Source organism: Aminobacter sp. GW821-FHT11F06, from assembly GCF_058808215.1.
This window is the reverse complement of record NZ_JBXARL010000008.1, coordinates 167,772-283,114: the sequence shown is the minus strand read 5'-3', so window position 1 is coordinate 283,114 and position 115,343 is coordinate 167,772. Positions and strand designations below refer to the sequence as shown.

Annotated in this window: 92 protein-coding genes, 3 pseudogenes and 1 riboswitch (2 of these 96 cut by a window edge); of the genes and pseudogenes, 34 read left to right on the top strand and 61 right to left on the bottom strand. The window is 59.2% G+C overall.

What is annotated here, in order from left to right; translation table 11 throughout:
* The 4 genes from AC1RTB_RS20455 to AC1RTB_RS20440 form a co-directional block, all read right to left on the bottom strand.
* Positions 1–447, bottom strand: partial view of a D-amino acid dehydrogenase gene (locus tag AC1RTB_RS20455; protein WP_492880930.1) — the beginning only. It extends 807 nt beyond the left edge of the window; 447 of the gene's 1,254 nt are visible here — the first part of the coding sequence; the start codon lies at positions 445–447; its stop codon lies off the left edge, out of view.
* A gap of 46 nt (positions 448–493) precedes the next feature.
* Positions 494–599, bottom strand: a riboswitch (glycine riboswitch).
* Between the two features lie 161 nt (positions 600–760).
* The gene (locus AC1RTB_RS20450) at positions 761–2,200 is read right to left on the bottom strand and encodes an amidohydrolase family protein (RefSeq protein WP_492880929.1); all 1,440 of its coding nucleotides are present in this window, start codon (positions 2,198–2,200) and stop codon (positions 761–763) included.
* Positions 2,201–2,328: 128 nt separating this feature from the next.
* Positions 2,329–3,501 (bottom strand): M24 family metallopeptidase, encoded by a 1,173-nt coding sequence (locus AC1RTB_RS20445; RefSeq protein ID WP_492880928.1) that lies wholly within the window; start codon positions 3,499–3,501, stop codon positions 2,329–2,331.
* 35 nt (positions 3,502–3,536) lie between these two features.
* Positions 3,537–4,697, bottom strand: coding sequence for a mandelate racemase/muconate lactonizing enzyme family protein (locus AC1RTB_RS20440; protein ID WP_492880927.1), 1,161 nt, complete (start codon positions 4,695–4,697; stop codon positions 3,537–3,539).
* A 169-nt stretch (positions 4,698–4,866) separates the two neighbouring features.
* On the opposite strand from AC1RTB_RS20440, the gene AC1RTB_RS20435 reads away from it, so the two are divergent.
* A complete protein-coding gene (locus AC1RTB_RS20435) occupies positions 4,867–5,163 on the top strand; it encodes a hypothetical protein (protein ID WP_492880926.1) in 297 nt (98 codons plus the stop codon).
* A 1,518-nt stretch (positions 5,164–6,681) separates the two neighbouring features.
* Here AC1RTB_RS20435 and AC1RTB_RS20430 read toward each other — a convergent pair.
* On the bottom strand, positions 6,682–6,885 hold the full coding sequence (locus AC1RTB_RS20430; RefSeq protein WP_492880925.1) for a hypothetical protein: 204 nt from the start codon (positions 6,883–6,885) through the stop codon (positions 6,682–6,684).
* Between the two features lie 188 nt (positions 6,886–7,073).
* Between AC1RTB_RS20430 and AC1RTB_RS20425 the strand changes: the two genes are divergently transcribed.
* The 9 genes from AC1RTB_RS20425 (at position 7,074) to AC1RTB_RS20385 (ending at position 15,830) form a co-directional block, all read left to right on the top strand.
* Entirely contained in the window at positions 7,074–7,970 is an 897-nt protein-coding gene (locus AC1RTB_RS20425) for a LysR family transcriptional regulator (protein ID WP_492880924.1), read from the top strand.
* 113 nt (positions 7,971–8,083) lie between these two features.
* On the top strand, positions 8,084–9,124 hold the full coding sequence (locus AC1RTB_RS20420; protein WP_492880923.1) for an ABC transporter substrate-binding protein: 1,041 nt from the start codon (positions 8,084–8,086) through the stop codon (positions 9,122–9,124).
* A gap of 12 nt (positions 9,125–9,136) precedes the next feature.
* Complete coding sequence (locus AC1RTB_RS20415) at positions 9,137–10,018, top strand: ABC transporter permease (RefSeq protein WP_492880921.1); 882 nt, start codon at positions 9,137–9,139, stop codon at positions 10,016–10,018.
* Between the two features lie 11 nt (positions 10,019–10,029).
* On the top strand, positions 10,030–10,833 hold the full coding sequence (locus AC1RTB_RS20410; protein WP_492880920.1) for an ABC transporter permease: 804 nt from the start codon (positions 10,030–10,032) through the stop codon (positions 10,831–10,833).
* The gene (locus tag AC1RTB_RS20405; RefSeq protein WP_492880919.1) at positions 10,830–11,906 is read left to right on the top strand and encodes an ABC transporter ATP-binding protein; all 1,077 of its coding nucleotides are present in this window, start codon (positions 10,830–10,832) and stop codon (positions 11,904–11,906) included. Before AC1RTB_RS20410 ends, AC1RTB_RS20405 begins: the two co-directional genes overlap by 4 nt.
* 117 nt (positions 11,907–12,023) lie before the next feature.
* The gene (locus tag AC1RTB_RS20400) at positions 12,024–12,890 is read left to right on the top strand and encodes a TauD/TfdA dioxygenase family protein (protein ID WP_492880918.1); all 867 of its coding nucleotides are present in this window, start codon (positions 12,024–12,026) and stop codon (positions 12,888–12,890) included.
* Positions 12,891–12,923: 33 nt separating this feature from the next.
* Positions 12,924–13,559, top strand: coding sequence for an RraA family protein (locus AC1RTB_RS20395; RefSeq protein WP_492880916.1), 636 nt, complete (start codon positions 12,924–12,926; stop codon positions 13,557–13,559).
* An 8-nt stretch (positions 13,560–13,567) separates the two neighbouring features.
* Complete coding sequence (locus AC1RTB_RS20390; protein ID WP_492880915.1) at positions 13,568–14,419, top strand: carbon-nitrogen hydrolase family protein; 852 nt, start codon at positions 13,568–13,570, stop codon at positions 14,417–14,419.
* Between the two features lie 22 nt (positions 14,420–14,441).
* The gene (locus tag AC1RTB_RS20385; RefSeq protein ID WP_492880914.1) at positions 14,442–15,830 is read left to right on the top strand and encodes an MmgE/PrpD family protein; all 1,389 of its coding nucleotides are present in this window, start codon (positions 14,442–14,444) and stop codon (positions 15,828–15,830) included.
* A gap of 399 nt (positions 15,831–16,229) precedes the next feature.
* On the opposite strand, the gene AC1RTB_RS20380 is transcribed toward AC1RTB_RS20385, so the two are convergent.
* From AC1RTB_RS20380 to AC1RTB_RS20355, 6 genes are all read right to left on the bottom strand, one after another.
* Positions 16,230–16,553, bottom strand: coding sequence for a 2Fe-2S iron-sulfur cluster-binding protein (locus AC1RTB_RS20380; protein WP_492880913.1), 324 nt, complete (start codon positions 16,551–16,553; stop codon positions 16,230–16,232).
* Between the two features lie 440 nt (positions 16,554–16,993).
* Positions 16,994–18,226 carry an NAD(P)/FAD-dependent oxidoreductase gene (locus AC1RTB_RS20375; RefSeq protein WP_492880911.1) on the bottom strand — a complete coding sequence of 411 codons (1,233 nt, stop codon included), beginning with the start codon at positions 18,224–18,226 and terminating at the stop codon, positions 16,994–16,996.
* Positions 18,227–18,308: 82 nt separating this feature from the next.
* Positions 18,309–19,508, bottom strand: a complete 1,200-nt coding sequence (locus AC1RTB_RS20370; protein WP_492880910.1) for an aromatic ring-hydroxylating oxygenase subunit alpha — start codon at positions 19,506–19,508, stop codon at positions 18,309–18,311.
* A 21-nt stretch (positions 19,509–19,529) separates the two neighbouring features.
* Positions 19,530–21,617 carry an ABC transporter permease gene (locus tag AC1RTB_RS20365; RefSeq protein WP_492880908.1) on the bottom strand — a complete coding sequence of 696 codons (2,088 nt, stop codon included), beginning with the start codon at positions 21,615–21,617 and terminating at the stop codon, positions 19,530–19,532.
* Entirely contained in the window at positions 21,598–22,680 is a 1,083-nt protein-coding gene (locus AC1RTB_RS20360) for a quaternary amine ABC transporter ATP-binding protein (protein WP_492880907.1), read from the bottom strand. Before AC1RTB_RS20360 ends, AC1RTB_RS20365 begins: the two co-directional genes overlap by 20 nt.
* A 148-nt stretch (positions 22,681–22,828) precedes the next feature.
* Positions 22,829–23,773, bottom strand: a complete 945-nt coding sequence (locus AC1RTB_RS20355) for an ABC transporter substrate-binding protein (protein WP_492880906.1) — start codon at positions 23,771–23,773, stop codon at positions 22,829–22,831.
* Between the two features lie 86 nt (positions 23,774–23,859).
* Between AC1RTB_RS20355 and betI the strand changes: the two genes are divergently transcribed.
* A complete protein-coding gene (betI, locus tag AC1RTB_RS20350; protein ID WP_492880905.1) occupies positions 23,860–24,597 on the top strand; it encodes a transcriptional regulator BetI in 738 nt (245 codons plus the stop codon).
* A 106-nt stretch (positions 24,598–24,703) separates the two neighbouring features.
* Here the strand turns inward: betI and AC1RTB_RS20345 are convergent, their stop codons facing one another.
* From AC1RTB_RS20345 to AC1RTB_RS20330, 4 genes are read right to left on the bottom strand one after another with little or no spacing between them, the layout of a single operon-like run.
* Positions 24,704–26,173, bottom strand: coding sequence for an aldehyde dehydrogenase family protein (locus AC1RTB_RS20345; RefSeq protein ID WP_492880904.1), 1,470 nt, complete (start codon positions 26,171–26,173; stop codon positions 24,704–24,706).
* Between the two features lie 41 nt (positions 26,174–26,214).
* Positions 26,215–27,201, bottom strand: coding sequence for an MDR family oxidoreductase (locus tag AC1RTB_RS20340; protein ID WP_492880903.1), 987 nt, complete (start codon positions 27,199–27,201; stop codon positions 26,215–26,217).
* A gap of 16 nt (positions 27,202–27,217) precedes the next feature.
* Entirely contained in the window at positions 27,218–28,060 is an 843-nt protein-coding gene (locus AC1RTB_RS20335) for an enoyl-CoA hydratase/isomerase family protein (protein WP_492880901.1), read from the bottom strand.
* Positions 28,050–30,197 (bottom strand): acetate--CoA ligase family protein, encoded by a 2,148-nt coding sequence (locus AC1RTB_RS20330; RefSeq protein ID WP_492880900.1) that lies wholly within the window; start codon positions 30,195–30,197, stop codon positions 28,050–28,052. The genes AC1RTB_RS20335 and AC1RTB_RS20330 overlap by 11 nt, the downstream gene beginning before the upstream one ends.
* A gap of 86 nt (positions 30,198–30,283) precedes the next feature.
* Here AC1RTB_RS20330 and AC1RTB_RS20325 point away from each other — a divergent pair, with 86 nt between their 5' ends.
* Positions 30,284–31,234 (top strand): LysR substrate-binding domain-containing protein, encoded by a 951-nt coding sequence (locus AC1RTB_RS20325; protein WP_492880898.1) that lies wholly within the window; start codon positions 30,284–30,286, stop codon positions 31,232–31,234.
* A 113-nt stretch (positions 31,235–31,347) separates the two neighbouring features.
* On the opposite strand, the gene AC1RTB_RS20320 is transcribed toward AC1RTB_RS20325, so the two are convergent.
* Together AC1RTB_RS20320 and AC1RTB_RS20315 are read right to left on the bottom strand one after the other, a co-directional pair.
* Entirely contained in the window at positions 31,348–32,541 is a 1,194-nt protein-coding gene (locus AC1RTB_RS20320; RefSeq protein ID WP_492880897.1) for an MFS transporter, read from the bottom strand.
* Between the two features lie 313 nt (positions 32,542–32,854).
* Positions 32,855–33,403, bottom strand: coding sequence for an OsmC family protein (locus AC1RTB_RS20315; protein WP_492880955.1), 549 nt, complete (start codon positions 33,401–33,403; stop codon positions 32,855–32,857).
* A 413-nt stretch (positions 33,404–33,816) separates the two neighbouring features.
* Here AC1RTB_RS20315 and AC1RTB_RS20310 point away from each other — a divergent pair, with 413 nt between their 5' ends.
* Positions 33,817–34,401: a TetR/AcrR family transcriptional regulator gene (locus AC1RTB_RS20310; protein ID WP_492880896.1), complete on the top strand. Its 585-nt coding sequence runs from the start codon at positions 33,817–33,819 to the stop codon at positions 34,399–34,401.
* 248 nt (positions 34,402–34,649) lie between these two features.
* Here AC1RTB_RS20310 and AC1RTB_RS20305 read toward each other — a convergent pair whose 3' ends face one another.
* Positions 34,650–35,279, bottom strand: coding sequence for an HNH endonuclease (locus AC1RTB_RS20305; protein ID WP_492880895.1), 630 nt, complete (start codon positions 35,277–35,279; stop codon positions 34,650–34,652).
* A gap of 88 nt (positions 35,280–35,367) precedes the next feature.
* Here AC1RTB_RS20305 and AC1RTB_RS20300 point away from each other — a divergent pair, with 88 nt between their 5' ends.
* From AC1RTB_RS20300 to AC1RTB_RS20290, 3 genes are all read left to right on the top strand, one after another.
* A complete protein-coding gene (locus tag AC1RTB_RS20300) occupies positions 35,368–37,665 on the top strand; it encodes a DGQHR domain-containing protein (RefSeq protein WP_492880894.1) in 2,298 nt (765 codons plus the stop codon).
* 471 nt (positions 37,666–38,136) lie between these two features.
* Positions 38,137–39,354 (top strand): DNA adenine methylase, encoded by a 1,218-nt coding sequence (locus tag AC1RTB_RS20295; protein ID WP_492880893.1) that lies wholly within the window; start codon positions 38,137–38,139, stop codon positions 39,352–39,354.
* An 823-nt stretch (positions 39,355–40,177) separates the two neighbouring features.
* The gene (locus AC1RTB_RS20290; RefSeq protein ID WP_492880892.1) at positions 40,178–40,450 is read left to right on the top strand and encodes an SDR family oxidoreductase; all 273 of its coding nucleotides are present in this window, start codon (positions 40,178–40,180) and stop codon (positions 40,448–40,450) included.
* Positions 40,451–40,590: 140 nt separating this feature from the next.
* Here the strand turns inward: AC1RTB_RS20290 and AC1RTB_RS20285 are convergent, their stop codons facing one another.
* The 9 genes from AC1RTB_RS20285 to AC1RTB_RS20245 form a co-directional block, all read right to left on the bottom strand.
* Positions 40,591–41,574, bottom strand: a complete 984-nt coding sequence (locus tag AC1RTB_RS20285) for a hypothetical protein (RefSeq protein ID WP_492880891.1) — start codon at positions 41,572–41,574, stop codon at positions 40,591–40,593.
* Between the two features lie 42 nt (positions 41,575–41,616).
* Entirely contained in the window at positions 41,617–42,243 is a 627-nt protein-coding gene (locus AC1RTB_RS20280; protein ID WP_492880889.1) for a hypothetical protein, read from the bottom strand.
* A 151-nt stretch (positions 42,244–42,394) separates the two neighbouring features.
* Entirely contained in the window at positions 42,395–44,629 is a 2,235-nt protein-coding gene (locus tag AC1RTB_RS20275) for a hypothetical protein (protein ID WP_492880887.1), read from the bottom strand.
* A gap of 198 nt (positions 44,630–44,827) precedes the next feature.
* On the bottom strand, positions 44,828–46,099 hold the full coding sequence (locus AC1RTB_RS20270; protein ID WP_492880885.1) for a hypothetical protein: 1,272 nt from the start codon (positions 46,097–46,099) through the stop codon (positions 44,828–44,830).
* Between the two features lie 50 nt (positions 46,100–46,149).
* Positions 46,150–48,141: a UvrD-helicase domain-containing protein gene (locus AC1RTB_RS20265; RefSeq protein ID WP_492880884.1), complete on the bottom strand. Its 1,992-nt coding sequence runs from the start codon at positions 48,139–48,141 to the stop codon at positions 46,150–46,152.
* A 4-nt stretch (positions 48,142–48,145) separates the two neighbouring features.
* Positions 48,146–50,104, bottom strand: coding sequence for an ATP-dependent nuclease (locus tag AC1RTB_RS20260; protein ID WP_492880882.1), 1,959 nt, complete (start codon positions 50,102–50,104; stop codon positions 48,146–48,148).
* Between the two features lie 27 nt (positions 50,105–50,131).
* Positions 50,132–51,148, bottom strand: coding sequence for a nucleotidyl transferase AbiEii/AbiGii toxin family protein (locus AC1RTB_RS20255; protein WP_492880881.1), 1,017 nt, complete (start codon positions 51,146–51,148; stop codon positions 50,132–50,134).
* Positions 51,141–51,734, bottom strand: a complete 594-nt coding sequence (locus tag AC1RTB_RS20250) for a DUF6088 family protein (protein WP_492880880.1) — start codon at positions 51,732–51,734, stop codon at positions 51,141–51,143. Before AC1RTB_RS20250 ends, AC1RTB_RS20255 begins: the two co-directional genes overlap by 8 nt.
* A gap of 143 nt (positions 51,735–51,877) precedes the next feature.
* Entirely contained in the window at positions 51,878–52,498 is a 621-nt protein-coding gene (locus AC1RTB_RS20245; RefSeq protein WP_492880879.1) for a type IV toxin-antitoxin system AbiEi family antitoxin domain-containing protein, read from the bottom strand.
* Between the two features lie 82 nt (positions 52,499–52,580).
* Here AC1RTB_RS20245 and AC1RTB_RS20240 point away from each other — a divergent pair.
* Together AC1RTB_RS20240 and AC1RTB_RS20235 are read left to right on the top strand one after the other, a co-directional pair.
* Positions 52,581–53,105: pseudogene (locus AC1RTB_RS20240) on the top strand (DUF6088 family protein); the annotation flags it as partial.
* Entirely contained in the window at positions 53,098–53,274 is a 177-nt protein-coding gene (locus AC1RTB_RS20235) for a hypothetical protein (RefSeq protein ID WP_492880878.1), read from the top strand. The pseudogene AC1RTB_RS20240 and the gene AC1RTB_RS20235, both read left to right, overlap by 8 nt.
* Positions 53,275–53,421: 147 nt before the next feature.
* On the opposite strand, the gene AC1RTB_RS20230 is transcribed toward AC1RTB_RS20235, so the two are convergent.
* The 5 genes from AC1RTB_RS20230 to AC1RTB_RS20210 are packed head-to-tail and all read right to left on the bottom strand — an operon-like array spanning position 53,422 to position 58,937.
* Positions 53,422–54,270 carry an alpha/beta fold hydrolase gene (locus AC1RTB_RS20230; protein WP_492880877.1) on the bottom strand — a complete coding sequence of 283 codons (849 nt, stop codon included), beginning with the start codon at positions 54,268–54,270 and terminating at the stop codon, positions 53,422–53,424.
* 23 nt (positions 54,271–54,293) lie between these two features.
* Positions 54,294–55,457, bottom strand: coding sequence for a M24 family metallopeptidase (locus AC1RTB_RS20225; RefSeq protein ID WP_492880876.1), 1,164 nt, complete (start codon positions 55,455–55,457; stop codon positions 54,294–54,296).
* Between the two features lie 3 nt (positions 55,458–55,460).
* Positions 55,461–56,363 carry an ABC transporter permease gene (locus AC1RTB_RS20220; RefSeq protein WP_492880874.1) on the bottom strand — a complete coding sequence of 301 codons (903 nt, stop codon included), beginning with the start codon at positions 56,361–56,363 and terminating at the stop codon, positions 55,461–55,463.
* Positions 56,363–57,322: an ABC transporter permease gene (locus AC1RTB_RS20215; protein ID WP_492880872.1), complete on the bottom strand. Its 960-nt coding sequence runs from the start codon at positions 57,320–57,322 to the stop codon at positions 56,363–56,365. The genes AC1RTB_RS20220 and AC1RTB_RS20215 overlap by 1 nt, the downstream gene beginning before the upstream one ends.
* Positions 57,323–57,326: 4 nt before the next feature.
* A complete protein-coding gene (locus AC1RTB_RS20210) occupies positions 57,327–58,937 on the bottom strand; it encodes an ABC transporter substrate-binding protein (RefSeq protein WP_492880871.1) in 1,611 nt (536 codons plus the stop codon).
* A gap of 96 nt (positions 58,938–59,033) precedes the next feature.
* On the opposite strand from AC1RTB_RS20210, the gene AC1RTB_RS20205 reads away from it, so the two are divergent.
* A complete protein-coding gene (locus AC1RTB_RS20205) occupies positions 59,034–60,032 on the top strand; it encodes an ABC transporter ATP-binding protein (RefSeq protein WP_492880870.1) in 999 nt (332 codons plus the stop codon).
* Complete coding sequence (locus AC1RTB_RS20200; RefSeq protein ID WP_492880868.1) at positions 60,022–61,008, top strand: ABC transporter ATP-binding protein; 987 nt, start codon at positions 60,022–60,024, stop codon at positions 61,006–61,008. Before AC1RTB_RS20205 ends, AC1RTB_RS20200 begins: the two co-directional genes overlap by 11 nt.
* 58 nt (positions 61,009–61,066) lie before the next feature.
* Here AC1RTB_RS20200 and AC1RTB_RS20195 read toward each other — a convergent pair whose 3' ends face one another.
* The 4 genes from AC1RTB_RS20195 to AC1RTB_RS20180 are packed head-to-tail and all read right to left on the bottom strand — an operon-like array spanning position 61,067 to position 67,066.
* The gene (locus AC1RTB_RS20195) at positions 61,067–62,428 is read right to left on the bottom strand and encodes a M20/M25/M40 family metallo-hydrolase (protein ID WP_492880867.1); all 1,362 of its coding nucleotides are present in this window, start codon (positions 62,426–62,428) and stop codon (positions 61,067–61,069) included.
* Positions 62,425–64,452, bottom strand: coding sequence for a hydantoinase/oxoprolinase family protein (locus AC1RTB_RS20190; protein WP_492943837.1), 2,028 nt, complete (start codon positions 64,450–64,452; stop codon positions 62,425–62,427). The genes AC1RTB_RS20195 and AC1RTB_RS20190 overlap by 4 nt, the downstream gene beginning before the upstream one ends.
* 7 nt (positions 64,453–64,459) lie before the next feature.
* Complete coding sequence (locus AC1RTB_RS20185; RefSeq protein WP_492880865.1) at positions 64,460–66,289, bottom strand: hydantoinase B/oxoprolinase family protein; 1,830 nt, start codon at positions 66,287–66,289, stop codon at positions 64,460–64,462.
* Between the two features lie 57 nt (positions 66,290–66,346).
* Positions 66,347–67,066, bottom strand: coding sequence for a GntR family transcriptional regulator (locus AC1RTB_RS20180; RefSeq protein ID WP_492880864.1), 720 nt, complete (start codon positions 67,064–67,066; stop codon positions 66,347–66,349).
* Between the two features lie 199 nt (positions 67,067–67,265).
* Here AC1RTB_RS20180 and AC1RTB_RS20175 point away from each other — a divergent pair, with 199 nt between their 5' ends.
* Positions 67,266–68,990 (top strand): M28 family peptidase, encoded by a 1,725-nt coding sequence (locus AC1RTB_RS20175; RefSeq protein WP_492880863.1) that lies wholly within the window; start codon positions 67,266–67,268, stop codon positions 68,988–68,990.
* Between the two features lie 194 nt (positions 68,991–69,184).
* Here AC1RTB_RS20175 and AC1RTB_RS20170 read toward each other — a convergent pair whose 3' ends face one another.
* Both AC1RTB_RS20170 and AC1RTB_RS20165 read right to left on the bottom strand, forming a co-directional pair.
* On the bottom strand, positions 69,185–69,547 hold the full coding sequence (locus AC1RTB_RS20170; protein WP_492880861.1) for a site-specific integrase: 363 nt from the start codon (positions 69,545–69,547) through the stop codon (positions 69,185–69,187).
* Between the two features lie 174 nt (positions 69,548–69,721).
* Entirely contained in the window at positions 69,722–70,513 is a 792-nt protein-coding gene (locus tag AC1RTB_RS20165; protein WP_492880860.1) for a phytanoyl-CoA dioxygenase family protein, read from the bottom strand.
* 401 nt (positions 70,514–70,914) lie between these two features.
* Here AC1RTB_RS20165 and AC1RTB_RS20160 point away from each other — a divergent pair, with 401 nt between their 5' ends.
* The 5 genes from AC1RTB_RS20160 to AC1RTB_RS20140 all read left to right on the top strand — a co-directional run bounded on the left by AC1RTB_RS20160 (position 70,915) and on the right by AC1RTB_RS20140 (position 77,261).
* A complete protein-coding gene (locus AC1RTB_RS20160) occupies positions 70,915–71,616 on the top strand; it encodes a hypothetical protein (protein ID WP_492880859.1) in 702 nt (233 codons plus the stop codon).
* Positions 71,617–72,031: 415 nt separating this feature from the next.
* Positions 72,032–74,104: a ParB/RepB/Spo0J family partition protein gene (locus AC1RTB_RS20155; protein ID WP_492880858.1), complete on the top strand. Its 2,073-nt coding sequence runs from the start codon at positions 72,032–72,034 to the stop codon at positions 74,102–74,104.
* Positions 74,105–74,372: 268 nt separating this feature from the next.
* The gene (locus tag AC1RTB_RS20150) at positions 74,373–74,717 is read left to right on the top strand and encodes a hypothetical protein (protein ID WP_492880857.1); all 345 of its coding nucleotides are present in this window, start codon (positions 74,373–74,375) and stop codon (positions 74,715–74,717) included.
* Positions 74,718–75,375: 658 nt separating this feature from the next.
* On the top strand, positions 75,376–75,690 hold the full coding sequence (locus tag AC1RTB_RS20145; RefSeq protein ID WP_492880856.1) for a DUF736 domain-containing protein: 315 nt from the start codon (positions 75,376–75,378) through the stop codon (positions 75,688–75,690).
* A gap of 380 nt (positions 75,691–76,070) precedes the next feature.
* Positions 76,071–77,261 carry a DUF932 domain-containing protein gene (locus AC1RTB_RS20140; protein ID WP_492880855.1) on the top strand — a complete coding sequence of 397 codons (1,191 nt, stop codon included), beginning with the start codon at positions 76,071–76,073 and terminating at the stop codon, positions 77,259–77,261.
* A gap of 344 nt (positions 77,262–77,605) precedes the next feature.
* Here the strand turns inward: AC1RTB_RS20140 and AC1RTB_RS20135 are convergent, their stop codons facing one another.
* From AC1RTB_RS20135 to AC1RTB_RS20120, 4 genes are all read right to left on the bottom strand, one after another.
* Entirely contained in the window at positions 77,606–78,160 is a 555-nt protein-coding gene (locus AC1RTB_RS20135) for a GNAT family N-acetyltransferase (protein WP_492880854.1), read from the bottom strand.
* Between the two features lie 26 nt (positions 78,161–78,186).
* Positions 78,187–78,801: an acyl-homoserine-lactone synthase gene (locus AC1RTB_RS20130; protein ID WP_492880853.1), complete on the bottom strand. Its 615-nt coding sequence runs from the start codon at positions 78,799–78,801 to the stop codon at positions 78,187–78,189.
* Positions 78,802–78,865: 64 nt separating this feature from the next.
* A complete protein-coding gene (locus AC1RTB_RS20125) occupies positions 78,866–79,594 on the bottom strand; it encodes a helix-turn-helix transcriptional regulator (RefSeq protein ID WP_492880852.1) in 729 nt (242 codons plus the stop codon).
* A 173-nt stretch (positions 79,595–79,767) separates the two neighbouring features.
* Positions 79,768–79,998, bottom strand: a complete 231-nt coding sequence (locus AC1RTB_RS20120; RefSeq protein WP_492880851.1) for a helix-turn-helix domain-containing protein — start codon at positions 79,996–79,998, stop codon at positions 79,768–79,770.
* A gap of 179 nt (positions 79,999–80,177) precedes the next feature.
* Here AC1RTB_RS20120 and AC1RTB_RS20115 point away from each other — a divergent pair, with 179 nt between their 5' ends.
* A complete protein-coding gene (locus AC1RTB_RS20115) occupies positions 80,178–81,449 on the top strand; it encodes a threonine synthase (protein WP_492880850.1) in 1,272 nt (423 codons plus the stop codon).
* Positions 81,450–81,476: 27 nt separating this feature from the next.
* On the opposite strand, the gene AC1RTB_RS20110 is transcribed toward AC1RTB_RS20115, so the two are convergent.
* Together AC1RTB_RS20110 and AC1RTB_RS20105 are read right to left on the bottom strand one after the other, a co-directional pair.
* Complete coding sequence (locus AC1RTB_RS20110) at positions 81,477–82,514, bottom strand: PLP-dependent cysteine synthase family protein (RefSeq protein ID WP_492880849.1); 1,038 nt, start codon at positions 82,512–82,514, stop codon at positions 81,477–81,479.
* Positions 82,504–83,448, bottom strand: a complete 945-nt coding sequence (locus AC1RTB_RS20105; RefSeq protein WP_492880848.1) for a GHMP family kinase ATP-binding protein — start codon at positions 83,446–83,448, stop codon at positions 82,504–82,506. The genes AC1RTB_RS20110 and AC1RTB_RS20105 overlap by 11 nt, the downstream gene beginning before the upstream one ends.
* A 293-nt stretch (positions 83,449–83,741) precedes the next feature.
* Here AC1RTB_RS20105 and AC1RTB_RS20100 point away from each other — a divergent pair, with 293 nt between their 5' ends.
* On the top strand, positions 83,742–83,933 hold the full coding sequence (locus AC1RTB_RS20100) for a hypothetical protein (RefSeq protein ID WP_492880847.1): 192 nt from the start codon (positions 83,742–83,744) through the stop codon (positions 83,931–83,933).
* A 76-nt stretch (positions 83,934–84,009) separates the two neighbouring features.
* Here AC1RTB_RS20100 and AC1RTB_RS20095 read toward each other — a convergent pair whose 3' ends face one another.
* Positions 84,010–84,270, bottom strand: a complete 261-nt coding sequence (locus AC1RTB_RS20095) for a hypothetical protein (RefSeq protein ID WP_492880846.1) — start codon at positions 84,268–84,270, stop codon at positions 84,010–84,012.
* 177 nt (positions 84,271–84,447) lie between these two features.
* Between AC1RTB_RS20095 and AC1RTB_RS20090 the strand changes: the two genes are divergently transcribed.
* Positions 84,448–85,641 carry an HlyD family secretion protein gene (locus AC1RTB_RS20090; protein ID WP_492880845.1) on the top strand — a complete coding sequence of 398 codons (1,194 nt, stop codon included), beginning with the start codon at positions 84,448–84,450 and terminating at the stop codon, positions 85,639–85,641.
* A 1-nt stretch (position 85,642) separates the two neighbouring features.
* Positions 85,643–87,622 (top strand): glycosyltransferase family 2 protein, encoded by a 1,980-nt coding sequence (locus AC1RTB_RS20085; RefSeq protein ID WP_492880844.1) that lies wholly within the window; start codon positions 85,643–85,645, stop codon positions 87,620–87,622.
* A 3-nt stretch (positions 87,623–87,625) separates the two neighbouring features.
* Here AC1RTB_RS20085 and AC1RTB_RS20080 read toward each other — a convergent pair whose 3' ends face one another.
* Complete coding sequence (locus AC1RTB_RS20080) at positions 87,626–88,729, bottom strand: cache domain-containing protein (protein WP_492880843.1); 1,104 nt, start codon at positions 88,727–88,729, stop codon at positions 87,626–87,628.
* A gap of 210 nt (positions 88,730–88,939) precedes the next feature.
* Positions 88,940–89,458, bottom strand: a pseudogene (locus AC1RTB_RS20075) (FAD-dependent oxidoreductase); the annotation flags it as partial.
* Between the two features lie 55 nt (positions 89,459–89,513).
* Between AC1RTB_RS20075 and AC1RTB_RS20070 the strand changes: the two are divergent.
* The 3 genes and pseudogenes from AC1RTB_RS20070 to AC1RTB_RS20060 form a co-directional block, all read left to right on the top strand.
* Positions 89,514–89,612: pseudogene (locus AC1RTB_RS20070) on the top strand (ArsR family transcriptional regulator); the annotation flags it as partial.
* Between the two features lie 55 nt (positions 89,613–89,667).
* A complete protein-coding gene (gene hutC, locus AC1RTB_RS20065) occupies positions 89,668–90,513 on the top strand; it encodes a histidine utilization transcriptional repressor HutC (RefSeq protein WP_492880842.1) in 846 nt (281 codons plus the stop codon).
* Complete coding sequence (locus tag AC1RTB_RS20060; RefSeq protein ID WP_492943836.1) at positions 90,444–91,715, top strand: M24 family metallopeptidase; 1,272 nt, start codon at positions 90,444–90,446, stop codon at positions 91,713–91,715. The genes hutC and AC1RTB_RS20060 overlap by 70 nt, the downstream gene beginning before the upstream one ends.
* Here the strand turns inward: AC1RTB_RS20060 and AC1RTB_RS20055 are convergent.
* The 14 genes from AC1RTB_RS20055 to AC1RTB_RS19990 all read right to left on the bottom strand — a co-directional run bounded on the left by AC1RTB_RS20055 (position 91,702) and on the right by AC1RTB_RS19990 (position 114,817).
* Positions 91,702–92,946 carry an aminotransferase class V-fold PLP-dependent enzyme gene (locus AC1RTB_RS20055; protein ID WP_492880840.1) on the bottom strand — a complete coding sequence of 415 codons (1,245 nt, stop codon included), beginning with the start codon at positions 92,944–92,946 and terminating at the stop codon, positions 91,702–91,704. The genes AC1RTB_RS20060 and AC1RTB_RS20055 overlap by 14 nt on opposite strands.
* 52 nt (positions 92,947–92,998) lie before the next feature.
* On the bottom strand, positions 92,999–94,030 hold the full coding sequence (locus tag AC1RTB_RS20050; RefSeq protein WP_492880839.1) for an ABC transporter ATP-binding protein: 1,032 nt from the start codon (positions 94,028–94,030) through the stop codon (positions 92,999–93,001).
* A complete protein-coding gene (locus AC1RTB_RS20045) occupies positions 94,017–95,027 on the bottom strand; it encodes an ABC transporter ATP-binding protein (protein WP_492880838.1) in 1,011 nt (336 codons plus the stop codon). Before AC1RTB_RS20045 ends, AC1RTB_RS20050 begins: the two co-directional genes overlap by 14 nt.
* A 4-nt stretch (positions 95,028–95,031) precedes the next feature.
* Positions 95,032–95,916 (bottom strand): ABC transporter permease, encoded by an 885-nt coding sequence (locus AC1RTB_RS20040; RefSeq protein ID WP_492880837.1) that lies wholly within the window; start codon positions 95,914–95,916, stop codon positions 95,032–95,034.
* Between the two features lie 2 nt (positions 95,917–95,918).
* Positions 95,919–96,854: an ABC transporter permease gene (locus AC1RTB_RS20035; RefSeq protein WP_492880836.1), complete on the bottom strand. Its 936-nt coding sequence runs from the start codon at positions 96,852–96,854 to the stop codon at positions 95,919–95,921.
* Between the two features lie 11 nt (positions 96,855–96,865).
* Positions 96,866–98,446: an ABC transporter substrate-binding protein gene (locus AC1RTB_RS20030; RefSeq protein WP_492880835.1), complete on the bottom strand. Its 1,581-nt coding sequence runs from the start codon at positions 98,444–98,446 to the stop codon at positions 96,866–96,868.
* 402 nt (positions 98,447–98,848) lie between these two features.
* Positions 98,849–99,013: a hypothetical protein gene (locus AC1RTB_RS20025; RefSeq protein ID WP_492880834.1), complete on the bottom strand. Its 165-nt coding sequence runs from the start codon at positions 99,011–99,013 to the stop codon at positions 98,849–98,851.
* Between the two features lie 374 nt (positions 99,014–99,387).
* Positions 99,388–100,872, bottom strand: a complete 1,485-nt coding sequence (locus AC1RTB_RS20020; RefSeq protein WP_492880833.1) for an HlyD family type I secretion periplasmic adaptor subunit — start codon at positions 100,870–100,872, stop codon at positions 99,388–99,390.
* Positions 100,869–103,055: a type I secretion system permease/ATPase gene (locus AC1RTB_RS20015; protein ID WP_492880954.1), complete on the bottom strand. Its 2,187-nt coding sequence runs from the start codon at positions 103,053–103,055 to the stop codon at positions 100,869–100,871. Before AC1RTB_RS20015 ends, AC1RTB_RS20020 begins: the two co-directional genes overlap by 4 nt.
* 147 nt (positions 103,056–103,202) lie before the next feature.
* Positions 103,203–110,426, bottom strand: a complete 7,224-nt coding sequence (locus AC1RTB_RS20010) for a beta strand repeat-containing protein (RefSeq protein ID WP_492880953.1) — start codon at positions 110,424–110,426, stop codon at positions 103,203–103,205.
* Between the two features lie 1,147 nt (positions 110,427–111,573).
* Positions 111,574–112,746 carry an SEL1-like repeat protein gene (locus tag AC1RTB_RS20005; protein ID WP_492880832.1) on the bottom strand — a complete coding sequence of 391 codons (1,173 nt, stop codon included), beginning with the start codon at positions 112,744–112,746 and terminating at the stop codon, positions 111,574–111,576.
* 506 nt (positions 112,747–113,252) lie between these two features.
* On the bottom strand, positions 113,253–113,516 hold the full coding sequence (locus AC1RTB_RS20000) for a hypothetical protein (protein WP_492880831.1): 264 nt from the start codon (positions 113,514–113,516) through the stop codon (positions 113,253–113,255).
* A 223-nt stretch (positions 113,517–113,739) separates the two neighbouring features.
* Positions 113,740–114,147 (bottom strand): hypothetical protein, encoded by a 408-nt coding sequence (locus tag AC1RTB_RS19995; protein ID WP_492880830.1) that lies wholly within the window; start codon positions 114,145–114,147, stop codon positions 113,740–113,742.
* Between the two features lie 394 nt (positions 114,148–114,541).
* A complete protein-coding gene (locus AC1RTB_RS19990; RefSeq protein ID WP_492880829.1) occupies positions 114,542–114,817 on the bottom strand; it encodes a helix-turn-helix transcriptional regulator in 276 nt (91 codons plus the stop codon).
* A 145-nt stretch (positions 114,818–114,962) separates the two neighbouring features.
* On the opposite strand from AC1RTB_RS19990, the gene AC1RTB_RS19985 reads away from it, so the two are divergent.
* A protein-coding gene (locus AC1RTB_RS19985) for a hypothetical protein (RefSeq protein WP_492880828.1) crosses the window boundary here: on the top strand, positions 114,963–115,343 show its 5' portion. The gene runs 165 nt beyond the window's last position; only the first 381 of its 546 coding nucleotides appear in the window; its start codon is at positions 114,963–114,965; its stop codon lies beyond the right edge, outside the window.

Sequence of the window (115,343 nt, the reverse complement as noted above, 5' to 3'; positions counted from 1 at the left end):
CGCATGCTGGAAGCTCGGCCTGTCCCAGTAGAAATGCAGGATGCCGCGCTGGACATGGTCGAAGTCGATGTTCTCGCGCTCGGCGATGGCGAACAGGTGCTTGCGCGCGGCGATCGCGAGCCGCGTCGTCTCCACCGTATTGTCACGATAATTCGCGATGTTGGAAACGAACTCGGCAAGCCAGGCATATTTGTGCCAGGTCGGTCTAGGGTTCATCAGCAGCGGCGCATCGCTGCGCAGCATCCACTTCATGCCCTTGAGCAAAGTCGACCAGTGGTTCCACACTTCGGCGTTGCTGGCCGAAAGCTGGCCGCCATTGGCGAACGACGTCTCCATGCCGGCATAACGCTGGCGGTCGATGACGGTGACGGAATAGCCACGCTCCAACAGCGCATAGGCGGTGGTAACGCCGGTGATACCGGCGCCGATAACGGCAATATGGGGCATTTCACTCTCCGCGATCAAAGTTGGGATCGGGCCGGAGCCCGCGGTTTTTCCCCAATCTGTCGCTGTACCTGAGAGCTTAACCGCGACAGCCTTGCCGGCGCGGCTTTCCCCTTCGGTGGGCACTCCAGGTGCCTCTCTCCAGATCGTTCAGATGCATGGTCACTTTTGCCTGAGAGTTTCCTGGGGGGTTGCTCCGTCGGCGCCGGCCAAAGCCCCAAAAGGTTCGGCCAATCTCTCCCATGCAGCCTGCGAACATTTTGCTTCTACAGACCGGCAAGCGCTTCCGCAACGTCAGATGCGGAAGCGCTGTGCGTCAGTTTCCTTCGTCGTAGAGCGTCGTGGTCGTCTCCACGCCATGCTCGTGCAGGCCGGCGCGCACGACGGCAGCGGCCGCCAGTTCGCGGGCCTTGCGGCGGATACCCGGCTCGTCGACGCCCTGCACCTTGCCGTCGGCATAAAGCACCTTGCCGTCGACCCAGGTCTGGGTGATCGAGGCGGTCGAGGCCGAGAACACCAGCGCCTGCAGCGGATCGTAGAACGGCGTCCACTCGACATGGTCGAGGTCGAACAGGATGAAGTCGGCCTTCTTGCCGATCTCCAGCGAGCCGATCTCGTCGTCCCACATCAAGGCGCGTGCGCCTTCGATGGTCGCGGCGCGCAGCGCCTGCCTTGCGGTGAAGATGTCGGGCTGCATGCGGGCATCCTTGAACATGCCGGCAACCACCAGCATCTGCCGCATCAGGTTCATGTTGCCGGCCGCCGACACACCGTCGGTGCCAAGCCCGACCTTCACGCCGGCCTTGACCATCTCAGGATACTTGCCGATGGCGGTCGCGCCCTTGCCGAGCTTGAACGAGGAGCATGGGCAGAAGGCGACGCTTGCGCCACGTTCGGCGAGCAGCTTGACCTCCTCGTCCGACACGGCAGCACCATGGGCGATGACAAGGTTCTTGCCGATGCCGCCGGCGCGGTCGATGCGGGTGATCGGCCAGCAGCCATATTTGCTCTCGCAGACCTTGGCTTCCTCGATCGAGGTGGCGAGGTGGTAGGTGGTGCCGACGCCGAGCTTTTCAGCGAGCTTCACCGCACCGACATGCAGTTCGAGGCTGCAGGGCTCCTTGCCCTCGATGTTGACCCAGCAGCGGGCGCGACCGTCGAGCGTGTTGTTGTAGCGAAGCACGTTTTCCTCGAGCACCTTCAGCGCCGACTGTGCGTCAGGAAAGAAATGATGCTCGGCCATCTCCTCGGTCCAGCCGCGCGGCAGCTCGGCCGGGCGGTTGTCGGCGGCGTGGCGGCCGGTGATGCCGCGGATGCCGGTCTTGTCCATGGCGCGGATGACGATGCCGGGATCGTATTGCGAGCCCATGTCGAGGAAGCAGGTGGTGCCGCAACGCAGCATCTCGGTGATGCCGAGCAGCGCACCCCAATATTCGTCTTCCTCTGTGATGTGCGCGTAGAAGGGCTTGGCCCAGTGGAACACCCAGGCGCGGGTGTTGAGATTGTCGGGGAAGACCGCGCGCGACAGCGTCTCCGACAGATGCACGTGGCTGTCGACGAAACCCGGGCAGATGCCCAGCATCGTGCCGTCGATCACCTTGTCGAAGCTCTTGCCCTTGTGGCGCGCCGCCACCTCATCCGCTTGCCCGATATCGGCGATGCGGTCACCTTCCACCACCACGCTGGCGTTGCGCAGCACCGTGTCGTTCTTGTCGACCGTGAAGGCGAAATTCAAATTCTCGATCAGCGTGCGCATGTGTCTCCACCCCATACTTCACTCACGGACCTTCAATCTCGTCCCGCCGGTCCGTGACGGCGGGCGATATCTCGCTATGCAGCCGGGCCACAAAGCACCCCGGCTGCCAATTCACAAGGCAAGTTCGCTCAGGCGACGGCCTTGACCTTGCCACCATGCTTGGCGGTGCCGCAGAGGATCAGCTTGTCGGTGTCGGCATAGTCGGACAAAAGCTCCGAACCGTTCGACGTGACCAGCAGCATGTCCTTGTTCTGCATGCCGTAGCCATAGCCGGTGTCGTAGCAGAGCGGCTCGAAGCCGAGCACCATGTTCTCCTCAAGCGGTGCGTCGCTGCCCGGCTTGCCGAGCACTGGCGTCAGGCCGAGATAGGGGTCCTCATGCAGGTGCAGGCCGATGCCATGGCCGACGAACGAGATCGGCGGCAGGTTGAGCTTGGCGAGCTTGGCGATGAAGGCGTCGTAGATCTCGCGGCAGCTGGCGCCCGGCTTCACCTTCTCCATGATCTCGTATTTGCATTCGACCAGATGCGCCCAGATCTTGTCGGCCATGGGTGGCGCCTCGCCGACGATTGCCGTGCGGCACACACCTGCCTGGTAGCCATTGATCACCGAGAATATCTCGACGCGGCAGACATCGCCGCGCTTCAGCACGCGCTCGGACGGCCCGACATTGGGCAGCACGCTGCGCTCGCCGGTGGCGACAATGAGAAGCTTGAAGTGGTCGGCGCCGAGCGAATAGACGTTGCGCGTCAGGTGACCGGCAATATCCATCTCGGAATCACCGGCATCGACAACCGCCAGCGTGTCGGTGATCGCCTGGTCGGCGATGCGCGACAGCTTGCGCAGAAGGGCAATCTCTTCCGCCGTCTTGATCTGGCGCAACCGTGCCAGGATCGGCTCGGCATGCTCGAAGCGTGCGCCCGGCATCGCTGCGATCAGGCGGGCGAAATCGCCGGCCGGCAGATAGTCCATTTCGAGGCCGATGCGGGCGCTGGCCAGGCCGAGCCCGGAAAGCTGATCGGCAAGCACCAGCATCGGGTCGTCGGAGAACTCCGCCCAAATGCGCGTCGGCACGTTGGGCTGGTTGCGCTTGATGGTCGATGCCTCCATGTCGACACCGAAGATTGCAGTGCGGCCATCCGCGGTGACGATCGTCATCGCATGGCGATGACGGATCAGCGGCTGCGACGGAACCACGAAGCCTGTGGTGTAGGCGAAGTTTTCAGGCGACGAGCAGATCATGGCATCGAGCCCATGCTCAGCCAATGCCTTGACCTGCTTTGCGACGATTTCTGCCCGCATTTTCAAAATTCTCCCCTGGAAGCCTGGTGTCACGCTCAATCGCGGACGCGGTATTTTTCGATCTTCTTCATGTCGACATCGATGCCCATGCCAGGCCCGGTCGGAACCGCGATCGCACCATCGGAGAAGCGCATCGGCTCGACCAGCAGGTCGTCGGTGTAGTAGATGCCGCCGACCTGGCCGTGCTGGGCCTCCGCCGGCGTCGAGATCGGGATGACGCAGGACAGCGTCACCGCCGGCGAAGCAGCAGCGACCTGGACATTGGCGAGATTGCCGATGCCGGTCTCAATCGAGCCGTTGACGTTGCAGATGATGCCGGCGGCACGGCACACGGCACCGACCTCCATCGCCTTGTAGAGACCACCCGCCTTGGTGGTGTAGATCGACACGATCTGCACCTTGCCGGCGGCGATGATCTGGATCGCGTCATGGGCATTCCACGCCGATTCGTCGGCCATGACAGGCGCATCGATGCGGCGTGCCACCTCGGTGATGCGCTCGATGCCCATCACCGGCTGCTCGACATATTTGAGCCGGTACTTTTCCATCTGGCGAATGGTCTGCACCGCCTCGCCCGGCGTCTTGTAGCCTTCGTTGGCGTCGACGCAGATTTCCATCGCCTCGCCGGCAGCCTCGCGGACAGCCGCCACCATCTTGACGTCGCGCACAGGGTCGACGCCGATCTTGACCTTGATCGTCTTGATGCCTTCTTCGGCGAGCTTCGCCGCCTCGACCTTTGCCTCGTCGATCGAGATCAGGCCGATCGAATGGGTGATTGCGACCTTGTCGCGCGCCTTGCCGCCGAGCAGCGTATGGACAGGCACGTTGAGCCAGCGTCCGGCAAGATCGTAGGCAGCGAATTCGACCGCCGCCTTGGAATAAGGATAGCCGCGGATGATGGCATCCATGCGGGCGTGCAATTCGGCGAAGTTGCCGAGTTCGACGCCAATGACGGCAGGCGCCAGATAGGTCTCGATGACGGCACGGGTGATCAGCGCGGACTCACCGAAATAGCGGCCGAACTCACCACCCCAATCCTTGAGAGCCGGCGCCTCGCCCCAGCCGACGCGGCCGTCGCTGTCGGTCATCTTGACCATGACATAGCGGCCGATGACCTCGGTCAGGCCGGCCCATTTGTGCTCGCGCCTCGTCGGCAGTTGGACAATCAGCGTTTCGATGGACTTGATGGTGGGCAACGTTTTGTACCTTCTTCATTGTCACCGGCGATGCGTCGCGCTACATTTGCGATCATCTAGTGTGATCACACTTTATGATCATATTTTTGGAGCGTCAAGCACCTCGCAGCACCGAATTTTCAGGATGCGCGCGGCAGCCTCAGAAGCCGCTTAGGGAGAGGAGAAAACGATGATCGTTGAAGCAACAAACTATTTCGCCAGCGAAGGCCAGGCTGCGGCCGTGCTGGAGCAACGCCGCAAGGCAACCGAAATCAGGCGGGAATTGGGGCTCGATCCAGGCCGCATCCTGATCCGGCTCGAAGGTGATGGCCCTGATGTCAGGTGGGAATGCAGCTTCGCGTCACGCGATGCCTACGCGGCCGACATGGCGGCCAGAGGCGCATCCCAAACATTCGCTGACGCGCGCAAGGCGATGCACGCATTGCTCGAACGCTTCGAGCGCCATGTCTATGAAGCAGAGGAATGAGGCCGTAGCCTAGCACGCCCTTATTGGCGCGGACGGCCAGCGGCGAGAGTAGATGCTGTTGTGCATCCGGCGCGGGAATGAAGCTCTACCCTGGACGGCGCCCTGCTCGTGCTCGTCGTTGACGACGTCGCCCGTGCCGCCAGTTCCATGCCGCTTGGCATCGTCACCAGTGACATTGGAGCGTGCTTGTTCCTCACGCTGCGGCTTCGGGCCAGGACGGTGTCGAGCTCGAAAATCTGGCATTTTCCTATGCTGGCGCGGGCTCTTCCCATCGAACCCGCCGAGGCGCGACGAGAGGGGTGCCGCTCAGCCCGCCCCGTTGATCTTGGGTTCAAATCGAGGGAATGGCGTTCGTCCGCGGAGCGAAACTCCGCCCACAGCCAGCCTCCAATCGGCGGCGTTCGGATAGGCCTGAATCATTCCCACTCGATTATTTTTATCACCCTAAGTACCTGTTTTAATTGCGCAAAATTCTCTTTCGCGATTTTAGACCGCGAACGAGACCGTCAAAAAGTTAGCCTTTTGAATTTGCAGGGTTTTTTAGAACGACTATAGCTGAAAAATTCTGTGAACTATCGACATCTATCGGCCATTTCGCGGGTGTCGTGAACGGCGAAGGTCGAATCTAACCCCCTATAAAGTACCGTCAAAACTGACAAAATCAATACGCCCACCTCGGTCGTAGATTAATAGACTTCGGGAATCGGGTCGTGCGCACATGCGGAAGATAGAGGTTGAAAGGGTGAAGACGGTTTCTCGCGAGGCGATTTATGAGCAGATTTGGTCCAAACCCATGACCAAAGTTGCAGTAGATTACTGTGTCACGGGGACGGCCTTGAAGAAGACCTGCGATCGCTACCACATTCCAACACCGGAACGTGGATACTGGGCAAAATCAGAATACGGTACTCTCGAGCGTGGGCTCGGGCGACCGACTTCGTGGGTGCTGCCGTCGGCCCGGGGGATCTGAAAGCCGATCGATCAGATAACGGCCGACGACATTCGCCAGTTGATTGCCGACGGCGGGCACCATGGGAATAGCCGACGTTCAACTCGATTAGGCTAGGGCGTGATTCGGCGCCGAGTATAGACCCGCCCAGCGACAGCGACTGCGATGGGTTGCCGCGCCGATCGGCGTCGAGACCCCATGCGGATCCATGCCGCCTTCCATATCCTCACCAACCGCGACGGTGTTTGCCTAAGATCCCTGCTGCACCCTCAACGCGATGGGTCAATCCAGACAGTCAGGTCAGAAGTTGACCCGAAGCTTTCCCTTCCCAGTCGCGGTCTTGAGGCCGGACTCTTCCAGGCCCAGGCCCAGGTCGAGCCCGCGCCAACGCGCGAGTCGCCATCACCAAAAAGCGTAAAGCCGCTGGTCAGCATGCCGAAGATCCCACCCGTGGCGGTTGCGCTGCTCACGGAGGCCAGCTCAAGGCTGGTGCTTCCAGTAACTACCTCGCACATGCAATGCTCATTCTGGAAATGCCGTCGGAGCCGACCAAGCGGCATATGCATCCGCTAGAGATTGTGAATCGCGGGGCACAGGCCGGCGATCCTCTTCTTGCAGTTGAGGCACTTGCTGCGTTCCATCTGTGGGTTTGAGATGCCGGCAGAGCTGATCCGATCCGCAACATCCCAGCATAGGGCGCGCGAATGCACATTGCTTTCCACCGCCGGGGGCTGATGAACAGGTGCATTTTCGCGCCGCAGGATCGTCGTCATGTCACGCCACCTCGTTGCTGTCACGGTGAGCATGGTCGTCCGTCGGAACCTCGCCGTCCAATTCAAGCGGCAGAAGATTGATTGGCCCATCGTATCAATGTGGTGGATTGAGAGCTTTGACTTGAGTCTATTGTCCGGGGCAACCTTGAGCGGAATCTGGTCTCCCACTTGCCTGGAAAGAGGGCTGCATGGAATTGCGCCACATCAATTACTTCGTAGCCGTCGCGGAAGAACTCCACTTCGGCCGCGCCGCCCATAAGCTGAATATCGCCCAACCTGCTTTGAGCTTGCAGATCCAGGCACTGGAAAGGGAACTCGGTGTCAAACTCCTGGTTCGCAGCACACGGCGAGTGCAACTGACAACAGCGGGGGCGGTGTTTTATCGCCGGTCAATTGATATCCTGAAATCTGTCGAAACCACCGCGGCAGTAACGCAAGCTGCGGCCGGAAAAGACATCAACAAGATCACGATCGGCACGATCTATCCCGCGACATTCGGCATCCTACCTGGCTTCCTTGCCCGCATCAGCCGGCGTTACCCGGACATTCAAATCCACATCAAAAGCGGGACGACCGACGGCATCATTCGCGACATCGAAAGAGGCCATGCCAATGTCGGCTTCATCCGGCCTTTCGAGAATATCGGTTCACTGCGGTACCAGAGCATCGCGCTCGAACAGTACCTGCTGGCGATCTCCAACAAGAACCCTCTCGCTGCTGCAGAAAGCATCAGTCTGCACGATCTGCGCGAACAGAAGATCATTTCCTTCTCGCGATCGAACCTTTCCTACACGGAAAGGTACTTCAACGAAAAATTCCGGGAATTCGGGCTGACTGAGAACATTGCCTATACGTGCGACGATACAATGTCGCTGTGTTCCCTGGTGTCGGCAGGGATAGGCATAGGCTTTGTCCCTGAATGGACGCAAGATTTGCCAAACCGGAATTTCTTCCTGCGCAAGGTGAATGGCGTGGATTTCAACATCGGGCTGGGCATCGCCTGGAACAAGGAAGATCCGACGGCGAACCGGGACGACATCATCGATATCGCCACATCATTGGCGGCTGCTTCAAAGGTTAAGTGATGATGGCCTGCATTGATATCCAGAACTTATCAATGCAGGCCAAATTATATTAGACGCGCCGCCCGGGACGCGCGACATAGGACGTGGGAACCAAACAAAAACCGGGCAGGATCATGACCTTCAAGACTCTCAGCGTCTCTGCGGCAGCACTTTTGGCCGCCGTAGCAACGGGCCATTCGGAGCAGTTGATCATCAACAGCTATGGCGGACCATACGAGGCGATCATCCTGGAGAGGATCATCAAACCGTTCGAGGACAGGACTGGCATCAGCGTGATCTATGACCCGGTGGGCTCTGCCTCGCAGGACTACGCGAAGGTCAAGGCTACCAACGGACGGCCCGGTTTCGACGTCGTCGTCATGACCGCTTCGCAGTCGCTCGATGGTTGCCGCGATGGCCTGCTTGAGAAATTTTCGGCACAGGCAGTGCCGAACCTGGAGAAGCTCAGTCCCGCGATTAACAAGATGGCTGGCGAATGCGGTGCGGTACACGAGGTTCAGTACTTGTCGCTGCTGTGGCGTACCGACAAGCTGAAGACCGCTCCGACATCCTGGTCCGCGCTGTTCGACAAAGAACTCACGGGCAAAGTTATCCTACCGACATTTCAAAACATCATGGCGGCGAACCTCATGCAAGTGCTCTCGGTGAAGGGCGGCGGCGACCTGCTGGAGAATGTCGACGAGGGTTTCAAGGCCATGGCGTTGCTTGCCAAACAATCAATCGGCTTCGAGCAATCCTCCTCGGTGATGGAGACCTACATGAAGGACGGCCAGGTATGGGCGATGCCTTTCTGGAACGGACGGGCGCAACTCCTCATGGATAGCGGTTTGCCGGTCGATTACCTCAAGCCTTCGGAGGGCACGATCCCGCTGATTGCAACATTGAACGTCCCCGTCGGCGCGGAAAACAAGGCTTCTGCCATGAAGTTCGTCGACTTCTTCCTCGAAAAGTCCAGCCAGGAAGCATGGGCTACCGGCTACAAAGTCGGCAGCGCACGCACCGACATTGAGGTGCCGGAGGCGTTCCGCGCGAAGCAGATCACGACGGAAGATGACCTCAAGCAGCTGCTGCTGCCCGATCTTTCCGTGATGGCGACAAAACTGCCAGAGTGGGGCGCACGCTGGGAACGAGAAGTCGTTCACGCTGCGAACTGAAAGCGGTTCCTGATGACGACTGACATGACGAAACTGCCTGCGGTGCCGACGCGTCGCAGGTTCGCGCTGCGCGGATATATTCCGCTCATTCCGCCTTTTACCATTCTCCTGATCTTTTTCGCCGTGCCTGTTGGCATGATGATTGGCATCAGCTTTCAGGATCCGAAGACTGCGGCATTCACCCTCGACAGCTACGGTCGGTTCTTCACCGACGACCTGATCCTTGCGGGCCTGTTCCGCACGATCCTGATGTCCGCGCTGGTGGCGATTTGCGTCACGGTCATGGCCTATCCGGTTGCCTATTTTTTGGCGCGATCCACGTCGCGCTGGCGAGCGGTCGTCTTTGCATTGGCAATCGCACCAGAGCTCGCCGGTGTCGTTTTGCGAACTTATGGCTGGCTGATCATTCTCGAAGACAGAGGCTTCATCAACGATGCCTTGATATGGCTTGGATTGATCTCATCGCCATTGCCGCTCGCTAAGAACCTCTTCGGCGTGGTCGTTGGCCTCACACATGTCGTTTTGCCATTCGGAATCCTAGCCATTCTGACGAGCATACAGGGCATCGATCCCAACCTTGAAAAGGCGGCTCAAATCCTCGGCGCTTCGCGTGCCTCGGTTATCCGCCACATCCTGCTGCCTCTGTCTGTTCCTGGAATAGTCAGCGCGCTGTTGATCTCTTTCACAATGGCGGCAAGTGCCTATGCCACCCCGGCACTGCTCGGCGGCGCACGTTTCAAGGTCCTGGCGACGATGATCTACGAGCAGATCATGTTCTACATCGACTGGCCGATGGCGGCCGTGATGGCGATCGTCCTGCTGATTCTGATGCTTGCCATTTCCTTTGTCGGCACCCGGACGGAGGCGCGCCTCCACAAGAAAATGAACGTCTAGGAGCAGGCACCATGAACCGTTTTCTCTCGGTCCTGTTCTGGCTTTCGCTTGGCCTCGCACTCGCCTTCATCACGCTTCCGCTGCTCGTCGTGGTGTCGGCATCTCTCAGTCCGTCTTCCGCGGTGACCTTTGCCCCTGGAGATTGGACCCTCAAGTGGTACGGCGCGCTGTGGGAATCCAAGTGGCTCAACCCGTTCATCCTTAGCGTCAAGATTGCGGTGATCGTTTCTCTCACAAGTGGTGTGCTCGGTGCATTGGGAGCCTATGCCATCGCTTACGAGAAATGTCCGGGAGGCGACGCCATTATGGCGTTTCTGCTGTCGCCGCTTGCGGTGCCCCAGATCGTCAAGGGCGTGGCAATCGTGCTCTTTTTATCCTCGGTGGGCTTCTACATGCTCCTCGGGACCCCTGGGCTGATCGCCGCACACATCGTCCTGACCCTGCCGTTTGCCGCCAGAATGATTGCGACGTCGATCTACAACTTCGACAGGAATCTCGATCGTGCCGCGCAAATCCTTGGCGCCAGCAGATGGCAGCGGATCCGGCATATTCTGTTTCCTCTGATCAAGCCTGGGGTGTTTTCCGGCATGACCTTCGCCTTCATCATCTCCTTCAACAACATTCCGCTGTCAGTATTTCTTGTCAGGCCGGGGCAAACGACACTTCCGATCACGGTCATCAACTACATGGAATACAGCCTCGATCCGGTGCTGGCGGCTGTGAACGTCGCGTCCTTGGTTTTCATCCTGGCGACCATATTCATTTTTGAAAAATTGGGCGGCTTTTCCGCGCAGATACATGGTGGAAGCAAATGAGCGACATCGACATCGAACTGGTTTCGGTCCGCAAGGCCTATGGAAACAATCTCGTCGTCAACGACATCAGCCTGTCGATTCCCAAGGGCGAGTTCGTCAGCCTCCTCGGCCCTTCCGGCTGTGGCAAGACGACGACGCTGAACATGATCGCTGGATTTCAGGAGCCATCCGCGGGTGAAATCCGCATTCGCGGAAAGAGGCAGGCAGGCGTCCCCCCGGAGAGGCGCAATATCGGCCTCGTTTTCCAGAACTATGCGCTCTTCCCACATATGACGGTCGCCGAGAATGTCGGCTTCGGCCTCAAGATGAAGGGAACCCCACGTGCAGAAATCGAGCAAACCGTGGAGATGGCGCTGAAAAGCGTTCACCTCGAAGGTTTCGACGCGCGCTATCCGAAGGAGCTTTCAGGGGGACAGCAGCAGCGAACGGCGCTGGCGCGCGCTATCGCGCCCCGACCGTCGGTGCTCTTGCTGGACGAGCCGCTTTCCAATCTGGACCTTAAGCTGCGGGAAGCCATGCGGGTCGAGCTCAAGGAAATCCAGGAGCAGCTGGGAATGACTTTCGTCTACGTCACGCACGACCAGGAAGAGGCGATGGCGATGTCGGACCGCATCATCGTGATGTCGGGGGGCGTCATCGCGCAGGAAGGCAAGCCCGAAGCTATCTACAACAGCCCGCGGACCAGGTTCGTCGCCGACTTCATTGGCAAGTCCAACATTCTTCCGGTTACGGCTATTCGGTCCAATGGAGATCGAGTGTCTATCAGATCCGGTGATATTTCGCTCGATGCGAACATCGCTGCGACGAATCCGAATGCCAAGTTCTGTTGCATTCGGCCGGAAGACGTAAAGATCGTTGATCCATCCAATGCCACGAAAGGCGATTTGAATGTGCTGGACGGCCTGATCTCCAGGATTGTCAATCTCGGCGCCCATCTGGATCTCTGGGTGACGCTTCCGGGAGGAGTAACCCTGAAAGCGCTGGTTCGATCATCCCGCTCGGATCGCCTTGAGGTCGGCAAGTCGATCACGGTCTCGATTGCCACGAGCGCCGTGAGGCTGCTCGCCGAGTGAACCGCCACTCATAAGCTACCGAAATCAATGCATAACAACTGATATTTGAGAGCGGCTCCCGGACAGACCTACAGTGCTCCTGACCTCTTGAAGGTCTCAAGCAAAGGAGATTGAGCGGTGCTCACCAAGGAAAGAATTACGGCGGTCCAGCACTCCAGCAATGTGTGTGCGGATATCGAAGGTTTCGACTTCGAGAACTATGATGCCCAGGATATCGCGGAAGTGCGCAAATTCTGGCTGCAATACGGTGTCCTCCGGTTCAAGAAGACGCGCATAAGCGACGCCCAGCAGGTGAAGTTCTCCCGTAATTTCGGCGAGTTTGTCATTCACCCAAAGCAGCTACAGGAAGGCGGCCATCCGACCCATCCGGAAATCCTCGTCATCAGCAATGCGATGAAGGATGGCAAGCCGAGCGGTGCCATGGGCAACAGCGAGGCAACCTGGCACACCGACACATGGTTTTACGAAAGGCCACCGGCCGGTGCGATCCTCCGTGCGGTCGAAGTGCCCCCGTCTGGCGGGGACACCTACTTTCTGTCCACTTACGTCGCCTATGAAACGCTCCCCGAGACCCTGCGCAAGCAGGTCGAGGGCCGCCAGATCTTCTTCCAGAACGTTTACGACAAAACCGGGACAGTGCGCCTGGGAAAAGCTGCGCCGAAGAGCAAGGATTTTCGTGAGTGGAGTGGCATGGTCCACCCCCTTGTGCGCACCCATGGCGAGACTGGCCGGAAGGCGCTTTATCTCGGCGGTACGTCCGACGGCGCCTGGATCGTTGGCATGCCGCTCGACGAAAGCAACGAACTCATCGCGAAGCTCTGGGATCACACCACCGGGTCGGATCAAGTCTTTACCCAGCAATGGGATCAAGGCGATATCATGATGTGGGACAATCGTTGCACCATGCATCGCCGCGACTCTTTTGATCCGAATACGATCCGTATCATGCACCGCACGACCACCTCAGGCGAGCGCCCGGTCTGAATCCTTCACATCTCCTGTCGCAGGCAAATTCCAATGCAGAAGTACCGGCTATTAAAGAGTTGTCCTTCTCTTCCTGACGATCTTTGCGATCTCCTCAAAGATGTGGAAACGGCAACGATCGGTCACTTCGAACATCTGGGCTTTGTCGGTGGCAACATCCGTCCAGTTCGTCCGTCAAAGGCGTGCGGGAGCGCGGTCACCGTCGCGGCGCCTGGCCGCGACGGAGTAATCATCTACAAGGCCATTGACCTGCTTTCCCCAGGCGATTTCCTCGTCATATCGCGGGTGGACCGTGACGATGTCGCTTGTATCGGCGGCGGCGTCGCAGCAGCGGCGAAAGCGCGCGGCGCAGTCGGTATTGTCGTCGATGGTCCCTGTACCGATATCGAGGAAATTGCGGCGAGCGGCTTTCCCGTCTGGTGCCGCGGCGTATCATCGAAGACGACCAGCCGTGAGTTCCAGATCGGCGGATCTATCAACGTTCCGGTGGCTTGCGGTGACGCGGCCGTCCTGCCGGGCTATGCGGTGCTTGCCGACAACGAAGGCGTCTTCGTCGCCGATGTCGCCCATATGTGGGGCATTGCAGAGCAGGCCCGCGAACGCCAGGAGCGGTCGTTAAGACTGCGTCCTCACCTTGAGGCTGGCAATTCCATCTTTGATTTCAAGTGAAGCGATCCATGAAAATCTCCCTGATACAGATGAACTCGCAGCCAGATCGCAACTACAATCTCGCGGAGGCGAGACGCCTCATGCAGGAGGCCGTCGATCTCGACAGTCCGGATCTCATTGTCCTTCCGGAACATTTCGACTGGTCGGGCGGGAGCGTGGAGGAAAAGCGCAACGCCGCCGACGACATCCCTGGTGGTAAGGCCTATCGTATGCTTCAGGCGTTTGCCGCCGAGAACCGGGTCGCCATCCACGCGGGGAGCATCCTCGAGCGTATTGCGGGCAGCGACCGTATCCACAACAGCACCGTTGTGTTTGACGCGCGCGGGTGGCAGGTCGGCATCTATCGCAAGATCCACCTTTTTGACATTACGGCGCCGGATGGAAAGAAATATCACGAGTCCGCGGCAGTCACACCCGGCAACGATATCCTGATCTACGAACTCGATGGTCTCCGGATCGCTTGCGCCATCTGCTACGATTTGCGTTTTTCGCGTCTTTTCGATCGGCTCGCTGCTGACGGCGTAGACGTATTCATCCTACCGGCAGCCTTCACCATGCAGACTGGCAAGGATCACTGGGAAGTGCTTTGCCGCGCCCGAGCCATCGAGTTCCAGGCCTATTTCGTGGCCTGCGGCCAATGGGGGCCTTATCCCGCCCCTGGCGGCGAGGTCCGACACACATACGGAAATTCACTGGTCTGCGATCCGTGGGGGCAGATCATCGCCCGTGCGTCCGACAAGGTCGGCGTACTGTCGGCGCGGATCGATCCGGAACGCCTGCAGGCTGTACGCGCGCTGATCCCGATGTCGGACCATCGCGTTGCTCTTCACGATGTTTCACTAACTGTGGGACAGGGATAGAACGGAACGGATTTCGAACACCATGAGTTCCGCCCAGCAACTGGCGAGCTATCTCGCATCCGAAGACTTTGGCTCTCTTCCAGCGGAGGTCATCGAAAAATCGAAGCTCTGCCTTCTGGATTCCCTCGGTTGCCTGATCGGAGCCTATCAGTTGCCGGCGTCTCAGATAGTCGAAGGGTTCATTCGTGACATGGATTTCGGCGGCGACGTTCATGTGGCTGGCAGTCCGTTGAAGGCTGATTGTGCGGTTGCCGCCTTCGCCAACGCAACGCTGATCAATGCCCTCGACTTTGACGACATCTACAAGAAGGGTCATCTGGGCGCCACGGTCATTTCCGCGGCGCTTGCCGTTGGAGAAAAGTTCGACTGTTCAGGACAGGAGCTGATTGAGTCAATCGTTGTCGGTTATGAGGTCAGCGGCCGCGTCGGCATATCCATGTCGCATTCCAGTCCGAGGAAACTGCTGCATGGCCATGGGACGTGGCAGACACTCGGCGCTGCTGCGACGGCAGCCAGGCTTCTCCAACTCGACGCGGACCAATCGGCGCACGCGCTGGCTATCGCCGCAGCAAACGCGCCGGTGGCATCGGTGATGAAAACCGTCTATGGTGCAGTTCCCAGCATCGCGAAAAACAATTTCGGGACGGCCGCCCAGGTGGGCGTGAACGCTGCGTTTCTGGCCCGTCGCGGTTTCACGGGGCCGCTCGATATTCTTGACGGAAACACCGGGTTCTGGCGCATGTTTGGCGCCGACGCCTGTGACTACGATCTTTTGACCGGCGGACTTGGCGAACGTTATGAAATCCTCGAAGTCGGCTTCAAACCGTATAGCTGCTGCCGCATTCTGCAAAGCGGCATCGAGGCCGTTGTCGGAGTTTTCAAACAGGCCGGCATAGATCCAAAGACCGGCAACTACGAGAAAATCGTCGTCTCGGCGCCGCCGATCGTATGCGAATGGCCATTCAATAACCGCGCCCCGGCCGATATCTGGGCGGCCCAATTCAGTGGACCCTATTGTTTCGCTATGGCCCTGCTGGATATCGAACCAGGTTGCGATTGGTTTTCAACCAAAAATCTGCACAACCCGCGGGTGGCTGCGTCGATCGATCGGATTGAACTGCGTACCCACACAAGTTCCTCCGCTTTCCCTCATGCAGCTACAGCGGAACTCCATTTGCCGGGTAGCCGGCAGTTCAAAGTTGACGTCGATGTTGCAAGAGGCGAGGCGGCAAACGCGCTCTCTGCGGAATTCCTCGAAAAGAAGTTTCTGAAACTTACCTCAGCGCGATTGGGAGATACCGGCGCTGTCGTTGCAAGGTTGATCGGCAACCTTGAAAATCTAGCGTCAATATCAACTCTGGTTCGCCTTCTGGCACAGTCCGAAGTTGGCTTGGCCGAGCCGAAAACATAATATCAGTAGCTTAGCTGCCAAGGCCGACATCGATAGATTCCATCGCCGACGACAACGGCATCTGCCACCTGCGCCGCTTCGGTTTCTCTTCCTGATCGGGATATTAGATGAGCAGACAAGATCGCCGATCGCCATCGGATTAAATGTGCCAGAAGCGATCACTAGCGGACCAAGTTGAAAGACCAGTCAGGGGCCGCAAGGAGACCGGCAGCTTCGGCGCTAAGATCTTAGATAGCGGACCGTGAAATCGGCCCGAGGCAGAGCAGGACAAACGCCGCCGCCAGCCTTTGCCGATTCTCGAAATCAGCTAGCAAAGACAAGCAGCCGCTCACCCGGCAACTCCACGCGCATCGAGGGCCGAGTGCCTTATTGTCACGCGGTTGCACTATGGACGAGAGTTCAGAGCTGCCTTTCCGGCATCTGCACGACCAACCCATCCAATTCATCAGTAACGGCAATTTGACAAGTCAAACGTGAGCGATCCGCGTCCGGTTCAAATGCAAAATCAAGCATATCTGTTTCAGTTTCGTTTTTGATGGGCAACTTTTCGATCCAAAGACTGTCAATGTAAACATGACATGTTGAGCATGAACAAGCGCCACCACACTCCGCATCTATCCCAGGAATGTTATTATCCCGGGCACCCTCCATCACTGTTTTCCCGGAGGAAACCTCTACAACATGCTCATTGCCATTGAATTCAATGTAAGTGATTTTTGCCATTTTCTTCTAAAGCCTCCAGCCAGATGCGGTGAATGCCCATCCTCTCGTTTGATACTTTTGTTTGACCACATACGCGCGCCTATTCGGCGACGACGCCGTCGCGCCCCGCGACTATCCGTGGTGGTTCATGCGCTTTGGCTTCGGGAGGCTCTCCAGCGAACTTCACCCGCCCCCTGATTGATCTGGCCGTTCTTCACGGCAACACCGCTGAAGGCGATAACAGCTGGCAGCGCTCGATTACTGTTTCCCATCCAGCCGCACTCTCAACAATTCGTCTATATCCCCAAGAACTTTGGGATCAATGCCTCGGTTCATTCGAAATACACCTCCGGAATTCAGCAGGCCAAAACAAGCGGCGTTGTTGGAAACTTCTCTTGAGAACACACCCGTCGCCGATCAGGCCGGCCTTCCTTGGTGTCAAAAGCCGCCGACTGTTCCCTTCAATCGAGCAGCGTTTTCAGGTCAATTTCTGTATTGGCCAAGGCGCCGCGGTTGGGGGATCGCCCGCTATCAATCAGACGTTTGGCGACCATGTAGGCTCGCGTGTCGTTCATGGCATCTACTGCGACCAAACGATCACCGGCAAAATGCCAGTGGGAAACAGATCGGCTGTTTTGCTCGCGAACAACAGTACAATCGCTGCCCTGTGACAGGCCTACTATTTGCAGCTTTGTGTCATACTGATCGGACCAGAACCACGGCTTTGCCTGATAGGGCACCGGCCTGCCGACGAGCATTCGGGCAGCCACCTCGGCCTGGTCAATCGCATTGCCCACGCTTTCAAGGCGGATGCGTTCCTCGCCATATGGAAATGACGTACAATCTCCTATTGCGTAGATATGGGGGTCCGATGTCCGGCAATAAGAATCGACCTTGATCCCGTTGCCGACATCAAGCCCCGCGGCTTCGGCCAGCTCCTGGTTCGGTCTGACACCAATCCCAACAACTGCAACGTCTGTTTCGATCTCTGTTCCGTCAGACAAGATCGCTCGGGTCACTTTACCATCTGATCCAATTAGACGGATCAGTTGCACACCCTCGCGGATGGCAACGTTATGTGACCGATGAAGTTTGCAAAAATAGGCTGACGTTTCGGCGGAGGCCACGCGCTGTAATATCCGCTCCCCTGCCTCCACCAAAATTACATGCTTGCCGAGTTCCGAAGCAACTGCGGCGGCTTCAAGGCCGACATATCCTCCTCCCACGATCAGAACCGATCTGGCAGCGGCGATGCTAGCGCCCAGGCGATCTGCATCGGCTAATGTGCGAATGTAATGAACGCCGGAGAGGTCGCCACCGATAGACTCATGCAGACGAACCGGCCGCGCGCCCGTAGCGATCACAAGCTTATCATATGACAGAACAGAGCCATCACTGCCGGTCAGCGTCTTGTTTTCCAGGTTCAGCGCCACGATCTGCCACGATAGACACAGGTCGATATTCTCGTCTGCGTAAAAACCACCCGGACGGAATAGAAGGCGATCTAGCGCCATCCTTCCGAGCATGTATGCTTTTGAAAGCGGGGGGCGCTGATAAGGTAGCTGCCCCTCATTTCCAATCAGAGTGATTGGGCCGGAAAATCCAAAGATGCGAAGTTGCGAGCATACAGAAAACCCCGCCTGCCCGGCACCGATAACCACTATGCGTTGTGTCTCAAGCGCTCGTTTGTCCATCTTGTTTCCTCCGGCACTTCCCAAACTCAGTGGCTCTGGATGCTCGCCTGATCCGCACATTTTCGGATCTCTATCGCGTTTGTTAGCTGGCTGGCGCGCTTTCTGTCGAAAGCTCACCAAGACCATTGCGCTCGAGTGCATCCACTATCAATGAGTTGAAGTGGTGGAGGAAATGCTCTCCCCACGCGGCTTCCTTTTTCGCGTCCACCATGAGACGACCAGGCGTATAGCCGATCGATCGCAAGCCACGTTGAACACCTTCGACGATGCCGATATCCTCGTGATTGAGCTTCTCATTGATGTAGGCGACGGCAGAAGCGGTTTCGGGCGTCATCTCATCGTCCAGTGTGAAGTAGACGAATTCCTCCGCTACTGTTTCAGGGCCGGAGGGCTTGATATTGAACACAAACAGCATGTTGGTATTGGGGAAGACAGAGAAGGAGACGTTGGGCCACAGGAACAGCTGATGAAAGGGTGCGCCTTTTGAGTTTGTGAATTTTGACTCTTCATGCGCGGTGTATGGCAGCAGATTCGCTGTGCCTCCCCTGGCGGTATACTCAATGGTCCGACCCTTAATGTTAAACCGATATGACTCGGTATCAATGGTATGGCCAAGATCCATATGCGCGGGACCGGAAAATTCCACGTGGTACGCTTCAAGAAAATTCTCTGTTACCACCTTCCAGTTCGCATTCACGTCGTAGTCGCCTTGAGCCGCAAATTTGAGCTCGGACGCTTCGGCGATCATCGACAGCAGCTTTGGCTCGAAGTCAGGAACCAGCTTGCGTAGCGGGGTGGCATCCTTATCCAAGTTGAGAAAGATAAACCCACCTATGATCTCTAGTCGTACTTCCGACAGTTTCACGCAAGTCCGATCAAAATGCTCAACTTCGTTGTATTTGGGTGCGCCCCGTAACTTACCCTCCAGGTCGTATGTCCAGGCATGATAAGGGCAGGTAACAACCGACTTGAGTCTTCCGCGCCCGGCCAAAAGCTCGTGACCACGGTGTTGGCACACATTGAAAAAAGAACGAATTTCGTTGTCGCGTCCGCGAACGACATAGATCGATTGCTCAGCAATTTTTCCGACTATGTAGTCACCTGACACAGGGATCTGACTCTGGTGGCAGAAGTACTGCCATTCCTTACGAAAAATCGCTTGCTGCTCAGCTTCATGGATCTTTGGATCCGTGTAGTAGCGACCGTGAGGGGCACGTGTGTTAGTGGCATCGTCAGTGAAACCGACGCCGGCAATGCTCGCGCGAGTGCTATGGTTTAGCATTTTATTTTCTCCTATGACGTCTCAAGTTTCGTAGCCTGTTAAGCCGAGTTTGGCCTGCCGACCCAAGCTGATCGCCTGGGTTATGCGGTCTGAGATGATTGCAATGATCGCCATGCCGATTCCCGCGGTCATGCCGACACCAAAGTCGCCGTCGCCTAAGCCGATGTAGATCTGCTGCCCCAGGTCGTTGGTACCCACCAGTGCAGTAATGACCAGCATGCCGATGCCATAGATGACGGTCTGGTTCAGTCCCAGCATGATCGATGGCAAAGCCAGCGGCAGCTTCACCTTGAAGAGCAGCTGCCAGCGTGTGCATCCGACAGTCGTCGCCGACTCGATTACGTCGCGAGGGAGATTGCGGAGACCATGCTCCGTATATCGAATAGCCGGCACGATTGCATAAGTGATCACCGCCAGCAGTGCGGTAAACTCACCAATCTTGAAAACCATCACGAACGGAATGAGGATAACGAAGAGAGGCATCGTCTGCAGTGTGTCCAGAATTGGACGCAACAATGCAGAAATGAAATCGTTTTCGGCGGCCCAGACTCCCAACGCAGTTCCGACAACCGAACAAAAAAGGACTGCAACGCCGCAAAGATAGATTGAAAGCATCGCCTGCGGCCAAATGCCGGATACCAAAATGAATGCAAGACCCAGGGCCGTCCCCGCTGCAAGCTTCGGCCCAGAGCTGACGAAGGCGCCATAAACGATGATCGCCGACAGCGCCAACCATGGCATGTTGGTAAGCCCGATAAGCAAAATTACGGAGCCCAGAATGGTGAGCGCTGCGAAAATCACATGACCTTTCACCCAAGCCCAAACTGAAACTGCAAGAACAAGCATCGCATATGTTGCGATCAGTGCCGGCGTTACCGCGAAACCCCATGTGAATGGGCTGATTGCCTTCAACAAGCCAATCTTGATTGGAAGCATCACGAAGAAAAAGGCCTGGTTCTTGACAGCCTCTATCAGGCCGCCCCAACCAATCACAAAGGCGTCCAACGCGGCATTCATCTGCTTCGCCGGATTGATGACAAAAGCGTCGGGCCACTCACGCAGCAACGGCATAAGAAGCGAGAGAACGGCAATGCCGGCAATGGCGCCCACGCCGACGAACAAGCGATTGACGTTTCTGGTATTCACGTCGGCAAACGTGTCTCGCGTGGCGAATGCATAGGTCACGCGGTCCAGCATCATGGCCATGAGTGCTATGACAAAGCCAGCAAGCAGGCTCTCGCCGAACTGCGCCTTGCGCATGGTGGAAAGCACTTCCCACCCGATATCGTTGGTGCCGCCTATAATTGCGGCAATGATCACCATCGATAAAGAAGCCATCGTTGTCTGGTTCACACCGAGCAGTATCTGGTTCTTTGCAGCAGGCAGGCGCACCTTCCAGAATAGCTGCGATGCCGTTGCACCCGACATCAAGCCGGCTTCTGTGATGACGGCTGGCACAGCGCGCAAGGCCAAGATCGTGTTCCGGACCATGGGCGGAAATGCATACAGAATGGACGCCACAAGCCCGACCGTGGTTCCGAAGCCGAAAAGGATCAGGATCGGCAAGAGGTAAGCAAAGGCTGGAATCGTTTGCAGCAAATCGAGGGTCGGCATGATAATCCGCCGTGCTCGTTCCGAAAAAAAGCCTAAGACGCCCCCTGCAAATCCAACCGTCACTGCCATCGGCACCGAGATGATGACGATGGCGAACGTGTTCATCGCCTCGTGCCAATATCCGATGACAAGCATGTAAAGCAGCGACGAGCCTATGAAGATGGCCAGCCCTACCCCTGAGCCAACATAACCAAGGATTACCAGAGCAGCTGTAGTCACACTCCAGGGAAGAAACTGCAGGATCGCTTGCGCCGCCCATATTGGCCATTCGAAGAGTTGGCCGATCAGTTTGAATTCTGGTCCAAAGGCGTCGACAAACCCCGCCATCAGCCAATTGAAGGCAGGAGCGGGAGAGATGATCCAGTTTGCCGGGAATACGACGGCAGCCGCAACGCTGTTTGAAAAATGGAAAAGCACTACTGACAGTGCCGCCAAGACGGCCCACACGAGAGATTGCGCCCGGCCGCCCATGACTTCACTCCACCACGGCGGCATTGCGCACTCCACTAGCGAGCGCCTTGACCACGGCACGGGCGTTTACGGCCCCAAGGTTGCAGCCATCCTTGCCGCGCACAGTCAGTCCGTCATGTTCGGCAAGGTAGGGCAACAGCGTCGCAAGATTGGCATCAGCCGAAATATGACGCATGCCCTCAGATTGCTGAACGCTAGGATCGGCGATGTCTCCGGCTGTGAGAACCATCTCCCATGGAACATGGTCCGTAAATTCACGGACATAATCGTCCGCGGGGTTCAGTATAAGCTCGACTGGGCGGCCAATTTGGACAACCCGTCCATTACGCATGATCGCCATGCGATCCGCGATACGCAACGCCTCAAGGAAATCGTGTGTTATGAACACAATAGACTTGTGCATCTCACGCTGCAGACGAAGGAACTCATCCTGCATTTGGCGACGTATAAGCGGATCCAGTGCGCTAAACGGCTCGTCGAGAAACCAGACCTCAGGCTCGACCGCCAGGGACCGGGCGATACCCACCCTTTGTTGCTGACCTCCGGAGAGCTGCCTTGGGAAGCTGGACTCGCGGCCTTCAAGGCCAACCAACTGGACCATTTCCTGCGCTCTGGCACGCCGCTGTTTCAATGGCACACCCTGTAACTCAAGAGGGAATGCCACATTGTCGATGACGTTGAGATGAGGCATCAGCCCGAAGTGCTGAAACACCATCCCCATCTTGTGACGGCGGTACCCAATCAACTCCGACGAACTGCATGAAAGTAGATTCTGCCCATCTAGCAATATTTCTCCTGATGTGGGTTCCACCAGGCGCGACAGGCATCTTACGAGTGTCGATTTTCCGGATCCGGAAAGACCCATAATAACAAATATCTCACCGACATGTACGTTGAAAGACACGTCAGCTGCAGCTACTATGTGCCCACACTTCTGAATGGACCGTCCTTCTACTTCGACCGGTTCAGAGGGTTGACCTATTCCGTTCAGTTTTTCGACATATCTTTTCGGGTTTGTCCCATATACCTTCCACACGTTTCGGCACGACAACTTTACGTCACCAACTCCAGACCTTGCTACTTGCATTGCGATCCTCGATAGGTATTTGGGCTGCATCGCGACAAGGCAAATGCATAGCGTCAGACGCAACCAGCCAAAGAGCTGGCACCCGCCTGGATGTCGAACGATGTAAGATTTGTGATGGGGCTAGCGTTCCGAGCCCATCAGTTGATCGTCATTGAGACGTTAGGTTTGTCCAAGAGAGCCAAGTAGCCTTGTTCTCTGCCATCCACTCTTTGACCACAGCGTCGACAGACTGACCTTCACGATCGACTTTGTTGACCAGCGCATTCATGGCTTCGTTGTTCATGGTGAATTTCTGCACAAACTTGTAGGCGTCCGGCCACTTCTGCGCGAACTCGCGCGAGACTACTTTTTGTACCTTCGCTTGCGCAAATCCGCATGCGTTGCCACGAGTCTGCTTGGCCTCCTGGCCCGTTACGCACTCGTATGAGGTATTGTCCCATTGTATGAGATGAAGTTCTGTTTCGGCATGTATCCAGTGTGGTTCCCAGAACATCATGATGATGGGTTGACGGCTTGCAATGGCCGCCTTCATTTCCGCCACCATGGCACCTTCGCTACCACCCGGAATAGACTGGAAGGGCAATCCCAAGGCCTTAATGAGGTCTCTTGCTCGGGTCCCCCAGTCCGCAGGGTAGTCAATCAATCGACCACTGGGGAATGACTCCGCGGTGGCGAACACCTGGGCACAATCATAGAGGGCTTGATAGGACGGCAGACCGGGACATTGCTCTTCCAAGTATGGCGGGTAGAACCATCCCTCGCGGGGCTTTAGACCGAGCTCCCCCACGATCTTGATATCCCCCGACGCCACCGCCTTTGGAAAAATCTGACCGTTGTTGTTGGTCCATACTTCCGGGTTCAAGTTCAGACTGCCCTCGCTAAGAGCAGAAAATTGCGGAACAGCCCCCGCCGTCACGTATTCGACGGAGAAACCCATTTCCTCGAGCGCAGAGCCGGCGATGTGCGCGGAGAGGTTCTGGCCAGTCCATTCGTTGACCGCAATTTTTATCGGATCACCGACAGCCCACGCAGGGGACAATGCCCCAAGAACGCAAGCCGACATCGCAATGCCGCTCATGAGCGCGCGTTTCATTTCTTCCTCCCAATCGTGACTGTTCGTCAGCACAAAAAATAGACCATTGGTAAGTTTTTTTGTCAATAGGTTTGGATTGCGTTTTCATGGTCAGACATATAGATTCTCGGTTCATGGTGGGAAAATCGGGATTCAAAGTGGCGAAGCGGTCTATCGGAATGATGCGGCGGGCGGAGTTGTCGCAAGCCGCTTTTGAAACATTGGTTGAGGTCGGAATTCGAGGCGCATCTATCGAGCGGGTTGCTGCACGGGCTGGCGTCTCGAAAGGCGTCGTCCTTCATCATTTTGCTGACAAGGATGCCCTCTTTGAAGCGGTAATGCGCCGCGCCAACACCATCTTACGCGATGGGGTGGTCGAATTGCTGCACCACGCCGAAAGCCCGTTCGAACGGTTGAGCGCCGTGATTGTTGGAAACTTTGCCGACCCGGTTTTTCATCAGGAAATCTGCCACGCATGGATCAGCTTGTGTGCCGATGTTCCCTATAACGGGCAGAGCCAGCGGCTGTTGACCGTCATTTACTCGAGAATGCGCAGCAATCTTTTGAACGCCTTGCGCCAGATCGTTCCGCCAGGCGAGGCGGAAATGGCAGCATTTCAGATAAGTGCAAGCATAGACGGCGTTTGGTTGCGCGCCAGCTTGCAGAAAGACCCGATGTCTAGCCGTGAAGGGATAGACTTCGTGAATGAGGCAGTTACCCGATTGCTGCGTCTGCGACCTGCGGCAACGTCAGAGTTCATCGAGGCAAACGGCAAGATGGAACGCCTGGCTCAGATCATCTTAAATTCGAACGCGTTTACGGCGAAGGTACGCAATTTTCGCTAGGCCTCGGTTTCGCAACAGGCACCTCAGAGGCTCTTCGGACGAGGCAAGCTCGCCAGAAGAGTGCTCAGATTCATTCTATCCGTGGGCGACCTTATTACGACTTGAATTAGGCATCGGTCCCATAACCCACGATTCCCTTCACTTCGACGAAATCATGAATTCCCCAATCGGCATACTCTCGACCATTGCCTGATTGCTTGTATCCGCCAAAGGGTGCTGACGTATCCCAGTCGGGATAGTTGATGCTGACTTGCCCGGCCCGCAGACGCATGGCTACTGAGCGCGCCCGCTCTATGTTTTCAGATTGCACATAGGCAGCCAGGCCAAAAACGCTGTCATTTGCAATCCTTACGGCTTCATCCTCATCTTGATAGGAGATGATGGAAAGTACCGGGCCGAAGATCTCCTCTTGCTCGACCTTCATACCTGGTTTGACATGCCCGAATACCGTAGGGCGTACGAAGTACCCACGGTCCAGATGCGCTGGTCGTCCTGTGCCGCCCGTAACGAGGGTCGCCCCTTCCTTGATACCTGCTGAAATAAGCTCCTGAACCTTGCCATACTGAACTTCGCTGGAAAGAGGGCCGAGTTGCGTTTTTTCAGAACGAGGATCTCCTACAACGATAGCCTCGGCGGCCTGCTTTGCGATCGCCAATGCCTCATTGTGTCGGTCTACGGGAACCAGCATCCGGGTCGGCGCATCACAGGACTGTCCTGTATTGCTCATGCAACTTTCAACGCCCTTGCGAACGGCATATTCGAAGTCAGCATCTGGCAAGATAATGTTGGCCGACTTGCCACCCAGTTCCTGGGCAACACGTTTGACGGTATCGGCCGCTGTTTTGGCGACGAGGATTCCAGCACGTGTAGATCCAGTAAACGAAATCATATCGACGTCCGGGTGGGCGGCCATAGCCTGCCCGACTTCCGGACCAGTGCCATTGACGAGATTGAAAACGCCTTTGGGCGTTCCAGCCGCCTCCATGATCTCCGCAAAGAGGATACCGCTCAGCGGAGCGATTTCGCTCGGCTTCAGGACTACCGTACATCCTGCTGCGATTGCTGGTGCGACCTTGCAAACGATCTGATTGAGCGGCCAGTTCCATGGAGTGATGAGCGCACAAACACCGATCGCTTCCCTGACGACCTTGGTAGCTTTGCGCGCTTCGAAAAAGTCAAAATCCTCGAGCGCCTCAATAGTTGCTTTCATGTGTGCCTGGCCGGCCCATACCTGAGCTTCTCTTGCCCAGCTAATGGGGGCTCCCATTTCGTAGCTTACGGCATGAGCTAGATCATCGTAACGCTGGTCATACTTTTCAAGGATACGACGAAGCAGGCTCACACGCTGTTGTTTCGTCGTTTGCGAAAAGGAAGGGAAAGCCCTCTTGGCTGCGGCTACCGCGCTATCTACATCAGCCTTGGACCCGATGGAAATCTTCGCGACAGCCTCTTCGGTCGAGGGATCGATCACGTCAAGTGTTGCTTTGACGGCAGGATGGACCCACTCGCCATCAATATAGAACCGAACATAGTTATCAGACACGTCCGTACTCCCATGTACGTTCGAAGAATACATTAGACTTTTCGGCCAATCAGGTTCGCAATGGCTGCAAGGAACTATCTAATAGAAACAACCGTCCGCCCCGTTATTCCGCCATTCAGAATGGTCTCACCGACAGAAGGCACGTCCTCCAGTTTGATTTCATCCGTCATGGTCTCAAGCAAATCCATTGGCATCTGGTCGGCAATTCGCCGCCAGGCTTGCTCACGGCGGCTCAGCGGCTGCATGACTGAATCAATACCCAGGAGATTCACACCACGCAGCAGGAAAGGCACCACAGTCGCTGGCAAAGCCGCGCCTCCAGCCAAGCCCACGGCGGCGACAGATGCACCGTAGCGCATTTGGCCGAGAATTCGGGCTAGCATCGTACCTCCAACGGCATCGATGCATCCTGCCCATTGTTCGCTTTCGAGTGGCCGCTTGACCACTTCTGTCAGATCCGCTCGATCTATCAGCTGCGTTGCTCCAAGTTCCCGCAGATAGTTTGCATTTTCGGCTCGCCCGGTAACTGCCGCCACGGGATAGCCCAAGGCATGTAGCAAGGCGATCGAGACCGAACCGACCCCACCAGAAGCTCCAGTCACCAAGACTTCACTCTGACTGGGCCGCAGTCCGTGATCCTCCAGCGCCATAATTGCTAGCATCGCAGTGAGGCCTGCAGTGCCAATTGCCATGGCTTGTCGCGGGGTTAGTCCAGAGGGTAACGCAACCAGCTGGTCGGCATTCGCCCGCGTGCGGTGCGCATACCCGCCCCACCGGGTCTCGCCAACACGCCATCCGGTCAAGATAACCGAATCGCCAGACCGAAACCTTGAGCTGGCAGAATCCACAACCCTTCCGGCAAAGTCGATACCCGGTACGTGAGGATAACTCCGAACGAGGCCGCCTTGCCCTGTCAGACACAGCCCGTCCTTATAGTTGACGGTCGAATACTCGACGTCGATCGTTACGTCCCCCTCGGGTAGCTGACTATCTTCGAGGGTTTCGATAGACCGCGAGATGGTGTCGCCGTCCTTGCGGACGACAAGTGCCTTGTAGCTCATGGTTTCCTCCGGTTGACTAGTTTGATTCCGCCAGGCTGGCAGATGCTTTTCCCGCCCCCGCAAAGCGAGCCTCGCGCCAGGCAATGGCGGATCTGACGCCTTGGTCGTTGAGAATGCGCTTGAACGTGCGGGATTCTTCGGTGTCGGCCATCTCAATCTCAAGGTCGAGGTTGAGGGCCTGGCGCAACGCATCTTCAAAGCCCATCGCAGAATAGCTGCGGTTTATCGCAAGCTTGGTCAGCCTGACCGCCGTACCGTCAAGGAGGGCGCAACGTCTTGCCATTGCCGCGGCTTCCACATCGAGGTCGGACCGTGGAACTACTGCGTTGACGAGGCCCATGGACAGGGCGTGCGTTGCGGTGATCCGGTCGTTGCCGAACAGTAGCATTTCCTTGGCCTGTTTTGGTCCCGTCAGCCAAGGCAACAGCAGAGCAACTATGCCCGAGCCGAATTTTGGTTCAGGCTCGCCAAAAATCGCATCCTCCGAAGCAATGGTCACGTCGCAAGCCATGGCCAATTCAAATCCCCCACCCAGGACATAACCGTGCACCGCCGAGATCGTGGGCAGTGGGCTGTTCCAAAGGCGCATGATGATTTCAAAATCGGCTTGCAGCACGGCCTGCATGGTCTCACGATCTGCATTTGGTTCCATTTCCCCGAGATCGAAGCCAGCGCAGAATGAGATGCCTTCTCCCCGCAGCAGAACGACTTGAACATGGGGGTCGGCCTCGGCTTCATCCATCGCCCGATGAAGCGCGTTCACCATCTGCGCTGTGATCGCGTTCATCTTGCCTGGCCGGTTCAATGTAATTTCGCCTATCGGGCCGCTGCGACGATAGAGGACGAGATCATTGTGCATGGTCATACTTCCGGTTGGCGGCTGCGGTGGGCACGACCAGGCTGTCGACTGCAACGACGCCTCCTGGCCCAACCATGACCGGGTTGATATCCAGTTCAGCGATTTCATCGCCCAGATCGGCCGCCAGGGCACTCAGGCGGACATAGGTGTCAATCAATGCAGCGCGGTCGCAGGGGGGCGCACCGCGCACGCCATCGAGTACCTTGGCCATTTTGAGCTCGGCAATGCGACGGACCGCGACCTCTCGATCCACCGGCACCATCGCGAGCTGACTGTCCTTCAGGACTTCGATCCAGACACCGCCGAATGCAATCATCACAAAACTGCCGAATTGCGCGTCGCGGACAAGGCCCAATGCCATTTCCACCTGACCCTTTGCCATCTCGCTGACAAGAACGCGGGGGCCTAAGCGTGCCGCCAGATCGTTGTATGCAGCGGTGACCTCCGCCTCGTTAGCCAGCCTGAGCTTCACCCCACCGACATCGCTCTTGTGCAAAATGCCTGGGGCCGCGGTCTTTATCGCTAAAGGGAATCCGATCTCGCGTGCTGCAGAAATAGCCTCCTCGCAGCTGTCGACGATACGGTGCTCTGGTACTCGGATGCCGTAGTCGCGAAGAAGCGCATAACCTTCGTCTTCTGTCAGCGTTGTGTTGCGTTTGGCCAATATAGCACGCCAATGAGGTGCTCGAGGGTTCTCGGTCTTTGTTTCCGCAACGACTGGCCGCTGATTGAGGAAGTCACGATAGTCCAGCGCGTGCCTGACGGCACGCAGTGAGGCCGACGTTCCATCCAGCACGGCAATGCCTGACCGCGAAAGGCGAATGGCATGCTTGCGGTGGCTCCAGGCGCTGTAATTCGTCATCACAACCAGCGGCTTGTCGGTTGCGCGTGCCACGGCCTGACAAACGTCCACATAGCCTGCATGCAGGTCCAGATCTTCCGACAGGTCAGCCACAAACATTCCAATGGCTGTGTCGGCGTCCGCCATCAATGCGGTCAGGCAGGTTTCAAACACCGCCTCGAAATCCTTGCCCGTGCCCCAGGCATCCACCGGGTTAACAGGCGTCAATCCCTTATCGAGCGTGTTTTGTAGTATGTCCGTCGTTCCCGGACCGATTTGGGCAAACGGTACCCCTAAGTCCGACGCGCAATCTACGATTAGTTCACGCTCGCCACCGGAGTCGAGGATTGCAGCCAGCCCACCTGGCGCAGCTTTTTTAGGCGAACACATCAAGATGGCGGTCGCCGCCAGTTCATTGAGATCCCTGACGGAGATTACGCCATAGCGACGGAACATCGCCTCGTAGACGTCGGCATTTCCGGCGATCGCTCCCGTATGACTGAGTGCGAAGTGCGCTCCAGCCTCCGTCCGTCCCAGCTTCAGAACAATCACAGGGATGGCGCGCGCGCGCGCCTTCTCCAGAGCAGCCAAAAATCCCTGCGGATTTCGAATTGTTTCAAGCACCAGCGCTATGGCTTGCGTCGATGGCTGGTCCAGCGCGTAGTCCATGAAATCTGCGACGGTGGTCACCAGCTCCTGGCCTGTCGAGATGGCAAGGTTGAACTTCAGCCGTTCGTCATTGAACAACAGGGCCTGCAACAGTGATCCGGATTGCGCAATGTAACTCAGCCCACCCAGTTCAATCGGATCCGGATGGAAGGCAGAAAATGCACGCAAGGGATGCTCGGGGTTAAAGAAGCCCATGCAGTTCGCACCACAGACTGGAATGCCGGCGACCTTGGCATGTGCAGCGATCCGATCGCGCAAGAGACTTGTGGTTTCTCCCTCCAGTTCGGCGCTGGCGAAGATCACCAAGGCTCCTGCACCAGCCTCAATGGCTTCGACGACGACCTGCTCCAATACCCGGTTGGGTACGGAGAGCACCACCAGATCGACTTGCTCCGGCAAGCTTTGCAGGTCGGGATAACAGCGATATCCGTAGAGCGACTCGTAGGATGGGTTTACAGGATAGATCGCGCCTGAATATCCGCTGGGGATCAGGTTGCGGACCATGTCGTTCCCGACGCTGTTGCGCCGTTTCGACGCACCGACCAGAGCCACCGATCGCGGCGCCAAAAGCGGTCGCAGCCAGTGTTTTACATCTGCATCATGCGTATCAGCTATCTTGCTTTGCATAAGCAACGTTCGCCTCCTTGCGAAAACATGCTATTTTGCAATGGAATAGCAGGAATTCCCGGCACTACGACACGCCGGAAAAGGGCATGCAATCATACGGTGAGGTTATATTGTCTTCGATACTCCCCTCCTTCGGTGACTTGCTCGCGTTCGACGCAGCCGCCAGGAATGGCTCGTTCACGCGGGCTGCCCGGGAATTGAACGTTTCGCAGCCCGCGGTCAGCCGGCGGGTAGCAGCGCTGGAGGCCGACCTTGGTACTTCCGTGTTCAGCCGCGAGACCAAGCCACTGCGGTTAACGACGACCGGACAGAGACTGTTCGACGTTCTGCGCTCGGGCTTAAGTCGCCTCGAAGCAACCGTCGTGGAAATTCGGAACTCCCAAAGGGGACGAAAACTGACTATCGCCGCGGCTCCAGGCTTCCTCACCTACTGGCTCGTGCCTCGCCTTTCGGAGCTAGCTACGAGTTTTCCGGGCTACGAACTGCGTCTAATAACAGGTGATCAGACAAGCGACCTGCCTGAGGCGGATATTCACGTTCGTTTCGGAAATGGCAACTGGCCAGGTGTCACCGCCGTGAAGATCCTCGGAGAAGAGGTATTCGCGGTTAGTAACCCAGGTTTTCTGGGTACGTCAGCACTTCCTATCAACCTCGAGATTCTGAAATCATCTCGTCTTTTGCAACTCACGGACGGCCTGGAACGACGCTATGATTGGCAGTCGTGGTTCGCAGCGGTCGGAACCAGCTTTCCTAAAAAACTGAATACCATCGATTTCGACAATTATAGTCTTCTTGTCAGTGCCGCGCTTGCCGGGCAAGGCATCGCCCTGTGCTGGTCAGGGCTATTGGATCAATACCTTGAATCCGGTATTTTGGTGCAGGTTTCTGGCGAGTCGGTTGTTTCGGATCGCGGTTACTTTGCCACTTTCTCTTCTACCAGCGAACGCAGCGAGGTCGCGAGGCTTGCAGCATGGCTAGGCGCCAATTGCAAGATCGAAGCCGCTACGAGGGATGGTACTTTGGCCGATGTCAGGTGAAAGCAGATCGTCTAGGAGCAAGCCGAATACGCAGGGATCGACGCAGCGCGTCACTGTATTTGCAGCTACTTATCCACCAAGACTGGTCCCTGACATACCCACCTGCCCTGTCACTACTTATTGGACGATAGGGTGTAAAAAAGACCGATGATCGGGCCGGGCAAGAGTACAAGTGGCAGATACTCTATCGGCACGAACCCGCTGAGGAAACTCAGCAATTGGATGCTGATTGCGGTCAATGCGAATCCGATGCAGCTGACAATGGTTATTGTTGTGCCTACATATTCCCGAGGGGCCGCGTTCCCCACGATTGCTGAGAACTGGGGCGAGTCTCCTACCACCGCAATGCCCCAGATTAGCATGAAAGCGTAGAAGACGGGCTGCGGGGCGTGAAACGCAAGGGGAAACATTAGACAGGCAAGTCCGGACAGGCCAAGTTGGATTGCAGCCACGGACAGACTACCCACGTGGGCCGATGCGATACCGCCCACCACGCAACCAAATGAACCCACTGCAATGACGCAAAACGTCCAAAAGGGGGCATTTACGTCAAGCCCGTGCGCCTCGGCGTACCGTTGAACTATCAATGGCGTAAAGGTCCACACCGCATAAAGTTCCCACATGTGCCCAAAGTAGCCCGCCGCTGCCGAGCGCAAGGCCGGGGAAGAAAAGGCCAGAAAAATCGCTCGAAAATCGAAGGTCGACCTGGCCGGCAGGAACGGGCCAGGAGGTATGCATAGGCGAACTACCAAGCCGCCAATGATTGCTAGTATGGAGATGCCGGCAAAAGCGTCGCGCCACTCCATCGACGCGCCAGTAGCTCGAAGCAAGAACGGTAAGGCCGTGCCAAGAACGAGCGCGCCGAGTAGGTAGCCAAGCACCCCGCCAAGACCATTTCGCCACCACGATGCGGCTATTTTGATGCCAACCGGATAGATCCCAGCTAAGAACAAGCCCGTCGCAAAACGCAGGGATAGCAGCGTCCATAGACCATTTCCCTGCCACAGGATTGCCAAATTGCAACAGGCGCCTGCGATGGAGCACCACAGGAAAACGAGTGACGCCGGGAACCGATCGGCCAACGAGAAAAATGCGAATAAGAGTGTTCCAAAAACAAAGCCGAACTGTACTGCAGCGCCTAATAGTCCAGCCGAATAGTCTGGCAGATCGAAGGCCTGCTGCAATTCATTGATCGAGGCATTTCCCGCAAACCAAAGCGACGTCCCTGCAAATTGACTGAAAATGAGCGCTGGCAGAACACGCGACGGACGTTTGGCGTTTGCGACGGATGCAATGTTCAATGGCATGAGCAGCTCTCACGTGGCGTCGGACTTACAGCTGATACCAGACAATGAATTCTGCTGCGTTTTCAGGACGCTCTCATCGCACGGCAAGGGGTGATTTTACCAATCGACAAGAGGTAATGTCCTCCTCTCGACCGGCAGGCCATGGTGAGCCTTGTGTACTGAGATCGAGAAACCATCAGTCAGGAGCCGCATCAACATAGGCCTTCGGTATGTCGCGTAGGTGGTTGAAGCCCACCATTCTTCAACAACTTCGCCGATTGATACCGTGTTGACCCGTGTCCAGTGGAGGCAGGCCTCCACTGGTTGGAGATTGTCAGACGAGACGAGCGGTGATGTTGACGGGATTAGCCAACGTGTCGTGAATTGGAGAATTGTTCGGTAGATTGCGAACCAACTCCTCTAGCTCGGCACGGTTGGCAGTGTCGCTAGTCATCCTGATATCGACCTGGATAGCGCTTGCGCCCTTGCGCACAGTCTCATCGAGACCGAGAAAGCCGTTGAGGTCGACGTCGAAGCCAAGATCGAGCTCGAGTCCGTTTAGGTCGATCCCCTTCATCGCCGCCATGGATGCCAACGTGACCGTGTAGCATCCAGCCAATGCTTGCAGGGTATATTCGGCCGGGCTCACGCCGGTATCGGTTCCAAGAAGTGCGACGGGCTCGTCGCTAATCAGTGCGAACTTCCCCTCACGCTCATGGTCAGCCTGACCGTTCTGCATCAAGGGCCCTGTCTGAGAAGCCATTGCAAGCCCGCCACTGGCCTTTGCTTTTACCTTAAAGGTTACCTTGCCGAGCTCCGGCTGCTTTCGAACCGCGTCCTGTGTTTCGCGGATCGCAGCGATATCGGCAAACGGCCTGTTCATCACACTCACGTCATTCTCCTCAAATCTTCCTGGATGAAAATTCCGCAGTCGAACCGTCCACAGATGCGCACGCCTTGGCGAAGGTGGATGGCCCAGGCATTGACGGATCCAAATGCAATTGATCAATACCAACCTACTAGTAGGTAGGCAATGCATATTCGAAGGCGCATGAGATAATAACGTACCCTGGTATCGCTGGTGCGGGGGAAAGTGGCGGAATACCAAATGCTGCCTGGAAGGAGCGGCAAGAGAGAGCTGAATTGCTGATCGGAACCAAGCTGGTACGACTGCCGGCTTCGAAAGCCGGCCATCGAGGATTATTCCCGTCGATGAAGGCCGCTACTTGAACGATCTCTGCCTTCCCATAGGCAGGTTAAACTTATAGCACATTGCACACATGCGGGAGATGACGGGTGAGCGACACGCGAACAGAACTTGTTGCACAAGCGGAGCAATTGATCCGCCGCCGGGGCTACTCAGGGTTCAGCTACGCTGATCTTTCCGAACGTGTGGGAATCCGCAAGGCTAGCATCCACCACCATTTCCCCTCGAAGGAAACTTTGGCCGCCACAGTCTTGGAGACTTACCGAAATCGTTACACGCATGCGCTGCGGCAGATTGAAAGCGACTTCGGTCATCCGCTTGATCGAATTGACGCCTATGGATGCCTGTACCTTACGGGGGTCGACAAGGGGTTGGGATGTTTGTGCGCAGCGTTCGCGTCGGAACTCGAAATTCTACCAAACGGTCTTAAATCCGGCTCAATAGCCTTTTTTCGTGAGCACCTTAACTGGGTTGGGCAAATTTATGCCGCGGGCCTCGAAGCCGGTCAAGTAAACCCAAATCTCAGCAACACCGAGGCCGCTCGCCTCGTTCTGACGTCGCTTGAAGGAGCACTCATGATGGAGCGGCTCCTCGACGGCCGCTCAGGCTTCAAGATGACATTGTTGGCCATTCGAAATTGCCTTCAACCAGCCAATAGTGCCCAGGTGACGTGAGCGTCTCGATTGGGGCCGTCTTCTGCCTGTCCGCTTCTAGGCGTAACAGGATAGATAAACCTGCCGTTCGGTTGAACCAATGCTCAGTCTGCAGCCGCCGCCATCTCGGTCGCTTGGCAGCCCATTGACGGTGCCTGATAGCGACCTTTTGTTCATCGGCGGGCGAAAGGATGCAGTGTCCCTGAAGCCAGACGCTCATTCATCGAGCGTCTCCAACAGAATTATTGACCTTGGCTATCGCGGTCCACCTACCCCTCTCGCATAAAGTGGACTTTGAGGTCATCAATTGTCAGATCGTCTGTGCGGTGCAACATGCGATGGCAGTTGGAGCAGACGGCAGCAAGGTCCTCGATTCTTGTCTTTACGCCACGCTCAAGTTGAGCGACCGGCACCTTGTGATGCGCCTCGATAAAGCCCCGGCCAAGTTCGCCGTAGGTTACAAGGAAGTCAAAATCGCAAATCTCGCAGGAGAAGGAGGTCAAGGCAGCCTTGAAGCGGTCGACGAGCGATTTTGAGCGCTCGCGCCGCAAATGGGTTCGAAGGACGCCCATGCCTTCGCTCGCCAAGAAGGGCTCGGCTGCATCAACAAAGCCGTCGCCGCTCGACGGATCAAGGGGGTCCATTTCGCGCAGACCCCAGACTCCGCCGCCAATACCGTGAACGCTGTAGAAGAGATCTCGCTTCTTCTTCCAGAAACCGGAGTCCGAGGAACATTCCTGGATCCGCCCACGGACACTTTGAAGCAAGGTCTCGGGATGGGAGCCCGGAAAGAGGCGCCTGATTTCGTTCGCAATTTCCACAGGACGCGCTTGCCCGCCCAAGCTGCGTAGTGCGGCAGTGATCGTCTCAATCCGTGAAATCTGCCCCACCCGCTTCATCGCAACTTAGCCCTAACCCTGCTTGGGAGAAGATCCATTTGACACAAATTCCCTTCCTTGAGATTTATCCCATGTGGGGGAGAAAAAAATGTTTGGCGAATTGGTTGGGGATTTTGGCGCGAAACGCGCTGAATATGCGCGCCGAAGCAAGGCCTACGAAGAAGAAACGGTTCCTCATGTCGAGCGGTCGTCGAAAGAAGCCGAGGGCTGGTATGTTCAACGGGAGAACAAAAACAGCCTCCGTATGCGGCGACCACGGCCGCTCGAGGAAGTTACGCAGAACCGATTTTGGAATATTCTTTACCGCTTCGGCTACGCAGAATTGAACAAGGGCAGCACCTTCCCAATCAGGATAGGGAAAGGCCAGGATGCTCTCGAGAAGCGTGTCGACATCTTCGCCAAGGATGACGAAACCATCGTCATCGCCCGGTGCCGGTCGCAACGTCTTCCGGCGAAACTGTCCCTCCTCGAAGATCTGAATGACTTCGCTGAACTGATGAAGCCGATGGCCGACGCTGTTCGCTTGCACTATGGCAAGGACTATAAGCCTAAAATCATCTGGTGTGTCGTGACGGAAAATATCCGCTGGTCCGATAGTGATCTACGGCGCGCCACGGAATACAATATCAAGGTCATCCAAGGCCTCGAACTCATCTATTTCGAGGAGTTTTCCAAGAAATTGGGGCCGGCTTCGCGATATCAATTCCACGCCGAATATCTCGAGGACCAGAAGGTCCCCGCCTTTTCCGGGCGCAAGGTACCAGCCGTCAAGACCAAACTCGGTGGGAAGACTGCCTATCTTTTCTCAGCGCTCGCGAAAGACATACTGCGGATCGCCTTCGTCAATCATCGAGATTTGCGAGATCCATCTGGAGCGCCGTCCTACCAGCGGATCGTCAAGCCCAGCCGCCTTAAGGAAATTGGTCGTTTTCTCGACGAGGGAAAATTCTTCCCTAACACGATCCTCCTAAATTTTCATCGCAAGCCGCTGTTCGAGCCGCTCGCCAAGGATCAGATTTCCTCGGTGCACTTTGGCAATCTCATCTTACCCGATCGCTATAAGAGCTGTTGGATCATTGATGGCCAGCACCGGCTGTATGGGACGACCTATACGCAAGACAATTACGACACTCCGCTCTTCTTCATCGGCTTCGACTCGGTCTCCACGTCCGAAGAAGCCAACATCTTCGTCGAGATCAATTCAAAGCAGGCGACGGTACCGCCAACCTTGCTGTCGGCGCTCGAGGGGGAGGTGAAATGGGATTCCGATGATCCCAAGGAGCGCCTGTCGGCGATTGCGTCGCGCGCTGTTGATCTGCTCAACACGAAGGGCGGCGGAGCCCTTGAAGGCAAGGTCGTGTCGCCCGGTATCACGGCAGGAACGAGCCAACCGCTCAATGTCCGCAGCATCCAGGACCGGATCAACCAGTCAGGACTAGTGGGCGTGCTTAATCCGCGTACTGGGGCGATCTCCCCCGGTCCATGCTGGAGCGAGACCTCCGAAGGCGCCCTTCGCCGGCTCGTCACGCTTCTGGAAATTCATTTCGAGGAAGTCCAAGCCGCCAATCCCGAGCGCTGGGAGATGGGAAAGGCGGGGTTTCTCTGCATGAACTTCGGCGTTGGCAGCCACATCCGCCTGGTCGCCGAACTTCTTGCCTTCCTGGCGGCTAAAGAAGACCTCGTCTTGCACAAGCAGGAGCCTCACGATCTTCACACGCTTATCAAGCCATTCATCGCGCCGGTCCTGACCTTCATCAACGAGGCGTCCGATGCCCAGTTCGAGGAGCGCTTCAAGGTTATCTTTGGAAGCAGCGGTTTCCATCATTACTTCTATGCGCTCGTTGATCTTGTTGTTGAGGCGCTCCCTGAATTTTCGCCGGAAGGCTATGCTGATTTCAAGCGGCTCACGTCCGATGAATTGACCGACCTTGCCGATCGGCAGGTCAAATGGATCCAGAAGGTCGTGCCGGCCTATATCCTGCAACGGCTCCAGCATGATTTTGGGGACGACTATTTCGACAAGATAGTCCCCAAGGAGGTCCAGAAGGCCTGCCAAGAGCGGCGGATTGACGATGATGGGGACGAGAAGCTCCCGGTCGAAACCTACCTCGACTGGATCCATCTCCAGAAGATCGTCAAGCAGAAGGAGGTAAGAGACGGCTTCAAGGAGGTGTTGAGCATTCGCCTTCGCGATGATCCCGGCGGTAAGCATTTCTACGATGGCTGGTTCGACGCGATCAATCGCATCCGGCGCATTCCAGCCCATCCCGCTGGCCGCTCTTACAGCGATGACGACCTGCAAATCGTTTCGCATGTAATCGAGTTTCTGACGAACGCGCTTCCTTCGCCCTATATTGCGGGCGACTATGCTGTGCCCATGTCGTGACGGCGTTTACGCGCCTGGGACCGAGGTTGAAAATGGTTCTCCATGCGGTCGAACTCCGGCAGGACACTCGTCGCTGCAGGATCGAAGGGAGACAAGCAGGAGCCGCATGCGGCCTAGCCGGCGTCTTGGCACGATATGGGAAACGGCCATTGCCGAGCCGAGCGGATTATTTATGATAAGTGATCATGACCTTTGAGACGCCCATCTGCTTCGACAGCAACGCCGCGTGTCTGGCTCTCATCCGTTTGTCGCGCTTTGCGACCGTCTCGTTAACGGCCGTTGATCGCGTGTATGAACAATCGCGCCAGGGTGCAGGAGGGGAAATCATAAGCGATGGGAAGGGCTGGAGAGGGCGCGAGCCCAGACCTGGAGGACCTTACGAGCTTGCCATGCTAAAGCGCGCATTTGCGGAAGCGGGCGGCGCTCGCGAGTTTGAGCCTGCTGGCGCGTTAGAAAGAGGGGTCGTCTGACGTGGCCGACTTCACCTATATGGGCACCAAGAAGAGTCTGGCCGATACGATCAGCGCGCTTTGCGGGCACCATGCGCCGGGTCCCTTTCTTGATCTCTTCTCGGGCATATCGGCAGCGGGATCCTCTGTCGCGCCTTCGAGGCAGATCTGGTGCAATGACGCGCAGCTCTTCTCGCGCATTCTTACTGAGGCCTTCTTCCTCTCGACCGTTGATCGTCCGCGCAGCGACCATGTCGCGGCGATCGTCAGGCGCCTTGGCGATGACAATCTCAATGCCCTTGCGAGGGCCGCGAAAGACTCGCTTGAAGAGGAGCTTGGCCTACTCTGGGATGGCGAGGCGGATGAGCAGATTGCGATGCAAACCCGTCAGCGGGAGGACTGCACCATGCGTCGGGCCGACCTCGAAGGGCGCTTTAGCCATTGTCTCTTCACCACGCGCTATGCGGGGAGCTACTTCGGCCTGGCCCAAGCGATCCAACTCGATGCGATCCGCTATGGAGCAGATCAGGCGCTTGAACTCGGCTTTATTTCCGACGAAGAGCATCGCTGGACGCTTCTTGCTCTTTGTCGATCGATCGCCTCGATCAGCAACTCGACCGGGCATTTTGCTCAATATCTGACCCCAAGTTCCACCAATCTCCACCGCGTCCTCGGCAAGCGTCGACGCTGCGCTTGGGCCCACTGGCTCGGGGCACTTGAGGGCATGCGTGCGATTGGCGACGCGGACTGGCGGGCAGGTAATCGTGTCTTTCACGGTGATGCGGTCGATGTCCTCAGGGATGTCCGCGCGCAGGACACGCGGCCGGCGATCATCTATGCCGACCCGCCCTATACGAATGACCAATATTCAAGATACTATCATCTTCTCGAGACAGCCCTTCTCTATGATTACCCCACTGCGAACGGCAAAGGGCTCTACCGCGAAGGTCGATTCCGCTCGAGCTTCTCGCTCGCCCGCAATGTCGATGACTCCTTCGCAAACATGATCAGCGAGGCTGGCCAGACAGGCGCGAGCCTGATCGTCAGTTATCCAAGCAATGGCCTCCTCCCCGACAGCCTCCAGAGGATCCCCGAGTTAATGGCTAAGCATTTCAGCCATGTGTTGGATCCGCTTGTCATTCCTTACAAACATTCGACTCTCGGTGCGTCGAAAGGGCGCGAAAAAGAAGATGTCGAGGAGTGTATTTTCGTTGCGGCGCAGACGCCACTCGCAGCTTAGCGATTTAAACGCGCTTGCGCCGTGCTAGAAGTCGACAAGCTCGCCGTGCGCGCGCCTGAGAGGGTGGTTAGACGGCCCGCACGTCAACTTCTGTGCAACGAACTTGAAATCGAGTGCCGCATCAGCGCCCGCGCTAACGCGGCAATGGCCACCGAACCGCGGGCATTGCCGCGAAGCCAAAAGAGTGTCTCGGTCCCGATTGCAGCCATGTCGCGCGAGCTTATTCGATGTCCGCTTTCAGGCGATCGACGGCAGAGCTTCAATGACGGAGATCAGGCGCAAAGCAGACCCGCCTTTGTGCAAGCTACTCTACGCTAGGGTACTCCCGCGCCTTAAGGCGACTTACATCAACTCGAAAATGGGCGCAGATCGAACTGGCAAGGCAGAGATGGAGAATGCCAACTCAGTGGACTGAGCTATTCAATGACATTGCGCGACGGCGGAATTCACCACCGAAACTACGCTGTCGCCGCCGTTTGCACCCTCACTCCCACTCGATTGTTCAAACAACGTATAACCAATTGAAATAACTCACGAATTTATTCTGACGCCCCACAAACTCCGACGCCGAGGCCGTCAAAAAGTTACGCTTTTGATTTTAAAGGAAAAATCGCCGCGAAAATATTTTTGGGGTTTCAGGGACTATCGGCACCAATCGAGCGATCTTTGTTACGACGGGAGCCGATGCACCCGACTCCGCATTGGAAAAGTACCGCCAGCATGCTGTAGCACGCTCGCACTACTGGCGCCATCTGGCCGGGACGAGACGGCTTCATATCGCGTCGGTTATGGCGAAGCATGATCGCGCTGCAGGCGAGGATCCTTGAGGAGCACCGGTCCGACGCGCAATGCCCTATGCCTTTGTGCATCGAAAGCAGGATTGAACACCGCTACCGTCTTGTTTGCGCTGGCACTCAAGAAGGACGGGATCAAGGTCAACGCCGTGAGCCCCGGCTTGGTCAATACCAATCTCAGCCACCATATGGGCACGCGCACGCCGGCTGATGCCGCTGGGATCATCGTCAAGTTTACGACCATCGACGATGACGGACCCACGGGCGGCTTTTCCAACGAAGAGGGCTCGGTCCCTTGGTGAGGCAGTCGGATTATCTCGACGCCCACCCTTCGGATTTTCCGGAGTGCGGCCAACAACGCTTGGGCTGAGGCTACTGCTGTGGCTTGAAAACCTGTCGCTCGCACAAGCCGCGCTGGCCGGCGTTAACCTGACAACCCCTGTCAGTCTTCGAGCCGCTCTTGAGGTGAAGGCGCGAGCATCCGCGCGGTCAGATCGTGGACGGAGGTCAGCAGGAGCGTTCCCTGCTGATTGTTAAGCTTGGCCTGCCGACTGAGATTCACGAACTGCTTTTCGGCCACCATGATGTCGACGAGGGGCAGCGCCGTCATAAAGGCGGACATGTCTCGCAAGTCGTTTTCGTTGGTGACGCGCTTCTGATCTTCCAACCGTACGGTCAGCTGGCGCTCGACGTCCAGGATGGGCACGTCTGAGATCAGGCTCTTGGCCAGCTTGTCACCGATGTCGGTGAGCTCGAACCAGGGCAGGCCATACCGACGGCCGAGCGCCAGTATGTATTCCAGCTCTTCTATCATCAGCTGAGCCGCGTAGGCGCGCAGACGCAGGGCGAACGTCTCTCCAGCCGAACGCTGGTGCCGCACCTCCAGTCGCGCAATCAATGCTTGAGATTCAGCGGTGTATCGCCGGATCCCTTCCTTGCGAACCGCCTCATCCTCTCCCAGCAAATAGGTGAACAGCGCCTCCTGCGGATTTTGCCGCATGTAGTCGAGAACAATCTGTGAGATCGCGCTGTCGAATACTCCGGCCTCATGCTCGGCCACGGCTTCGAACCAAAGGTCGGACAAGAACCAATGTTTGGGTAGCGGTGGGACTGGTACCCCCGTAGCTATGCCGATCTGCCGCAACAGCATCGCCTCGAGAATCCGACGCCGCCCGCGCAGCACCTTTCCGCGGCTAAGGGTAGCCAGCACATGGGCCAAATGGGCCCGTCGCACCGGCAGGTCGATCTTCATCGTCTCGTAGATGTTGGTGAAACTGAGTGGCACGATGATGTGGCCAGCCTCTACGGCCTCGCCAACAACTACGAGCGCCGCATGCTCGGCGCGATGTTCGTCCTTGTCCCAAGCGCCGCGGGCCAGCGCGATCCAAGCATTTTGATCGAGGTAGAGGACCTTTTGACTGCTCATATGTTGTCGCCTGCTTTGGAGATCTTCGCTTGGATCAGGCACTTAACGCAGCCGCTTGAAGGCCCGGAGGTGGCCATATAGCTCCGCCAAATATTCAGCCTTCTCGGTAGAAAACTCCCGCTGCTTCAGCATTGCCCGCAGTTCATGGTTGGGGATTTTCTGGCGGCATTCGCGGACGAAGAGATAGAAGCGATTCCAGTCGAGCGGATGGAGGGACGAAGTATTGGCCAATACCGCGAAGCGGTCGAACAGCTCTTGGGTTCGCTCGGTCAGCTCAAACCGATCTTGCTCGAACCGCTCGATCTTCAAACGATATGGGGTCGAATGGGCCTTGTTCCAGGCGGCCAGAAGAGGCTCCAAGAGTGAACGCGTGATTTCCACATAGACGTCATAGGTCGCGGGGTCCGGGCTCCAGCGCCTTGCGCGCGCCTCGACCCGGACCGGATTGGGCCGATCAGGCGGGGAGAGTAGTTGCAGACCTAGGTCCTTGTGAACACTGTCCTCCTGGAGCCAGAAATTGACGGCTTGATACCCTCTGATCCCAGCACCATCGTAAACGCGCTCAACATTGAATCGCCCAGAAACTCTGCCAAGCTCCGCCATTCCATCGAGAAAGACTTCCACCGGACCGGTGATGGCGATTTCGATATCCGGCAGAAAATGGGACATGCGGCGCTTCCTTATTGAGTACTAGGATGCTTGGCTATTCGAAACGTCAGATACGGACGCGGTGGAACGCTGATGGGAGTTGGCTTCGCTTCGAACTGGACGATATTGAAGACCAGCCACGCCGATCCCCTTCGGCTCGGGCGGCTCATCCTCACCCCTTGCCCGCGACCGCCATGGTGATCGCGTCAAACCCGTTGGCGCCCCAGGTCTCGATCATGCGACTGACGACCAGGCATCGTGATCGGTCCGACTGATCCAGCACTTGCCGAGCGATTGCTCGAACCGCGTCGTTGCGTTTGGGCCGAAAGACATAAGGAAAGACGTGAAACGCTAGAATAACATCGCGGTCGCCTGGCGGAATTCGGGCCACGACGTTCAGGTGATCGGGATCGTCAGGCGCCCGCATAACCTCCTCGCGCGCCTGCTCCACGAGGTCAGCGCACTCCTCCTGGTCGTCGGCGTCGCCGACGCTGAGCACGTCCAGCGCCATGGTCGTCCATCCCGTAGGGCGACGCGCCTCAAGCTGATCCAGGATCGCTTCAAACATCCGTGCCATTCGCGGGGCCGGCTTGTCGACCGCCAGACCCAAATCGAGGTTGTGGTAGTAGCGATCGACCGCCTGGGACATGGCGGTGATGTCTAGGCGGGCGTGCCCGTCAGCGACCGCCAGACTAAATCCTGTCGCCAGATACAGGCCAAGAAAATCCAACTCGAACCCAAAAATATCCGCTGACTTTTGAATCTGACTTCGCTCGCTGAAATAGTGGAGGAACTGGCAGGGGCGCGGGAGGATGTCGGCGATACAGGCTAGGTCGGCCAGGTTCAGGGTGGCGGCTAGCTCAAGGTCCGCCGGAATCCAACCGGCGGCCTTCAATTCGCTTTCGGCCGACGACAGGACCGAGAGATCGTCAAGCGTGACGGAGATACGGATGACCTCGTCAATATTCTCCGGTTCAAGACCAAGTTCGCGGACGGTCACCAGCGCCGCCTTATCGCCACCCCGCGCTCTGGCGATAAGCGCCTTGAGGCGAGCCGATTGAATTGAGGGGGCAGCTATCAGTTCCCTAATGTGGCGACGCGCGCGATCGGGCGCACCACGCAGGCCTTGTGCGCTCAGGGTCGCCGACTTGCTTTCGACGATCAGGACCGTTCGATCGAGTAGCACCAGGACGTCGGTCTCATAGGGAGGCCATTTCGCGCCGGTTGTCACCCGGCTCCCGGGAAGTGCCTCGCTGATGATCCGTGCGGTCTCGAGTTCCAAATACACCGCGCGCCGGCTTTCCAGCACCGTCTTGAGTCCGGCTTCTTCGCAAAGTGGGCGAAGGATCTCGTGGAGGAAGCTGACGCAGGTTTGGGGAAACGCGAAGAAATATTGGCCACCCGACCTGATGCCCGGCTTGTTCCAGACCGGATTGTCGAGAAACAGGTGATCAAGATTGTTCCCCACCAAGGCGCCGGGGCTGAAGCTGAGGCGATCCAGGATGGCTTGAACCTGGGTTTCAGTGACACCCACCGCAGAGGCGACGGTCGCCACAGGCGCGAGCGAATTGACGACCAGCCAGCGATCGGCATGGAAAAGGAGCCGCGCGCGAACGGATTCCATCGTCTCGTCTGGGTGCAAATCGGTGAGCAGGTCCGCAGGATTCCCTGCAACGCCCGGATAGCGCGCGAAGAAATCATGGACGAGCTCATTGATATCCGCCGCTTTGAAGATATCCTTCAGCAACCGGAAGCGCTCGTTCACCTGAGCTTCAATGGCCGCCACGGTCTGTTCAGCGACCGCAATGACATTGAGGACGCCAAAGCCGTGAAATTGGCGAAACGGCTCGTCGAGCGGAGCATAGAGGTCCCGCAGGATCCGAAGCACCTCTTGGTAGGGACCCCAGTTTCGGACCATCTGGGTGTGTATACGCAGGCGCTCCTGCAGTCCCCGTTGTGTGCGGACTAGAGGGTCATTGAGAGCCTCGGCGTCAAGCATGCGGCGACCCACGAACGCGTCGGCGAGCTTGAGCGTAAGATCGATGGCGCTCTGGATCTGCTCCGGTTCCGCGGGTTCGATCCCCCAATCGCTGGCAGGCATCGTCAGGGCTATCGCCTGAAGCAGTTCTACATGGTGTTGCGAGACGCCCTTGATCATCGATGCGCCCTTGACCCCTTCTGGGCCAGCCGCAGTGCGTAGACCCCAGCCCGCGATGACAGCGATCATGTGCGGCGGATAGGTGGTGCACAGCAACGCTTGCAACTGCGCCACGAGTTGGGGAAATGCAGAGACCTGCTTCTTGGCGTTCTTAATCTGCTTGGCTCGCAGAGCTCCAATCGCCCCCGGCGAAAGCGCACGAAACGCTGGCGCGCCCACCGGGCCTACACCGCCGTTTTTTCCCGACACGTTCGCTCCTCGACTCATTCGCAACGACCGTATGGGGTGTTCGGAACCAGGGAAAAGCTCTGACCCGCGTAGCTCTGCAGGGGCGGAGTCTGAAGCTGGCTCGACGACGATCCGAATTGCGACACGGGGGGTGCCCAAGCCGCTCGGGCGCGGAAACGCCCGGCAATACGCCCAGCGACGCGGCCCGCCGTAGGAGTATCATCCAAGCGCCATACCTCCATCTGGCGACCAGACAACCACATCGCGCGGCCGCCCACGGAAAGGTTCTCCGAGAAGGGCCAGGCCGTCACGGAAAAGCGCATACTGGTAGGGCTCATCTGCCTCGGCTCTCGCAATATGATCTCCCGCTGAAAGCGCAAAGCCTGTAGGTTCAAAGGTTGGAAGCCTCATCGTCGCCGGCAGCCCCACCGCTCGATCGCGGATCGCATTGCTCAGTGCGTTCAAGAATTCGGCTCCTGCCTTCTCCTCAATCACGAACCAGCCAAAGTCAGAACCGGGGTGACGTGACGGCGATAGTCGCGCGCGCCGAGCAATTCGCCACCACTCAGGATGATCGAAGAAATCCTCGATCCACCACGGAGGACCGCCAGGTCGCAAAAGCCACGGCGTCGCCGCCAAATAGGTCCGCCCTGCATAGTCAATTCGAAGAAGCGGAACGTTATGTCGCTCGGGAACTGGGGAGTCTGGCGAGCGGATCCAGTCGATCCAATTCGTTACCTCCGGTGCGCCCATCAAGAGAAAGTTGGAGCGATGGGTCGCCAGAGCAATCGGCGCCGGCGCACCTTCTGATATCGCGTCCCTCTGCGGGACGCTTGGTGGCGTAGTTCGCTTTCGCGGCTTTGAGATCCGTGTCTCCGATACGGCCAGGAAACTCCCGGCCGCTGTGGGCTTCGATCCAAACGCAATCGAATAGCCGTGGATTATCTCTCCGAACGGCGACGGCTTCGCGATAAAGGGCTTTACCTGCTTGACGTATTTTTTCTTCGCGGCGTTGGCTATCTTGGCGGCGCTCGCGTCTTTGGCGAACGAGCCATGCGCCTCGGCGAGCACAGCACCGTGGCCGGACGCGTTGCCGCCATCGTAGATAAAGTCCGCATGGGGATCGAGCTTAGACGAGAGGCACGCCGCGTTTGCTCGCCATACGTAACCGAGAGCGTCCATATAGAGGTGGGCAATGCCGGCGCCGACCTTGGCCGCAAACTGTGACCCTGCAGTATCCGCAAGAAGCTTGAAATGGGATTCGAGCGCGAATGCCGATCCGTCCTGGAGTAAGGTCTCCAGTTCGATCAGAGCACTCTGCTGCAATCCATTGAGTAAGACGACAGGTGCATCATCCCAAGTCGTCGCCGTTCGCGCGATTGCGGCCGCCAAGGCAATCGGGTTGAAGGATAGGATCGACTGAGCTTCCGGCGCCACGAAGGACGGAGAGATCGGGCTTGGTACGTGACGGTGCTTCGTATGCTTGGTCAAACCAATCAGCCTAGCCGACGTCCCTATTCCGGCTGTCGACACAGACCCGCTCATCCCTTCAACTCCGCAGCCTGTGCGACCAAGTCGACGAGCTTCCACCCTTGGTCTGTGGCGGGCCCTATCAGAGCCATTGCTTCGGATTTGCGTAGCGCGAGTCCAAGCAATTCACGCGGCCTGGTCACGCCCACGAAGACATTCGTCGCGGCAGTGAGCCCCACCCCTTTGAATGGCTCATTGGTAACTCCGAACGCACGCGGAAGAACCGTGGTCAGGTCGATGCACTGCTCGTCTGCACGACTGCCTTTCCATACCTCACTCTCGACGACGAGAATTCCGTCTACGCTCTTACCCTTGACGGAATGGATCGATCCCAGCCTCAATGTGACGTCATCGAATTGCACCTGCTTCGTGGAACGCCGCTCGGGATCGGCAAGATCGATTTTTTGCTCCGCGACGAAGCCGCAGTAATCTGCGATCTCAGCTTCAGCGTCCTGAGGATGCGGACTGAAGAGTGCCAGCAACTGTGCCACGAACGCCAGCCATGCTGCCTGCCCCCATACCGCATCGCTGGCAAGCACATGGTCGCGGAGTAGTCGACGTACAGTGCGCGGCAACGCAAGGTCGCGATGCGACAGAGCCTGCCAGACATTATGCGCAGTAATTGGACGATCATTCGCCGCTTTCCAGCCATGCGCGCGCGCCAGCCCGGAAACCCCGACGGCGAGCATCTCGCCGACCTCTGCGGGAGGGCGTGCCGCAGCGTGGTGTACCGCAGCTTTCTGAAGCTGCCGGCAAAGGAGGTTGGTCTTCGATCGAGACCCACCCTCGCTGCGATATGCGGGATGATAGTCGACAAGGCTCTTCGGCTGCCAAGCCCCTTTCTTACCGGGCAGATTGTGACGCGATGCGACCGCCCAGACGTCGCGCGCACCGCAATCGCCGCCCCACAGCGCGCGTGCCTCTTTCGCAAAGGCCCCGAGAACCCCACCGATCGTAGCTTCGTCGAACAGGAATATCACCCGCGACGCAGGCCGTGCGCCCAGGCCCACAATGGTCTGAGCCTGACGAGCGGTCAGCCGACTTGCAAATCCGGCGATCTCCCCGCCGAACCTGCGACTCGTATCGAGAGGGATGCAACCGGAGCCTGGTGTCCAATAGGCCGGTGCTGTTCCATCGTCCTCATATAACGTTTGATTGCTGTCCCCGAGGCGCTGGAACGCCGATCCGTCTTGCTTGAACACGTGCTCCAGCAGCCGGAGCTGGTCGCCATGAGTGTCCTGCGCCTCATCAAGAATGACGAGCGGAAAGCGGTCGCAAAGCCGCTCTGCGAGAGCGGGGTTTTCACGGAGCGCGCGCCACGCGAGCGCGGTCATGTCGGCGTAACGATAGAGCCCGCTCTTGACCATCGAGGCCTTGAGGGATTCGAGCGCCTTCCCGCAATCGGTGTGGGCACCCCATTGCCCTTTGCGGCAGCGCACCGCCAGCGCCCGGGGCTCTGCATCTGTGTCCGTGAAACCCGAGTCCAGATCGAGGAGCGAAATCCACTCTTCGAGTCTGCGCTTCAGCTTGAGCTTCTTGTTCTTGGCGAGGTTGTCGAGGACGACCCAACCCGGATACCGCCGCAGCGCCTCAGCCGCGAAGGCGTCGTCGTCAATCTGGCGCACGTGCCAACCCAAGCCTCGAAGATAGGGCAAGGCAAGGTACTGGTTTATGAACGCTGTGACCGTGCCGGTGAAATGAGGATAGGCCATCAGCCGCGCTGCGGTCCGGTGACGGGCGATCAAATCTTCGACCTCCGTCCGCGCGGCATTGGTGTGCGAGATGACGCAGACGCCCCGCCTGCGGGTCGACCAGTTACGCGAAAGCAGCGCAAGCTTTGCGGCCAGCAGCGTCGTCTTGCCGTTGCCGGGTGCCGCCTGGACGTCACAGGGGGTGGCCTTCGCCAGGAAATCGGTCTGGCTCGGATCAGTGAAATCGCAGCCGCCCAGCTCGTCGCCAAGTTCGGCAAGCAGTTCGGGTGTGAGCGGCAGGATCTCGAACATGGTGCTACGCCTCCACCGCCGCCGCGCCTTCCTTCCCGGCGCCCCCGATCTCTTCGTCTTCGACTTCCGGCTCGGGTACGATCGCTGGCGCCCCGGGGACATAGCCACCCGTCACGTAGTCGATCGCGCGCACCAGATAGGGCGGAAGTCGATCGCGCATCTGCTCCGGCGTATCGGTGCGTTTACGCAGTATGGCGGCGAGTTGCTCAGCGACCTCGGCCTTGGAGGCCCCTTTGTCGTGGACGGGCTGGTAGATCTTGACGGCGATCTCGGTCGTGGAGAGCCCAGCCTCCTTCCAGCCTGCGTAGGTTTCGCTGGCCTTCGTCACGATCTTCGCAAGCCGCTCGGACTTGCGACTGCTGGTCTTGGCGAGCTGGACCGCCTGGTGAACGCTCTCGGCAAGCTCGGGCCGCAGCGCGAGATCGAACTCGAGCGTCCAACTGTCGGCGATGAAAGCGTCGACGGGGTCCCCGACGTCGCGCCGCAGCGTCTTCAGCCGTGCAACGACCTGGTCCTGCGTCAGCTCGTTCTCGGTCTTCCGATCACCGACGAGGTCTTTCGCCTCGGCGGGCGGGATATCCCTGTCAGGGATCAGCGCCACGGGCACGGGGATCGCGTTCCCGGTCTTGCGTTGCAGTATCCGGCTGTACCGGAATAAGCCGCGGTGACCGACATTGACGAGCGAGACGCCATAGCGGCTGAGCGGACGCCCAAGCTTCTCGGCGATCGCGGGCAGCAACAGGTGCTCGCCGTCGCCCTCCACGACGATCAGTGCGCGGGCGAAGAACAGGTTGGCCTTGGTCGCGTCGAGGAAGCGGCGCAGAAACTCATAGTCGTCGGCTTCGAGCCGGGTATGCGCCGCGCCCAACGGAAAGGCGCTGTGACTGACGATCATCGTCATGGTCTCAAGCTCGGCGCCGGCCGCGAGCTGCGGGCTATGGGTGGTGAGCAGGACCTGGACCTGCTGATGGGTTTCGCCTTTCTTGGGATCCGGTTTGGCGGCGCGAGCTGCGAGCACCTCCATGAACAGCGTCTGATGCTGGGGATGCAGGTGCGCTTCCGGCTCCTCGATCAGCAGGAACGGGACCTGATCGGGATGCGACTGAAGCAACAGCAACTCGGCCGCCATAAACAGCAGGTTGTTGTAGCCCAATCCGCGCTGCACGCGCTCGGTCCCTGCCTTAGCGTTCAGATAGAGCTCGAACCGTTCGAGGATCTGATCGAACGACCCGCCCGCGCCGAGGTCCAGCGTCGCGACGAGGCGATCATCCACAAACGACAGCTTGTCTAGAAAATCGGTATTCACGCTGCTGGCGACGCCCCCCACAGCAGCGTTGTCCCGGACCGCCGCGTCAGCGGCGGAAAGCGTGTCGTGAAGCGTAACCTTGGCACCCGGCGCGGCCGGCTTGCTCTGGGGGCCCATCGTGGGCATCGCGCCGAGAATGCGCGACAGACGCGACCGGCGTCCTGCTCGCATCTCGCGCTCGGCGTCCCGCAGAGGCTTGAGATAGGTGGCCTTCAGATACTCGCGCAATTCCCCGTCGAGCGGCAGTCCTTCGCCTTCGGCGCCAGCGCGGTGCTGGCTGGAGATGATACTGCCGCCGCCAGGAGAAACCCGCCGCGCGCCCCGCATGCAGACGTGCAGACGAAGCTTCCCCTTTTCGTTGGCGCACCATTCCAGAAAACGGGCTTCTTCATCAGCGCTGAGGTCGTCGAAAGTGCATCGCACGACGAAGTCGCTACTCCGTGTTCCGTCGGCGCCGACGTGGAAGTCGTGTTCGTCCGGACGGATATAGTCGTCGCCACGCGTCCAGAGAACATAGCGGGCAGCGTCGATGATCGCGCTCTTCCCGGCGTCGTTCGGCCCCACGAGAATGTTGAGACCGGAAGAGAGCTTCAGTTGCAACGGCGCGGCCGGATCGAAGCACCGGAAGCCGCTCGCGTAGATTTCGGAAATGTACACCGTCGCCTCCCCAGCCTGCTTTTTTTCTTATCCTGCCGCGCTATTGGCTCGTGCGGCGATCTCTGTGCAGCGCTCCATGAGCGCCTCGAAAGGCTCGGCGTCCTCCAGAAGGAGGCCGTCCTCAACCATGCGGGCGTAATCTTCTTCCAAGGCCTTCGCGCCATCGCCGGCCGGAACGAGTTGCAGACCGCCGTTGACCGCAGCCGCGTAGTCGATCGGCGATCGACCCGCTGCCTTCTCCGCGAAGAACATCGCCTTGTGACGGGCGACGGCGGTCGCCAGGTCGCGATCAGCGAAAGCAGCAGCCGCGAAGCCGGCCTCATCCAGTCGAGCGACGTCATGCCAGTGCCGGGCGAACCGATGACCGCGCAAACGCTCCTGCCGGCAGAAGACGTGGATGGCCGTTGCCTTCTCCCAGAAGGTCCGCTCCGCATGCATCACGCGCGGCCGGGCAGTCGGGAAGACGACGTCCTCCACCAAGCCGGAAGCATCGCAGACTACGTCGCGCAAACTCGCTGGCTCGCCCGTTGATCGCGCACCGAATTCGAGCATCACGCTCGGTGCGACATATCCCGAACCGATTGCCGTCGCCTCGTAATCGATGAACAGCTTGTCATCTTCGACGCGGATCGCCGCCGCCAATCCCCCGCTGGCCAGCGCATTCGCGATGGTCGGCTGCGCCGTTCCCGCCACCCACTCGGGCAGTCGCTTGCGGACCTCGCTCGACCAGCGCTTCTCCTCGCTGCGGGTCTTCGGCAAGGCCTCGCCGTTGCCGCCCACCAGGTCGGGAGCAAGCGCGCGGATGTCATAGGTGAGGTCGACGTCCTCGGAAAATCGACGGATGACCCCATAGGCTTTCGACAGCGATGTGCCGCCCTTGAAGACCAGGTGTTCGCCGAGGGGCGACCCATAGAGGGCGGCAAGCGCCCAGACCACCCAGACATCCTTTTCGAGCAGGTGCGCGGGGCGACCGGATCGGTCGGCCGCGACGCCCAAGACTTCTCGGCGATCCGCGGCCGCAAGGCTGAGGAATGCGTCAGCCATGCGCCGCCTTTCCCACGCTGCGGGCGAGCCAAGTCGGAAGCTGCGGCGCCGCCGCCACCAGCTCGTTGAAGGTAGTCTGCGGAAGTTTGCGCTTCAAAGCCAACAGCGCCGCCTCGGCCTTCTCGGGACCAAGCCAAGCCAGCGCCCGGACTGCCTCACCGGCCGGCCGATTGGCCAAGGCGAGCTGCCAGCGCGGTGCGTGCCGCAGTTCGACCACCTGCTTGCCGAGATTCATTTTCCGGGTGCGGCCCGAGGTCAAATAGACCGAGCGGACCGGAACCTGTGTCGTGAGGCCAAGGGTGTTGGCGGCCGCCGCACCGCTGGACACGATGACTTCGCCGCGCTGACTGGCGAGCGCCTCGACCGCCTGCTCCACCGAAGGCGACCGCGTGCCAAACCGGCTCGTCACGGGACGCAGATAGACGCCACGGCCAGCGCGGATCAGTTGGCCACGCTCCGCCAGGCGCGACAACGCCTGGTCCACCGCAGCCCGATTGCCGAGGTGAAGCAAGCTTTTCGCGGACACGGGCGTACCCTCGGGCAATCCGCCCGCATGCGCCAAAATCTGTTCGCTCAACCGTTGCATGCTGATCTCCTGTCAGAAATATACGCAGTTTTCTGACAGTTTGCAATCGGCGGCTTGCTGTCGTCCAGCTAGATCAGCGGAGCCCCCGCATCGAGCAGGTGAGCAACCGGTCCTTGACCGACTTCGCCATGTTCGTTGGTGCTTTAGCCATTGGAGGTGAGCGCCTCGAGATAGGGTTGCATCACCTTCCAAGCGCCGCCGGCCTTCGCGGCCTGGGCGATTGCGCTCGGAGTTACCTTGCGTTGCTGGAGGGCGGCGCGCAGACCTTCTACAGCGACCGATCGGTCGACCAGTTTTGGGTTTCGGAATAGATCGGCAAGGGTCTTCGAGATTGAATAGACCGGGACGTCGATGCCAGCGATCGCATGATGCTCGATGCCCTGGCGCAGATAGGACTCCGTGAAACGGACCATGCGCAGCGGCGGATAGGACTGGACGGGTGCCCAATCGCTCGTCCCGATCGCCATCCAGACGCGCCGTGGCATCTGGTCGGTCAGTCCATGGAAGGCGAGAGCCGATACCAGAGCGACCACGCCTTTGGGGACGCGCATGACAGCTTCGGCGAGGATCTGGTTCTCTTCGACTTCCGCGCCACGCTTCTGATAAACCCCGCGCGAGATACGCTCGACTTCACCGCTCTCGACGGCGCGCGCGATCGTTTGCGCGCTGATGCCAGCCTCGCGCAGTTCATGCGCATGCATCATGGTGCGCGCATTGAGCAGGCTTCTGAGCCTCGCCTTTTGCGAATCGTGCGCCGAGGGCATGTTACAAATCCTCTAATCGACCGCGATCTTATCAGAGGTTTTGTCACACGTCATCCCTGCGGCAGCCAGGAATAGGCGGCGGCGCGCGGCGGTCGACCAGGCCCTGTCTAGGCTGGTCAAGGCCGGCAAGTTGCGTCGACTCGTGCGAGGTCTCTACGATTTCCCGAAGGTTCACCCGAAGCTCGGTCAACTCTCGCCGGCTCTCGACGACGTCGCGCATGCTTTGGCGCGCGAGACCGGGTCGCTGGTTCAGATCGCGGGCGCGCGCGCCGCAAACGCGCTCGGGCTTACGACGCAGGTGCCGGCGAAGAGCACATATCTCACCGATGGCCCATCACGGCGTGTGGTACTCGGCAAACGCGTGGTCGATCTTCGGCATGCGTCGCCGAAGCATCTGATCGCTCCGGGCAGCCCGGCCGGCACGGTCGTTCAAGCCCTTCGCCATGTCGGTCCCGTTCGTGCGGCCGACATTGCGCAAGTCGCCGCACGCCAACTTTCGGCAAGTGACAAGAAGACACGCGCGTCCTCTGCCGTGCAGGCGCCGGCTTGGATGCGGCCCACGCTCGTCTTGATCGCCAGCACAGTGACGGCCAACGTCGATGGATAAGGTCGCCCTGCTCCCACCAAAGGACCGCGCCGCGCTGTTTGGCGAAACCGGCATGCTCTTCCTTCGCGTTCGCGACCTCTTCTTGAACAGATTGGCCCTGGCGAAAGGCTCGATGGTGATCTTCATCAATTCGCCCGGCACGCAGAGTTCTAGCCTATCGAACCCGTAGCGAGAGCGGAAGCGGAAGATGCCGTCGGTGACGATCATGGCGAACCCGTCGGGCCCTCGCTTGGCGGACAACCGCCGGACGCCAACCGCCGCGACTTTTGCTTGCCTGGCCGGCGCGTGCCGGCCAGGCGCCAGTCCTCGCTTTAGATCAGCGGTTGTTTAGCGCACGGAACAGGAAATCGCGGACGGTGACCTGAAATTTAGGCGCCTCCTCGACCTGGGGTGAATGGCCGGAATTTTCGAAGATAACCATTTCCGAACCCGGGATCAGGCGGTGGATGGCTTCGGAGGCCGAAACTGGGGTGATCCAGTCATGGCGGCCAACGGTGATCAGGGTCGGTACCTTGATGCCAGGAAGCTTGTCCTTGAGGTCATAGTTTTCCTGATTGACCGCAAAGGCGAAGTTGTGAGTGGCGTAGTGATATGGGGTGTTCTCGATCCTCGATTGGACTTTGTCCAAGTCCAGGTCATGGTCGTACAGGGGCAGGATGTGCGCCCAAGCGGCCTTCAGGTCGGCATTGTCGCGCGTCGTCCCCGCCATGATGCGGTTGAAGAGGTCAAGATCGACCTCGATGCGCGGCGAGGCCAGGGCATTGGCGCGCGAGAGTTCGCGATGGGCGTTGTCCGCCGAAGTGTCGCGCAGAACCATGGCAAGCACCCGGCCCGGGTAGCGGATGGCATATTCCATGGAGATGAACCCGCCATAGGAGCCGCCGGCCATGATGACCTTTTCGGCTCCGATCCACTCGCGGATGGCATCAACGTCCGCCGCCCATTGCTCGTGGGTGAAGGGGGCCTTGTCCTCAGAGGCGCCGCTGCCACGGGCATCGAAAACGACGATGCGGTATTCATCGGCAAAGGGGCCGAAGGAAGCCTTGGGCTCGGCATGGCTGCCGAGGCCCGGTGCACCGTGATGGACGATCATCACCGGCGCATCCTTGTTGTCGGCACCCAGCACCTCGATGTTGAGCCGCGCTCCGTTGATGGTGACGTCCATTCCTGTCTCCTCAGTGCTTCAGATTAGCCGATGATGCATTCATCGATGGTGCGGGAATGCTTGGTCAGTCGCTCGGGCCCGGCCTCGGTGATCAGCACCGTATCGGAAATGCGATAGCCGCCATGGCCGGGGATATAGAGCCCGGGTTCGGAGGAAACGATCATGGCGGGTTGCAGCGGGCTGTCGTCGCCGTCTGCGATCCATGGCGGCTCGTGCAGCCAAATGCCGATGCCGTGACCCTGGCGATGGCGCAGATATTGCGCCATGCCTGCTTCACGGATCACTTCAAGGCAGATGCGATTGGCTTCCGAGCACGGGCGGCCGGCAATCAGGGCGTCGGTACCTATGGCCTGGGCCCGGGCGGCGACGTCGAAGAAGCGGCGCTGCTCATCACTGGGCTCGCCCATCACGAAGGTGCGCTCGCTCTCGGCAAAACGGCCACCGACGGCGCAGCCGAGCGAAAGAATGAAGGTTTCGCCCGGCTTGACCCGCTCGGCCGAAGGCAGGCCGTGGGGGAAGGCAGCATTCTTTCCGGTATAGACAAGGCCGCCGGCCAGCATCTGGCCGACCACGACATCCTCATGCTCGGCATACATGGTGGACACGCCGAACCGAGTCACATGGCTGGCCAGTTCCGCCTCGGTGGGCAACGGCGCCCCGGCTTCCATGGCGTCACGGATGAGTTTGAGCCCCGCCTCGACCATAGCGTCGGAAATGCGGGCCGCCTCACGATGCAGGACGATCTCTTCGGGGAACTTGATGAGCCGCGCATCTTCGACGATCTCGGACATGACCCATGTGGCATTGGGCCCGAATTGCTTGAACTTTTCCACCCGCCCGACGGAGGTTGCCGGCGAATAGGCGATGCGGCCGGTCGGGTTCAGCTTCGACAGGAGGATCGCGAAAGCATCCTCGATGCCGGGGAACTCGGGATAGACGACGAAGTCAGCTGCCGTGTTTTGCTTTTCGGCATGGTCGGCCTCGAGCGCCGGCACCAAAAGGATGCACTCCTTGGCAGTGAGCCAGATCGCCGCCGGTCGTTCGTTGGGAAAGTGAAAGAACCCGCTGAGATAGGCGACATGGTGATGGTCGTCGACAAGCAGACCATCGAACCCCTGAGCGGCCATGCGCGCACGCAGGCCATCCTGGATGCGCGCATAGGTGTCGCGCGACAGACGTTGCTTCACAGATCAGTTCTCCCGGGTTTTCGGGTTGCGGGCGTCGTTGTAAGCGATCGACACAAGCGTCGAGGACACGACGAGGAAGAGAATGGCGAGCGAGGGGAAGAGCGTGCACCACCATGCAACGGTGAGCGCGCCCGAACGCTGGGCGTTGAAGAGGATCTTTCCCCACGACCAGCTTTCCGGATCACCGAGGCCGAGGAATGAGAGGCCGGCCTCCGACATTACCGCACGCGAGGCAGTGAGCACCACCGAGACGACGATGATCGGCGCAACCGCTGGCAGCAGGTGCCGCGTCATGATCCAGAAATGCGAGCCGCCGATGGTGCGGGCAGCGTCGACGTAAGGCAGGCGCGTGACCGACAATGCCTGCGAACGGACGATGCGGGTGACCTCGGGCCAGGAGAACAGAGCGATGACGACGACGAGCGTCGTCACCGAGGGACCGACCAGCGCCGCGACGAGGATCATCAGCGGCAGCACTGGCAGAGCCAGCGACACGTCGACGAGCATGGAGATCGGCGCGTCGAGCCTTTTGGCATAGGCCGCGAGAATGCCGAGGGCCACGCCGATGAGGATGGCGAGCAAGGAAGAGGCGAAGCCGATGACCATGCTGATTCGGGTGCCCCAGATCACCTGGGCCAGCACGTCGCGGCCGAGATCGTCAGTGCCGAACGGATGAGCGGTCGAAGGCGGCATCAGGACTTCGCTGCCATAGCCGCTGGGAAATTCGGCGAGGAGCGGAGCGAGGATCGCCACTGCGACCATCAGCAGGATGATGGCAGCCGAGCCCATGCCGAGCGGGTTGCGCCGGAATGCACGCCATGTGCGCTGGGCGGGTCGGAGATCGGCGGGCGCCAGGGTGGACGCCGGCGCTGGCGCGATTTCGGTGGGAGTGTTGGTCATGGTCATCAGGCACGCACCCGAGGGTCAAGCAGCCCGTAGGCCATATCGGTCAGAAAATTGGCAATGACCACCGTGGCGGCCAGCAGCACGAAGGCACCCTGCAGCACGGGGAAATCCAGCTGGCCAACGGCTTCGTAGATGGCGCGGCCGACGCCGGGATAGGCATAGATGGTTTCGGTGAGAACTGCGCCGCCGACGAGGAAGCCGATCTGCAGCCCGATGAGCGTGGTGGTGGGCAGGAGCGCATTGCGCAGGGCATGCTTCCAGATCACCTTGCTCTCGCGCGTGCCCTTGGCGCGGGCGAGATCGCAATATTCCTCGCCCAGGGCCTCGATCAGCGTTGCGCGCAACGTCAGTACATAGGAGGCAAGCTGGGCCAGGACCAGGGTGAAGCAAGGCAGCACAAGATGGTGGAGGATGGAAAGGTAGTAGGGAAAGCCGGTGAGGCCGGATTTGACGGCCCCACCGATCGGAAACCAGCCCAGCATCAGCCCCAGCGTATAGAGCAGGAATATCCCGAGCGATGGCACGAAGAGCGACTGCCCGATGACCCCTGCGATCTGCACGACCTGGTCGACCCAGCCGCGGGCACGGGTCGCCGCCAGCACGCCAAGCGGCACGCCGAGCAGAACAGTGAGCAGGAGGGCCGACCCGGTCAGAAGGAGCGTCCATGGAAGGCGCTCCATCAAGACCGCACTCACCGGCTGGCTACGCAGGAACGAAACGCCCAGATTGCCTTGCACGAGTTCGCGCAGGTAGGCGAAGTACTGGACCGTCAATGGCCGGTCTAGACCGAATTGCTGCAACTGGGTCAGGCGGATTTCCTCGGTCATGCCCGGCGCGGCCACGGCCAGCACCGGGTCGCCCGGCAACAGCCGGACAAGGAAGAAAGTCACCGTCACAGCGAACCAGAAGGTTACCAGTCCGCGCAGCAGTCGTTGCACAAAGTAGCCGGTGAGATGCACGTCATCAGTCCTTCGGCTTGACCGAAGCCAGCGACAGGGGGTTGACCAGCGAAAGCAGGTCCGACGGCTGGACTACGAAACCATCCCACTTGTCGCTGTTATAGGCGAACTGGAAGGTCTGGTAGTAGAGCACGTTGTCGTAGACCTTATCCTGGATGAGTTTGGCGGCGGCCTGTACCGGCACCTTCACTGCTTCCGGGGTCGTGGCGGCCTTGGCTTCGTCAATCAGCTTTTCCAGGTCCGGATCCGAGATCGAGGCGTAGTTGATGAAGCCGTTGGCGCGGTAGGCAAGGCCAAGATAGGCGGCCGGTTCTTCCATCACTGCCCAGTTGCCGGCGTAGATGTCGAAATCCTTCTCGCGGCCACGGGCAAGGTAGGTGTTGCGTTCAAGACCGGTGAGATTGATCTTGATGCCAGCCTTGGCTGCGCCGTCCTTCATGATCTGCGCCCAGTTGGCAATGTCGGCGGCGCTCTGTTCGTAGAGCAGGGAGAATTCGAGACCGTCGAAGTAACCGTCCCCATTGGCGTCGGTATAGCCGGCGTCGGTCAGAATCTTCTTGGAGAGCTCAGGATCGAACGCATACTCCTTGGCTTCCGGATCGGCCCAGTCGCTGAGTACCGGTGAGATGGCCGAGGAATTGGTCGATTTGGCGAGACCCTGCATGGCGATTGCACGGATCGCGTTGTAGTCGACCGAGTGCGCCAGAGCCTGACGCACTTCGAGCTTGGCCAAGGTTTCGCGCTTCATGTTGTAGAGCACATGCGACCAGCCGAGCGAGGGTGCCTGGGCGATGGTGATGCCTGGCTGACCCTGGAGGGTACGGGCGATCGGAGCCGGCAGCGCGTTGGCGATGAGATCGAGGTCTCCGGCACGCAGTGCCAAGGCCTGGGCGTTCACATCGGGAAACACGCGGAACTCGACTTCATCGACGCTGGCCTTGCCGCTTTCGACGAGCGGATAGTTGTCGACCGCCTTCAGCACGTAGCTCTGGCCGGCGTTGACTTCGGTGAGGATGAACGGACCAACGCTCACCCAATCCTTGTCGTTGGCGAAGGCCGCGACTTGGCCCACTGCCGGGAAGGCATGCTTGGGTACAATCGGCATCCAGAAGCCGATGTTGGTGAGGAAGGTGCTGTCCGGTCGGCTCAGGGTGAATTCAACGCGGGTCGGCGACGCTGCCTTGGCGCTGACGAACGAAGGCACGAGACCGGCGGTGACGCCGATCTTTTCGGTGGTGACTGCGGTGATGGTGAAGACGATGTCGTCGGCCGTGAAGGGTGTGCCGTCGTTCCAGTTGAGGTCGCCGCGGATGTTCATCCAGGCGGTCAGGCCATCCTCCGAATAACCCCACTCGGTCGCGACATAGGGAGCCTTGGAGCCCTTGTCGGTCATCTGCATGAGGCGCGGATACATCAGGTTGGTAACCCAGGTATCCGAGCGGCTGTTGCCGACCAAAGGATTGAAATTGATGACATCGGCGGTGGTGCCGATGACGATGCGGGTGGCCGCGTCCTGGGCACCGACGGCGCCCAGGCTGGCCAGTCCCATGGCCATAACGACGCCGCCCATCAGGACGGCACGACGGGTCAAGGCATTCCTAACATTGCGGATCATCATGGTCTCGCTGTTGAATTGGCGACCAAGTGTTGCGATGCGGCCGAAGCCGTGTCAAGGATTGTCGTACAATTCTTGAGGGAGGAAATGTCACCGATGACGAAACCGGCAGACGAGCGCCCAGTCCTTTCGGTGTCAGGGCTAGATGTCAGCTTCCCCACCATGCGAGGCGAGGTGAAGGCCGTCTGCGACGTTTCCTTCGACTTGAAACGCGGGGAAGTGCTGGCGCTGGTGGGCGAATCGGGTTCGGGCAAGTCGGTTTCGACGCGCGCGGTAATGGGCATCGTACGCGGCAATGCGACTATCAATGCCAAGCGAATGGATCTGGCGGGACACGACCTTCTGACCATCGACGAAGAAGCCAAGCGCAAGCTGCGCGGCCGCGTCATCGGCCTCGTGTTCCAGGATGCCCTGTCGGCACTCAATCCGGTGCTCTCCATCGGTGACCAACTTGGCGAACTCTACCGCACGCACCTGGGCATTTCGCGCAAGGAAGCCCGCGAGCGTTCGATCGAACTGTTGCGTTCGGTGCATCTGGCTTCGGCTGACAAGCGAATCGACGATTATCCGCACCAATTTTCGGGCGGCATGCGGCAACGCATTCTCATCGCCTCGGCCATCGCCCTGAAACCGGAAGTGCTGATCGCGGACGAACCAACGACCGCGCTCGATGTCACGGTGCAAGCGCAGATCCTCGACCTGCTCGACGAGTTGCGTGAGGAATTGGGCATGGCCATCCTGCTCATCACCCACGATCTTGGCGTTGTCGCCCGCACCGCCGAACGGGTGGCGGTGATGTATGCCGGTCGCCTTGTCGAAACCGGCAGTGTCGACGACATTTTCCGCGCACCAGCCCATCCATATACTGCAGCGCTGCTTGCCTCCGCACCGCGGATCGAGACTGTTGAGCGGCTTGAGCCGATCAAGGGCGCGCCTCCCAATCTCGTCGCGCCACCGCCAGGCTGTGCCTTCAATCCGCGCTGCACGCAGCGAGGCAAGCTGTGCACACAGGTCCGCCCGGAACTGATTTTCGATTTCCCGCACCGCAGCCGCGCCTGTCACTATCCGCTCGTGGAGACCGCCCATGTCGGCTGAACCGATTCTCGAGGCACGCAACCTCTCCAAAACCTTCCGGGCCGGCGGCGCCGTGTTCGGCAAATCCTTCCATGCAGTAAAGGACGTGAGCCTGGCGGTCGCGCCTGGCGAAACGCTGGCGGTCGTGGGGGAATCGGGTTGCGGAAAATCCACCCTGGCCCGCATGCTGGTGGGATTGGAAACGCCCGACAAGGGCGAAATCCTCTTCCGAGGCGAACCGATCCGTCGCGAGCGCGCCCTGCGCCGGCAAGTGCAGATGGTGTTTCAGGATCCCTATCTGTCGCTCAACCCGCGCCGTACGGTGCTCGATATCATCGCCGAACCGTTGGACGTTCATGGACTTGCCAAGGGCTTTGCCCGTCGTGCCCGCGTCGAGGAACTGCTCACGGCCGTGGGTCTCGAACCGGCAGCAGCAAGCCGTTTTCCACATGAATTCTCTGGCGGCCAGCGCCAGCGCATCGGTATTGCACGCGCCTTGGCTGCCGAACCCTCGGTGCTGGTCTGCGACGAGCCGGTATCGGCTCTTGATGTGTCGGTGCAGGCACAGGTGGTAAACCTGCTCATCGACCTGCAAAAGCGGCTCGACATCGCCATCATCTTCATCGCCCACGATCTGGCGGTGGTGCGCGCAATCTCGCACCGGGTGATCGTGATGTATCTCGGCCGCGCCGTCGAGGAAGGGACCTCCAACCAGGTGTTGGTGACTCCCAGCCACCCCTATTCCGTGGCGCTGCGGGGCTCGGCGCTCGAGCCCGATCCGGTGCGTGCGCGCCTCGCCCGTGGCAAGGCCACCCGTGGCGAGCCGCCGAACCCGGTCAATCCGCCGCCCGGCTGCCGTTTCAACCCGCGCTGCCCGCGCGTGACCGACGCATGCCGCAGGGACGAACCGTTGATGCAGCGCAACGCTGAGGCGAACGGTTTCAGCAGCGTGGCATGCTACCATCCGGTGCGCGAAGAACCGAGCATCGGAGCATAAGCCAACGAAAAGGCGGCCGGCTCGCGCCGACCGCCTTGGCCTCTTCGAGGATAATGCCTCACACCCGCCCAAACCGATCCAGCAGGGCGGCGCCTGTGCGGATACCCTTCAAGAACAGCTTGATTTCCATGTTTTCATTCGGAGCATGGTTGGCCTCGTCGGCGTTGGCATAGGGCATGACAAAAGCCGGCACGCCCAGCACCTTGGTGAAGACGTAGTCCGGCAGGCTGCCGCCGGCAGACGGGTAGACCAGCGGCGTCTCTCCGCGAGCCTCGACGATCGCTTCCTGGATCAGCAAACCCCAGTGGCTATCGAGCGGCGTCTTGGAGGGCAGCATGCTGCCATAGGTGACGACCTCCACCTCGGGCGCATGTTTGGCCACGTGCGCGCGGACACAGGCGTCGACATGTTCGGGCGTCATGGCATCGACGAGGCGAATGTCGAACTTGGCGACAGCCTCGCAAGGGAGCACCGACTTGGTGCCGGGCCCGCCATAGCCGCCGTGGAGGCCATTGATCGTCAGGGTCGGATGAAACATCAACCGATCCCAGAACGGGCGGTCGGCCGGTTCGTCAAGGCGCTTGAGGCCCATGTTGGCCATGTAGCCCGGCAGATCGAGCGGCAGCGCCTTGGTGGCCGCGATCTCCGCCTCGGTGGGCGGAATGATCTGGTCGTGCAACCCCTCGATGGTGATGCGCCCGTCGGGCGACTTCATCGAGGCGAGCAGGTGCACGAGGCTCCAGATCGCGTTGGGCATCACCCCGCCGTAGTTGCCCGAATGAGCGTCACGGGCGGCGGTGCGCACGCGCAGCTCGAACGAAGCCATCCCGCGCACACCGTAGGTGAGCGTCGCTCGACCGGATTCATGGAGGGGGCCGTCGGCCGTGACCACGAAGTCAGCCTTGAGCCGATCCTTATTGTCGCGCACGAAGTCCGCGATCTGAGGCGAACCGATTTCCTCCTCACCCTCGAGAAGGAAAATGACGTTGCAAGGCAGGGTGCCATGGACCTTGAGATGCGCCTCGATGGCCATGATCTGGGCGAAGTGCTGGCCCTTGTTGTCGCCGATGCCGCGCGCATAGATGCGCCCATTGCGAATGGTCGGCTCGAACGGAGGGCTCTCCCACAATTCGAGCGGATCGGGCGGCTGAACGTCATAGTGGCCGTAGAGCAGAACCGTCGGCTTTGCCGGATCGACCTGATAGCGGGCGAGGACGAAGGGATGGCCCTTCGTCTGCACTGCCTCGACCTCAAGCCCCAGATCGCCCAACATCTTGACCAGGAGCTCTGAGACCTCCCGGATGCCGATGTTGTGGGCGCTGATCGAGGGATTGCGGACATAGTCCACGAGTCGCGCCACATAGTCGTCGTGGCGCGCCGAGATGTAGTCGAAGACGGGATCGAGCGAGGACGAGGTCATGCCGCACCCCGCGTCAGGATGATGGCGCCCGAGGGATGAACTGAGCCTTTCCAGCCGGGGGATACAAAGGTGGTCGTATCGAGCTGGGTGAGGATGACCGGGCCTGCGAAGGTCGCACCGGCACCGAGCCTAGCGCGATCGAGCACCGGCACGTCGAGGCTGGCGCCGCCGATGCTGACAGCTGCGTACTCCTCGGCGGCGGGTGTCTTGCCTGGGGCCAGGTTTACGACCGGTGGGATTGCGGCGAGACCAGTGGCATGCACGCGCAGCGTTACCAATTCGATCGGGGCACCGAGATTGAAGCCGTAGAGCGCCTTGTGGGCGGCGCGGAAGTTCTCCTCCACGGTCGCGCGATCGGAAGCATAGGCCACCGCGATCTCCGCGCCCTGCCCGACATAGCGCATGAGCGCCATGCATTCGATGACACGGGCTTCCGCAGCCACCTCTTCAGTGTCGAGCCATTCGGAAGCCCGCTCCTCGAGCTCGGCAATGATGGGAGCTGTTGCTTCCGGATCCATCGGACCGGAAATCGCCATGGCGCGTGAGAACTCCGAACGAAGGTCTGCCGCGAGCAGACCGTCGGCGCAGAGCACACCCGGAGCCGGTGTGATGAGCACACGGCGGATACCGAGGAGATCAGCCAGGGCGCAGCCATGGAGTGGGCCGGCACCACCGAAGGGCACGAGGGTGAAGTCGCGTGGATCGTGACCACGCTCGACCGACACCACGCGCATGGCGCCAACCATGTGATTGTCGGCAATGGCGAGGATGCCACGTGCCGCAGTTTCGAGATCAAGACCCAGGGACGCAGCCACGCTCATGACCGCGGCTTTCGCGGCCTCAACGTCGAGCACCATGCGACCACCGAGCAGACGGGCCGGAAGCTGGCCGAGGGCAACGTGGGCGTCGGTGACGGTCGGCTCGGTCCCGCCGTGGCCATAGCAGGCCGGACCCGGACGGGCGCCTGCGCTTTCCGGACCGACGGTCAGGGAGCCATCCTTGATGCGGGCGAGCGAGCCGCCGCCGGCACCGATCGTGATCATGTCGACCATCGGCAGCGCCAGTGGCCACTCGCCGACGGCGCCATGCTGGGTTAGGCCGATCTGGCCATCCTTGATGAGGCAGATGTCGGCCGAGGTGCCGCCGATATCGACGGTGATGATGTCATTGATGCCGCAAGCCTGCGCGGCCGCGCGAGCGCCAACGACGCCAGCCGCCGGCCCGGAAAGCGCAGTCAGAGCCGGAGCGACGCGGATCTTGGAAGCGCCAGCCACGCCGCCGTTGGACTGCATGAGCATGAGCGGCGCGCCGGCCCCCTCGTCGGTCAGGCGCCTTTCGAGCCGCTCGACATAGGAGGTGACGCCCGGCATGACCGTCGCATTAAGCACGGTCGTGAGCGAACGCTCGTATTCGCGCACGACCGGCAGCACGTCGCTTGAAACCGTGATGGCGAGGCCCGGGAGCTCGTCGCGCAGGATTTCGGCGACACGGCGCTCGTGAGCCGGGTTGGCATAGGCGTGGATGAGGCAGACGGCGACCGCCGCCACGTCCATACCACGAATGCCGGCGGCGGCGGCGCGCACGCTCGCCTCGTCGAGGGCTTCGAGCACAGCGCCGCCGGCGGCTATGCGCTCATCGACCTCGAGGATGCGGCTCGCCGGCACTGGGGGGACCGGCTTCACCCAAGTATAGAGGTTGGCCTTGCGCGGAATGTCCTGGCGGCCGATGGCGAGGACGTAGCGGAAGCCGCGCGTCGTCACGAGCGCCGTCCGGGCGCCCTTGCCTTCTAGGATCATGTTGGTGGCGACGGTCGTGCCGTGCAGCACCTGGTCGAGGTCGGCGGCCGAAGCGCCGGCTTGTTCCAGCGCCAGACGAATGCCGTTGAGGAAGGCCTCGGAGGGGTCGGACGGGATCGACGGGGTCTTGGCGCGCCAGGAGCGGCCGACGCCATCGACCAGAGCCACGTCGGTGAAGGTGCCGCCGATATCAACGGCAACGGCGAGTGAAGGTCGGGTGGAATCCATGGCCATGTCAGGCAAGCTCATCAACATAGGTATTGCGGTGGAAGGCCTTCACAGCCGGGCGATCGGCACGCAGGCGAGCCGTGGCCTCTAGATCGAGAAAACCGTCGATGATCGCCACGCCGTAGTGGCGTTGGGCTGCACCGGCGGTCACGAAGCCGCCGAGAACGTCTTCGAGCACGCGTTCGGCCGGACGATCGTAGGGATGGCCCATGCCGCCACCGCCACCAGTCTGAATGCGCAGGATGTCGCCCTTCTTGAGCGCGGTGCCGTCTGACAACGGCGCAATCTTGCGTTCCTGGGGCGTGCCCGGATTGACTACTATCGAGCCGATGCCGGCAGACATGCCACCGGCATAGCCCCATGGCGGGTTCTTGACGCCGTCGATGCGAATGGCGAGCAGCGCCTCATCGGCCAGGATCTCGTATTCGCGCACGATGCCGGTACCACCGCGGAAGCGGCCCGCACCGCCGGAATCGGGCACGATGCCGTATTGGCGCAGACGGATCGGATAGCTGGTTTCGAGGAACTCGACCGGATAGTTTTCCTGCGCCACAAAGTAGACCGCGTCGATACCGTCGGCGAAGTCACGGGCGCCGTAGCCGACGCCAATGCCGTCGGCGAGGAGGAAGGGTTTTGGCTGGCCGGTTTCGGCCCCGTGGGTGCCGCGCATGATGGTGACGACATAGGCCGACTGCGCCGCCGGTGCGCCGCCCTTGCCGCGGTTGACGAGGCCATTGAGTACGGCGAGCATGCGCATCATGGTGAGGCCACGCATGCCGAGCGGAGCGGGGAAACGCGGCTGTACGATCGAGCCTTCGCGCAGGCGAACCTCGTCGATCGCGAGAGGACCACCGGCGTTAACCACCTGGGAGGGATCGCCACCCAGATAGTAGAGCCCAAGCGCCATGCCGGGCACACCCTTGTTCATGATGAAGTTGACGGGACCCGGCGCTTGATCGTCGCTTTCCGTCGCGTCGAAAATAAACCGGTCCTGCCCGTCGGCACCCTTTTCGCGGGTGATCGAGAAGCGGAGCGAGAACGGGCCATTGCCGTGGCCATCGCTGTCGATCTGGTCGGCGAACTTGTAGGTGCCGTAGTCGAAGTTTTCCGCAAGGCGGCGGCGGACCAGCGTGCGGGTGCGCTCGAGGAGCTGCGCCAAGGCGTCCGAAACGACGTCGGCGCTGTGGCGGGCCACGATCTCTGCAACACGCATGGCCCCGAGCCTGACGGCCGCCATGAGCGCAGACATGTCACCTTCGCTCTGGGCGGGGAAGCGCGAATTGCGGTGGAAGATCGCCAGCGCGCTTTCATTGACGACGCCCGCGTCGACCACCTTGGTCGGTGGCACGATGATACCTTCCTGGTAGATGGAAGTGGCATCGGGGCTGATCGAGCCGGGGTGCAGGCCGCCGATGTCGGCGAAATGCGCCCAGCTCATCACGAAGGCGCATAGGCGACCGCCATGGAACACCGGCGCTAGCAGCACCTGGTCGTTCGAATGAGTCACGGCCCCCTTGGAGCCATAGCAGTCATTGTACCAATAGAGATCGCCCGGTTTCATGGATTCGCGCGGAAAGTGCTCGAAGACCGGGGAAGTCAGGTCGCCGAAGATCGGCACCATCGAACCCACCGCCATCACGCCGCGCTCATCGAAGAGCGCGGTATAAAAGTCCTTCTTTTCACGGATGAAGGCCGAGATGGCCGTCCGCTCGATGAGGGCTTCCATCTCGCGCTGGGTCGCCATGATCGCCCCGCGGATGATCTCCAGTGTCACGGGATCGCAGATCGGAGCGACATCAGGCGGTAGCGCCAAAGCGGCGGACGATTGCAGTGTCATCTGTTGCCTATCGGTTGAAGCGAGGGGGATGATCTGGGTACGGAACAGCTCGAGAGATCAGCCATCCCGGTCCATGTGACGATGCACGGCCTCGGCGGAGCGGCGGACGTAAACCCGCGTCGCCCGCTCGGCGGCGGCCACATCGCGGGCGGTGATTCCGGCGATGATGGCGCGCACGCCTTCCATGCCGGTTTCGAGCTGGCCGGGCTCGGCCATAGCGTAAACGCGCAGCATGTTGACGCGCGAGCGCAACTGATCGAGCATCTCGGCGGCGATTTGGTTGTCAGCGACGTCGGTCATGAAGCGCAAGAAGCTTGACATGGTCTCGGCCAGGCCCAGCTTGTCGCCCTTGGCTCCGGCTTCGAGGAGCTTATCGCCAAAATCCTGGGCGGCGGCGATATCGTCGTCGGTGGCGCACGCGAGAAAGCTGCGCACGGTGATGGCTTCGAGCTCGGTGCGAATCTCGTAGATTTCGTGCACGTGCTTCCGCGTCAACCGCGCAACGCGCAGACCGCTGTGCGGAATGACGCTAACTAGCTTTTCCGCTTCCAGGCGACGCGCGACCTCGCGCACAACCGTGCGGCTAATGCCAAAGGCCTCACAGAGCTCGCGTTCCGTCAACCGCGTGTCCGGGGCGATGCGGCCGTCGACGATGGCGGCACGGACCGCATCGGAAACTCTCTCGCGCACCAGCTGGCGCGCTCGCGTGCTCTCCTCCACCGAAGCATCTGCCAAATGCGATGCTTCGGTCTGAAAGATCGTGCGCAAATCGTTCATCTTGTTCGTTCGCCCCAAGGATGCGGGTGGGTCATTCAGCATTTGTCGGTCTTGGTCAAATCGGCGTAGTGGCGTGTTCGCACAAGTCTAGCCGCGGCGCGAACCAAAGCCCAGCAGAAAATTGTCGTACAATCCAGATTGTCGTACAATTCAACTTGAGGCATGGTGAACCCACTTCATCGCAGGAGAGGATTCAGCAATGCTCGATACGGCCATCAAAAACGCCATCGCTCAGGTCAATGCCGATGCGGCATGGCCGCTGGTGGAAGCCTTTTCCACCATGCCGCGCTGGAAGCCGGAGGATGTCGAGAGCTCTGCCCATGACATTGCCAAGCGCCTTGGTGATCTTGGTGTGCCGGTAGAAATGCTTGAAGCCTCGCTCTATCTCTCCATCCCCTACGAGGCTTCGGTCGAGGCCAATGGCAAGACCTACGCTGCCAAGCCGCCCGCCTATTCGCTGAACTGCCCCGAAGGTCTAACCGGTGTGCTGCACCACGTGCCCGGCACGCTGTCGGCCAGTGTGTCGAGCTTCTACGACAAGAACCGCGACGAGGCTTCCGCTGCCGAAGAGCGCATCCGTGGCAAGATCGTGCTGACCGATGGTTTCGCCTCGCCCAACAAGGTGCTGGAATTCCAGGAAAAGGGAGCCGTTGGGGTCATCGCAGTCAACCCGGGCGTCGACCGGCACTGGGGCATTTGCTCGTCGGTCTGGGGCACGCCCGATCTCGATGGCCTACCGCGCAAGCCGGTGATCCCGGTCGCAGTCGTAAACAATCCCGACGGCCAGGAGCTGATCGAACTGGCCAAGACCGGCGGCACCATCAGCATCCGCACGCGATTGGAAGAAGGCTGGTTCAAATCGCTGGTGCCGGTAGTTATCGTGCCCGGCACCGTCGAGCCTGAGAAGTTCGTGCTCCTGGCCGGTCATTATGACAGCTGGGACGTTGGCGTTGGCGACAATGCCACCGGCGATGCCGCCCTGCTCGAAATTGCCCGCGTGCTCTGGCACAACCGCGCCAATCTGCGTCGCTCGGTGCGCATCGCCTGGTGGCCTGGCCACTCGACCGGCCGCTATGCCGGCTCGGCCTGGTTTGCCGATGCCTTCGCACTCGATCTCGACGAAAACTGCGTCGCCCAGGTTAATTGCGACAGCCCTGGCTGCCGCTGGGCGGACGTATATGAGAACGTCGCCTGCATGAGCGAAGCCGCCGCGCTTTGCACCGACATCGTCCGCGACGTCGCCGGCCTGCCCTTCGAGGGTGAGCGGCCGCTGCGCGCTGGCGACTATTCGTTCAACAACATCGGACTTTCGAGCTTCTTCATGCTGTCCTCGACCATGACCGTCGAGAAGCGCACGCAGATGAACTACTACACCGTTGGCGGGTGTGGCGGGAACATTGCCTGGCACACAGAGAACGACCTGATGGGCATCGCCGATCGCGACATCCTCATCCGCGACATCAAGGTCTATCTGGCTGCTGTCATGGCTGTGGCCAATGCGCCGATCCTGCCGTTCGACTGGCGTGCAACCGCCGCCGAGTTTACCGCAACGTTAGAAAAGTACCGCAAGGCGGCCGGCGACGATGCCGACCTGCTCGACCAAGTTTCGACCGAACTGGCCGACCTCAGCGTCCAGCTCGAGGCCTTCTACGCGGCCGTTGCGGCCGGCAAGCTGGAAGACGCTCATGCCAATAGAGCAATCCAGCAGCTCGCGCGCATTCTGGTGCCACTGAACTATACGCGAGGCCCACGTTTTACCCATGATCCGGCGCTGCCGGTGCCGGGCCTGCCTGCCATTTCGGTAGCCGCAGAGCTTGGGAGCCATGGGCCGGAGACCATAGGCTTCGCCCGCACGCAGCTGATTCGCGGCGCCAACCGCACGGCTGCCGCCCTGCGCCAGGCCACTCGGCTCCTGACGCGGTAAAACCCAGGAACGGCGGGGTGGCTGCGCATTGTTCCGGCCACCCCTGCCCTACGAAGGCACGTGTCAAGCCGGCTGATGTGAAAAGTGAGAAAGAAAGAGTATTGGAATACAACGGTTTGCGAGGGATGCGCGTAGGAGCTTAACACCTTCACAAAACCCGCGTAAGCACCGCGTAAGCAATAAGCACCCGTAGCTCAGCTGGATAGAGCGTCGCCCTCCGAAGGCGAAGGCCACAGCTTGCGCGCCAGGTCCGGGCGGTCGATTGTGTGATTGAAGAAGAAGCGCAACGCTGACACGATGCTGTTCATAGTCGGAACCGGTACGCCGTCCTCCTGCTGCGCAACCTGGAACCGGAGCAGGTCGTCGGCCGTGGCTGTGTCCGGCGGGCGACCAAGAAAGGTCGCGAACCGTCCGACATCGCGAAGGTAGTTGCGCTGCGTCTCCTGGCTAAACCGGCGCAGGGTCATGTCGTCTATGAGCCGTTGGCGCAGTGGGCTGATCGGTGCATCGAGAACGGGATGGGGATGGTCAGGCTCCTTGTTGAAGAAGCCCGTCATGCTCTGCCGCTACCCAACGACGCTCAATGCGAGCGCAACGAACGGCTCGTGCTCGTTACCTCACCGCGCGCGCTCCCGCTCAGCGGGTCGTTCACCGGCACATCGACCAGCATTGGCGGACATTGCCTTCATGCCAGGGTGGGCCCAGAACGTCATTTCCTGGGCCTATTGCGTTCAGACTTCCATCCCAATGGCTCTGCGGATGGCTATTTGCACGGGAGAAGGTGGCAGTGACGGGTCAAATTCACCCTTCGGGAGTAGCGGGGGCTGGGCCATCAAACGAGGCTTGGCGCCGCGATGCGGTTGCGCCGAGTGGACCAGGAAGGGATGGCAGAGATAGACCGTCCCGGCCTGTCCGGTGGCCAGCACTTCTTCACAGTCCGCAGTCGATGCGAAGCCGTCGGCTGCGAGTTCGCCGAGCGTGAGACCACCCTCTCCATGTGCCGGTAACTGCCTGGCGATCGCGCGGTGGGACCCTTTCCGGACCCTAGTTGGCGCATCGAATTCCCCAACGTCGGAGAAGAGGAACAACATGAGCAAGGCGCGGCCGCTGCTTTTCACATTGACCCGCCACTGCATGAAGTCGGGATTGTCAGTTCCGAAGCTGGCATCTACATGCCATCCCGCATCGCCGGGATCGTTTGGCGACGGGAAGCGGACCGGGAAGGTTCCCAGCCCGTTGGGTTTCAACCAACGCCCCTCTCCGGCCAGGGCATCGTACGCCCTGTGCAAGAGGGGCGTGTTGGCTGCGTCGACGAAGGGTTTGCCCGTCATGAACCCCAGCCGGACCACCGGCTGTTTCCACGTCTCCGGCGCGTCAGGGGAAAGGCCCATGGCGCTCCAGAGCTGATCTCGCCCTTGTTGGGCAAGTTCGCCATCGAAGGCACCGTGTAGCTTGAGATATCCGTCTTCAATGAAGTTTGCGATCTGAGCCTGGCTCAGATCGGAATGAGAAGCTTCCGACATTCAATAAATCTCCGAACGGCCTCCGGGACAGGCCGTTGTGATCTGAATGGCACTTGCGTGCCGCGACGACTTCGGGGTGTCAGATCAGCGGGAAGAATGTGGACTTAAACATCATGATACGCTGAGGTTAGCAGTAGAGCTTTTTGCCGGCAAGGACTTCAACAATGGATAATCGCGGAGACACGAAGCCCATGTCCGTTTTTCGGAAATCTCTGCGATGAGTGCAGCGGAGGTCACTTAAACGGACAACTACTAGTTGCCCTCTGAGACCAACTCCGCTTCAAGTCTTCAGGGCAGTTGAGCAAAAATATCGTCGACGACGCTAGGGACAGTGCCCGCCGTGTCGACATTGATCCCGGCGGGCAGGTACACCAGCCCACGCCGAACGCCAGGACTGGGCGTTGCAGATTTCGCCCTACATGTGGGCGGCCGGCCTCAAAGGAAACATATCGCCGTTCCGCCAAGGCCCGACCATCGGCATCGAGAAGTCATTCTCGGACGTTTTGGACAACCTCAACTTCGGCGGCTTCGTCAATGTGTGGGGGCGCTACGACCGGTTCGTCTTCTCCGGCGACCTCATGCATGTCGACACGACCGACAGCCACGGTGCAGGACCATTGCCGACATTCCAACTTCCAGGTGGCATCGTCGTGCCCGCTGGCACAAGTGTAGATGCGACGGTCGACACGAAGCAGTTCACGGCGACCTTGCAGGGCGGCTATCGTGTCGTCGAAACACCAGGTTTCACACTCGACGCACTCGCCGGCGCGCGTTTCTGGAACATTTCGAATGATGTAACGCTCATCGTGGGCCTCGGCGGCGGCAGCGTGACCCGCACCTATGGCGAGAGCTTCGGCTGGGTGGACCCGGTGATAGGCGCACGCGCGTTCCTGCCCGTGACGGAAAAGCTGTCCTTGCAGGCTCAGGCGGACATCGGCGGTTTTGGTGCCGGGTCGAAGCTCACATGGTCGGTGCTTGCGACTGCCAATCATGTCATCAATGACCACCTCTCCGCCTCGCTCGGCTACGGGTGCTCGACGTTGACTACAATCATGACGGTCATGTCTTCGATACGCGCCTGTCCGGGCCTGTCCTGGGCATGACTTACCGGTTTTAGGCGCGGGACAATCGGCGACCGTCCTGCGAGTGGGGTCTAGATGAAATCAAACCGCTGGTGCCTGCGTTCAACGACCCGCTCTAAGTTCGCGAAGGCTCCCCATCGCAAGGTCTCCTTCCCCACATGAGGCTAGACTTAAACTAGACCCAACTCGCTAAGGGCTCCGCCCTCGCGCGGGCAAGGGTGAAGCGCCGGCGAGCCGGCGCCGCCCGGGCCGGTTTCCCCAACCTTCCGCGCGGATACGTCTTTCAGCAATCCCGCACTCACGGAAATCCGCTTGTGCAGGCCGGGTGATCCCCCTCCGCCCCGGCCGCCCTTGCCCTTGCTACCCCGGTCTCGCCGACGGGCAGGGTTGCAGCGCAGTGCTGCGCTTCAACCCAAGCCCATGAGGAGCAAAGACCATGACCACCGCTGTAATCGAAACCGCCGTCACGTCCGCCGCTGCCAACGGCGCGGAGATTTTCATTCCGCTCAACAAGCTCAAGAAGTCGCCCCGGAACGCCCGCAAGACGCCGCATAGCGAGGCCTCTATCGAAGCGAAGGCCGCGAGCATCCACGCCAAGGGCATCCTGCAAAATCTGGTAGTCGAGCCCGAGCTTGACGCCGAGGGCGCAGCAACCGGCTTCTATTCCGTCACTATCGGCGAAGGCCGGAGACTGGCGCAGTTGCTGCGCGTGAGGCGCAAGCAGATCAAGAAGACCGAGCCGATCCGCTGCGTCATCGATACGCAGAACGACCCAAGCGAGATCAGCCTGGACGAGAACGTCACCCGCGAAGACCTTCACCCTGCCGACCAGTTCGAGCGCTTTCGCGAGCTTGCGGAAAGTCGCGGATGGGGAGCGGAGGAAATCGCCGCCCGCTTCGGCGTGACGCCGCATGTCGTGCGCCAGCGGCTTCGCTTGGGAGCGGTCAGCCCCGTGTTGATGCAGGTCTATCGTGATGGCGGTCTGACGCTGGACCAGTTGATGGCCTTTGCCATAGTGGAGGATCACGCCCGGCAGGAACAGGTTTACGAGAACCTGTCTTATAACCGCGATCCCTCCGTCATTCGCCGTGACCTCACCCGGTCGCATATCGCAGCGACGGATCGGCGCGCGGTCCTCGTCGGCCCGGAAGCCTATACGGAAGCGGGTGGCGTGATCCTGCGCGACCTGTTCACCGAGGATCGCGGCGGCTTCTATGAAGATGTCGCTTTGCTGGACCGACTGGTTATCGAGAAGCTGGAAGCCATCGCCGCCGAGGTTCAGGCGGAAGGCTGGAAATGGGCGACCGCTCATATCGACTATCCCCATTCCCACGGCCTGCGCCGGAATTATCCGCAGCCGGTGGAGTTGACGGCAGAGGATGAAGCCGCGCGCGAAACCGCGCAGGTGGAATACGACGCCCTGACCGCGCAGTGGGATAGCGTGGACGATCTGCCCGATGATGTGGCGGAGCGTTTCGGGGAGTTGGAGGCCGAGATCGAGCGTATCGACGCCCTGCGTCATGCCTACGATCCCGACGACATCACACGCGGCGGCGTGTTCGTGGTGCTCTCCCATGACGGGACGGCGCGGATCGAGCGCGGCTTTATCCGGGCCGAAGACGAGAAGCCCGCGCCGGAGGTAGAGGCGCAAGCCGAGCCGGAAGGTGAAGGCTACACCGTGACCGAGGATGGCGAGATCATCGAGGACTGCGACGACGACCGGGTTCCGACCTTGGAAACGGAGGGCGAAGACACCGATGACGGCAAGCCTTTGTCGGACCTTCTCATCCGTGACCTGACCGCCCATCGCACCCTTGGCCTGCGTCTCGCCCTTGGTGAGCAGCCGGACATGGCGTTGATCGCCGTCACCCATGCGCTGGCGGCGCAGACCTTCTATCGTGGCGTGGAAGCCCATTGCATCGATATCCGCCCGAGCAGCGCGCATCTTGGCGGGCACGCGGACGGCATCGAGGACACGGCGGCGGCAAAGCTGCTGGCGGATCGGCATGAAGGATGGGCTGCGGACGTGCCGCGCGACGTGGCTGACCTGTGGGACTTCATCGCCGGTCTGGACCATGCGAGCGTCATGGCGCTATTCGCCCATTGCGCCTCGCTCACGGTCAACGTCGTGAAGCAGCCTTGGGAGCGCAAGCCCCGCGCCCATGACACCGCCGACAAGCTGGCAACCGCCGTCAGCCTCGACATGACGGCGCACTGGACGCCCACGGTGCGGACCTATCTCGGTCGCGTCACCAAGGCGCACAACCTCGCCGCCGTGCGTGAAGCGGTCAGCGACGAGGCGGCGGAACGCCTGTCGGGCATGAAGAAGCAGCCGATGGCGGAAGCCGCCGAACAGCTTCTCGCCGGGACCGGGTGGCTCCCGACCCTGCTACGGACGGCGGAACCCGCGTGGCCCGCAATCGAGCAACCCGAAGCGAAGGAGCCGGCTCAGACCGAGGATGCCGCAACGATGGACGCTGGCGAAGGCTACGCCGTCGCTGCCGAGTGACACCGAGCCGGGGCCGCGTGAGCGTTCCCGGCTTTCCCGCCTGCATCGGAAAATTTCCGGCCGCGCCTCACGCGCGGCCGGATGACGTCGATAGCCTGGCCGAAAAATATGCCGTTCCGGCTCGACAGATTCGGTACGTGGCACGATGCAGATGCGGGGCAAACGGGCCGGACGAGAGGCGGTCGAGACTTGTAAAGGAGGACGGCTATGGCCGTGATGTTGATGAGCGTCGTACTGGTCGGGGTCCTGTGCCTATGCGCTCCCTGTCATGTTGGGGCTCACCGCCGCGCGTTTCGCCTACGACACCGGCTCCGGCTTGATCCGCGCGGGTCTTGTCGGCCTCACTGCAAGCGCGGTCGCCTTCGGATTGCTGGTGTTCCTGTTCACCTCGCTGCGCCCGCCGATGCTGCGCCTCGGCGTGGCGCTTTTGTTCGCCGCTCCAGCGGCGATCGCCGGTTACGCCTTGGTCCATGGCATCACCAAGGAGGCTGTCCCCTCCGAAATCTGGCGGCAAATCTTCTGCATCATCGGCGCGATCTTCCTCGGCGTCTCGGCGCTGATGCGGCTGACTGGGCCGCTCGATATGCGGCCCGGTCAGGGGCGTGTCGCGTAGCGACAGCAGGTTAGACGGCGACGGACGGCCATTTCGCAGGAAGCCCCGAAAGGGAGCAGCTTCCTGAGCGCCATCCTCAGTCGCCGCTGCGGCGGCACCATGAGATTGCCCTTCATCGCCCTCGGCCTCGATTCAGCGGCAGAGTTGAGCACTGGGAAACTCAGGTCATCGGCCTGGCCGGGCGGATTGCTCAGCACCGCGAGGGCAGTTCTGTTCGGCAGCTCCGTTGGTGACACCCGCAGAGGCAGAATCGTCGGAGCCGCACCCGCTCTCTCCCACCGGGCGCCGATGGCCATGTCTTGCCTTTGAGGGTCGGGGTCTTGCCCGAGCACTTCGCTCCAACCGCCGCCGTCTTTGGCGCGGAGGCCGACAGCCGCTATCGCCGTGTTCCCTCTGATTTTCCATAGCGGGTGCACCTACGCGTCCTCGAATGGATAGGTCTGACCGAAGTCCGGCTTCGCCTCGATCGTCTTCCCGCAACGTGCGTCGCCGACTTTTTTCCGCCGCCTACGGCTTTGCATCGCGAAGCAAAAAGAGCCGCCGCTCGCTCGCCTTCCACGATGTTCCAGCCCTTCGGGTGCGAGGCCGATCGTCCCCGGTCGAACGACCCCCATCGAGGTCGCGATAGGCGCGGCCCGAAGAAAAAAGGAACACGACAATGGCGACCATCGGCACCTTTACCAAGACCGACAGCGGCTACACCGGCGCGGTCAAGACCCTGACCCTCAACGTCAAGACCGTGAAATTCGTCCCCACCGAGGGCGACAACGAGCGCGGCCCCGACTTCCGCGTCTTCGCCGGCGCCACCGAGTTCGGAGCGGCCTGGAAGAAGACCGCTCGCGAGACGCAGCGCGAATATCTCTCCGTCAAGCTGGACGATCCGAGCTTCCCCGCGCCGATCTACGCCAGCCTGGTCGAGGCCGAGGACGGCGAAGGCCAGAACCTCATCTGGTCCCGCCGCAACGGCGACTGAGGCCGGACACTCAAGGAACCCCGCTCCTGAGCGGGGTTTCGTCATGCTCATGGCCGCCACAGCCTTTCAGGAAATACGGCGATCAGGATGTGCGGATGTCAGGCTTTGCAGCTTTGCACATCCCGATCATATCCTTTTGCCCGGCTTCCGCTGGCGCTCTTGCCGGGCCGGTTTTGCTAGGGGCGCCGCCCCCGCGCGAGCAAGGGACCGCTGACGCTCGGCTGGGACGGTCTCCCCAGCCTTCCGCGGCTTCGCCTTGTGCAGGCCGGGTGATCCCCCTCCGTCCCGGCCGCCCTTGCCCTTGCTACCCCGGTCTCGCCGACGGGCAAGGTTGCAGCGCAGCGCTGCGCTTCAACCCAAGCCCAATAGGAGTAAGACCCATGAACACCCTGCCCCTCAACCAGCAGCCTGTTTCTTCCGGCTTCCGCGTGGACGTGTCGCGCGGCGAGCGGATCGGCCGCGTTTCGTCGGAATGGTTTTCTCGCCCCGATGACGAGCGTTATCTGAACCTCACCGAGCTTTACGACACCGTGCGCAGCCGCGCCGAGCGCGCCCATGCCCGCAAAGTGGAGAGCCGTACCGTGCGCGTGGAGGCAAGCCGGGACGATGCCGAACGCCTGTCGTTGATCGTGCCGGGCCGGGACGAGCCCATTTCCCCGACGCATTGGTCATTCGGCCAGTTGTGCAGCCTTGTCAGCGCGCCCGCATCCTACATGCGCCAGCTTCCCGCGGCGCTGGCCGGTATCAACCTGCAACACGGCTTGCTCAGCCACCGCGCCGAATTGGTGAAGACGCTTGAGGCGGATGACGGACGGATTGAGCTTCGCGCCGTGACCGGTCCGGACTATGGCCGCATCTGGGATCACGAGCTTGTCGCCGCCGTGATGAAGATCGCGGGCAATGGAACGGGCGATACGCGTTGGAAGGTGCCGGGTGTGCTGGATTGGGCGACCATGATGCACAATCCGTTCGTGGATGTGACCAAGGACACCACCACGCTCTACGCCAGCGACCGCGACGTGTTCCTGTTCTTGGTCGACGATACTCATCCTATCGAGGCGGGGCGTTTGCCGAACGGAGAGCCGGACCTTTATTTCCGGGGCTTCTATGCGTGGAATAGCGAAGTCGGATCGAAGACACTCGGGATCGCCTCTTTCTATCTCCGCGCCGTATGCCAGAACCGCAATTTGTGGGGCGTGGAAGGCTTTGAGGAAATCAGCATCCGGCATAGCAAATTCGCCGCGCAGCGTTTCGCCCATGAGGCCGCACCGGCGTTGACCAACTTTGCCAACTCCTCATCTGCGCCGTTTGTCGCCGGGATCAAGGCGGCGCGGGAGCGTGTTGTCGCGCGCACCGACGAGGACCGCGAGAGCTTCCTGCGCAAGCGCGGCTTCTCCAAGCCGGAGACGACGAAAATCATCGAGACCGTGCTGAACGAGGAAGGCCGCAAGCCAGAAAGCATCTTCGATTTCGTGCAGGGCATTACGGCACTGGCTCGCAGCAAGACCAATCAAGATGCGCGCCTTGACCTTGAGGCCAAGGCCAAGAAACTGATGGAGCGCGCGGCCTGAATTCCGTAGAGTCGTGCAGTCACAAATCTGGCTGCGCGACTTTCCGGTTTTGAGGACTTCCGCACCACTAGAATTTTTCGCCGATCCGCGAACCCGGATCGGAGGGCGCGCCCATATCGCGGCGTCGCCGCTCGACATAGTTCCTCGATATGCGTGAACTCGGTGTCCAAGTAGCCGCATCCAGCAAGAAAAATGGATTCGTTCGATGCGCAGACCATGTGACGCGGCTACAGCCGGCTTCCCGGTCTGCGTGTTTGTTGCCCGCGATCTCGTACTCGAACCTAACCAGGAGCAATGATGCGCCATCAGATGCTGGGACTGAACACCTAACGCGCCCTGCCCGGCTACTCGTCAGCAACGCACTTCTCTGCAAGTTCTTTCACGCGACAGGATAGGACGAACTCCACCCCCAGCCGCCCCTCAAAGGAGAGATCTGCCTGCCTAAACCCACAGCGGCGGTAAAGTCGGATCGCTCCGACATTTTCTTCGTTTACACTTAACGTCAACTCGGAGATTTTGGGGCGATGTAGTGTTATCCAACGAGCGGCAAGAGCCAACGCTGTGCTTCCATATCCCCTCCCCTGCACTTGCTTGCCAATGCGGAAGTTGTGAAGACTGATTGCGTTCGGTTCAGCCCAAGGCGGCAACGCTGGCCCCTCCCGCAGCATCAAGAATCCGACGGCTTTGCGTTCCGCAGTGACGAGGAAGGGATGATGGGTTTGCAAATCAGGCCAGCGCCCCAACCTTTCAAAGACCGTGGCCATATTGCCGCCAGCGAGGTTTTCGTCGCTTTCATCCAGCGCTATGCCATTCACTAGCGCGATTTCACCAAGCTTGAGCAATCGTAAAGCGACCTTCATGCGCGCGCCCTCTGGTTGCGGCGTCAGCTTGGGCGACATTTTTTTGAACCGAGTTCCACTCCCGTTCAGCCCCCTACGACCACACTGTCTTCGCCCAGGCCGTAGGCAGCACGTGTGGACTGCAATGCATCGCTGCTTACCTTGATGAGAATAGCAACAATCCTGCCATCGGGATGATCGGCGACCCCACCCAGTTGCGTAACCGACCAGCCAAGCTGCTCTAATCGTGCCGGCCAGAAGTCTTCACATACGACGCTAAGTCTGCTTATCCCCAGTCTCTGGCTGGCCTCCAGAAGACCACACAATAAAACGCCCGCAGCTTGCGAAGATCTGCCCGTCCTGCGCAAGGACGGTGAAATGAAGAAGCGCGTCCATTCATAAATGTCAGCACCCTTGGGCGGGTCATCACCGGCAAGCATTGGGAAGACCTCCGAAAGTAAATGTGGTCTCACTGTCGGCACCAGGCGGGATCCGCCGGCTATATTGCCGTTGTCGTCTATGCCCAGTAGGTGGATTGCGTCACTGGTATCGAACGCGTCGATCTCCAGTGGAACAGGCCTTTCGATTTGTCGCCAGTTTCGACCAATGACGTAGATTTCATGTCGAAGACGAAAATAGCGTTCGAGATGCCCCTGATACGCCAGGCGGTTCGACCAGTCGACAATGTGAAGCTTAAACATCGCACACCTCGGACGGAGCGTATCCAGGCTTGCAACATCCATCCATGCTGGTTTTTTGGGATTGTCACGGATGAATTTCTCCGCGCCTCACAGCTTCCATCATCGCATGGACCGTATTTGATGCATCGAATTTCTCTCGAATGTTGGTCAGATGACGTTCGACAGTGGATCCCGAAATACCGAGAATGCAGGCAACATCCTCAGCCGTCTTACCTGCCGCGATCCATGTCAGAACTTCTCGCTCGCGCTCAGTCAGTTTAGGGTGAACTGATCCCTCATCTCCTACATGCAATCGGCGCATAGCTCTAAATGCATGAACGCATACAGCTTCAAGAATTGGCAGATCGTCCCCCACAAGCTCGACGCGTTCTCCGGCTACAGTCAGAACCACAGGGGCTCGGAGAGGCTCATGGACGGGAACACATAAACCATCGTTCAATCCGAACTCTGTGGCCTCGTCCATTACACGTAGCTGCGCGGTGGTCATCTGCTTGCGTGACAATTCACGCCAGAGAAAGGGTTGTCCAACGTAGCGGCAGCGCAGAGCGCAAGGATCGTGACAGAAATGCCCACTGGCAATGTAATGCTCAAGCCACGCCACCGGCCAGCCGTCATACAGGATCTTGCGGTGCCACGGCCCATCCTGCGGCAAAGGCAGGCCAGTTATAAGAAGATGACAAAAGCCGAAGGGACGCAGGGCTTTGAGCAGCTCTTCCAGAATCTCCGCCGGAGCGGTTGCGGCATCAATTCTCGTGAGCGCCACCGTAAGCCTTGAAACCACATTGATGTTCATCGCCGTATGCCGACGCAGTCCATCACGCCACCTGCGATTTTATCATGGTAGCGTAGTGCTATTCATCAGGATATTTCAACGTTGTCGGGACAGAATGTTAACTACAGACCTCATTCTCGGTAGTTTTCGCTCCAGAGATTCTACCCACCCGGACCCTTAGATCCGGGAATCGCCTACGTCTCTACGCGCCCCACTACAGGATCCTTCAGCAGGTCTGCCGGATCTACTTCCAGCACCTTCGCCAACGCCTCCACCGTATCGAGCGTCGCGTTGCGGCGACCAGCTTCGGCACCGCTGAGATAAGCACGCGCGCAACCGGCAAGTTGAGCCAATTGCTCTTGAGACAGCCGGCGTTCCCGGCGCAATCGTTGCAGGTTTAGACCAAATGCGTTTCGAAGGTTCATCGCTCGATATTCCCATATGTGCATTTTAGTGCAACGCACTATAGTGCACATTTTCGTTGACACGCTGGGTGCATCCTGTTTGATGGACACTGCATGCATGGCAACGGCGCTGATGTGGCAACACGGAACGGCACCGTACCCGACGAACCAAAAACTTCGAAGACGGGGCTTCAACCGAAATGACTAACATTGCCGGATACCGCTGCATCCGTTGCGGGGCCGAATATGCAAACAACACCAGAATAGATTCTCGAGGCTGCACCAAGTGCTTTGAACAGGCCCCGGCAAACCTCGAGCCGATATATGTTCGCTACCGCGATAGCCTTGGCTATCCCGGGGCCAAAGGCGTTCTTCACAATTCCCTATGGCGGTACGCATCATTTCTACCCTGTCCTGACAGCCAAGTGGTGTCGTTGGGCGAAGGGTTGACACCGCTGCTTCCAGCTGGACAACTGGGTGAAGCACTGGGCGTTCCCCACCTCTTCATCAAGGATGAAGGACGTAATCCGACCTGGTCGCACAAGGATCGATTTTCAACGATTGCTGTGTCGATGGCCCTCGATCAAGGGGCAAAGGTGTTAGCAACTGCATCATCAGGCAATGCGGGAGCATCACTGGCAGCTTACGCCGCCAGGGCCGGACTCGGTTGCGTCGTCGTGACATTTGCCGGAGCCGCAGGTCCAATGTTGTCGCAAATTCGTTCGTATGGCGCCTCCGTGGTGGCGATGGCGCATAAAGCCGACAGATGGAAGCTTCTGGAGCGCACTGCCGATCGTCTCGGCTGGTTTGTTACATCTCCATATCAGCATCCCGTCGTGGGCAGTCACCCACTTGGCATCGAAGGGTACAAAACCATCGCCTATGAGATTGCGGAACAGTCTGACGGACGTGTGCCTCACTGGTGTGTGCTTCCAGTTTGTTATGGGGACGCCTTGGCGGGAGTTGCGGCCGGCTTCCGCGACCTGTTCAGCATGGGCAAGATCGAGCGCATTCCAAGGCTTGTCGCTGCTGAAGTCCATGGATCACTTACAACAGCGCTTGAGAATGGCCTCGATCGGATCGAGGAACAGGAGCCGGCCTTCAAAACGATTGCCCTATCGATCGGCACGACGCGCAGCACATTCCAAGCGGTGAAAGCGTTACGTGACACCGGGGGGCGAGCTGTCTGCGTTTCCAACGAGCAACTTGTGCGCATGCAAAGAACGCTCGCCGCCAAGGAAGGTGTCTTCGCGGAGCTGGCGTCGGTTGCCCCTCTGGTCGCAATCCAACATCTGCGCGAGCGACAAATCATAACGCGTGACGATCGAGTGGTGGCCATCGTGACCGCAAGCGGCTTGAAGGACCTCGATATGTCAGCCGCCCCGGCTGCCTTCCCAGCTTCATTTGAGAGTGTCGAGGACGCTTGGCGATGGGTAGACGGAATGAGTGCTGCGAAACCCGAGACCGCCTGAAGGCCGCAGACTTTTCGGCTAAGTTGTTCAACTGCGGCCATTGTAAATCTTTAAGGCATCATCCAGATGCCTTCTTTCCCATTCAAGGCGAGTCCATTCCCATTCGGCGTGCGGCTCGATTATCGAAAGGGTTTTCGGCTCGCGTACGGCCTCACACGGCCAGCCGGGCAGCGACGCCAACCATTCCTCGTTGTAGACCGTATTGGCATGGCGGTGTCCTTCGTCGGGCATGATGACCGCGACCACTGCATCCTGATCGGTCCTGGCTATCCAATTGCCGACGAGAGCTGCAGCGCCACTCGTTGGTCCCATGAAAATCCCATGATTGCGTAATAGCAAATGTGTCGAGTGATACGCGGCATAGGCACCAACCCAATGTACTTCGTCGACCAGATGATGCTTGACATTTCCCGGTATGACACTGTTGCCGAGCCCGCGCAGCATGCGCTTGCCGACAGGTTGGCCAAAAAGAACGCTGCGATGTGTGTCGACGGCGGCAATCTTCAGATGCGGATAGAGTTGACGCAGGAATGTGCCGGTCCCGCACAATGAGCCACCGGTGCCGATGCAACCAACAAGCCAATCAATCTGGCCCACTGAGCGAACGAGCTGCTCGGCGAGGCGGGCGTAGGACAACCAATTGCCTGGGCTGTCATATTGCCGCGTCCAGAACGTGCCTGGCTCATTTTCCATTATCGCACTCAGGTGCGCCAATCTTCCGGCTTGGTTTCCATCGCCACTCTGATCTTCCAGCGCAACGACGTTTGCGCCGAGCCGTTCAAGCCTGTGCTGGTAAGCCTGATCAATCAACGTAGCAGCCGTCACCAATGTGAGCCGGAAACCACGCGCGGCAGCAAGTAGCGCAATCGCCATACCGAATGTGCCGGAGGTGGTTTCTACGATGTGGGCATTGTCCTTCAGCTCGCCCGACTGCTCCGCCCGATCGAGGATGAAGCGCGCCGGCATCAGTTTCATCAAGGGGAATGCGGCAGCGACGACGTTTGGGCCTAGTCGCGCGAGACGCGGCGTTTCCAAAGCCCGAAAATAATCAACCTCAACGGACATGGGCGCGCTCCTCCGCGTTGATTGAGAAAACACCGATGTCTTGAAGGCCGGAGTCCTTCAGCGCCGCAACGATCGTGGGAATATCCGTCCTTAGACTGTTGGAATGAGCATCCAGAATTAGCCCCAGAAGAGATCCGCTGTGCGCCACCTGGATTCCGCACGCTTGATGATGATGAGCGAGATCAATCACAAAATCGAAGTGCGGTTTGGGGAGATGGCGCTGGCTGATATGCGCACTCAGCGTCGCCGCCCGGCCAAGCAGACGCGCATCCTGATATCGCACCGCGCGTGCGACCATCCCACGAAGTACCCGAAACAGTTGGATTTCTTCGCCGCTGTACCGAGCGGGATCTAGCTCAACCGTGTTGATGCCGGCAGTGGCATTTGCTTTGAAGCCTATGAGGACAAACGGAGGTAGCGAACCTCCAAAATGCTCCAGGACCACCCCTTCCCGCTGCGCAAAAAGCAGGGCTTCAGATTCGAAAGCGATTGCATCTGAGGCGGTTTCAGCAGCAACCGCCAGGCGACTGCTCGTGGAGGGCAACAATCTTTTGCCGAGGGCTGCCGCTACCGCTTGGATGGAGGCAACGACGTCCGCCGTGGACGAGCCGTAGCCGTGCCCCATTGGGATATCGCTTTTGATGCTGAGACGGCCACCCAGTGCTGGGAACCCTAGATGCGCCAACGCCAGTTGCGCGGCGCGCAACGCCTTTGTCCGGCTGCGCGGCTTGACGCGAAGAGTTTCACCCTCCTCGAGCATAAGGCTGGCGGTGGATCGGAGGCTTTCTAATGGAAGCGTTACCAATCCGCGGTGCAAGCGCCCATGGTCGTCTTCGAATACGCCTTGCAGGAGCTCGCCGTGATGGGCGATTGCGTGTGCCTTTGCCGGCTTTCCCAGCGCAGCATTTTCCGGTCTGACGGCGATGCTTGCCATGGCCCCATCTCCGAACAACTAGGCTCCGTTCGAATTATGGGGCTGTTCTTTCTATGCGTCACTTCCTGGAAACCGGTATTGACCTCAAGAATCGCCCTACCCTGCACACCTTGCGGCGGAGTGACACAATGCTGTTGCGGCTGAAGGGGATTGCCGAAAATACAGACACCAAAATGCAGCCAGATGTCGTGACAGGCTGCGCTGATACGTCCTTGTCACATCGATCGTGCGTCCGGCATCTGAAACGGCGCATCGGGATGCCATTGGTAACGTCGGGGAGAGTGTCATGAACAATGCTATTCGCCTCGCCGATTTTGTCGATCGGATGTGCGATCATTGTGGGCTATTTCAGCTACATGGCCGCCAACCAAAAGCCACCTGAAGATATGGCTTCACTGGCCATTTCAATACTCAAATCCGGCGATGCCTCACCGGAGATGCGCTCCTGGGCGACCGGTGTTCTCAGGATTCAGACAGGTATCTGATGCCGGCCAGATTTAACCCGCAATGAAAGCGACATAGGCGACCGCCAGTCCGCTGCTGCAATCGGTCGCAGGTGTTTCATGAGCGCTCGGCGCCGTCGATGGCCAGCACTTCCGACATGACAGGCGCTACAGCCGGCACCGCGAACGTGACCTGGTTGTCGGTGGCAACAGTCGGCGAGCCGTCGATGTATTCTTGTTCCACGCGGCGCGCCGTGGCGTCGCGCGGAGACGTGGTGACTGAAGGCGTGGTCGGGTCGGGTTCGCTGGGTGTGGTGCGTTTCAGCGAGGCTTCGCCCTGCTTGAATTTGGCAAGGACTTCAGATGCTGTTTTGCACATCTCGTTATAGTATCCGGCCATACGACCCACTATTTTTTAACACCAAGGTTTCCCTGCGCTGCAATGTCGCGACTGCAAAGTCAGGCTATTTTTTTGACCGGCAATCAACTTAATCATTCATAAACAATTCGCACGACTCTCTGTCAGAGTAGACCACTCGTTCAGAGGGTAACCAGCATGAGAATAACCAGGCTCATAATTGGCTTTGGCATAGTTCTTTTTGCCGTCTTAATTATCTCTGGCGAACAGCTATCAGGCGCAAGTGCTGATGCAGTCATCAACGCTCGGCTTACCACCATACGGGCGCCCATCGCTGGCGACCTTTCAATCGAGCATCGTGCGCTCGGTACCAGGGTTGGCGACAAGGAGGTCCTAGGCACAATCAAAAATCCGCTGGCTGACGATCTGCGACTCAACGACCTGATACGCGAACGAGCATTGTCTGTGGCTGAGATTGACCGGCTGAAGCGCGTCATCGCCGGAACGAACAGATCGATCGACGAACTGCAAGTGCGTTTGAAGACCTACAAGGAAGAGCGAGGTAGGCAGTTGGAAGCGCAGCTTAGTTCGGCCACGTCCCAGGTCGCCGCGGCCGAAGCACGCGTGGCAGAGGCCGACGCCGATCTCAAGCGCGCAAAGGAATTGAGCGGCAGCGGCATCGAAACATCAGCAACGCTCGATCGAATCCAAGCCGCGCAGAAGGTAGCAAGCCTGGAACTGGACGACGCCCGGCAGCGGGCGTCCGCGAGCGATATCGTTTTGCAGTCCGCGCGTCGCGGAACGTTTCTTGGCGATGGCTACAATGATGCGCCCTTTTCAGAGCAGCAGATTTCGGAATTATCGCTGCGCCTGACCGACCTGAACGCCAGCCTCGATGCCGAGACCGCGCGCTCGAAGGCGCTTGAGGAGCGTATTGCGGCGGAACTGCTTAGAGTGGATCGTCTCAAGGGGGTGGAACTTACGTCCAACGTCGATGGGCTTGTGTGGGAAATGCTCGCGGGCGACGGCGAAACCGCACAGCAAGGACAGGATCTCATCCGGTTGGTGGATTGTGAATCAACAATGGTCACCCTTAGCGTCAGCGAAAGCGTCTACGATCGCCTGACCCCTGGAGCCACGGCAAAGTTTCGCGTGAGCGGTGGCGACCAAACCTTCGATGGGGCTGTCACCAGGTTGGCAGGATCGGGCGCCGAAACAGTCTACCGCAATCTTGCTATTGCGCCGAGTGAGCGGCATCTTGAGCGATACGATGTCGCCCTCTTTGTCCCAGACCTCAGGGACGATCAAAATCTTGGCTGCGCGATCGGCAGAACCGGACGGGTGTTCTTTGAAGCGCGGCCGCTCGATTTTCTGCGGCGCTTCTGGAACTAAGATGCCGAGTTTCATCTATCTGAGCGAAACCGGTTCCAGTATCATCAAACTGGTGTTGGTGATCGGCCTAGGTATCGTCATCCCTCTTGTGCTGCGCCCAACGAGCAATGGTGCCAGGATCGTACTGTTCGGCGTGGCAGCCTTGCTTGCAATCCGCTATCTCTGGTGGCGCGCTACCCAGACCATTGCGCCATTTGAGGCAAGCTGGAATTGCCTTGTCAGTTGGTCGTTCTTCGCGGTCGAGGCCGCAGCTGCGACCTCATCTCTCAGCGCATTCCTGATCCTGTCGCGAACGCGTGACCGGAAGGCTGAGGCGACGGTGAATGCAAATTGGTGGGGCGACAAGCTCGCGCCACGGGTTGCGGTTTTGATCGCAACCTACAACGAGGAAGAAGAAGTTCTCGAACGTACCCTCGTCGGAGCCCTGGGGATCGACTACCCGAACTTCGAAGTCCTTGTGCTTGACGATGGACGGCGCGATTGGCTGTCTCGGCTCTGCGATGAACGCGGCCTACGCTATATCAGCCGAGCAAACAGCCTAGGCGCCAAAGCGGGCAACATGAACAACGCGCTTCGCGCGCTCGCTGAGGAAGGGGCACCTGAATTCATTGCCGTACTTGATGCCGACTTCGTCCCGCACCGCAACTTTCTTTCCCGTACCATCGGCCTGTTCCACGATGCAGATGTAGGCCTGGTGCAGACGCCGCAACACTTCTTCAATGCAGATCCTGTCCAGCACAATCTCGGGCTCAGCCGCTCATATCCGGACGAACAGCGTTTCTTCTTCGACCATCTCCAACCCTCGCGTGACGCTTGGGGAATAGCCTTTTGCTGCGGCACCTCATCAGTCATACGATGGTCAGCGATCTCGGCAATCGGCGGTTTTCCGACCGAAAGCATTACCGAGGACTTCATGCTCAGCCTTGCCCTGCAGCAACGAGGCTGCCGCACCGTCTACCTCAACGAAGCGCTCAGCGAAGGGCTCGCGCCCGAGGGGCTGAAGGAGTACATCACCCAACGTGCCCGCTGGTGCCTCGGCCTTATGCAAATAGCGCGGAGTAAGCTCGGTCCCTTAGGAGCTAATCGTTTGCCGCTTCGCCATCGTTGGAGTGTTGCCGATTCCGTTTTGTACTGGACGGCCAGCTTCAGCTTCCGTCTAGCAGCCCTCATCTTCCCACTATTTTATTGGTTTTTCGACATCACGATAGTGAATGCCAGCATCGCCGACGTTATCAGCTACTTCGGTGTCTATTTCCTGTGGGTGCTGATCTGCCTTAACTTCGTTTCGGGCGGCCTAGTGGTGCCGGTCATCAATGACGTGAGCCAACTTCTTGCCGCAATCCCAGTAACTCGCGCTGCCTATCTCGGCCTCATACGGCCCAAGGGACACGCATTCTCCGTGACGGCCAAGGGGGGCGACCGCACCCGCGTCGTTGTCCAGTGGCGCTTGATGGCGCCGTTTGCGACCCTCTTCGCCCTGACGCTTGCAGGCCTGGTAGTCGGCATTGCCTCTGACAGCTTCGCCTTCGACGATGCCGGCGATGGCAAGCTCATTATTCTATTTTGGACCTTCTACAATCTCTTGGTCCTAGCGATGACGCTGCTTGTGTGCATTGAACTGCCGCGTCGAGAGCGCCATCTCGACGACCGTCCCGAACAGGCACAAGTGTTCGTGGGCGACGACGTCATGAGGGTTTGGATCGTCGGGCTAACTCAAAACAGCGTGCGCGTACGTGGCGCTTCGATACCGAATGATAGTCCTGTGAAGATCGCGATCTCCGGAGTCGGCAAAATCAACGCCATTGTTGCGGCTGCATCCGAGGACGGGTCACGGCTGTTGCTGGAACCGACGCTCAACCAGCACGATGCGTTGCTGCGTCGCTTCTACACCGAAGGCGATGCGCCGGGAATTGCGCGAACGCGCTACCAAGGCGTGATTGCCGATTTAAGCCGGCGACTGTCGTTCTCCGTCAGGCGCTGAAATTCACGAACTGCGAACTTTTGGCGGGTTCATTTGGCGAGCCTGGAGCTTGGCGACAGCAGCACTAAGAGTTTCCGCTTCGGCAGTGCTGCGCGATTCGAATGGATAGACCTCTTCGTGTCTGAGCACCGCAGCCGCCGTCTGGGCAAGCTTTTTGAACGGTTCGGCGAACATTTGGACGAAAAGGAACGTCATGGTCGCAAGCAGAAGTCCAAATCCGACCAGTGACAGCACGAGCGTCGCTGACAGTCGGTTGTCACTTGCAACGATCGCGTCGTCGCCGATGCGGGCAACGAGACTCCATTCCAGCGGTGGCAGGTCGCGATAGCCGACCTCTGGCACCGCCGTCGTCACGTATGCACGCCCATCCGGCCAGGTTTCAATGCCCGCTCCGACCACTCCTGCCGCGACCGAATGCATTATGGCCAGATCAAGCTTGCCGGATACAGTCTCATCAGTGGCGGCAACGACGCTGCCGTCACTGTCGATAAGAAAGGCATCGATCTCAAGTGTCTGGGCCGACTCTTTGAGGTAGTCGCGGACCGACGCTAGGTTCGTGTGCACGCCAAGTACACCGACCGTCTGCCCTGCGCTAACCTTGACCGGCATGGCAAAGACCACAAGCCCCCGTGCATTGCCGGAGCTTGCCGAGCCAAGCTCGGCCGTCTCTTCGGCATCGTGCAAGGCTCCGGCATAATCTCCGTTCACGCCGGCCTGGAACCAGGATGCTGCAGCAACGTTCTGACCCTCCTGCGCCCCGCCCGACGCAGACGTTATGGTGCCGTCCAGGCTGGCAATACCGGCCCATGCGAGGCTAAGGCCGTTGCCGACCAACTGGTCGAGCGCATCGCGAACCTCCCTTCGGTCGCGGCCATCGGTATCCTGGGCGATGGCATGCGCGCTGTGCCACTGGCTGTACAGCATGCGCGCAAAATCTAGCTCCAGACTCTTTGCCCGTACGGTTACCGCCTGTGTGAGTGCAGCTGTCTGGAAATCGGAGAGACGATCATTCACAACGACCCAGCCAATGATCGTTGCCACCAAAGCCCCCAATGCAACGAAACCGTAGACAGCCTTTGCCAAGGTTATGTGGGATTGCACCTTCATGTCGACCTCGCAGAAAGTACTATTCAAGATCAGTTTAGCCACAATCGCTTGAGATACGAGGCCCCGGACGAGCTCGGCATCCCCAACAGCGATTGTGCTGGTACTCCACCACTGACAACGGGCCTGCCTACCATGTCTGGCCAGATGCCACTAATACCCAACCCGTCCGCGACGAACTGGGAAGGTGCATTCCGCGTCCCCCTGCTGCCCGGCATTGCGTTTGCGCCAGCTCTCGACCACGTCGCGGTCGACATCAGGCAGCAGCCTGTCGAGCTGTTCGACCACATCGACACGCGCACCAAGCGCGCTATAGACGGTTGCCATTTCGAGCCCGATGATGCCGCCGCCGATGACCAGCATGCGTTCGGGGATGAAGGGCAGCTCGAGCGCGCCGGTGGGGTCGACGATGCGCGGGTCATCAGGCAGAAACGGCAGCTTGACCGGCACCGAGCCGGCAGCGACGATCGCCTTGGCGAAAGCTATCCCGCGGCTTGTGCCGTCGAACAACTCGACATCGACCGAGCTGCTATCCGCAAATTTCGCCGTGCCTCTGATCACCTCGACCTTGCGCAGGCGCGCCATGCCCTTCAGCCCGTCGGTGAGCTTGCCGACAACGCCCGCCTTGAAGCCGCGCAGCTTGTCGAGATCGACGGTCGGCGTGTCGAAGGCTACGCCGTGGTCGGCCAGACGCTCCGCCTCCTCCTTGACCGCCACGACGTGCAGCAGCGCCTAAGTTTCCACTTGCGCGCGATGGTAGCAGCAAGGCCGCCTGTCCAAGACACGCGACGTCGCCAACATCCGCTCGAGCTTTGCCCTCAAGCAGGTCAAGTACAAGACCGCGCTGCCACTTGAAGACCTGGCCACGCCGCGAACGCGGCGATAGACTTCTAGTGTCATCGGGCAGGCACTCGGCCAATGCTCGAAACGCTTGGAAGTTATTGCAGAAATCGACGCGCTATCTTATGTGTAGACAATACAAACCGCATGGTTTGAAAGCGCATTTTTTTGGAGCTTCCAAGACGTTGACGGACCAAGAAACAAATACCGAACTGGCTGACACGATCGAGTTGGACGGCAACGGTCCGATCTACAGGCAGATCGAGCGTGCTGTTCGCGCCGAAATCATGAGCGGGCGTTGGCCCGCCGGTCACCGCATCCCCTCCGAGCACACGCTGCTGGAGAAATTCTCGACAACCCGGGCAACCGTCAGCAAGGCGCTGTCCAAGCTCACCGAAGCAGGGCTTTTGGAGCGCCGGCGCAAGCAGGGAACGCGCGTCGCGCAGACCACGGAATCCCATGCGGTGATCGGCTACCTCGATATCAGGCAAGATATCGAGGCCAAAGGCAGAACCTATGCCTACCGGGTCGTTGGCTCATCCCTGATCACGGCCGGCGCAGACACGCCCTTCTGGCCTGAGGTGGAGGCAGGCACCCCGTTGCTACGGCTGCATGCGGTGCACAGCGGTTTTGGCAAGGCCGAAGTGCTGGAGGAACGGCTCATCAATCTGCAGGCTGCCCCCGACGCAGTGGACGCGGATTTCGAGGCCGAAACGCCCAACATCTGGCTTCTCGCCAGGCTTCCTTGCACGCGGCTTCGTCACACTATCCGCGCCGAGATCGCAACGGCGGGACAGGCTGCGCAACTTGGTGTCGGCGTGAACGCGCCGCTGCTGGTATCTCTTCGCCAGACATGGGCTGACGCCATGCCGGTGACATGGGTAAAGTTGACCTACCCTGCCGACCGCAACGAGTTTGTCGGCGAGTTCAATCCTCTTCAACCATGAGCACAGCAGATCAAATGGACGGCGCGTCGGTGGACGTCAGAGAGCTGGCCCGCAGAAACCGGGAAGCCATTTTCAATCAGATCGGCGACAGAAGCGTCGTGCTGGTGGCGACCCAGCCCCACCATGTCTTTTACTGCAGTGGCTACAAAAGCATGGGCTTCGACACCAGCTGGCTGCTCAAGATGGCGGTGGTCCTCGTTGCAGACGCGTGGATCCTTGTTGGCCCCAAGGCCGATCTCTGGTCCGCCGCCGAGGCTGTCGGCGAGGATTTGCGGTACTTTTGCTATGGTAATTTTTTCTTCGACGACCAGGAGTTGCGCGAGCGCAAAGGCGCAGATGTCGTCGCGTTCGGCACATTCGATGAAGCAGTGTCCGCTGCCATCGCCCAACTGGCCGGCGGCAGGCGCAAGCTCGGCATCGACAGTGCATTTGGCGACGTGCCCAGGCTCGGTTCGGCGCAAGGGCTGCAACTGGTCGACGCGAACGACACCGCAACATTTTTCCGCAACGCGCGCGCGGTCAAGAACCCGCTCGAGATAAGCCTGCTGCGCAGCGCCTCCGCACTGACCGAAATCGCTCTCGGCCAAGCGCTGCGCGACGCCAAGGCGGGCATGACGGAATACGAGCTTGCCGCAAGAATATCCTCCGAGATGACCTTACAAGGCGGCTTGCCGGGCTTCGTCGTCGTCACTTCGGGACAGCGCAGCGCGCTTGCCGATGCCTATCCGACCCAGCGCCGGATCGCCGCCAACGACATCGTCCGCATCGATGTCGGCGCCACTTTAGGTGGCTACTGGTCCGACACCGCGCGAACCGCCTTCGTTGGCGAGCCGGGCAAGGATGTGCTTTCGGCCTTTGGGGCGACCTCGATGGGTCACCGCAAGGCTTCTGCCATGGTCGCGCCGGGGGTGACCACCGATGCGCTTTTTCATGAGGCCGTGGCAGCCGTCCGCCAGGCCGGGCTGCCACAATACAAGCGTCACCATGTCGGACATGGTCTCGGCATCGAGAGCCATGAGTATCCGACAATCGCAGCCTCAAATCCCGTCGCGTTGCGGGAGGGCATGGTGGTCAATATCGAGGCGCCTTACTACCGCCCCGGCTGGGGCGGCATGATGAGCGAGGACACCTTCCTGGTGACCGCCACCGGCGCGGAGGCGTTCACCAGTCTCGAACGCGAATTGCTGCTCATACCTGCGTGAGGTTCGAGCCGAGCTGGCCAAGAACGATGTGCGCCGCTTCGACGAAGCGATCGATCTCTTCAAGGCTGTTCGACAGGCCAGGCGAGACATGGATGCCCTTCAGCGAAGGGTCTTCATCCATCGCAAACGACAAGACGTTGATCTTGAATTCGTCGAGCAGCACCTTGGCAAACTGCGCATGATCGATGCCGTTGAGCGTAAACGCCCCGAAGCCGGTGCCCGGCTCGGCATCGATGTCGGTCAGCATCGTGACCCTCTCATGCTTGCTCAGCGGGATCATCCAGCGATTGCGCATATAGCGCAGCCGCGCGGCCTTCTCTTCCTGGCCGATTTGCAAATTGAACGCCAACGCGTCGGGAATTGATGCTGGCAGCGCCTTGAACACCGACCCGACCTCCTCGAACTTCTCGATGGAGCTTGCCGGCTTGTTCGACCAGCTTGCCCAGATCGGCCAGACCTCGGCGATCTTGTCCCGTCGGACATAGAGAAAGCCGGTGCCGCGCGGACCATACATCCATTTGTGAAGGCAGGTCGCGAAGGCATCGCAGCCAAGCTCGTCGAGACGAAAGCAGATATGCCCAGCCGAATGGGCGCCATCGACGAAGCTGAAGATGCCCTTGGCGCGTGCCAGTTCCGCCAACGGCTTCACAGGCAGCACCTGACCGGTGCGGACAACGACATGGGGAAATGTAATCAGTCGCGTCCGCTCGGTGATGGCGTCCGAAAAGGCTTTGACGAACTCGGCTTCGCTTCCACGGCCGAAGGGAAGATCGATGAGCTTGAGCACAATGCCATCACGTTCGACGCGCTGCCTCAAGATCGCGAGGTTTGAATCGTAGCAGTATTTCGTCGCAATGACCTCGTCGCCTGGCTTCAGCGTCACGCCGTTCAAGACGGTGGCGATGCCTTCCATGGCGTTGCGCGTCAGGGCGATCTCGTCGGCGCCGCCACCGAAATAGTCGGCCAGCATTTGCCGGATCGTCAGCGAGGACCCGCTTTCCTTGAGGTCGCGAAATGGCTCGTATTCATCGAGTTCATAGGAAAGCGACAGGTCTACGAGCGACCTGACGCGGTCGCGCACTTCAAGTGGTGACGACCCTCGCCGAGTATTGACCAACTGTGTGTGGGTGTACATCGGCTCCATGGTCTTGCGCACCCCGCCCCAGAACTCTTCGTTGTCGGGCGCATTCTTCAGCGAGCTCGTATGAGCTGTGTCACTGTTCAAAAACATCCTAGATGCCTCCGTCATTGGTCTGGATCTGTGTCTGTGCCGTTGCGGGCGCTTAAGCGGACAATTGCTGTGGCAGGCGCCGCGGCTCAGGCCCAGGCACCACCTTGGTCGCGCCTATCTGGTCGGCAATGATGCAGGCCGCGCCGTGGCCGGGACCAACCCAGACCGTAGGCGGCTCGGCTGCAGCGCATGCCTCCATCGCGCTCGGGCAGCGCGTTCGAAACCGGCAGCCGGATGGCGGATTGGTCGGGCTCGGTATGTCGCCCAGCAGTGCCGGAACCTCGCGCGTTGCCTCGATGCGCGGATCCGCACTCGGGATCGAGGCGAGCAGCGCGCGCGTATAGGGATGGGTCGGTCTTTCGTAGACATCGAGCGAGGTCCCCTGCTCGACAATCTTTCCGAGATACATCACATAAACTCGCGACGCGGCCTGACGTAGGAGCGCCAGGTCATGGGCGATGAAAAGACAGGCGACGCCAAGATCCTTCTGCAGGCTCAGAAACAGGTTCATGACCTGCGAACGTATCGACAGGTCGAGCGCGCTGACCGGCTCGTCGCAGATCAGCACGCGTGGCTCCACCGCAAGCGAGCGGGCGATTGCTACGCGCTGGCGCTGACCGCCTGACAATTCGCGCGGATAGCGATCCGCCACCGTGTCGGGCAATCCGACCTGGTCGAGCAGTTCGTGAACCCGCCGGCGCTGCCGGATCCCATCGCGAATACCGATGATCACCAGAGCTTCGGCTATCGCTTCGCCGATCGTCTGCCGATCGTTCAAAGAGGCATACGGGTCCTGAAAGACATATTGGACCGCTCGTCGCGTTTCGCGCAGCTTGCGCCCGCCAAGGCCGCTCAGATCGACATCGTCGAGCAGGATACGGCCGCTTTGCGGACGTTCGAGCCCCACGATCGAGCGACCCAGCGTCGACTTCCCGCAACCGGATTCGCCGACAAGACCAACGATTTCGCCGGCACGGAGCTCGATGCTGACGCCATCGACCGCCTTGACCCATTTGCCGCGTTCGACGCTCTTGAACCGCGTCACCAGGTTTTCGACGCGCAGGACCGACTTAGTGCTGGACATACGCGCCCTCGTGAACTTGTTTGTTGATGATCGGGCAAGCTGCTGAAACCTGCGGCTGGACTGTTGACACCAGCGGCGGGCGCCTGATGTGGCAGCTTTCGATTGCTGCGTGGCAGCGGGGTGCAAAGGCGCATCCCCGGATGGGCGCGCCAAGGATCGGAGGTGCGCCAGGCAACCCGCGAAACAGCGAACCAGGGGCATCGTCGGCGCGCGGAATGGCGTCGATCAGGCCCATTGTGTAGGGATGGCGTGGTTCGACCAGAACATCGCCGACGGGGCCGTATTCGGCGACCCGGCCGGCATACATGACGGCAACACGCGAGGCGATCCCGGCGACGACACCCATGTCGTGGGTGATGAGCACGATGGCCATGTTCAGCCGCTTCTGCAGGTCCTTCAGCAAGGCAATGATCTGCGCCTGCACGGTGACGTCGAGAGCGGTGGTGGGCTCGTCGGCAATCAGAAGCTTCGGCTCGGCGGCAACGGCGATAGCGATCATCACGCGTTGGCGAAGGCCGCCGGAAAGCTCGTGAGGGTATTGCTTCAGCCGCGCGTCGGGGTCGGACATCCTGACCAGTTTGAGCAGGTCGAGTGCGCGGCTTTCGGCCTGGCTGGAGCTCAGGCCCATATGCAGTTCGGTCACCTCGGCGATCTGCCTGCCGATGGTGCGTGCCGGGTTAAGCGCGCTCATCGGGTCCTGGAAGATCGTACCGATCGAGCCGCCGCGCAGCTTTCGCAAGGCGGGATCGGCGATGCCGACCAGCTCGATGTCGCTGAACAGGATCGAGCCGCTCAGGTCGACATTGACGCCCGTCGGCATCAGGCCGAGCGGTGCAAAGTTCAACACCGTCTTGCCGCTGCCGCTCTCGCCGACAATCGCGAGCGTTTCGCCTGCAGCAACCGAATAGCTGACACCGTCGACCGGCCGGATGACGGAGCGCTGGGTGAACAGATCGACAGAGAGATCTGAAACCCTCAGAATATCGTTCGAAGCCATCCGATTATGCCTTCTTCCATGCAGCTGCCGTGATCCGCCTCTGGCGAAGTGTCTTGCGGGAAAGCGAGGTGGGCACCCGATTCAGCGCAATGGATTCGCCAAGCAGATTGAAGCCGATCACTGCCAAGGTAAGCGCCAGTCCTGGGAGGATGACCTGACGCGGCGACGACTCGAGATAGGGCAGAGCATCGACGAGCATCTGACCCCATTCCGGCGTTGGCGGCTGGATGCCCAGCCCAAGGAAACTCAGCGTTGCGATTGCCAGGGCGACCGCTCCTGCATCCGCTGTTGCGTAAACCAGCACGGCACCCAGCGTTGCAGGCAACAGGTGGTGAAAGTAGATCCGGGCGGGACTTGCGCCGAGCACCCGCAGGGATTCGATATGCGGCCTGTTCATGACGTTGACCGCCACCGCCCGGCTGATACGCGCGCTGCCCGGCCACCAGGCAAGCGCCAAAGCAAGGATCATGTTCCAGTAACCAGTGCCGAAAATCCCGATGACGGCGAGCGCAACGATAAGGCTCGGCATTGCCAGCCCGACATCGACAATGCGCATCAGGGCTTCTTCGACCCAGCCGCGACGATAGCCTGCGACAGTGCCGATGGTGACTCCGACCGAAAGTGCCAGCACCAGGACCAGGGTCATGCCGACGACTGAGGTACGCGCCGACAGGATCAGGCGGCTGAGGGTGTCGCGACCAACATGGTCGGTACCCAGCCAATGAGCGAAGGATGGGCCCATATGTGCCTGAAGCAGATTTTGTGCATTGGGGTCATGCGGCGTCAGCCAGGGCGCGAAGATGCCTAGGAAGAGAAAGGTGCCGACAGCCCAGAGCGCCAGCCTGGGTAGGCTTGAGGTATAAGACAGGAATTCGCGAAGAAATTTCATGGTCAGCTTCCCTGACGCCGAAGTTTGGGATCGGTGAACATCATCCCGATGTCGACGAGGAGGTTGAGGAGAATGAAGAACGATATGAAGACCAGCAGGCACGCCTGAACGACCATGAAGTCGCGGAAGAGAACGCCCGATAGGAACAGGTCAGCCACGCCCTTGAGGGCAAACAGCGGCTCCACAACCACCGCGCCAACCACCATCGCACCGGTCTGGGCGCCCAGCGCGTTGATGTAGGTCGGCGCGATGTTGGGCAGCGCGTGGCGGACAAGGATCGTCCGCCGCGTCAGGCCCTTGGCGACCGCGGTCAGCGCAAAGGGCCGCGACATCGCTTCTTCCAAGCCCACACGCACAACCCGGCTGAGGACGGCGGCAGGCAACAGTCCGATGGTGATCCAGGGCAGGATCCAGCTCGAAAGCCCTGCCGAGCCGAAGGTGGGCAACAGCCGAAGCTGTACCGCCAAACCGTAGATCAAGAGCGCGCCGACAAAAAACGATGGCATCGAAGCGCCAAGCAGGGCGACCGTGCGAGTGGCGACATCGGCGAAACGTCCCGGCCAAAGTGCGCCGGCAAAGCCAAGTACGAAGCTGAACAGCATCGCAAAGGTCGCACCGCCGGCAACGAGCGTCGCGGTGATCGGCAGGCGGCTGGACAAAGCCGGCCCAATATCCTCGCCGGTCTTGTAGGAAATGCCGAGATTTCCCTGCAAGGCGCCGGTGAGCCAGTGCGAATAGCGCACGACGATCGGATCGTTCAGCCCCAATTCCAGCTCGATTTTGTGGATGTCGGCAAAGGTGGCCTTGGGTGTGCGAAGTTCCGCGATAAGGACCGCAATGTTACCGGGCGCCGACACCACCAGGGTGAAGCAGAGCAGTGTCGCCAGCACCAACAGGACAAGCGAGTTGCGCAGGCGGCGCGAGACTAGTGTAAGCATCGGATCCGCCCTTACGCGCCCAAGGTGATGTTCTTGTAGGGAAGGTCGTATTCCGTCGACGGAGGCGTGAAGCCCTGAACCCGCGGAGCATGCGCCCAGATGATCGGCGCGTAGAACAGCGGAGAAATCGCGACCTCGTTGTAGAGCCAGTCATAGATGGCCTGCGTCGCGCCCTCCACGTCGGCTTCCGAGGCCGATGCGGCCGCCAGGACCAGCGGATCGAGATTTGCGGGATCGAGGAACAGCTTGCCGTCGACGCCATTGTTGAACGTCGACAAGAACAGGCCGACCAGGGTTCCGAACGGCTCGTAGGGCGCACCCAAAGTATAAAACAGCGCCATGTCGTATTTTCGCGCCGGGATGTCACTGTGGCGCGAAGCATGGTCGACCGAGCGTATCGTTAGATCGATGCCAATCTCGCCAAGCTGTGACTGCAGGATTTCGCCGAGCGAGCGCGAGCCTGCCATCTGCTCCTCAGAGACCACCAGCTCAAGCGACAGCTTCTTGCCGTCCTTTTCGCGGATCCCCGAACCGCTCCAGCTTGCAGCCTCGAGCAGCGCCTTTGCTGCCTCGACGTCGCGCGTGGCAACATCGAAGCGCTTGCCGGAATGCGGAACATTGGCGGGAAACAGGCTGCCAGCCGGCTCTGCCAGGCTCTGGTAGAGCACCTGCCCGATTGCTGCCCTGTCGAAGCCGATGTTGATCGCCTTGCGTACACGCACGTCTTTCAGTGCTTCGTTCCGGTCGGGATTGTAGGCAAGCACAATTGTTGTCGATCCGGTCTCGACCGTGACAGGAATACCCGCGCTCTCCAGCGCCTTGGCTTCGGTGGCCTTGATGGGGGCCAGATAGTCGCCGCCGGCCAGATCGATCTCCCCTGCCCTAAGCGCCGCCATGCGGCTGCGTGAATCCGGCAGGACCTTCAGTTCGACATGCTCGAATGAAGGCAGATCACCCCAATAGCCATCGAACCGCTTGAAAGTGCTTTCGCTGTTAGACGCGCTCTCCTGGATCCATGGCCCGGTTCCAACCGGCGTCTGATAGTTGCCGTCCTTGTCGACCGATTTCGGGCTGAGGAAGCGCGATGGCCGGACATAGGAGAACTCGTAGAGCAGCCCGAGCACCGGCTCCTTGAACTGCAGCTCGACTGTGTGCGAATCCACGATCTTGTGGCCGGCATAAAGCCGCGATGAATTCATCCAGTTGTTGGCAGGCTTGCCAATCCAGCGATCCAGGTTCCACATCATGGCGTCCGCATCCCAGGGCGTGCCGTCCTGGAAAGTCACGTTCTGCCGAAGCTTGACGCGGAGCAGTTTGCCATTGTCCTCGACAGCCCATTCGGTGGCGAGGGCGGGCTGGATCTGGCCATTCTTGCCGTAGCGAATGAGCGGCTCGAACATCAGATCCTGTACTGCCCACAGACCGATGTATTTGTGCGGATCGAGGTTCCCGGCCGGCTTGGCGATCGCAACGATCAGATCGCCATGCACCTTGGCCTCCTGTGCGTAGGCAGCAATTGTCGACGAGAGACCGCCGAATATGGCCGGCGCAACCGCCAAACCTTTGAGAAAAGTACGTCGTGATGCGGTCATCCAAGTTCCCCTTGTGACATTTGTGGTGGTGTCGCTGCCCAGCTTGCGATGACGCGCAAGGAGGAAACACTCTTTTGTCTAGACAATAAAAACGTAACTTGTTTCTTTTGTATATGCAATAGGAATTTCGGCCCGTCAGGGCAGCGTTGGCAGCTAGCTTTTCTCATCACGCGTTGGGGAAGTGGAGACCATCCGTTGCCATGCAGAAGCGGCTTGGAGTTGGCCCCCAGCTCATCGCAACATGTTCGAGATATGGCGATTTATGAGCGACACGGTCTTCGACAGCGCGGCCCATCAGGACGCATGAACGGCCCGTGCCCTTCGGCGAGCCGGACTGCGTCACTTCCACCCGGCGCTCAGCCATATCTCCACGCTCAATGGCGTCCCGCATACGACGCCGCTCTACGTGGCACCCAGCGGGATGGTGCACCCGAACAGCGAACCCGTCACGAACACGCGCCAGGGCAACGGATCAAACGGCAAGCCGACCTTTGCGCCTTCGGTGATGGAGAGAACCGCCGGCATGAAGCGCAGGATATGGTTCGCTTTCGGCGGCAACCAGAACAAGCCGCGCGCCGCACAGCCAGTGGCAGCTTCAACGAGACGGTCTCGCAATACCCGCTCTGACATCGGTGGTGGGGGGTGCATCCCTCCACCCCTTTAACCGCAGGAAACCCAGATGAAAATCACCGCCGCCTTGGTGCCCGAAAAGGGCGCAGACTTTGTCATGGCCAACCTGACCCAGCCGATCCGGTGGACGCGAGATGCGGGTTTGCGTTGTGGCGACCGGCATTTGCCACAACGAACTGGTGATCCGCGACAGTTCTATCCCATGCCGTTGCCTGCGGTCTTAGGCCATGAGGGCGCTGGCATCGTCAAGGCTGTCGGATCCGATACCATTCTTTGGACCGCCGGAAGGTGGCCGGCTGTCTATCTCCCCGTCATCGCTCCTTCATCGCCTGCGACGACACCTCAGCCAGCGGCGAGAATAGATACTCGATAATCCGTCTGCGGCCGGTTTTCACTTCAACGGTGACGGACATGCCTGCCGACAAAGGTAGGTTCTTTCCGTTGACCTCGATGCTGTTCTTGTCGGGATGAATGGTGATCGGAAACACCAGATTCTGCATGCGCTGGACGTTGCCGATGGGGATTGCGCTTTGAAGCTCTTTTGCCGCTGCGCCTTCCAGCTGTTGCGCATCGGGCTCGGGAATGGCGTCCGTCGCAACACGCGTGACACGACCCTCGATCACACCATATCGCGTGAACGGAAACGCCTCGACCTTGATAACCGCAGGCTGGCCTTCAGAAACAAAGCCGACATCTCGGTTTGGCAGATAGGCCTCTATTTCCAGCGATGAGTTTTTCGGCACGACGCGCATCAGTTCGTTGCCCGCCGACACGACCTGTCCAACGGTGGTGATCGCGGAGGCTTGGATCACGCCGTCGATAGGGCTGCGGATCGTCATTGCCAGAAGCCGAATTTCGGCTTTCTTCAGCTCCTGTTCAACCGCATCGATCTGCCGGGACGCGTCGGACAGACGCTGAATGTTGTCGGCGACGAAGGTGTCGGCAAGTTTGGTCGCCTCGGTGTCAATGACCCGCAAGGAGGATTGTGCGTCAGCCAATTGCCCTTCATGAATGGTCAGTTCGGTGCGCTCCTTCTGACGAGCCTCCTCGGCATCGATCACGCTGGCCCGTGTTCCAGCCTTTGCCGCAACCAGCGTCGAGCGCATCTTCACCCGCTCCGACAATGTATCCACCAACGATTTCTGGGCAGCGATTGTGCTGTTCAGCCGAATGATCTCGGACTGCTTTTGCTCGTATTGGGCATTGAGATTGTCGATCGACGAGGCGAGTTGCGCGAGCTCTGCCTTAAAATTCAAACGCTCGCGCTGCTGAAACGCCTCCGGGATTTGTGCGGAAAACATCATCAGATCATGCTGGATCAGTCGCTCCTTATCGCCGAGGCCATCCTTGACCCACACAGAGAGATTGGCCAGCACCGCTTCTCGGCGCATCACCTCCGCGCGGAGTGCCGCGAGATTGGCCGCATGGGCGGAAACCTCCGCCTGCAGGGCTGCTCCATCCATCTGAACAAGGACATCGCCAGCCTTGACGCTGGTTCCGTTCGACACCGGTATGGCGGTTGTTTTCCCCGTCTCGATCGACTGGATGACCTTCACCCGGCCGGTGGGCTGGATTTTTCCCTGGGCGGTGGCCACGATGTCGAACGTGCCGAGATAGCTCCAAAGCAGTGCCCCGGCTGCCAGAACACAGATGAACCAGGTGAACGCCGTTTTGACCGGTGATGCCGGCGTCTCGAGAATCTCAAGGGCGGCCGGTAAAAACTCATTGTCGGCGCGACTGCGCTTTGTCTCGCCTCGCGAAAACAACCCTTTCGGTAGATCCGTGATCCAGCTCATGACTGCGCGGTCCCGGTCTGGAGGTTCCACAAATGTGCATACAGGCCGTCCTTCTGCGCCAGCAGACTGTCGTGGGTGCCCTGCTCCACAACAACACCGTCCTTCATGCCGATGATGCGGTTGCAGAACCGGACGGTGGCGAGACGGTGCGCGATGATGATGACTGTTCGGCCCCGCACGATCTCACGCATGTTGTTCAAAATGATGCGTTCGCTCTCGTAGTCGAGCGCGCTGGTCGCCTCGTCGAGAATGAGTATCGGCGGGTTCGTTGCGAGTGCGCGGGCGATGGCGAGACGCTGGCGTTGCCCGCCGGAGAGATTTGCGCCGCGCTCTTCAATGACCGTGTCATAACCGTGCGGCAGCTTGGAGATGAACTCATCAGCGCCTGAGAGTTTGGCCATCCTGATCGCCGCTTCACGCGACATCGACGGGGTGGCCAAGACGATGTTGTCATGGATAGTGCGATTAAACAGCATGTTCTCCTGCAGCACGACACCGATGCCTGAGCGCAGCCACGCCGGATCAACCTGGGCAATATCCTGACCGTCGACGAACACCTGCCCGTTGTTGGGGATGTAAAAGCGCTGCACCAGCTTCGTCAGCGTGGACTTGCCGGAACCGGAGGGGCCGACAATTCCGATCACCTCGCCCGGTTTGACAGTTACTGTCACGTTTTTGAGGACATCCTGCCCGTCCGGCGAATAGCGGAAGGTGACCGACTTGAACTCGATAGCGCCTTTTGGCCGCGGTAAGCTCACCGGCACCGTTGGCCGCGGCTCCTGCGGCGCGTTCAAGATATCGGCAAGCCGGGAGATTGAGACCTGAACCTGCTGGAAGTCCTGCCACAGCTGCGACAGCCGCAGGATAGGCTGTGCCACCTGCCCCGCGATCATGTTGAATGCGACCAAAGCCCCGACAGACAATTCGCCATCAATGACGGCCTGCGCGCCAAACAAAAGCAGTGCCGCACTGGTGACCTTGCTGACATATTGGATGGCGTTCTGCCCCTTCGCAGCCAGCATTGTCGCGGCAAACGACGACTGGACATAAGCAGCCAGGCGCTCCTCCCACAGGGAGGCGACGATCGGCTCGACGGCGGACGCCTTGAGGGTTTGGACGCCAACAACCGTTTCCACGAGCAATTGCTGGCTGTAAGCGCCGCGATCGAACTTTTCGTCGATGCGCTCCTTGAGGAACGGCCGGATGAGAAAACCGATGGCGAGGTAAAACGGTATCGACGCAACGACGATCCAGGCGAGTTTTGTCGAGTAACAAAACAGCACGAAGATAAAGACGATTGCAAATATGAAATCCAGCCCCGAAAAAAGCCCCTGGCCGGTGAGGAAGTTGCGGATGGTTTCCAGCTCCCGCACACGCGCCACGGTCTGTCCGGCGGCACGGGTTTCGAAATAGCTGAGCGGCAGGTTGAGCAGATGGCGGAACAGACGCCGCCCCAGCTCCACGTCAATTCTGTTGGTCGTGTGCGACAGCGCATAGGTGCGCAGATATTGAAGGACGACGTCAAACAGGCCGATGGCGGCGAGGCCGATCACCAGGACAATCAGCGTCGAGTAGCTGCGGTGTGCAAGGACCTTGTCGACGACGACCTGGAAAAACAGTGGCGTGACCAGCGCGAAAAGCTGAACAAACAGCGACGCCAGCAAGACATGTCCGAATGATTTCCGGTAACGCCAGATGGATGGCAAAAACCATCTAAAGCCGAAACTGTCACGCGAAACACCAGCGCCACCAAAACGCCTCTGAACCAGGATGAACCGCCCGCCAGTGGCGCTGAGCAGCTCGGCTGCTGTCATTTCGGAGGCCCTGAAGTCGACAGGGTCGACAATTCGGTAAGAGCCATCATTCGAGACCCTGCCGCCCAAAATGGCAAAAGTGCCATTTGTCAGGCATGCGATCGCAGGCATCGGCAAAGTGCTAAGGCGCTTTTCATGGGCGTCGACCTTGCGGGACTTGAGGCCAATCGAACTTGCCGCGCGCAAAATGTCGTCGCCGCCGGCAACGTCCTTCAACGCGGCTTCGCGTGCCAAACTGTCAACCGCAGTGGAAATTCTGAAGTAGCCGGCAATGGCGGTGAGCGCCATCAATCCAGTGTCGACGGGCGTGTTTGCAAATGGACCATCGGCATCATCGCCATTGGCTGGGTTGGGTGCAATTTTGTTCATCAAGGCGCCGCAAAGTTGCCGAGCAAGTGGGTTGCCATGATCTGACAGCGACGGCCGGGGGGAGACCGTCGTTGCGTCAAATCGGGCGCAGGCGAATCGTCTTAAGACGACGAGGTGCAAGACCTCGTCGTCCTAGGAATCGACGGTTCAGGCTGGGTTGGTGGCCATGGATGGCTGGTAGGCAAGCCTGGCATCGCCAACCAATCGGGTCAGCCCGTTGGTTGTCTCATACGAGCTTGTCCCAGTGATCGCCGAGCCATCGGCAAATTCCACCGCACCCGAGGGCGACGGCAAAAGATTGATCAGCTTGATGCCAGCCTCGGACATGGTCCGCAGTTCGCCTTGATCGGTTTGCCCATTCTGGTTCGCATCCTGCCACACCCGGAATTCGTCCCAGCGCGCATCGCGCGCATCCAGAATGTCGTCGTGATTGGTGTCGAAAACCAATCTCAAGGCTTCGAGATCGGTCAGCGCTCCGCCCGCACCAGGCTCATTCGCCCACATGGTAAAAGCGAGTTCGCGCGCCTGATCGATGATGCCGTCGGCCCCCGCGAGCCCGTCCGCGCCAAGATCGATGGCCAAAAACGCATCGCCTGGGCCGGCCCAGGCTGTGCCGTCCTTTATACCGTCTCCGTCCCAGTCGAAGCGTGGGCCTGAATTGGCTTCAAATTCATCCGGATTGAACGGGCGAAGATCGATGTGATTGTCTCCGTCCATGTCAAGCAAGACAGGATCCGTAAAAGGATCCCATGGTATGGGGGTCCCATCCGCATAGAAACTGGCTTGCTTATAAAGGCTTCCATTATCTCTGTAGTAATTTCTGGTATAAGAACCGTCAGATCGGTCGCTACCAAAATAATCTATAGTATAGTACCCATTATCGCTGACAATCTTTCGTGTACTAATAGTAAGACTAGTGCGAAATCTATATGCAATTTCTATGCGCGACCAGTATTGATTGCTTTCAGAATCATAATAGTATTCATCCCTGGTGCCATTGTCATTGTAGTTAATTTGATCTGTGATTCGACCAGCCGCATCGACATGATAAACGACGCTGCTCCACGGCTGGGCATTCGTCGGATCGAAATGCGTGTCAATGCGGGTGCCGTTGTCGACAAAAATGCGTTCAAGGGTTATCTGCGCCGCCGTATTGTAGAAATACTGAACAGCTGACCAGTAGTTTGTATTGCTTACATCATTGTATCCATTGAGCTGCGTGCCATCATCGTAATAGTGCGTATAAGATTCCAGCTGCGACGCAGTGTTATATCTATGGTCGATCCGCCACCAGTTCGCTGTATTCAGCTGATCCCAGGCAATGTGAATGTGGGTTCCGTTGTCGTAATATTCATACTGGGCCGTCTGGCGAGCGGCGGTGTCAAAATGCTGAGCAATATAATTCCACGTCTGCACATTTGTTGGATCATATGTGTAGGCAATGCGCGTGCCATTGTCGTTGGCTTCGCTTTGATAGGTGACCTGGCCCGCCGTGTTGAACGCACGGTACATGTTCGACCAGGCATAAGCATTCGCCAGGTCGTAGGTCGTTGTTCCGGTCAACGTGCCGGCGGCATCGTGGTAATTGACCAGGGCCACATTGCCCGAGGACACCTCGAACGTTACATCCGTACGGGTGCCATCATCATTGAACTGCCGCTCGCTTTGTTTTTGCCCAGCGGCATTATAGGTTTGCTCGACACGGCTCCAGGGGTTCTGGCTGAGCGGGTCATAGAGTACAGCACTCGTCAGAAGGCCTTTTTTGCTGAGCTGGCCGACACTGAGTTGTTGGCCTGTTGCCGCAACGAAGGTCGATGCCGTCATCGTGTTGTCGGCGTTGCGCAGTGTCTCGCTGGTCTTGCGACCGGCTCCATCCGTGGTCAAACTGTGCAGCAGCCAGCCCGAGGCACTAAGGCTCTCGGCCACGGTCTGCTTGAGCGTTGCGTCCGGATTGCGCTCGACAGATGTTTTTTTGATCGAACCGTCCGAAGCAACGACGGATGTCTCGGTGTAGTCATAGGTCCCGTTGTTGTCGCTGTCCTTGGACAGGATGGTGGTCAAACCGTCAGCGCTCGTGGCGATCGTGCCCTTGGCCTTGACCGTACCGGCAGCATCCGTCTCGGTGATGGTCGAGACAATCGATCCATCAATCTGCGTTTTCGACACAGCAACATGCTCAAAGATGCCGTCACCATCATAGTCCGAGCGGACGGTTTTGGTCAGTCCATCGTTGGATGTCGTGGTCTCGATCTTGGCGGCGATTGCCTGTTTCCAATAGACGTTGCCGCTGACCAGATTGGACGACGCACGGGCAGCAGCGTTGTTGGTCACCGTCGAGACGGTGGCACCGGCTGCGTCGACGATGACAGTCTCTGTCTGATCGACGACACCATCGCCGTTGACATCACGCGTGAGAGTCCGGGTCCTGCCGTCTGCACTTTGGCTGATGGTGGTGTTCGACGACAATACACCGGCATCATCGCGATCGACAAACACGCTCGTTTTGCTGCCGTCGATGTTGAAGCTGTTGGTTTCCGTGCGGCGCCGGTCGATAGTGCCGTCGCCGTCAATATCCCACTCGTAAGTGGTCACCAGCCCGTTGGCGGACTTTGTGATGGTGGTCTGGTTGGCCTTGTCGCCATTGGCCTTGTAGCCGGTGAGCACGGTTCTTTCTGAACCGTCGACAAGTCTGGTCACCTGCTCGATCTGATCGGTGGTGCCATTGCCATCGGCATCACGCACAACGCTGATGTCCCGCCCATCGGCGCTTGTCGTTGTCGTCTGCTTGTCTACAAGATTGCCAAGACCATCTTTCGTGGTCCTGGTTTCCACGGTCGTGCCGTCTGCCAGCTTCACGGTCGACGTCAGCAGCGTTCGATTGCTGAAGCCCTCTCCCGAGCGATCTTCCACCGATGTGACACTGCGGCCATCAGCACTGGTCGTTGTCGTTGACTGCGAGATCAGCGAACCATCCGATTTCCTGTTGGTTACGGTGCGGACAATTGTTCCGTCCGCATTGACAACCGAAACGTCGGTCGCGGTCTGATCGTTGGTGCCATTGCCATCAAGATCCCAGCTCTTGGTCGTCGACAGTCCATTGGCACTTGTTGTCGACTGGTGACGGCTGGTCAGTGTTGTGCCGGTAAAATTGCTGGTGGCGTACGTCTTCGAGCCATCGGCATTCAGCACCGTCGCATCGGTCTGGCTCTTTTCGAAGGTGCCGTCGCCGTTGAGGTCCCACTTTTCGGTTGTGGTCAGCCCGTCAGCCGACGTCTCGACGAGCGTGCGTTCGAGCAATTGCGAGGTGCCATTGTAGCGCTCGATCGTCGTGGCTTTGCTGCCATTGGCATAAAGCACAGTCGCCTCGACGATCCGAGTCTCTGGCACGCCGTCGCCATTGCCGTCATAGACGGTTGTCGTCGTCAGCCCGGAGGCACTTTTCGTGACGGTCTTCTTGCCGACGACCTGGACGCCATCAGCCCCCAAATCGGACAAGGTCGCAGTCACGCTGCCGTCGGCATTGGTGACGGAGACCATGGATTGGTCGATGATGCCGTCACCGTCGATATCGTCGGTCATTGTCGTGGTGAACTTGTCGGCGCTGACATTGGAGATTGTCCGGCTTTCGAGCGTCCCGTCCGCCTTGTAATAGGCGATGGTCTTCGTCGTGCTGCCATCGACATTGAGCAAGGTCGTGTCGCTCATCGAGCGGCTTGTCGTGGTGCCTGAGGCTGACCAGGTCACGGTCCTGGTCAGCCCGTTGGCACTGACACTGGTCGTCGTGCGGTTTTTGACCGAGCCATCACCGTGAAGTTCGCTGATGACCTCGGTCTTGCTGCCATCGGCATTGAGCGCGGTCACCGCGGTTGACGACCGGTCATTGATGCCGTCGCCATTCAAATCGGACACGAGGCTCTTACTGAGCCCGTCAGCACTCACGACGGCAAGCGCGCTTGAGGTCAAGGCTCCGCCAGCGCCCAAAGTATTGACGGTCTGCCGGGTCGAACCGTCGTCGGCTTGAACCACGGTCTTTTGCTCGTCGGTGACGCCATCGCCATTCAGGTCGATAGTCGTTGTGACATGACGCTTGCTGGCACTGGTCACGGTCTCCGACTTGGCGATCTGGGCGCCGGTGCCGTTCTTGACGATGTCCGTGCCGACTTTCGATCCATCCGCCCCAAGGGTTGTCGTCGCCACAGTCGTGCGGTCCACGATACCATCGCCGTCGATATCTTTGCGGACAACGACAGCAAGGCCCGACGCGCTCGTGGTGCTGGTGGTCGTGCCGATCAGTGCGCCGGCGCCGGTGAGATCGCTGACAGTTTGGGTGCGAGAGCCATCCGCGTTGAACACCGTGGCATCAGTCGTCTTGCTGTCGATGGTGCCATCACCGTTCTCGTCGACCTGGACCTCTGATGTAAAGCCGTTGGCCGCGACCGTCTTGATCGTCCGCGACAGCAGCGCCCCGTTGCCGGCAAGCTCCGACACGGTGGTGGTGCGGCTGCCATTGGCGCCGATGACTGTCTGTTGCTGCACGGTCCCGTCGAAGACGCCGTCGCCGTCGATATCTTGTTTGACCGTGGTGGTCAGCCCGTCGGCGCTGATGGTCGTCTCCGACGTCGCTTCAACGGTGGCGTTGGGATTGAAGTCGGTCGCCGTCACCTTCTTGCTGCCATCGGCGTTGATAACGCTGACTTCGGTGCGGTCGGTCTTGGTGTCGCCATTGGCATCGATGCTGACAGTGGTCGTCTTGCGATTGGCGCTGACCAGTTCCTCGGTCTTGGCGAGCAGTGTGCCATTGGCACTGGTCGTTGTAACGGTCTCCTTGCGACTGCCATCGGCATTGAGCACGATGACCGACGCGGTTGCGCGATCGACCACGCCATCGCCATTGACGTCCTGACGGACGGTCTGCGCCAGGCTGTCTGCCGTCGTTGTGGTTGCCACACTGCCCACGAGCGTGCCGTTGGCACTGGTCGTGTTCACCGTGCGTGTGCGGCTGCTGTCGGCATTCGTCGTGGTGACATCGGTGACCGTCACATCGTCGATGCCGTCGCCAGTGACGTCCGTCTTGCTGGTCACCGAAAGACCCGCCGCATCCGACGTCTCAAGCGCACGCGACTTCAGCGTGCCGTTCGGGTTGAACAGGCTGGTTATCGCGGTGGTGGCACCGGTCGCATCGATGACGATCGTTTTGGTCGAGTCGTTGAAACCATCGCCATTGACGTCGGCCACGATCGAGATGATCTTGGCGTCAGCGCTTGTCGTCCTGACGGAGCTGGCCAGCAGCGCACCATTGGCGCTTTTGTCCTGGACGGTCTGCACCCGGCTGCCGTCGCCATTGACCATGGTTCCGTTGGACGAAACAATATCGGCGACGCCATCGCCATTAACATCGGATGCCTCGGTGGTGCTGAGGCCATTGGCGCTTTTGGTCGTCACCGAGCCGCCACGCAACGTCCCGTCGGCGTTGTAACTGGTGACGGTCGTCACCGTGGCGCCTGCGGCGTCGCTTGCAACTGAACTTTCGACCCGCGTCTCGAACTGGCCATCGCCGTTGCTGTCGATCTGCGTTGTCTTGGTTCTGCCATCGGCACTCGTGGTCTCGACCTCATTGGCGATCAGCGTGCCGTTGCTGCTGCGCGCCTCGGTGGTTTTGGTGCGGGCACCATTGGCCGCAACGACCGTAGTCTCCGTCTCGACAAGGTCATAGGTACCGCTTCCGGTCGTATCCGTGCGCACAGTCTCGGTGAGCCCGTCGGCGCTTGCCGTGGTCTCGACTCTTTTGAGGATCGCCCCGTTGACCGCATTCTGCGTCACTGTCGTCGTCGACGAGCCATCGGCATTCTTGACATAGATCTGCTGCTGGTCGTTGGCGCCGTCGCCATCCTGGTCAACCGTGGTCGTGACGGTCTTTCTGTCTGCACTGGTCACAATCACGGTACGGTTGAGAAGCGACCCGTCGGCGGCAAAGTTCGAAATGGTCTTCGTGCGCGTCCGGTCGATGATCTCGGCTGCCGACCAGTGCTCACCCGGTGCATGACCGGATGCCGCAACGATATCGGCAAGGGAAAGTGCCGGCCCGCTGCTGAACTTGAGGAATTCCACGTTCTTGAACTGGACCGTTTCGCCGGTTGTCGTGTGCGTGACGGTAAAGTTAACGCCCTGCCCGATGATCCGATATTCGGTCACATCTCCTGAGAAGATGATCGTGTCGATGCCAATGCCGCCGTCCACGATGTTGCCGGTACCGCCGGTGAGAACAACAGTGTCCCCGTTCGCCGTACCCCAAAAGGCGTTGCTGTTTCCGCTACCGACCGACGCTGGAGCCCCCGGGATAAGTTCGAAAATGAACGACCATTTTTGCTCGCCCAGGAAATAGACACTATCGATGCCGATCAACGTGTCGACACCATAGACGGGATGAGACGCCGTCACGGAGCCGTCAGGATTCAGCGTAAATATGTAATCTGCAGCATAGCCATCGAAGTTGACTTGCGTTTGCCCAGCTTCGCCAATCAGAAAGTCGTTGCCGGCCCCCCCGTATAGGCTATCACCGTCGCCGCCGCGGATCACATCGTCGCCAGCGGTTCCATTCAGATGTTCGCCGGCGGACGTCCCAACAATGTCGTTGGGGCCGACTGGAGGTGCGTAAGGCGCAGACGCGCTCGCTGGCGCTGGTCCAGCGAGCCGCAGGGTTTCGACCTGAGACCGATCCCAGGTGCCGTTGCCGTCGTCATCGAACTGCGTTGTCTTGGTGAGACCATCGGCGCTGGTGGTGATGCGGTTGCGGAAGGCGATCTGGCCTTCCTTGTCGTAACCATCGAGCGACACAGTCGTCGAGCCGTCGCCATTGGTCACGCTCGCCTGCTTGATCACATAGCCGTTTTCATCAGCAACAAGAACGGCATCGCCGACGGTGCCCTTGCTGCCGTCGGTTTTGGTGTAGGTGGTGGTGCCGGTCACCGCTGAGCCATCGTCAAAACGCTGGCCACTGCCTGTTGGCGTCAGATCGATCGAGACAATGCCAAGCGAAGCCAGCGACACCAGCTGGCCGTCGACCATCACCTTGAATTCGTTCCAGCGCGCATCGCCGGCATCGAGCATGCCGTTGCCATTGGTGTCGAACACACTCTTGATTGCGGCTAGGTCGCCAGTGGCGGTCGCGTCCCATTCGGTGAAGACGAACTCGCTCGAGCGGCTGATCTTGCCGTCGCCATCGGCGTCGATGACCAGCACGCCGGTGCCCTTGCCGGCCCAGGCGGTGCGGTGCTGATAGCCGTCGCCGGCAAGATCGACGAATTGCGACGAGGTGGAGATAGTGTCTACTGATATGCCATTGCCGGTCAGGTCGACAAGCACAGGTGACATGAGTGCGCCACCTCGGCGGCCACCACCGTTTGGCGACGATTTACCGCCAGATTTACCCCCCGACTTTCCTCCCGTCGGGCCGCCAGGGCCGGTTCCGGTCCACCCGCCACGCTCACCCATATCTGTGCCACCGCGGCCGCCCGTCGGGCCGCCAGGGCCGGTTCCGGTCCACCCGCCACGCTCACCCATATCTGTGCCGCGGCCGCCGCCCGTCGGGCCGCCAGGGCCGGTTCCCGTCCACCCCCCACGCTCACCCATATCCGTACCGCCCCGACCACCGCCGCTCGGGCGAGAATCGCGAGACGTGTCACGATCGCCACCCCGCATCGTGTCGAAGGGATTCCTCGAAATGTTCGCATTATTTATGGCTTCACGGCGCGCACGCTCTGCCTCTGCCGCTTCCGATCTTAAAGCACCTTTGAACCGATCAGCATTCGGGTTTGCGGGCGAGTTCGTAGGTCGATTATCCCCGAAAGGCGTATGGGCCCCTGGACGAGGACTGTTGCTCGGATTTGCGGACAGGCGCTGCTCAGCTCGTTGGTCGTCTACAGGATTAGCGCGCGGCGACATCGGGTTGTTGCCAGAAGGGCTAGGGTGACTTGGCTGTAAGGCGGGAGGGGTTAAAAACGGATCGAGCAACGTATCAATTGCTCCTCTGAGAACTGTCTTCGGAGTAAAATTTGGAGGAACTATGCCAAATGGTGAGATTATCGGCACTTGATCGGGAAAGTTTTGCTTTAAGTGCCTTATACCCCCTTCATCAAACACAAAATCTACCGTAACCGTTCCATCGATCAAGTCGACATCGAGTTTTTCCATCTCTATTGAAAGGTTCATTTTCCCTCCCAATTTCCCGGCTTGAAGATCCCAGTTTTTGTCGATCCTCAAGTCTTCCACGGACACGCCAATTCGACCGTCAAAAATGCCGAAGGACCGTCCATAACCCCCGAAAAGATTCCCTGTTAGGTTACCTGCAAAATCGCGAGATAGCGTCCCGCTGACGCGATACCCGCCTAATTCAAGATCGAAATTAACATCAAACGTCATTTCGCCCTTAGCCGAAATGGATATGCCCTCGTCAAAACGCCCCATAGCCCCCCCTTCGGCATTGAGCCGAAATAACCTTACTTAATGCTGTTTAGGATTTTCACTTAATGCTGTTTAGGATTTTCTTTGCGTGTTCGTTTCCATTGACCGCCGATTTTTGAAGCCAAGAAATAGCGAGGCCGACATTCCGGGGGACATACGTACCTTTATAATAAATTACCCATAAATTATATTGAGCTATGCTGCTTCCGGAATTGGCAGCCTTCACCCAATAGCCAATTCCTTTTTCGACGTCTTGATCCGCATCTCTGCCTTCGATATAGATCATCCCGATCTTTATCTGGGCCTCTACATCGCCGTTATTGGCCGCTGTTTGGAGCCAACGAACAGCCTCATTGACATTGCGCGCCAGTCCAATGCCGTCCAAATACCTGACCCCAAGAATTCTTTGGCTTCTGGCATGCCCCGCTTCTGCGGCTTTTGTCAGCCAGTACACGGCCATATGTTCATCGGGCGCAGTTCCAATTCCATTTTCATACATCAGTGAAAGATTGTACTGCGCCTCAATGCTGCCGGCGGCGGCGGCCGACTGCAGAAAATTGATAGATCTACTTTCATCTTTTTCAGTATACACGCCAGAATAGTAAGAGATACCAAGAATGTACTGTGCTTCGGCATTTCCATTGGCTGCGGCCTTTTCCCACCATTTAACCGCCGTGCCGGTGTCCTGTTGAACCCCATTGCCTTTTGCGTACATGTTCCCGAGCAGGTTTTGTGCATCGGATTGGCCTGCGTTGGCAGATCGTCGGAGCCAAAAAACGGCCATAGTCTCATTCAGATCGACACCTCGGCCGGTCAAATATGCTGCACCGAGACTGTAAGCTGCATTGGCCTCTCCCGTGGCAGCCGCCCTGCTCCACCAGAGGACGGCCTGCTTAAGATCTTGGGCGACGCCATACCCCTCGAAATACAAAACTCCCAACTGGTATTGCGCATCAACGCTACCAGCGTTGGCGAGCTCGACGAGTTGAGAGACAGTACGTGTTGGGCGTTTTGTGTCAGAGACAAGGCTGTCTGCATGCGCCGCAATTGCGAAAGAAAGACACAAAATCATTGAAGACGCCAATTTCCAAATATACGGCATCTTTCGCCCCTTTGTCTCAATTGAAAGCTCTTCTGGCCTCGCGATAGCTGGAGACCAGATGCCTCTCATTTCCCGCATGGACGCCTCATCCTTTATCTCCATAAGAAAATCGAGCAAGAACTCCAGCACGCAACGGTCGCCAGACTCTTGATCTCATCCGGGCCCCCAAAAGCTCTTCCTCTCATCTGTTCCGGCAAGCATGTCTGCAGCAATGTCTTTTTAACGCCGCCCGCAGTCACCTATGCATCCTAGCCTCCATCGAGTTCCTGCCGTCAACGCCCGTCAATTCGAATCTTAGTAATCACTCAACGTTTTCGTCGTTTTCCCGTAAAGCACAAGTATCACTACAGACATTATTTGGTATAATTTAGCATTGTCTAATTTCAATACTCAACCACAAGCAAGCGCATTTCGGAGGCGACGGTGACTATCGGCACAGCGGCCCTACTGGCCTGTAGTGAAAATGTTGCGTGAAACGAATGCCGAGCGCGACCATCTTTGGGATCCGTCTTCAGCCTCCCCTGGGCCTGGCGCTGGTCATGCACGGCAAGAGCGATTTCGCCCGCTACACGAGGACCGATACCAAGCTCCGGCGCGACAATCTGGATCACTTCTGATCAACCGCCGTTTTACGTCTACGTCCAGATCGCAGCAGCGAGTATCACTGCAGATGTTACTATTCCTGCTGCATGACCATAATACATTCTTTCCTTTACACTCATTTTTGTATCATCATCCAGCGAGTCTCCTTTATATATCTTAACTCCACCATCAGAATCTAAGTTCCAATTATTCTTGGAATAGAAAATTATGTCCTTTACCAGCATGTATGTAAAAATAACAAGCATCACAGTGCTAATAATTATTGCCAGTGTTTTGGCGTTAAAAACCACATCCATAACCTAGCCTCCGACTTGGGTCCGGTGGCGCCCGTGCCAGTTGGCGCAGCATAGCGGGGTGACGAGGAAAGCTTCGATCTTCGCCTTCAAGCCATCACGGACAAGCCCATTGTCCTAGTTGGGCAGCATCGCGCCGATCTCAACATTCGCATTGAAATCTAAAAGACTTCCAAACCACGTGTTGCTCGTTCTGTCTTTTAAGCCCGCTCAGCCTATACATACATTATTGGTAGAAACTACCTTCACCCATCATGTTTATGATTTTACACGGACTCACCAATGCCCAAATGTCGATTTCGCCAAATTTAACGCGGACCTCATACTTGGTCATTTCGTATTCGGATTCAGCGTCCTTCGCCAATTTGTAAGTAGGTGTGCGGATCAACCAGACCCCGTCTTCGGGTTTGAGGCTTGCGGCATTGTCAGCGAAATACTTCCCAAGCCCGCGATCACGGATGCCGTGGACAACCAGCTTACGTATTTCCGCATCGGTCAAGTCAATGTCACAGGTCCTCCACCTTTGATGGGACTGCCACGCAGCCGCAGCCACCCAAAAGAACGCTAATGCAGCGACAAAGACGAGCAGGATCACTGTAAATCGCTTCGATGCCACCTCATTACGCAAAGCCATAAAACACTCCGGCTTCCCTCGCCGTCTACCTGCCGCATTCCGCCACCTGATGCCAAATCCGGGTTAAGGTAGTAGAGCCGCCAGTTTTCTATCACTCGCTAATGTCAGCAGGCTGCCAGAGGAGGCGCAACCATTGCTTGATCGACGCCCGACAATTGACGCCGCTGACGCTTCCAGCTGTCGTTGAGTTCCTAGTGTCCACACCCGCCAACGCGAATTCTAGCAACCACTCAACCTCTCCGTGTTTTGCGCTAAATGCAAGTATCCGAGAGAGCACTTGGAAACATTATTTAGTATAATTTAGAGCTACCTAATCTCATCGGCTAGCAAATCCGAGCCCGCCCGACCCCAGCTGATGTATGCCGGTTACGCGGTCGGCTGAGCTCTCTACAGCTTAGGCGTTGTTGGAACGGCGCACCAATCGGACACCGTGCCCACCGCCATTCTCCGGAATGAACTCGGCCCCTGCACTCTTTAACGCCTTAAGTATCTTTGCGACGGTCTCGGGACGGCCACCAAGGAGACCATCTTCGGCCTCAAGGCGTGCGATAGTCGGCTCAGAAACGCCAGAATGGCCGGCAAGATCTCCCTGTGACCACCCGAGAAGTGCTCGAGCGGCTTTGAGTTGCCGAGTGGTGATAGGAGGATTTGATAGATTTTCTATTGACATTCACACAGACTGATTGATATTTTTTCCATCAAATCTCTAGAGGTCTGGTCTTTCGTTTACGGAGACAGACACCTGGAGCGGCTGACCGCGATGCGCGAACATCTTGGCCAGCCTGACCACAACCAAGCTGAGTGGAGCTCGGATCATGGCTGATTCCGACAATACCACGACTTTGCCTTTCGTCACCCGCCGGCGAAAGAGGGAAATTGTCGTGGCTGCCAATACCGCGCCTGCCGAACCGGCAGAGGCGCGCAAAACATGCGAGGACGAGAAGCCGGATCCGGCGATCGTCCTGGCACGCACCTGGCGCGATGCTCACGCAAGAACCCTAACGCTGTGCCGCCTGCAACAGCGACTGGAGACCAAGCTGGCCAAGAAGGTCGGCTGTTCCACCTCCCCCGCTTCGGGCGATTTCTCTGAAATCGTCCGCTGGGAAGACAACAATCTCGGTTATTCGCAAGCAAAAGATGCCGAGGAGCGTGCAGCAGCAGCGGCAGAGCTGTTTCTCCAAGAGCTCGCAGGCACA

Coding starts and splice junctions, on each gene's coding strand:
- AC1RTB_RS20450 (WP_492880929.1), bottom strand. CDS start 2,200: ATGCGCACGCTGATCGAGAATTTGAATTTCGCCTTCACGGTCGACAAG.
- AC1RTB_RS20445 (WP_492880928.1), bottom strand. CDS start 3,501: ATGCGGGCAGAAATCGTCGCAAAGCAGGTCAAGGCATTGGCTGAGCAT.
- AC1RTB_RS20435 (WP_492880926.1), top strand. CDS start 4,867: ATGATCGTTGAAGCAACAAACTATTTCGCCAGCGAAGGCCAGGCTGCG.
- AC1RTB_RS20430 (WP_492880925.1), bottom strand. CDS start 6,885: ATGACGACGATCCTGCGGCGCGAAAATGCACCTGTTCATCAGCCCCCG.
- AC1RTB_RS20425 (WP_492880924.1), top strand. CDS start 7,074: ATGGAATTGCGCCACATCAATTACTTCGTAGCCGTCGCGGAAGAACTC.
- AC1RTB_RS20420 (WP_492880923.1), top strand. CDS start 8,084: ATGACCTTCAAGACTCTCAGCGTCTCTGCGGCAGCACTTTTGGCCGCC.
- AC1RTB_RS20415 (WP_492880921.1), top strand. CDS start 9,137: ATGACGACTGACATGACGAAACTGCCTGCGGTGCCGACGCGTCGCAGG.
- AC1RTB_RS20410 (WP_492880920.1), top strand. CDS start 10,030: ATGAACCGTTTTCTCTCGGTCCTGTTCTGGCTTTCGCTTGGCCTCGCA.
- AC1RTB_RS20405 (WP_492880919.1), top strand. CDS start 10,830: ATGAGCGACATCGACATCGAACTGGTTTCGGTCCGCAAGGCCTATGGA.
- AC1RTB_RS20395 (WP_492880916.1), top strand. CDS start 12,924: ATGCAGAAGTACCGGCTATTAAAGAGTTGTCCTTCTCTTCCTGACGAT.
- AC1RTB_RS20390 (WP_492880915.1), top strand. CDS start 13,568: ATGAAAATCTCCCTGATACAGATGAACTCGCAGCCAGATCGCAACTAC.
- AC1RTB_RS20385 (WP_492880914.1), top strand. CDS start 14,442: ATGAGTTCCGCCCAGCAACTGGCGAGCTATCTCGCATCCGAAGACTTT.
- AC1RTB_RS20380 (WP_492880913.1), bottom strand. CDS start 16,553: ATGGCAAAAATCACTTACATTGAATTCAATGGCAATGAGCATGTTGTA.
- AC1RTB_RS20375 (WP_492880911.1), bottom strand. CDS start 18,226: ATGGACAAACGAGCGCTTGAGACACAACGCATAGTGGTTATCGGTGCC.
- AC1RTB_RS20370 (WP_492880910.1), bottom strand. CDS start 19,508: ATGCTAAACCATAGCACTCGCGCGAGCATTGCCGGCGTCGGTTTCACT.
- AC1RTB_RS20365 (WP_492880908.1), bottom strand. CDS start 21,617: ATGCCGCCGTGGTGGAGTGAAGTCATGGGCGGCCGGGCGCAATCTCTC.
- AC1RTB_RS20360 (WP_492880907.1), bottom strand. CDS start 22,680: ATGCAAGTAGCAAGGTCTGGAGTTGGTGACGTAAAGTTGTCGTGCCGA.
- AC1RTB_RS20355 (WP_492880906.1), bottom strand. CDS start 23,773: ATGAAACGCGCGCTCATGAGCGGCATTGCGATGTCGGCTTGCGTTCTT.
- betI (WP_492880905.1), top strand. CDS start 23,860: ATGGTCAGACATATAGATTCTCGGTTCATGGTGGGAAAATCGGGATTC.
- AC1RTB_RS20345 (WP_492880904.1), bottom strand. CDS start 26,173: ATGTATTCTTCGAACGTACATGGGAGTACGGACGTGTCTGATAACTAT.
- AC1RTB_RS20340 (WP_492880903.1), bottom strand. CDS start 27,201: ATGAGCTACAAGGCACTTGTCGTCCGCAAGGACGGCGACACCATCTCG.
- AC1RTB_RS20335 (WP_492880901.1), bottom strand. CDS start 28,060: ATGCACAATGATCTCGTCCTCTATCGTCGCAGCGGCCCGATAGGCGAA.
- AC1RTB_RS20330 (WP_492880900.1), bottom strand. CDS start 30,197: ATGCAAAGCAAGATAGCTGATACGCATGATGCAGATGTAAAACACTGG.
- AC1RTB_RS20325 (WP_492880898.1), top strand. CDS start 30,284: ATGCAATCATACGGTGAGGTTATATTGTCTTCGATACTCCCCTCCTTC.
- AC1RTB_RS20320 (WP_492880897.1), bottom strand. CDS start 32,541: ATGCCATTGAACATTGCATCCGTCGCAAACGCCAAACGTCCGTCGCGT.
- AC1RTB_RS20315 (WP_492880955.1), bottom strand. CDS start 33,403: ATGAACAGGCCGTTTGCCGATATCGCTGCGATCCGCGAAACACAGGAC.
- AC1RTB_RS20305 (WP_492880895.1), bottom strand. CDS start 35,279: ATGAAGCGGGTGGGGCAGATTTCACGGATTGAGACGATCACTGCCGCA.
- AC1RTB_RS20300 (WP_492880894.1), top strand. CDS start 35,368: ATGTTTGGCGAATTGGTTGGGGATTTTGGCGCGAAACGCGCTGAATAT.
- AC1RTB_RS20285 (WP_492880891.1), bottom strand. CDS start 41,574: ATGAGCAGTCAAAAGGTCCTCTACCTCGATCAAAATGCTTGGATCGCG.
- AC1RTB_RS20280 (WP_492880889.1), bottom strand. CDS start 42,243: ATGTCCCATTTTCTGCCGGATATCGAAATCGCCATCACCGGTCCGGTG.
- AC1RTB_RS20265 (WP_492880884.1), bottom strand. CDS start 48,141: ATGTTCGAGATCCTGCCGCTCACACCCGAACTGCTTGCCGAACTTGGC.
- AC1RTB_RS20255 (WP_492880881.1), bottom strand. CDS start 51,148: ATGGCTGACGCATTCCTCAGCCTTGCGGCCGCGGATCGCCGAGAAGTC.
- AC1RTB_RS20250 (WP_492880880.1), bottom strand. CDS start 51,734: ATGCAACGGTTGAGCGAACAGATTTTGGCGCATGCGGGCGGATTGCCC.
- AC1RTB_RS20245 (WP_492880879.1), bottom strand. CDS start 52,498: ATGCCCTCGGCGCACGATTCGCAAAAGGCGAGGCTCAGAAGCCTGCTC.
- AC1RTB_RS20235 (WP_492880878.1), top strand. CDS start 53,098: ATGGATAAGGTCGCCCTGCTCCCACCAAAGGACCGCGCCGCGCTGTTT.
- AC1RTB_RS20230 (WP_492880877.1), bottom strand. CDS start 54,270: ATGGACGTCACCATCAACGGAGCGCGGCTCAACATCGAGGTGCTGGGT.
- AC1RTB_RS20220 (WP_492880874.1), bottom strand. CDS start 56,363: ATGACCATGACCAACACTCCCACCGAAATCGCGCCAGCGCCGGCGTCC.
- AC1RTB_RS20210 (WP_492880871.1), bottom strand. CDS start 58,937: ATGATCCGCAATGTTAGGAATGCCTTGACCCGTCGTGCCGTCCTGATG.
- AC1RTB_RS20205 (WP_492880870.1), top strand. CDS start 59,034: ATGACGAAACCGGCAGACGAGCGCCCAGTCCTTTCGGTGTCAGGGCTA.
- AC1RTB_RS20200 (WP_492880868.1), top strand. CDS start 60,022: ATGTCGGCTGAACCGATTCTCGAGGCACGCAACCTCTCCAAAACCTTC.
- AC1RTB_RS20195 (WP_492880867.1), bottom strand. CDS start 62,428: ATGACCTCGTCCTCGCTCGATCCCGTCTTCGACTACATCTCGGCGCGC.
- AC1RTB_RS20190 (WP_492943837.1), bottom strand. CDS start 64,452: ATGGATTCCACCCGACCTTCACTCGCCGTTGCCGTTGATATCGGCGGC.
- AC1RTB_RS20185 (WP_492880865.1), bottom strand. CDS start 66,289: ATGACACTGCAATCGTCCGCCGCTTTGGCGCTACCGCCTGATGTCGCT.
- AC1RTB_RS20180 (WP_492880864.1), bottom strand. CDS start 67,066: ATGAACGATTTGCGCACGATCTTTCAGACCGAAGCATCGCATTTGGCA.
- AC1RTB_RS20175 (WP_492880863.1), top strand. CDS start 67,266: ATGCTCGATACGGCCATCAAAAACGCCATCGCTCAGGTCAATGCCGAT.
- AC1RTB_RS20170 (WP_492880861.1), bottom strand. CDS start 69,547: ATGACGGGCTTCTTCAACAAGGAGCCTGACCATCCCCATCCCGTTCTC.
- AC1RTB_RS20165 (WP_492880860.1), bottom strand. CDS start 70,513: ATGTCGGAAGCTTCTCATTCCGATCTGAGCCAGGCTCAGATCGCAAAC.
- AC1RTB_RS20155 (WP_492880858.1), top strand. CDS start 72,032: ATGACCACCGCTGTAATCGAAACCGCCGTCACGTCCGCCGCTGCCAAC.
- AC1RTB_RS20150 (WP_492880857.1), top strand. CDS start 74,373: ATGTTGGGGCTCACCGCCGCGCGTTTCGCCTACGACACCGGCTCCGGC.
- AC1RTB_RS20145 (WP_492880856.1), top strand. CDS start 75,376: ATGGCGACCATCGGCACCTTTACCAAGACCGACAGCGGCTACACCGGC.
- AC1RTB_RS20140 (WP_492880855.1), top strand. CDS start 76,071: ATGAACACCCTGCCCCTCAACCAGCAGCCTGTTTCTTCCGGCTTCCGC.
- AC1RTB_RS20135 (WP_492880854.1), bottom strand. CDS start 78,160: ATGTCGCCCAAGCTGACGCCGCAACCAGAGGGCGCGCGCATGAAGGTC.
- AC1RTB_RS20130 (WP_492880853.1), bottom strand. CDS start 78,801: ATGTTTAAGCTTCACATTGTCGACTGGTCGAACCGCCTGGCGTATCAG.
- AC1RTB_RS20125 (WP_492880852.1), bottom strand. CDS start 79,594: ATGAACATCAATGTGGTTTCAAGGCTTACGGTGGCGCTCACGAGAATT.
- AC1RTB_RS20120 (WP_492880851.1), bottom strand. CDS start 79,998: ATGAACCTTCGAAACGCATTTGGTCTAAACCTGCAACGATTGCGCCGG.
- AC1RTB_RS20115 (WP_492880850.1), top strand. CDS start 80,178: ATGACTAACATTGCCGGATACCGCTGCATCCGTTGCGGGGCCGAATAT.
- AC1RTB_RS20110 (WP_492880849.1), bottom strand. CDS start 82,514: ATGTCCGTTGAGGTTGATTATTTTCGGGCTTTGGAAACGCCGCGTCTC.
- AC1RTB_RS20105 (WP_492880848.1), bottom strand. CDS start 83,448: ATGGCAAGCATCGCCGTCAGACCGGAAAATGCTGCGCTGGGAAAGCCG.
- AC1RTB_RS20100 (WP_492880847.1), top strand. CDS start 83,742: ATGCTATTCGCCTCGCCGATTTTGTCGATCGGATGTGCGATCATTGTG.
- AC1RTB_RS20095 (WP_492880846.1), bottom strand. CDS start 84,270: ATGTGCAAAACAGCATCTGAAGTCCTTGCCAAATTCAAGCAGGGCGAA.
- AC1RTB_RS20090 (WP_492880845.1), top strand. CDS start 84,448: ATGAGAATAACCAGGCTCATAATTGGCTTTGGCATAGTTCTTTTTGCC.
- AC1RTB_RS20085 (WP_492880844.1), top strand. CDS start 85,643: ATGCCGAGTTTCATCTATCTGAGCGAAACCGGTTCCAGTATCATCAAA.
- AC1RTB_RS20080 (WP_492880843.1), bottom strand. CDS start 88,729: ATGAAGGTGCAATCCCACATAACCTTGGCAAAGGCTGTCTACGGTTTC.
- AC1RTB_RS20060 (WP_492943836.1), top strand. CDS start 90,444: ATGGGTAAAGTTGACCTACCCTGCCGACCGCAACGAGTTTGTCGGCGA.
- AC1RTB_RS20055 (WP_492880840.1), bottom strand. CDS start 92,946: ATGTTTTTGAACAGTGACACAGCTCATACGAGCTCGCTGAAGAATGCG.
- AC1RTB_RS20050 (WP_492880839.1), bottom strand. CDS start 94,030: ATGTCCAGCACTAAGTCGGTCCTGCGCGTCGAAAACCTGGTGACGCGG.
- AC1RTB_RS20045 (WP_492880838.1), bottom strand. CDS start 95,027: ATGGCTTCGAACGATATTCTGAGGGTTTCAGATCTCTCTGTCGATCTG.
- AC1RTB_RS20040 (WP_492880837.1), bottom strand. CDS start 95,916: ATGAAATTTCTTCGCGAATTCCTGTCTTATACCTCAAGCCTACCCAGG.
- AC1RTB_RS20035 (WP_492880836.1), bottom strand. CDS start 96,854: ATGCTTACACTAGTCTCGCGCCGCCTGCGCAACTCGCTTGTCCTGTTG.
- AC1RTB_RS20030 (WP_492880835.1), bottom strand. CDS start 98,446: ATGACCGCATCACGACGTACTTTTCTCAAAGGTTTGGCGGTTGCGCCG.
- AC1RTB_RS20020 (WP_492880833.1), bottom strand. CDS start 100,872: ATGAGCTGGATCACGGATCTACCGAAAGGGTTGTTTTCGCGAGGCGAG.
- AC1RTB_RS20015 (WP_492880954.1), bottom strand. CDS start 103,055: ATGAACAAAATTGCACCCAACCCAGCCAATGGCGATGATGCCGATGGT.
- AC1RTB_RS20010 (WP_492880953.1), bottom strand. CDS start 110,426: ATGTCACCTGTGCTTGTCGACCTGACCGGCAATGGCATATCAGTAGAC.
- AC1RTB_RS20000 (WP_492880831.1), bottom strand. CDS start 113,516: ATGGATGTGGTTTTTAACGCCAAAACACTGGCAATAATTATTAGCACT.
- AC1RTB_RS19995 (WP_492880830.1), bottom strand. CDS start 114,147: ATGGCTTTGCGTAATGAGGTGGCATCGAAGCGATTTACAGTGATCCTG.
- AC1RTB_RS19990 (WP_492880829.1), bottom strand. CDS start 114,817: ATGTCAATAGAAAATCTATCAAATCCTCCTATCACCACTCGGCAACTC.